The sequence below is a fragment of the Streptomyces sp. NPDC051315 genome (assembly GCF_044455165.1).
Lineage (GTDB): Bacteria > Actinomycetota > Actinomycetes > Streptomycetales > Streptomycetaceae > Streptomyces.
This window is the reverse complement of the sequence record NZ_JBITEN010000002.1, coordinates 266477-380166: the sequence shown is the minus strand read 5'-3', so window position 1 is coordinate 380166 and position 113690 is coordinate 266477. Positions and strand designations below refer to the sequence as shown.

The following is a 113690-nucleotide window of genomic DNA, read 5'->3' as shown; positions in this document are numbered from 1 at the left end:
AGATCGCCGACGGCGTCACCCGCATCGCCTCCGCGACCGCGGTGACGCTCCCGAGCTCGCCCAGTTCACGCAGGACACGCAGCTGTCTCTCGTCCACGGCCCCAGTGTAGCTTCGCTAAAGGGTTGTTTGAGCAACTCGTCGTTTACTTCAAAGTGCTGGTCGGGGAGGGTGGGCGTCATGCCAGCCACCCGCCGTACGGACGCGGTGCTCCTGGTCGTCGCCGTCGTCTGGGGCTCCAGCTACCTGACGGCGAAGGCGGCCACGGACACCACTCCGGTGTTGCTCGTCCTGTTCCTGCGCGCCTTCCTCTCCGCTCTCGCCTCGGTCGTCGCCGTCGTCGCCGTGGTGCGGGGGCCCGGCCTCGTCACCCGTGCCGAGATCGGCCGCGGTTCCCTGCTCGGCCTCACCCAGGCCGCGGTCCTCGCCCTGGAGACGTACGGCGTCGCGCACACCAGCGCGGCCAACGCGGGGCTGATCATCAGCCTCACCCTGGTGCTCACCCCGCTGCTGGACCGCGGGGGAGGGCGAGCAGGCGTGGCGGGGCGTTTCTACCTCGCCGCCGGTCTGTGCGTCGTCGGCGTCGGCCTGCTCGTGTCCGGCCACGGTCTGCGCGTTCCCGGCACCGGCGATCTGCTGATGCTCGTGGCGGCCGTGGTGCGGGCGGCGCATGTGGTGCTCGTCGGACGGCTCGCCACCGGCCGGGACCTGCGCCCGCTGCAACTGACCGCCGTGCAGAGCGTCGTCGGCGCGCTCATCTTCCTCCCGCCCGCGGCGGGCGGGCTGCCGGCTCTCGCCCGGACCGACGCCATGACCTGGGCGCAGATCGTCCACCTGGCCCTGTTCTGCGGCCTGTTCGCCTTCCTGGCCCAGACCTGGGCGGTACAGCGCACCTCCGCGACCCGGGCCAGCCTCCTCCTGGGCACCGAACCGGTCTGGGCCCTCCTGGTGGGCATCGGCTTCGGAGGTGAGCACCTCACCGTGCTCTCCGCCCTCGGAGCAGCGCTGATCGTCGTCGGAACGTACTGGGGGCAGGCCGTCGAACGCGCCCACCGCGCCTCCCCGCCGCCGGCACCCGCGGCCCCCGTCGAGCCGGCCCTGGCCTCCGGAGACGCCGTCCCATAACAGGTGTTGCGTAACGCATGTTGTGCAACAGGGGGCTCCGATGCCGCGACAGGTCGACCACGAACAGCGCCGCGCCGCGATCTCCGGTGCCGTGTGGCAGGTGGTGTCCGAGAGCGGCCTGGAAGGGCTGACCCTGCGGGCGGTCACCGCCGCCGGACGCACCACCGGCATGGTCACCCACTACTTCCGCGGGAGGGTGACCGGGTGCTGCTGCGCAGCGTCGCCGTCCGCCCCGACCTGCGCGGCTGCGGAGCGGCCCGGCGCCTGGTCGAGCGCGTCCTCGCGGACACCGCCGAACAAGGAGCCCGTACCGCCTACCTGTTCTCGACCGGAGCAGGCGCGTTCTGGGCCCGGCTCGGGTTCCGCACGGTACCGGTCGACGAGGTCGCCACCGCGCTGCCCGGCGCACCACAGGTGCGGCAGTACCGCGACGCCGGAACGCTCGCCGACGAAGTGGCGTGGCGGCGCGGCCTCCGAACGCCCACCGCCGTACAGGCCGACCGCCACGCCGGTTCCGCCGCATCGCCCGCGCCCGTACCGCCCGCCGCCCTCCCCGACGGCCGGGCCTGACCGCTCCTGCCCTCCGCCCCGGCGCTCGGCCCAGGGCCTCACGAGAACTCGCGGCCGGTGTTCAGGACGGCCGCCCCGACCGGGGTGCCGCCGGCGGTGAGGGTGTCGACCACTTCGTCGGTCCTGGCGGGCAGGCCACCGGACCCGGCGGAGACCGCTGGTGGACCGACGGTCACGACGACGCCGTAGGGCACCGCATGCTCCTACTGCGACTGCGACTGCGACTGCGACTGCGACTGCGACTGCGACTGCTGCCGCGCCGGTGGCGAGGGGTGGGCGGCCGGGCGTTCCGAGCCGGTTCCGGCTGCTGGTTCCGCGTCTCGGCTTAGGCCTACGTCTGCTCGGCGGACTGCGGGGCGGCCTCGCGTGCGCCGGCACTGACCAGCCCCGTCTCGTAGGCGACGATGACGGCCTGGACACGGTCACGGAGTCCGAGCTTGGCGAGGATACGGGCGACGTGCGTCTTGACGGTCGCCTCGGCCAGGTGGAGGCGGGTGGCGAGTTCGGCGTTGCTCAGTCCTCGGGCCAACAGGCCGAGTACCTCCAGTTCGCGCGGAGTGAGCGAGGCGAGGTCGCGGTGGAGGGCGTCGGTGTCGCTGCCGCGCTGGGTGCTGTACCGATGTCCGCCTCCGGCACTGTACCGATGTTCGCCTCCGGCACTGTACCGATGTCCGCCTCCGGCACTGTACCGGTGTTCGCCTCCGGCAAAACGCTGCACGAGTCGGCGGGTGATGGCGGGCGCGAGAAGAGCGTCGCCGGTACGGACCGTGCGGACGGCCGCCGTCAGGTGCTCGGGGGTGACGTCCTTGAGGAGGAAGCCGCTGGCCCCGGCGGACAGTGCCGCGTAGACGTACCGGTCGAGGTCGAAGGTGGTGAGGATGATGACGCGAGGTGCGTCGGGGGCGCCGGTGAGGATGCGGCGGGTGGCCTCCAGGCCGTCCATCTCGGGCATCCGGACGTCCATCAGGACCACGTCGGGACGTGTGCGGCGGACCGCTTCGACCGCCTCGGTTCCGTTGGTCGCCTCGGCGACGACATCGATGCCGTCGGCGCCGAGGATCAACCGGAACCCGGTGCGGACCAGGGTCTGGTCGTCGGCGAGGAGCACCCGCAGCGGCTCGGTCACGATGTCTCCAAGGGGATCAGGGCCTCCACACGGTAGCCGCCGGTCAGGCGGCGGCCGGTGTTCAGGGTTCCGTCGTATACGGCGAGGCGCTCGCGCAGGCCGATCAGGCCCCGGCCGCTCCCGGTGGCCGCCCCCGGGTGTCCACCGGTGTCGCTGACTTCCACCCGGAGCCGGTCCGGGCGGTACTCGACGGTCACGGCGGCGGTGGCGCCGGACGCGTGCTTCACGGTGTTGGTCAGGGCCTCCTGGACCACGCGGTAGGCGGCGAGTTCGAGGCCGGGCGGGAGGGGACGGGGCGGGCCGGTGACGGTCAGGTCGACGGGCAGTCCGGTGTCCCGGACCCGTCCGACCAGCCCTTCCAGCTGCCCCAGGCCGGGTTGCGGAGCCAGCTCCGCCGCCGTGTCGGCCAGGTCCGCGTCTGCGTCCGTCCCCTCGCCCTCGTCGGCCATGGTGAGCAGCCCCATGACGTGGCGCAGCTCGGTCATGGCCGCCCTCCCGCCCGCCTCGACCGCGAGCAGCGCCTCGCCGGCCTGCTCGGGGGAGGCCTTCATGATCTTGCGGGCGGCACCCGCCTGGATGATCATCACGCTGACGTTGTGCGTGACGACGTCGTGCAGTTCGCGGGCGATCCTGGCCCGCTCGTGCTCGACGGCCCGGCGCAGCGCCTCGGCCTGTTCGCGTTCCAGGGCGGAGAGCCGGGTGCGGCCCTCGTCGGTGCGGAGTTTCCAGGTACGCAGGCCGACGGCGGCCACGGCCATCGGGAGCAGGATCAGCAGGGCGATGTACTCGTTCGGGACGATCGGTGTCACCGAGTCCCCCGAGGTGCCGACCAGGACGACCGACACCGGCAGCGCCGCCAGGGTCGCCACCCGGTACGGGCTGTACACGGCGGCGCCGTACACGGCGATGACGAACGCGTAGAAGGTCAGCCGCCCGACGCTCTGCGGTGTCGCCAGCGTCGCGGCCGTGACGACGCACAGCACGGCGAGCGGGTAGCGGCGGCGCAGCGCCAGGGCACCCGAGGCGACGACGGCGAGGGTCACCATGAAGGCCAGGCCGCCGGAACCGGACGGGCGCGGCACGACGCGCTCCACGCCGGGAGCGATCTCACGCACCACGACGTTGTCGGCGTTGTCGATGCCGTAGTAGACGGTGGTGACGCCGAGGGCCAGTGCCACCAGCGCGTCGAACTGCCGGGCGCGCCGCGTGAGCCGCAGCGGTGGGCCGCTCGGAAGCCTGGCGTCGCGGACCGTCCGGCGGGCGGTGTCCCGCAGCCGCCCCAGCGTCGTACGTACGTCCGTCACCGGTTCATTGTCACCGCCGCGCGCGGCCCTCCGAGTCCGTCCCCATGGCCATTCCCGGTGCGGCGGATACACCAGCCGCCTACATCGCAGGGATGACGTCCTCGGGGCTAGTCCCAGCGCGGTACCGCAATGGGTTCGTACGGGCGACGCGCACGGGACGGGCCCGCTCCTAGCGTTCACGCGGTCAACCGCCCGTCCGTGAGGAGCCCTGATGACCACGCCGGTGATCGAACTGCGTGAGGTGAGCCGCCGCTACGACGACGGCCCGCCCGCCCTGCACGAGGCGTCGCTGACCGTGCAGCCCGGCGAGGCCGTCGCGATCCTCGGCCCTTCCGGCAGCGGCAAGTCCACGCTGCTCCATCTGATCGCGGGCCTGGACCGGCCCGACACGGGGACCGTCACCGTGGACGGGGTGCGGGTGGACCGGCTGGGCGAAGCCGGATCGGCGCGCTACCGGCGGTCGAAGATCGGCATGGTCTTCCAGTTCTTCAACCTGCTCGACGATCTGACCGTCACCGACAACGTCGTCCTGCCCGCGCGGCTCGCGGGCATGGCGCGGGGCGAGGCGGACCGCCGGGCGGCCGAACTCCTGGAACTGCTGGGCATCGACCGGCACGCCCGCGTCCACCCGGGACGGCTGTCCGGCGGCGAGCGGCAGCGCGTCGCGGTGGCCCGGGCGTTGATGAACCGGCCGACGCTGCTCCTGGCCGACGAACCGACCGGGGCCCTGGACACGGCCGCCGGACAGGACGTCAGCAGGCTGCTCGCCGGCCTCAACGCCGAGGGCCAGACCATCGTCGTGGTCACCCACGACCTGACTCTGGCCCGGTCCTGCACCCACCGCACGGTCCACATCGCCGACGGCCGGATCACCGAGGACGTCCGGTCGCCGGACGTCGCCCCGGAGGCCGCCCGATGAGCGCGCTCGGCACGGTGGTGCGCTCGGGGGTGGGGCGACGCCGGCTGCAGACGCTGGTGATCGGGCTCGCCACGATGATGGCGGTGGCCGCCTCGGTCCTCGGCGGATCGCTGCTGGTGGTCTCCGGCGCGCCGTTCGACGACGCCTTCGCCGAGCAGCGCGGCGCGCATCTGTCCGTGCAGTTCGACGCGCGCAAGGTGAGTGCCGGGCAGCTGTCGAAGTCCCGGGACGCCGAGGGGGTGAGCAGCGCGGCCGGGCCGTTCCGTACCGCGACGCTCACCCCGCGGGCGGACGGGGCCGGCCCCGGGTGGCCGATGACCGTGGTCGGCCGGGGCGACCCCGGCCGGGACGTGGACGAGGTGGCACTGCTCGACGGGCGGTGGCCCACCCGCTCCGGCGAGACCGTGCTGTCCGCCGACTCCCCGCTCATGCCGACCATCGGCTTGAAGATCGTCTTCCCCGATCTGTCGGGTGGTCCGACGCTGACGGTGGTCGGTGTGGCCCGCTCGGTCACGCGTACCGCTGACGCCTGGGTGGTCCCGTCCCAGATGCCGGCGCTCACCGCGCCCGGCAGCGGCGGCTACCAGATGCTCTACCGCTTCACCGACGCGGACAGCGCCGCGCGGATCACCGCGGGTGGCAGGGCCGTGAAGCGATCCCTGCCACCGGGAACGGCCGTCGGTGAACAGTCATGGCTCACCGTCAGGAAGACCGCCGGGCGCGACACCGCCCCCTACGTCCCGTTCCTCATCGCGTTCGGCGCCCTGGGTCTGGTCATGTCGGTGCTCATCGTCGGCAACGTCGTCGCGTCGGCCGTCGGCACGGCAACGCGCCGCATCGGCATCCTCAAGGCCGTCGGTTTCACCCCGGCGCAGGTCGTGCGGGCCTACGTGGGCCAGGTGCTGATCCCGGCCGCCGTCGGCACGGCCCTCGGTGTCCTCGCCGGCCACCTGCTCGCCGTCCCCGTACTGGCCGAGACCGAGGAGGTCTACGGCACCTCGTCCCTGGCCGTCGCCCCCTGGGTCGACCTGGCGGTGACCGCCGGGGTCCTCGGCCTGGTGGCGGGGACCGCGTGGGCGAGTGCCTGGCGGGCCGGCCGGCTGCGTACGGTCGACGCGCTCGCCGTCGGGCGTACCGCTTCGGCGGGGCGCGGCCGGTGGGCGGCCCGACTGGCCGGCCGGCTGCCGTTGCCGCGTCCGGTGGCCCTGGGTCTGGCCCGGCCCTTCGCACGGCCCGCCCGCACGCTGGCCATGGGCACGGCCGTCCTGTTCGGCGCCATCGCCGTCACGTTCACCGTGGGGATGAGCGCCTCGCTCGGCCAGGTGATGAAAGCCAGGGCCCACGACGCCGCCGATGTCGTCGTGCCCGCGCCCTTGCCGGACTTCGGACCCCAGGGCCGTGACCCCGACCAGCAGACCGAGGCCGATCCCGCCGCGGTCGCCGCGGCCGTCGAGGCCGCCGCCGGAACCGGTGCGTACTACAGCGCCGCGACGGTACGGGCGACCGTGTCCGGCCTGACCGGCACCGTCGACGTGATCGCCTTCACCGGCGACGCCTCCTGGGGCGGCTACACGATGGTCTCGGGCCGTTGGATCGACAGGCCCGGCGAGGCCGTGGTCCCGACCCCCTTCCTGGCCGCGACCGGCACCCGCGTCGGCGAGGCCGTCACCCTGCACGGCCTGGCCGAGCCGGTCACGGTCCGGGTCGTCGGCGAGGTCCTCGATCCCCGCAACGACGGCATGCAGGTCTTCACCGACGCCTCGACCCTCACGGCCGCACGTCCCGACCTGACGGAGACGAGCCATCACATCGCGGTCACGTCGGACACCGACGTGCCCGGCTACGTCGACGCGCTGAACGAGGATCTGGCACCGCTGGGGGTCACCGCTCGGGCCGGCGGGCTCGACGCCGGCGGTGACATGGTCGTCACGCTCAACGCGCTGTCCGTGATCCTCACGCTGATGCTCGTCGCCGTCGCCGCGCTCGGCGTGCTCAACGGCGTGCTGCTCGACACCCGTGAGCGCGTCCGGGAGATCGGTGTCCACAAGGCACTCGGCATGACCCCCCGCCAGACCGTCGCGATGGTCCTCACCTCGGTCGTCGTGACCGGACTGGTCGCGGGCGCTCTGGGCGTGCCGCTCGGCGTGGCCCTGCACGGCCGGGTCCTGCCCGCGATGGGCGACAGCGTGGGGCTCCGCCTCCCCGACTCCGTCATCGCCGTCTACCACGGAGCCGAACTGCTCGCGCTCGCACTCGGCGGCCTGCTCATCGCCACCCTGGGCGCACTCCTGCCCGCCGGGTGGGCCGCCAGGACCCGAACCGCCACGGCCCTGCGCACCGAATAGGGGGTCACGCTCGGAGCTCGCGCCTCCGACCCCCACCGCAAGCAGTGGTGGGGGTCGGCCGGCTGCTTCGCTCCCCCTGGGGCGCGCGGAGTGAAGCCCGGGACCGGGCCGCCGGATTCCCCGCACACGCGTTGCGCAGCCGCGCCGACCGGCAGCCGTGCTGCTCGGACGCCCGGTCAGACGGGGTAGGCGTGGGTCTGCGTCGCCTTCACCGTCGCCCAGACCGGGGTGCCCGGGCGCAGGTCGAGGTCGGCGGCGGCCACCGTGGTGAGGTCGGCGGCGAGGGGCAGTTCGCCGGTGAGGTCGGCGCGGATCTGGTCGCCGTGGGTCTCCAGTCCGGCGACCTCGCAGCGCCACAGGTTGCGGGCGCTGGAGCCCGTCGGGCGGTCGCGGTGAAGGGTGACCGCGCTCGGCGGGAACGCCACGAAGACCGGCCCGGACAGCACCTCCGTGGTCGTGACGGGCGGGCCGGCATCGAGACGGACGGTGTGACCCTCGGCCTCGCCCCGGTAGAGGTTCAGGCCGACCAACCGGGCGATGTAGTCCGTACGGGGATGGCGGGCGATGCCGGACGGGCTGCCCTGCTGCACGACCCGTCCGTGCTCGACGACGACGAGACGGTCGGCCAGCACCATGGCGTCGAGCGGGTCATGGGTGACCAGTACGGCGACCGCCTCGAACTCGGCCAGGTGACGGCGGAGCTGGGCGCGGACCTCCAGGCGGGTACGGGCGTCCAGGGCCGCCAGCGGCTCGTCGAGGAGCAGCAGGCGCGGACGGGTGGCCAGGGCGCGGGCCAGGGCGACGCGCTGGGCCTGGCCGCCGGAGAGCCTGCGGGGCTTGACGCCGGCGTGGTCGGCGAGGCCCAGGCGGTCCAGCCACTCGGCCGCCTGCGCGCGGGCCTCCGCCTTGGACGCGCCCTGGCAGCGCGGTCCGAAGGCCACGTTGTCGAGGGCCGTGAGGTGGGGGAAGAGCAGGTAGTCCTGGAAGACGACGCCGACCGGGCGCGACTCGGGCGGCGTACGGGCCAGCTCCGTGCCGTCCAGCCGCAGATGGCCGCCGGCGAGCGGGGTCAGGCCGGCGAGGGCGCGCAGGGCGGTGGACTTGCCGGCGCCGTTCGGGCCGAGCAGGGCGACCACCTCGCCGGGGGCGACGGTCAGGGCCACGTCGAGGCGGAAGGTGCCGCGGTCCACCACCAGGCGGGCGTCGAGCCCGTCCGCAGCGGTGTCGGCGTGCACGTCGTGGGTCTCGGTCATCCGGCGGTCGTCCAACGGTCGCGCAACCCGGCCAGCACCGCGATCGACACCGCCAGCATCACCAGGCTGAGGGCGATCGCGGCCTCCGGGTCGCTCTGCAGGGCCAGGTAGACGGCGAGCGGCATGGTCTGGGTGCGGCCGGGGAAGTTGCCGGCGAAGGTGATCGTCGCGCCGAACTCGCCGAGCGCCCGGGCCCAGGCCAGGACCGCGCCCGCCGCGATGCCCGGCGCGATGAGGGGCAGCGTGACCCGGCGGAACGCGGTGAAGCGGGAGGCGCCGAGCGTGGTGGCCGCCTCCTCGTAGCGCGGGTCGGCGGCGCGCAGGGTGCCCTCGACGCTGATCACCAGGAACGGCATGGCCACGAACGCCTCGGCCACCACCACGCCGGCCGTGGTGAACGGCAACGTGATGCCGAACCACGCGTCGAGCCATGTGCCGACGATGCCGTTGCGGCCGAGCGCCATGAGCAGGGCGACGCCGCCGACGACCGGCGGCAGGACGAGCGGCAGGGTCACCAGAGCCCGTACGACGCTGCGGCCGGGGAACTCGACCCGGGCCAGCAGCCAGGCCAGCGGAACACCGACGACCAGGCTCACCGCGGTCGCCGCGGTGGCGCAGACCAGGGACAACTGGAGTGTCTGCCACACCTCGGCGCTGGTCAGCTGTCCGGGCAGGCTGCGCCACGGGGCCCGTACGAGCAGGGCGATCAGCGGCACGATCAGGAAGGCCAGGCCGATCAGCGCGGGCACCAGCAGCGGAAGCGGCACGCCGCGGCGGACGTCCGTCCGGGCACGCCCACGCCGCGGCCCGCCCTGTGGGGTGCCGGGCGCGGCGTCGGCCTTGTCGGTCGGGATCACGGCTCGAGGAACCCGGCGCCGGTCAGGACCCGCCGGCCCTCGGCGGACCGCACGAGCGCGATGAACGCCCTGGCGGCCTCGGCGTTCGGCGCGTTCTCGAGCAGGGTGATCGGGTAGTCGTTGACGGCGTCGGCGGATTCGGGGAAGTCCACGCCCTCCACCTTGTCACCGGCCGCGCGCACGTCCGTCCTGTAGACGACGGCGGCGTCGGCTTCCTTCAGCTCGACCTTCGTCAGCGCGCTCTTGACGTCCGGCTCGTAGGAGACGGGGGTGAGCTCGAGGCCGCCGGCCCGCAGCGCCTTCTGGGCGGCGGCGCCGCACGGCACCTCCTTGTCGCACAGCACGACCTTCAGGTCCGACCTGGTGAGGTCCTTCAGCGAGGAGATCCTGTCCGGGTTGCCGGGGAGGGTGGCGATCTCCAGCTGGTTGCGGACGAAGGTCACGGGCGTGCCCGAGGCGTCCCCCGCATCCGTCACGATCTTCATCGTCCCGGTGCTGGCCGAGGCGAACACGTCCGCCGGAGCGCCGCCGGTGACGCTCGCGGCGAGGGAGTCGCTGCCACCGAAGCTGAAGGTGACCTTCGTGCCGGGGTGCTCCTTCTCGAACTGCTTGCCCAGCGTCTCGAAACCCTCCTGCAGGGAGGCGGCGGCGAAGACGGTCACCGTGCCGGAGAGCTCGTCCGACGAGGAGGTGCCGGACTTCGCCGACGAGGAGCCGTCGGACGACGAGCAGGCGCTCAGGGCGAGCAGCGCGGCGGCGCCGGCACCGGCCACCCGCAGGGTCCGGCGGTTCCGGCGGGTCAAGCGTGCGGTTCGGTTCAACACGGGTCACTCCCTCTGGTCCTGACGGACTCACTCACGTGCGGTGCCGCATCCCCGATCCGACGGTCTGCATGCGCTGATGATACTGCCGCAGATGCGAGGTGAAAGGCGCCTGTGGATTCGCACGAGCCGGGATTACGTCCTGTCGGGTGGGCATGTGCGTTGATACAGGACGCGGATGCGGGTGCGGGTGCGGTCTCCGGGACGTGGTGGTCCATGGCGCGGCAGGCCCCCCGGGGTGGCGGCGCCGCCGTCCGCCGTCCAGCGAGCTCCGTCCCCGGAGCCGTAGGGCGGTCGTACCGGCAGCGGGATGCGGTCCGACGCCTGTGACAGGATCGGCGGTGGACGCAGGGCCGCGTGCCGGGGGCGAGGGCAGAGGAACGAGTGGGATGAACCGGCCACCAGGAATGATGGACGTGGCACGGGAGGCCGGCGTCTCACACATCACCGTCTCCCGGGTCGTCAACGGCCATCCGTCGGTACGGCCGGAGACCCGGGCCCGCGTCGAGGCCGCGATCCGCAAGCTGGGCTATCGCCGCAACAGTGTGGCCAGGGCCCTCAAGAGCCGCCGTTCGTCGACGATCGGCGTGGTGATCGTCGGGTCGGAGCTGTTCGAGCTGCCCCGGATCCTGCTGGGCGTGGAGACGGCCGCCCGGCAGGCCGGTTACTGGGTGAGTCTGGCGAGCTGGCAGGGCGAGAGCACCACCGGTGACCTCGTGGAGGCGTTGCAGCGGCTCACCGATCAGTCGGTGGAGGCGATCGCGGTGGTCACCGACCGGCCCATCGCCGTGGAGGCGCTGTCCGGCCTCGCCCTCGGGGTTCCGGTGGCGGTGGTGATGTCCGGCAGTGTCCCCAACCCGGGTCTGGGCTTCGTCGAGGTCGATCAGGAACTCGGCGCCCGTCTCGCGGTGCGCCACCTGCTCGACCTCGGGCACCGGCGCATCGCCCATCTGACGGGTGCCCTGCGCACCTTCGACGCCCGGGCCCGTCTCGACGGCTGGCAGGCCGAGCTCGCCACCGCGGGAGCGGAGGGAGCCGTGCTGGAGGGCGACTTCACCGCGGAGAGCGGGTTCCGCCTCGCTCACGCACTCTGCGCGGACGGCGCCGGCCTGCCGACCGCGGTCTTCGCGGGGAACGACCAGATGGCGATGGGAGTGCTGGCGGCGTTCGCGGAACGGGGCGTGAAGGTGCCGCAGGACGTGTCACTCGTCGGCTTCGACGACATGAAGGGCGCCGGGTACCTCGTGCCCGCCCTGACCACGGTCCGCCAGGACTTCTTCCACCTCGGCAAGGGCGCCATCGAGCTGCTGGTGCGCATGCTGGGCGGCGAGCCGCCGCAACGACGGAAAATCGCGCCGCGACTTGTCGTACGGCGCAGCACCGCCGCGCCCCGCGCGGCTTCCTGAAGCGAGTCGTCGACGCGGGAGCCCGTCGTCCTCCGAGGGCAGGAAAGAGCACTGCGAGGCGGGTGCGAGGTGGGCGCGGAATTCGCCGGGACGCGGGCTTGAACGGCTTGTTAACGTTAACATCTCCCCTGGATCCGGCGGGAGGACCGGTGGAACAGCCTGCCCTCAAGGGCCGGCACGACATCGAATGTGAGCGGGGAGCCCGAGGGCCCCGGCCCCGCCCCCGGCCGCGCCGACGGCGCCGCGGCGCGTTCTCGCCCTCTCGCCGCCGAAGGGGTGCCGACGGCCCCCCGGACGTCGACTCGCCCGATCCGCCAGCACCTGGACCATCCGCACAGACTTCAGAGAGAGACGTGCATGCCGACCTCCAGGAACGAGCACACGCAGCCCGCGGCGTTCCCCGCCCACTTCCTCTTCGGCTCCGCGACCGCGGCCTACCAGATCGAAGGCGCCGCCACCGAGGACGGTCGCGGTCCCTCGATCTGGGACACCTTCTCCCACAGCCCGGGCAAGACCTGGAACGGGGACACCGGCGACATCGCCGCCGACCACTACCACCGCCTCGAGGAAGACCTCGATCTCATGGCGTCCCTGGGCCTGGGCGCCTACCGGTTCTCCCTCGCCTGGCCGCGCATCCAGCCCACCGGCCGGGGCCCGGCGAACCCCAAGGGGCTGGACTTCTACCGCCGTCTGGTCGACGGCCTCCTCGACCGGGGCATCACCCCCGTCGCGACGCTCTACCACTGGGACCTGCCCCAGGCTCTCGAGGACACCGGCGGCTGGACGAGCCGCGAGACCGCCCACGCCTTCGCCGACTACGCCCGTGTCTGCGGCGAAGCCCTCGGCGACCGCGTCGCCGTCTGGACCACTCTGAACGAACCGTGGTGCTCCGCCTACCTCGGCTACGGATCCGGAGCCCACGCCCCCGGCCGTACCGACGGCGCCGCGGCGCTGACCGCGGTCCACCACCTCAACCTCGCCCACGGCCTGGCGGTCCAACAGCTCAGGGCGGTCACCACCAACACCCCGCAGTACTCCATCACCCTCAACTTCCACGTCCTGCGGGGCAGGGGCGACGGTGCCGAGGAGGCCGTACGCCGCATCGACGCGCTGGCGAACCGCTCCTTCACCGAACCCCTGCTGCGCGGCCACTACCCGGAGGACCTCATCGAGGACACCGCCGCCGTCACCGACTGGGCGTTCGTCCGGGACGGCGACCTCACCGAGATCCACCAGCCCCTGGACCTGCTCGGGGTCAACTACTACGCCACCACAGCGGTCCGTCTGTGGGACGGGGTCACACCGCGTCAGAACCACGACGGCCACAAGGACGTGGGCGGCTCACCCTGGCCCGGTTCGCCCCAGGTCGAGTTCCTCGAACAGGAGGGCCCGCACACCGCCATGGGCTGGAACATCGACCCGGAGGGGCTCGAAGAGCTCCTCCTGGACCTGCACACCCGGTTCCCGAACCTGCCCCTGGTCATCACCGAGAACGGAGCGGCCTTCGACGACCAGCTCTCCGCCCGCTCCGACGGCACCCACGCGGTCCACGACCCCGAGCGCATCGACTACCTCCGCCGCCACCTCGCGGCCGCCCACCGGGCACTCGCCTCCGGCGTCGATCTGCGCGGGTACTTCGTGTGGTCGCTGATGGACAACTTCGAATGGGGCTACGGGTACTCCAAGCGCTTCGGCATCGTCCACGTCGACTACGAGACCCAGCGCCGTACGCCGAAGGACAGCGCCCTGTGGTACCGGGACCTGGCGGTGACGGGGAGCATCCCGCCACTGCCGGCCGCACGGGGCCGCTGACGGAGTCGTCTCGTCGCCGGACCGCCGGACCGCCGGACCGCCGGACCGCCGGACCGCCGGACCGCCGACGGCGCCGTGGGGCACGCCTGGACTCGGTCGGGGCCCCGCGGGCGTCAGCCGGGCGCGCCGACGGGGTCGGGGACGGCGTCGCCCGGGTGCTGGAACGGTTCGGGGCGCCGGCAGCGGCGCTGCCCCAGGCAGAGCACGTCGTCCCGTCCCGCAGCGAGGACCGTGTGCGACCTCCCGCGGACTGCCCGGTCCGCGCAGCGGCGGGCGAGCAGGTCACCGAACGGGCGCGGAAGGCCGGGACGCCTACTCCGTGCCGTCCTCTGCTCGGGGCTGGGTGCGGCGGGCGTAGGCGCGGGCGGCCCGGGCGCGGTCGCCGCAGCGGGTCGAGCACCAGTGGCGGCGGCCGTGACGCAGCAGGTAGCGGTTGCAGGGCGGGGAGCCGCAGTCGGTGAGGCGTTCGGCCTCGGCGGAGGTGAGCAGGTCGGCGGCGTCTGTGGCGAGGGTCGCCAGAGCGTGGTCGACGATCGCGGTCGTGGGGTGCGGCGTGGTCCGGTAGGGACCGCTCTTCTCGTCCCACTGCAGCAGCGGGGCCGTGGGGACGCGCGTCAGGGCGTCGTTGACGGCGGCCACCGCGGCGGGGATCGCGGGCAGCGCGGCGACGCGGGAGGCCAGCAGCGTCCTGATCTGTTCCCGCAGCGCGCGCAGCTGTGCGGCACACATCTCCCGCATGCCGGCATCGGCCGGCGCGAGGCCGTGGTCGACGAGCCATCGGTTCGCCGCGGCCGGTGTGCCCAGGAGGTCGATGAACTGCCCGCCGGGCAGGGCGATGGCGCTGTTGGCGAGTGCGAGGGAGGGGTACTGCTCCTCGCCCGGCGCGGGCGGCGGGGCCGGCTCTGCGGTCGCGGTCTCGTTCATGGGTCTCATGGTACGCCTCACGTTCATCCGTGAGATGCTGCTAGGGTCGCTCACGGATAGCCCACAAATCATCCGTGAGGTTTCTTTCATGGCTTCTGTCGCCACATCCACCGAGCACCACTTCCCCGTCCGCGTCTTCGGCGGTCCGACCGCCCTCTTCGAATACGGCGGCCTGCGTTTCCTGACCGACCCGACGTTCGACGCCCCCGGGGACTACCCGTCCCCGGGCGGCCCGCTCCTGACCAAGACCGCCCCTTCCGACGGCGGGCCCTCCGACCTCGGCCGTGTCGACGTGGTCCTGCTCTCCCACGACGAGCACGCCGACAACCTCGACACCTCCGGCCGCGCCCTGCTCGCCGACGTCCCCCTCACCCTCACCACGCCAGGCGGCGGACAGCGACTCGGGGACAGGGCCAAGGGCCTGGCCGACTGGGAGTCGGTCGAACTGGACCGCCCCGGTGGCGGCACGGTCACCGTCACCGGTGTCCCCGCCGTCCACGGCCCCGGCCCGCGTGAGCAGGTCGAGCCCATAACCGGCCAGGTCGTCGGCTTCGTGCTGACCGGAGACGGGCTGCCGACGGTCTACGTCAGTGGCGACAACGCCTCCCTCGACGCGGTCAAGGAGATCGCCGAACGCTTCGGCCCGGTCGACACCGCCCTCCTCTTCGCCGGCGCGCCCCGCTTCTCCGTCATCTGGGACGGCGCCTGCCTCGTCCTGGACAGCGCCCAGACCGCCGAGGCCGCCCAGATCCTCGGCGCCCGCCGGATCGTCCCCGTCCACTACGACAGCTGGGCCCACTTCACCGAGGGCCGGGACGAACTGGCGGCCGCCTTCACCGCGGAGGGTCTGGCCGACCGCCTGGACTGGGGGCAGCGGGGCTGACCGCCTCCGGCCCGTCTCCCGCCGTCCCCGTCCCAGCCGGGGCGCGGACCCGCCGAACGTGACGGCTCCCCGCCACGGCCACCCCCGCATCCGCGTCCCCTACGTCATCCCTGCCACCGCCCTCGCCCCCCCATGTCCCCGAGCGGATCGCCGAGCTGGGGCGGCCGGTCAGGCGGGGGCGGGGGAGGGGCGCCGAGGTCCCCGCCAGACGCCTCCTCCAGGGCGCCCCGGTGGAGCAGGCCGTCAACCCCGCCGCCGCGGACGCCCCCGGCCTCATCGACCACCACGCCCGCCTGGGTGCCGAACGCCGGGGCCGACCAGCACGGACGACACGCCGTGGCGTGGCGGCGCTCGACGGCAGGGGCGAGGCTGGAAGGACAGCGAACGAACGGACGGCGGAGCGGAGACCCCCTGGAGGCCCCATGACTCGTGCGGACGCGCGTCGGCCGATCGTGGTGGGCGTCGAACCCGATCCTTCGAAGCGGCTGGCGCTCGCCTGGGCCGCCGACGAAGCCGATCTGCGTGGCCTGCCGTTGCGGCTCGTTCACGCCCAGGGCATGCCGACCGGCGGATACCGGTCGGGGGAGGTGCGGCCTTCCTGGGAGGAGTGGAACCGGGCGCTGCACGGCGCCGGTGACCAGGTGCTCGAGGAGGCGGTCACCTTCGTCGAGTCCCGGCGGCCGGCGGTGGAGGTGTCGACGCTGCTGGCGGAGGGAGAGCCGGCGTGGGTCCTGCGCGAGGAGGCGCCCAGCGCCTCCCTGGTCGTGGTGGGCTCCTGGCACCTCAGCAGACGTCGTGAGATGTTCACCTCCGCCTCGGTGGCACTCCCGCTCACCGCCCACGCTCCCTGCCCGGTCGTCGTCGTACCGGAAGCGGAGCACATCACCCAGCAGCCCGCGTACTACGTGGTCGGCGTCGACGGCAGTCCCCATTCGGCCGCGGCGGTGGACGTGGCGTTCGAGGAGGCGGCCCTGCGGGGAGCAGTCCTGCGGGCCCTGTACGTGTGGCATCCGCCGCTGCTGGGTGTTCTGGACGAGGATGCCGCGGTGGGGGAGTGCCGCCGTGTGCTGTCCGAGATGGTCGCGGGTCGCACGGCGACGCATCCGGAGGTGGAGCTGCACCACGAAGTCGTCCGCGGCCATCCGGTGCAGGCCCTTGTCGGAGCCTCGGACCACGCGCTGGGTCTCGTCGTGGGCACCCGGGGGCACGGGGGTTTCACGGGCATGCTGCTGGGCTCGGTGAGCCAGGGGGTGCTGCACCACGCCCGCTGTCCCGTCATCACGGTCCCGGCGTGACGCGGCGAACGGCCCGGGCCCCTGCCCCGGACGGCCCGGGTGGCGTCGGCGGGCCCGCCACACGATGAGAAGGCGCCGGGCGGCCGAGGGCGGCGAACCGGCGCGAAGTCCGCCGAACTCCCCGAAGTCCGAGACAGCCGGGAGCCGAGAACCCCCTGGTGCGCACTGCTGCGGCCGCACTGCTCCAGCCCCCGCCCGCTCGCCCGGCCGAGGGCAGGGACGACGCCGGACCGTCGTGCACCGGCCGCCGCGCCGGGGCGAACCCCGTCAGCGCGCCGCGAGCCGGCGCCGGGCTCCGGACGAGCGCCCTTTGGCGACCGCCCGTCACGACCGCGGCCCCGACATCGATCGTGGGTGACGGAGTTCTCCTGCGTCATCGCAGGACTTGGACGGCGTACAGGGCGCCGAGGGCCGCGGCGAGCGTTCCCAGGAGGAGTCGCAGGGCGGTCTCCGGCAGGCAGTGCTGGAGGCGGGCGCCGAGATAGCCGCCGATCAGGCCACCGGTGCCGCAGGCCAGACCCAGCCACCAGTGGGGCGCCACGTTTCCGGAACCGACCACAGACAGCACCCCGTACGCGCCCGCACCGGCGAGCGAGGTCGCGAAGGTGGCGGCGAGGGCGGCGGGAGCGACGCGGGAGACGGGCATACCCCTGCCGACAAGGATCGGTCCGAGGAGGGAGCCGCCGCCGATTCCATAGATGCCGCCCACCATTCCGGCCACCACGGCCAGGCCGGTGACGGCGCGCGCGGACGGCTCGGCGGCCCTACGGGCCGGACGCAGGGTACGCGCGCACAGCCACAGGCCCAGCGGAAACAGGAGGGCGGCCATCAGGAGTCGGAAGACGGCCGAGCCGGGCAGGGCGAAGACCCGGATGACGGCGCCGATGACCACCCCGGGCAGCGCGCCGAGAACGAGACGCCGGGGCAGCGCCCCGCGCAACGTTCCGTCCCGGCGGTAGCGCCACAGGGCGCCCGGCCCGGCGACGACGTTGAACAGCAGATTGGTCGGCGTGACGGCGGGGCCCGGCACCGAGAGGACGCTCAGCTGGACCGGAAGCAGGAACACCGCGCCCGACACCCCGACTGGCACGGTCATCACCGCGACCAGCAGCCCCGCGGACAGCCCTCCGCACGCCAACCACACGTCCACCGTCGCCCCCGTCCGTCGATCACAGGACCAGTGTCAGCGGGCCGTCCGCGGTGCGGCCGGTACGCAATGAGACGTTCACAGACAGCAGGCGCGGTGCGCCGCCTCCCACTACGCCACCGGAGGACGGAGCGTGGGGGGCGGTCGTCCCGGAGGCCGGCTGGTCGGCCCGGACGATGGCCGCGGACGCCCGCATCGTGGCGATCTCGGTGCACCACCGTGGTGGATGCCCTCACGCTCCGTACCACCTCGCAGGAGGTCGCCGACCGAGCGCGTGCACCAGGGCGGCGGCGGTGCGGCCGCCCCCCGGAGCCCCCAGGCCGCGCGGAAGGGACGGCGTGTTCCGACTCACCGCTCAGGTGCGCCGACAAGGGCGCCCGACGGGCATCTTCCCTGGTCAGGCGCCCCTCTTCTGGGTCTAGAAGAAGCCCAGCCTCTTCGGCGAGTACGACACCAGGAGGTTCTTCGTCTGCTGGTAGTGCTCCAGCATCATCTTGTGCGTCTCGCGGCCGATCCCGGACTGCTTGTAGCCGCCGAACGCCGCGTGCGCCGGGTAGGCGTGGTAGCAGTTCGTCCAGACGCGGCCCGCCTGGATCGCCCGGCCGGCGCGGTACGCGGTGTTGATGTCCCGCGTCCACACCCCGGCCCCGAGCCCGTACGACGTGTCGTTGGCGATCTTGATGGCGTCGTCGAAGTCGTCGAACGAGGCCACCGAGACGACCGGTCCGAAGATCTCCTCCTGGAAGATCCGCATACGGTTGTCGCCCTCGAAGATGGTCGGACGGACGTAGTAGCCGCCCTTCAACTCGCCGTCGTACTCCGCGCGTTCCCCGCCCGTGAGGACCTTGGCGCCCTCCTGGCGGCCGATGTCGATGTAGGAGAGGATCTTCGCGAGCTGCTCGCCCGAGGCCTGGGCGCCGATCATCGTCTCGGTGTCGAGGGGGTGACCCGGCTTGATCAGCTCGGTGCGGGCGACCGCCGCGGCGAGGAAGTCGGGGTAGTTGCCGCTCTGGATGAGGCCGCGCGACGGGCAGGTGCACACCTCGCCCTGGTTCAGCGCGAACATCGTGAAGCCCTCCAGGGCCTTGTCGCGCAGGTCGTCGTCCTTCTCCCACACGTCGTCGAAGAAGATGTTCGGCGACTTGCCGCCCAGCTCCAGCGTGACCGGCTTCAGGTTCTCCGCGGCGTACCGCATGATCAACCGGCCCGTGGACGTCTCACCCGTGAACGCGACCTTCGCCACCCGCGCGCTCGACGCGAGCGGCTTGCCCGCCTCCTCGCCGAAGCCGTTGACGATGTTCAGCACGCCCGGCGGCAGCAGATCCGCGACCAGGCTCATCCAGTAGTGCAGCGACACCGGTGTCTGCTCGGCGGGCTTGATGACGACCGCGTTGCCCGCGGCGAGGGCCGGCGCGAGCTTCCACGCGGCCATCAGGATCGGGAAGTTCCACGGGATGATCTGCGCGACGACACCGAGCGGCTCGTGGAAGTGGTACGCCACGGTGTCGCCGTCCACCTCGCTGAGCGAACCCTCCTGCGCGCGGACCGCGCCGGCGAAGTAGCGGAAGTGGTCGATGGCCAGCGGGATGTCCGCCGCCAGCGTCTCGCGGACCGGCTTTCCGTTCTCCCAGCTCTCCGCGACCGCCAGCGGCTCCAGGTACGCCTCCATCCGGTCGGCGATCTTCAGCAGGATGTCGGAGCGCTCGGTCGCCGACGTCCGGCCCCAGCCGGGCGCGGCCGCGTGCGCCGCGTCCAGCGCCCGTTCCACGTCCTCCGCCGTGCCGCGCGCCACCTCCGTGAACGGCTGACCGTTCACCGGAGACGGGTTCTCGAAGTACTGCCCCCGGGCCGGGGCCACGTACTCGCCGCCGATGAAGTGGTCGTAACGCGCCTGGTAGGAGACGATCGCGCCCTCGGTGCCGGGCGCCGCGTAACGGGTCATGGTGGCCTGCCTCCCTCAGCGGGGCTGCCCGCCGTTGGGCAGCTCTCCGCGGGAGGCTAGGAATACGGACGTTGCAGGGACGTTGCGGTGCGGGGTGCGGGGTGCGGGGTGCGGCTCTACCCGCGCGTCCACCTGACCGGTACCGCCAGTTCCGACTCCAGTGCCGCCAGGCGGGCCCGGACCGCCGCCGTCGGGCGGGCTGCCGCCAGCGCCCGCCACACGTCGAGGTCGTCCTCACCCCAGGGGGCGTGTGCCCAGTCCGCCAGCAGGTCCGGATCGCGGCGGGCGATCAGCGCGGCACGCAGACCGCCGGCCAGACGGTTTCTGAGCCGCACGACCGCCGGCGCCTGCGACGCCGGCAACAGCGGTCCCGCGTACGCCGTCACGGCCGCCGTGATCGCGCCGGCGGCCAGGCGCCGCTCGACGACGGAGACGTCCGACTCGACGGGCACGGTCAGCCGATAGGGTCGCGAGGCCAAGAGTCCCGGCCCCAGGACCCCGCGCAGCCGGGCGAGTTCGGCCCGAAGGGTCACCGGCGTCACCGACTCGTCCTCGTACAGCGCGCACAGCAGCTCGTCGCCGGTCAGGCCCTCCGGGTGACGGGTCAGCAGGACCAGAATCTCGCTGTGCCGGCGGCTGAGTCGGAGAGTGCGGCCACCGCTGGTCAGGTGCGCCTCGTCCCGCCCCAGCACCGTCAGCTCCGGAGTGGCGGTGTCCGGCCGCTCGGGGGCGAGCAGCGCGAGATGACTCTCGGCGGCCCGCGCGACCGCCTGGACGAAACCCAGGCTGTGCGGATGCGCCAGCCCGTCCCCGCCGGTGATGTCCACCGCGCCCAGCACACGCCCCGTCCGCGGGTCGTGCACCGGTGCCGCCGCGCACGTCCACGGCTGCACCCGTCGGATGAAGTGCTCGGCCGCGAACACCTGCACCGGCCGGTCCACGGCGACCGCCGTGCCCGGCGCGTTCGTCCCGACCGCGCTCTCGGCCCACCGCGCGCCCGGCACGAAGTTCATCCGCCCCGCCTTCCGCCGCGTCGCGGGGTGACCCTCCACCCACAGCAGCCTGCCGTGCGCGTCGCACACCGCGAGGAGATGCTCGCCGTCGGCGGCGAAGGTGCCCATGAGCTCACGGAACAGCGGCATCACCCGCGCCAGTGGATGCTCGGCCCGGTAGGCGCCGAGGTCACCGTCCGACAGCTCCACGCTCGCGGTGCCGTCGGGCCCGACACCTGCTCGCACCGAACGCCGCCACGAGTCGGCCACCACGGCCCGCACCGGCCGCGGCACCGTGCCCGCCGCGGTGAACGTCTCGTGCGCCCGCCGCAGTACCCGTACACGCTCGGCAGGGTCGGCCCCCGGTTCCAGGGCCACCCAGGGATCGGTCAACTCGGCCTCCCGGAAGGCGATGCGGCTGGGGACATCGTCACTCCGGGTGTGCACGCCGACAACCGTCTGGGCCGGAGTCGCCCGAAGGGAGGGATCCGCCTCCACGCGTCCGGTCCGGTCAGACGGAGTTGACGAGCCTCATGTAGCGGGCCCAGTCCCAGTTCACGCCGGGATCGGTGTGGTCGCTGCCGGGCACCTCGTGGTGCCCGATGATGTGCGCCCGGTTTTTCGGGATGCCGTACCGGTCGCAGATCGACGCTGTCAGCCGGGCGGATTCCTCGTAGAGGGCGGAGGTGAAGTAGGCCGGCCGGTCCACCCACCCTTCGTGCTCGATGCCGATGCTGTGCGTGTTGTAGTCCCAGTTCCCCGCGTGCCAGGCGATGTCGGACTCGCTCACGCACTGCGCCACACGACCGTCGGCGGAGCGCACGACGTAGTGCGCGGACACCCTCTTCCGCGCGTTCTGGAAGATGGACAGGGCGGTGGAGTAGGTGGTCTGCGTGACGTGGATGACGACGCGGTCGACGACGTGGGTCGAGGGGCGGTGTGCCACCGTGTAGTTGGAGGGGGTCGCGGGCTGCCATGCGGCGCGCGGGTAGTCGACGGGCGCGCCCCGCGCGCCGGCCCGAGCGTCCGGGAGTAGCGCGTAGGGGATGGCGGCCAGGGCCGCACCCTTCAGAATCCGCCGCCTGCCGGGCAGGGGTCTTGCTCGTTCCACGGGGTGGTGCCTTTCGCAGTGGGGTCTTCCGGATGTCCTGCCGTCTTGGCGCGGGCCCGCGGGCCCGCAGCAGTGCCGCGGTCTCCCGCAGCCGCGCGTACAGCCCCCGGTGTGTCTCGCGCAGCCGTTCCTTGCGGAGCTCGGCCACGCGCGTGTGGTGGGTGTCGCACGCACTGGCCAACGGCGACTCGACCGCCGGGGTTGCGAACTGGTACTCGTCCAGCTCACCGAATCGGTATTTCGCGCGAACTCCACCGCACGGTCGGGATCCGGGGGTCGGTCATGCTGCACAGCTCCTTCCGGGGGACAGCCGTCGGAGGCGGAGACGGCGAGGTGAACGTGGGCGGTTGCGGGAGGCGGCGTGAGCGGTTGCGGCGGTGTGTGATGCACGACCGTGCCGGCTGCGCCCGCGTGATCACGTTACGGCGCCTGCCGGTGCGGCAGAAGGCAGCCACGGGGATCGGTGGACGACGGCGGACTTGTGGACAACTCGCTCACCCGAACGGGCAGTTCCAGCGGTCAGAACACCGTGCGGGCGTCGAGCCGCCGAGGCCAGGGCGCGTGACGGTGGCGAACGCCATACCGCCGCTCCTCGGAACCTGTACGACAAACTCCTCGGCTGTCTCCCCTTCTCCCGCCGCAACCCGGTGACCAGGGTGCGGGACTGACGCGGGCCCAGCCCGGAGAACGGGGCTGTCCAGGCACCTCGGGGTCCTGGCTCGTCAAGCTGTGGCCGCCGGCTCGCTGTGTAGCCTGTCGCTCTGTTCGAACGGCGTGAGGGTGGGACGTGGAGACGTTGGTGGAGGAGTCCGTCGCGCAGGCGCTGCGTGACGGGGGCGGCGCGGCGATTCGCCTGTATGTCTCCGCCTGCACCGAACGCATGGCGCCACTGTTCGTGGGCCTACGGGCGGGCGCGCCGGGGCGGAAAGCCGACCCGGACTTCTACGCGGAGTCCGTGCGCGATCTTTGGTACGTCGACCGGCCGCTCGCCGACGCCGCCGAGCGCGTACGCCTGCTGGAGCGGTTCCCGGAGCTTCGGCCGGACGAGGAGGGGATCACTGATGTCGCCGACACCTACGCCTTCTTCGCTGTGCTCTGCCTGCGGTATGCCCTGCCGGCCCACGGGTCGGGAAGCGCTGATGACGCGGTGTCCTGCGGCCACGCGGCGCTCACCGCGATGGGGATGCTGGACCGGAACGTGGCGGGTGCCGGCCTTCTCGCCGAGGAACAACGGCTCCAGTGCCTCTCGCTGAGCGGTGACGCCTCAGGCCTGTGGGACGCGAGCGTCACGGCAGGGCGGGAGAGGTTCCGTGCTGTGTTGGGCCGCCTGGCCCGCTGAGGGCTGTCCCCTGAGGTGTCAGGTTCGTCCGCCAGTACGGGGCGACCAGCAGCACTCGGTCCTCCAGCGGCAGGCTCCACGGCCGGCCCCTGCGTATCGGCCCCTTCGCGCCAGAGCGCGGTGATCAGCTCGCCGAACTGCCGCCCGCTCAGCCCGAGGAACAGGACTGTCCAGGACGGTTCCGGCCGTGATCACACCAGACACCGCAAGACCGTCCCATCCGCCCGGAGCCCCGACCTGCCGGAGATCGCTGCCTGCCGTCATCTCGCGGGGCGGTCTCGTCGTCGGCCGGTACTGTGCGGGTCGGGATCAGGGGGTGGGCTGGTGCGTCCAGTGCTGTTGGTGGATGTGGACGGACCGCTGAACCCGTATGCCGCGAAGCCGTATCGACGTCCTGAGGGGTACGAGACGCACCGGCTGCTGACGCCGCGCTGGGAGACCGCCGAGCGGCGTCGGCTGACAGAGTGGGGGCTGCCGAACAAGCCGGTGAAACCGCTGCGCGTGTGGCTCAACCCCAATCACGGCCCGGCGCTGGACGCGCTTCCCTTCGACCTGGTGTGGGCGACGACGTGGGAGGAAGAAGCCAACGTCTTCGTGGCACCGGTACTGGGATTGCCGGAGCTGCCCTTCATCGCCTGGTCCTCGCCGCGGGCCGAGCCCGGCGGCGGTGTGTTCCGGAAGATGCCGGAGATCGTCGCGTGGGCGAAAGGCCGGGCGTTCGCCTGAATCGACGACGAGATCACGGAGGCGGATCGTGTCTGGGTGAACGAGCACCACCACGGTCCCGCGCTACTGCACCGGGTCGATCCCCGATGCGGCCTGGTCGACGACGACTTCGCCGCGCTGACGGCATGGGCGACCGGCCTGGACTGACTCAAGGACCGATCGACAGGGCCCGCAGCGCGGTTCCGCACGATCATCACGGGACAGCTCTCAGCTCCGACCCGCCACCGCCGCCGGGTCGTCGAGGACCGCCCGCACCACGGAGTGCGCCGCCCCGAGCAACGGCCCCTCCGGGCCCAGCCGCGACACGGACACCGGGCAGGGCGGACCCGCGGTGCGCCGGGCGAGTTCGGCCTCCAGTGACGGCAGCAGCCAGGGCGCGAGGCCGGCCAGGGCGCCGCCGAGCACGACACCTTCGGGGTCCAGCAGATTGAGCGCCCCGGTCAGGGCGATGCCGAGGGCCGTCCCGGCCTCGCTCAGGGCCCGTCGTACATCCTCGTCGCCGTCGGCCGCGCGGCCCGCCAGCAGGCCGACGCGGCCCTCACCCAGCTCCAGGCCCGCCGCGCGCAGGACGGCCTCCTCACCGGCGTACTGCTCCAGACAGCCGCGCCCGCCGCACCCGCACCGCGGCCCGTCGGGGTGCACCGGCACATGGCCCAGCTCGCCCGCGAAGCCGCGGGTGCCGCGCAGCAGACTGCCGTCCACCACCAGCGCGGCGCCGATGCCGATCTCCGCGGACACGTGCAGGAAGTCCCGCGGGGTGTCCACCCCGAGCCAGAGCTCGGCCAGTCCGCCGAAGTTGGCCTCGTTGTCGACGGTCAGCGGGAACTCCCCGGGCAGCAGCGCGCCGAGGTCGACGTCGTGCCAGTCCAGGTTGGGGGCGCGGACGACGGTGTGGGCGTCGCGGGCCACCAGGCCGGGGACGGCGACGGCGAGCCCGGCCGGCCACAGCCCTTCCCCCTCCGCCGCCGCGACGACCTCGCGGACCAGCCGGGTGAGTTCCTCCACCACCGGTTCGGGGGAGCGACCCCGGTTCGTGCCGTGCCGCTCTGCGCGCGCCCGCACCTCGCCCCGCAGGTCGACGGCGCAGACGGCGAGGTGGTCGACGCCGACCTCGGCGCCGATCCCCGCAGGGCCGCGGCCGCTCACGGCGAGCGCCGAACCGGGCCGCCCCACCCGGCCGGGGCGCTCGGGGCCCAGCTCCTCCAGCAGACCGGTGCGTATGAGCTCGTCGACGAGGGTCGACACCGCCGCCCGGGTCAGACCTATGCGCGAGGCGACCGCCGCCCGTGAGAGCGGTCCCTCGGCGCTGACGGCGTGCATCACCCGGGCCAGGTTGCGGCGGCGCATGCCCTGCTGGGTGTCGGGCAGCGCACGCCCCGGCCCGGCCGGGCGCGCCTCGTGCAGCGGTGCGGTCATGCCTGCGTCGACTCTCAGTGGGTGTCCGTGGCCCGCTCCAGCAGCGGGGCCGCGTCGGAGAGTACCCCGGCGATCCGGGCCAGGGTCGCGTCGTCCCGCTCGACGGCATCGAGCACCGGGCCCCGCGCGGTGTTCCAGCGCCGGGCGACAGCGGCCGGGTCCTCGCCGGTCAGCAGCCCGGCCGCCTGCGCCGCGGCCCCCAGCGCGACCAGTTCCCTGGCCTCCGGGATCTGCACCGGCCGCCCGGACAGCCGCCGTACGGTCTGCTGCCAGGCCGTGCCGCGGGCGCCGCCGCCGATCAGCAGCAGGGGGGCCGCGCGGTCCGCGTCCTCGTCGAGGACGAGGTCGAGCGCACCGAGCAGGGAGTGGACGGCGCCGTCGTAGGCGGCCTGGAGGAGCTGGCCCGCGGTGGTGTCGTGGCGCAGGCCGAGCAGGAGGCCGGAGGCGTTCGGCAGGTTCGGGGTGCGTTCGCCGTCCAGGTAGGGCAGGAGGGTGAGGTCCGCGGCGGGTTCCACGGCCTCACGGTCCAGGTTCAGCAGGGCCGCGACGCGGTCGACGGCGAGCGTGCAGTTCAGGGTGCAGGCCAGCGGCAGCCAGTCACCGTGGGCGTCGGCGAAGCCGGCCACCGTGCCGGTCGGGTCGGTGGGGCGCCGCTTCGCCACCGCGTACACCGTGCCCGAGGTGCCGAGGCTCAGCACCGGCGTGCCGGGGCGCAATCCCAGCCCCAGCGCGGCCGCCGCGTTGTCCCCGGTGCCCGCGGCGACCAGGGTGCCCTTGGAGAAGGGCAGGTCATGGCTGTCACGCACGGTCCCCGCCACCTCGCCGGGCCGCACCACGCGCGGGAGCAGCGCGGGGTCAAGGCCCACGTGGGCGAGGATCTCCTCGTCGTACGCCTCGGTGGCGGACGCCCACCAACCGGTTCCCGAGGCGTCACCGCGGTCGGTCGTGCCCTCGCCCGTGAGGCGCTCGGTGAGGTAGTCGTGGGGGAGCCGGACCGCCCTCGTGGAGCGCAGGGCCTCCGGCTCGTTCTCCGCGAGCCAGGCCCACTTCGTGACCGTGAAGGAGGCGGCCGGGACGGACCCGGTGCGCTCCGCCCAGAACGTGGCGCCGCCCAGTTCCTCGGTCAGCCGACGCGCCTGCGGGGCCGAGCGCACGTCGTTCCACAGCAGCGCAGGGCGCACCGGCTCGCCGCGCTCGTCCAGCGTCACGAGCCCGTGCTGCTGTCCGCCGATCGACACCGCGGCGGCCTCGTGCGCCGCGTCACCGCACTGGCGCAGCGCCTCGTGCAGGGCGTCCCACCACTGGCGCGGGTCGCTCTCGCGGCCGGCGCCGGAGGACACCGTGTGCGGCGCCTGGCCGCTCGCGACGACCTGGCCGGTGGCCGCGTCGACGACCAGCACCTTGGTGGACTGGGTGGACGTGTCCACGCCGACGACGAGCGGACCCTCGGCTGCTGACATCGGGCTCTCCCTAACTTTTTCCGCGGCTCTGCGGGATCTGTCTTCCCAGAGATGCGTTCGCATACTAATTTGTAAACGGCCATGACGAAATAGTCTGCAAGCAAGGAGCCGCGGCATGAGCTACCAGCCCACCCCCGAGGACAGGTTCACCTTCGGTTTGTGGACCGTCGGCTGGCAGGGACGGGACCCGTTCGGCGACGCCACGCGGCGTGCCCTGGACCCGGTCGAGAGCGTGCAGCGCCTGGCCGAGCTCGGCGCGTACGGCGTGACCTTCCACGACGACGACCTGATCCCCTTCGGGTCCTCGGACACCGAGCGCGAGGCGCACATCAAGCGGTTCCGCCAGGCGCTGGACGCCACCGGCATGACCGTGCCGATGGCCACCACCAACCTCTTCACCCACCCGGTCTTCAAGGACGGCGCGTTCACCGCGAACGACCGCGACGTGCGCCGCTACGCCCTGCGCAAGACCATCCGCAACATCGACCTTGCCGTCGAGCTCGGCGCCAAGGTGTACGTCGCCTGGGGCGGGCGTGAGGGCGCGGAGTCGGGTGCCGCCAAGGACGTGCGCGTGGCCCTGGACCGTATGAAGGAGGCCTTCGACCTGCTGGGCGAGTACGTCACCGCCCAGGGCTACGACCTGCGCTTCGCCATCGAGCCCAAGCCGAACGAGCCGCGCGGCGACATCCTGCTGCCCACCGTCGGCCACGCGCTGGCGTTCATCGAGCGCCTGGAGCGCCCGGAGCTGTACGGCGTCAACCCCGAGGTCGGCCACGAGCAGATGGCGGGCCTGAACTTCCCCCACGGCATCGCGCAGGCGCTGTGGGCGGGCAAGCTCTTCCACATCGACCTCAACGGCCAGTCCGGCATCAAGTACGACCAGGACCTGCGCTTCGGCGCCGGTGACCTGCGGTCGGCGTTCTGGCTGGTCGACCTGCTGGAGAGCGCCGGCTACGCGGGCCCGAAGCACTTCGACTTCAAGCCGCCGCGCACCGAGGACCTCGACGGTGTCTGGGCGTCGGCCGCGGGCTGCATGCGCAACTACCTGATCCTCAAGGAGCGTGCGGCCGCGTTCCGCAACGACCCGGAGGTCCAGGAGGCCCTGCGCGCCTCCCGTCTGGACCAGCTGGCGCAGCCCACCGCCGCCGACGGCCTGCAGGCCCTGCTGGCCGACCGCTCCGCCTTCGAGGACTTCGACGCCGAGGCGGCCGCCGCCCGCGGCATGGCCTTCGAGCGTCTCGACCAGCTGGCCATGGACCACCTGCTCGGCGCCCGGGGCTGACCGCACGCGCGCGCGGGTGCGTTGCGGGGCTGACCGCGCGCGCCCGTGGGTGCGTCAGCCTGGGGGCGGGCCCTCACGCACACCTGCTGGGCTCGCCTCCCTGCACACCTGCGCGCGCGGTCCTCGCCCCTTCATGCACGCGCGCGCGTGGTCCTCATCCCCTCAACCACGCGCGCGCCTGGTCGTGGCACCGAGGTCGCGCGCGTGAACACGCACCAGCGCGGGCCGTCGGACGCTCCTCGTATCGCCGGTCTCCGCACCGAGTACGCCGGAATCATGCGGTCCATGGCATGAGCCCGTACCAACTTCCGTGCGGCAGTCGCGCCACCAGGGGGGCCGGGGTGACGCTGGACGGTATGGCCACGCCGCCCGTACCGCCCCAGCCGCCCGGTCCGCCGGGCGACACGCCGCCCCCGGGCGGCTTCGGACCGCCTTCCTCGGGCCACGGCCCCGATCACGGCACGGGAGGCGGCCGACCGCCTTCTCCGCCGCCCCTTTCACCGTCGGACCCGCCCGGTGGCTCGGGCAGGCGCGGGAACCCCCTCTTCGCGGTTCTCGGGCTGCTGGCCGCCGCCGTCGCCGTCGTCGCCGTGGTGCTGACGGCCTCGGGCAGTGACGACGAGCCGGACGAGAAGCCACCGACGGGCACCCGTTCCTCTCCGGAGCCCTCCATCAGCCTTCCGATCCAGTTGCCCAGCGGGCTGCCGAGCGAACCGCCCTCCCAGTTCCCCACCGAACTGCCGACCGGACTGCCGAGCGAACTGCCGACCGGGCTGCCCACCGAGGTGCCGAGCGCACTCGAGTCGCTCCTGCCGTCCCTGGACGAGCTGCTGCCGTAACGGTGCGGCGGTACGGCACACGCGCGTGGGGGTTCGGGGTTCGTCCCGCACACGCACGTGTGCCGCCCCGGCGCGTCAGCGAGGCCCGGACCGCGTCACACGCCCCGCGGCAGCCGTACGTACGTCACCGTCGTCTCCACGCCGCTGTCCACCAGGCGTCCCTGCGCGTCGAACGCCCCGGTGCCGTCCGTCATCCCGAAGTCGTTGTCGTTGATCAGGGCGAGCGTGTCGTGGTCCACGCGCGCGACGCCCTCGATCTTGCCCGGCACCCCGGCGACCGTGCCCAGGTCGACCACGAGCCGCTTGCTCAGGACCGGGACCCCCGAGGCCTTGGGGTCGTCGAGCTGCTCCAGCGACGGCGACGTCGCCTCGTCGTCCCAGCGGCCGCCCAGGATGTTCGCCCCACGGTCCAGCCGCACCAGATGCAGGCGAGCGGCCTTGTCCGTGCGCTCCTCGACCAGCAGCCGGTCGCCGCCCACCGCGACCACCGAGGAGATCTTCAGCTCGGAGGTGTCGTCCTCACCCGGGTCCACCACCTCCACCGGGTCGAAGCGGTACGCGTACTCGGCGGTGACCGCCTTCTTCTTCGGCGAGAAACGCAGCAGACGCACGGTGCGCGAGGCCTCGCCCGCGTCCGTGTCCGGCAGCGACAGCGGACTCTGCACCGCCAGCGCGAGGTCACCGCCCGGCAGTTGGGCGAGCCCCTCGAAGCCACGGTTGATCTTCCGGTGCAGCAGGACCCCGGGCAGCGCCTCGACCACCGAGTAGTCCGCGCCCGCGAGGTTCAGTCCCTCGGGCACATAGCGCGTGAGTACCTTCCCGCGCGCGGAGACGTGCACCAGCGAGGGCCCGTACTCGTCGACGAGCCAGAAACTCCCGTCCGCGGCCCGCACGATGCCCTCGGTGTCCAGTCCGTTCGGGTTGTACGGCAGGGGTGTCGTCGCGTCGTGGGAGTACGGCGCCTCGTCGCGTCCCTCCTGGTTGGACAGGCCGGTCACGGGCCCTCCCGACCGCGTGGTGAGCGGGATCGCCTGGAGCACCTTCACCGTCTCACCGGTGACTTGGATCCGTACGATCGCCGGGTCGAAGCCGGGTACGGGGAACGTGCGGCGCTTGACGCCGTCCACCTTGATCTGGCCGTTGGGCCCACGGTCGGTGACCGTCCAGAACTGGCCCTCGCGGCCGGCCGGGTAGAGGTCGCTGCCGATGCCGCCGAGATCCACGCCCCGGTCGTCGGCCACCGTGCCCGGCAGCAGCGCGTTGCTGAACGGCCCGAGCGGGATGTCGCCGAGGGTCGCCGTCCGGGTGACGTACGCCTCCCCGGACGGCGTGTGCGCGGCGGCCGGTCCGGCGGTGGCGAGAGCGGCCAGCACGGCGAGCGGTACGCCCGCCGCGACGGAACGGTGGACGCGGCGCCGGCCGGTGGCGTGCGGGGACATCGGGCCTCCTGAGGAGCAAGTGCGGTGACAGCGGCAAGGGTCGGCTCACTCACCCAACGCCGCGCGACGCCCCGGTGAACCGGGGGCGTCAGCCGCCCGACGGGCCGGCCCTCGGCCCGACTCCGCGCCCACAAAGGCAGACCTCGCGCCGGCGAAGCCCGACTCCGCGCCGGCCAAAGCCGACTTTGCGCCCTGACTTCAGGATCGGGAAGCCCTGCCCCAGGCCGGGCACACCCGACTCCGGGCCAGGGAGCCCGACATCGGGCCGGGAGAGGCCGACTCCGCGCCGGGGGAGCCCGGCTCCGGGCCGGGGGAGCCCGGCTCCGGGCCAGGGCAGTCCCCCGCTATGAAAGCCCGGCCCCGCCCGGGGAAAGCGCTTCCTCCCCCTCGGGGGGGATCGAGGCCAGGGCCGTCGCCGGGTCCAGCGCCGCGTCGCCGTCCGGAACCCAACGGCCGCGCTCCTTGCGGTAGGGCCACCAGCGCCCGTCCCGTCCCAGCCGCAGTTGGCCGGCCGCCCCGACGACCGTCCAGCGGTTGCCCCTCGCCCGCAGTGCCGGTCGCTCGTCGTCCTCCCAGGCCGAGTCCAGCGCGGCACGCGCGCGTGCGAGAGCCTCCCCCTCGACGGTCCACTCCTCCTCCAGCACGGACAGGGCGGCCGCGCCGCCGAGCCGCCAGGCCCTGACGGCCAGCGCCAGTTGCTCCCGGCTGCGTCCTGATCCGATGGCGAGCCGGTCCGCCACGGGAGACGCCGGCTCGGGCTGTCCCGTGCGGCCGGCCGCGAGCCGGACCGCGTCCTGAGCCACCGTCAACCGCGGTGCGAACGGCCTCCGTTCCGCCCCGGGACGCAGCGCCTCCCCGAGCAGGGCGTGGGCCTGCGCGGCCGTCCCGGCGGCCAGGGCTCGCAGGGCCGCCGGGTCCACGCCCTCAGGAGGCCGGGCGTCCGTGTCCAACGAGGGCGGCACGCCGGGTTCCTCCGGGAGTTCCGGCGCGGCCGGGAGCGGCGGCAGGACGTGCCCCGCCAGGTAGGCCTCCGCCGCGTCCACGCCCTCCGACCGGGGAGACGCCGTCCCGGCCGGTTCGGCCGCGCCACGCGCCTGGAGGTCGCCCAGCAGGGCCTGCTCGGCGCGTCCCCGCAGGAGGAACAGGACGAACGGATCCTGGTCGAGCAGCCGCGCCACCTGGTAGCACAGCGCCGCCGTGTGACCGCAGTGGTCCCAGGCGCCGCAGTCGCACTCCGCCTCCAGGTCACCCAGACCGGGCAGCAGCTCGATCCCGGCCGTCGCCGCGTCCTCGACCAGATGCGGCGGCATCTCGCGGTCCAGCAACGCGGCAACGTGTCCGGCCCGCTCCACCGTCAGGTCGAGGAACCGGTCCCACTGCGCGTCCGTCAGGACGTCGAGCAGCACGTCGGCCCGGTGCGGTGTCCGGTCGCGGTCCTGGACGACGGCCGTGAGGCGGCCCGGACGCACCGACACGGCGCCCACGGCTCCCGCGCGCGCGAGCCTGCGCCCCGTCCGCACCTGCTCCGCGTCCAGCGCCCCGTCCTCCAGGGCCGCCAGCCACGCCCGGCCCCACCACGTCTGCGCGAACCCCCTCCCGCGCGCGGGAGGCAACGCCGCGAACGTCTTTTCCCCGTCACCGTCGTACCGACTCATCGCGTGCCTCCTCGCAGCTCCACCAGTTCGGCCAGCTCGGCGTCCGACAGTTCCGTGAACCCGGCCTCACCCGACCCGAGGACGGCGTCCGCGAGGTCGCGCTTGCGACGCAGCATGTCGGCGATGCGGTCCTCGATCGTGCCCTCCGCGATCAGCCGGTGCACCTGCACGGGCCGGGTCTGGCCGATGCGGTACGCCCGGTCGGTGGCCTGCGCCTCGACGGCGGGGTTCCACCAGCGGTCGTAGTGCACGACGTGCTCCGCGCGCGTGAGGTTGAGTCCGGTGCCGGCCGCCTTCAGCGACAGCAGGAACACGGGAACCCCGCCGTCCTGGAAACGCCGGACCATCGCCTCGCGCGCGGGCACGGGCGTCCCTCCGTGCAGGAACTGCGACGGCACGCCCCGTGCGGCCAGGTGCCGCTCGAGAACCCGCGCCATGCGCACGTACTGGGTGAACACCAGGACGCTCGCCCCCTCGGCCAGGAGGGTGTCGAGCAGTTCGTCCAGGAGCTCCAGTTTCCCGGACCGCCCGGCGGTCCGCGGCCGCTCCTCCTTGAGGTACTGCGCCGGATGGTTGCAGATCTGCTTGAGGCCGGTCAGGAGCTTCACGACGAGCCCGCGCCGCGCCATGTCGTCGGCCTCGGCGATCGCCGCGAGCGTCTCGCGCACCACCGCCTCGTACAGGCCCGTCTGCTCCGTGGTGAGGGACACCGGGCGGTCGGTCTCGGTCTTGGGCGGCAGCTCGGGGGCGATCCCCGGGTCCGACTTGCGGCGGCGCAGGAGGAAGGGGGCCACGAGCCGGGCGAGCCGCTCCGCCGCGGCCGGGTCGCCGCCCTCCTCGACGGCTCGCGCGTACCGCGTGCGGAAGGTGCCCAGCCGGCCGAGCAGACCCGGTGTCGTCCAGTCGAGGATCGCCCACAGCTCCGACAGGTTGTTCTCCACCGGGGTGCCCGTGAGCGCCACCCGCGCGCGTGCGCCGATCGTGCGCAGCGCCCGCGCGGTTTCCGAGTACGGGTTCTTCACGTGCTGCGCCTCGTCCGCCACGACCAGGCCCCACGGCACCTCGCCGAGCCGGCTCGCGTCCAGCCGCAGGGTGCCGTACGTCGTGAGCACGAACTCCCCGTCGGCGAGCGCGTCCAGCTCGCGTCGTGGTCCGTGGAAGCGGCGCACGGGCGTGCCCGGCGCGAACCTCTCGATCTCGCGCTGCCAGTTGCCCATCAGGGACGTCGGACAAACCACGAGGGTCGGCCCGGCGGCCGCGGGGTCCGTCTGGCGGTGCAGGTGCAGCGCGATCAGTGTGACGGTCTTGCCGAGTCCCATGTCGTCGGCGAGGCAGCAGCCGAGTCCCAGGGCCGTGGTGCGGGCCAGCCAGTCGAGGCCGTGCCGCTGGTAGTCGCGCAGTGTCGCGGCGAGCGCGGCGGGCTGCGCGACCGGCTCCGGGTCCTCAGGGCGCGTCAGACGCTCCCGCAGTGCGGCCAGCCACCCGGTGGGGCGTACGTCGACCCGGCGGCCCTCGACCTCGGTGGATCCCGTCAGCGCGGCGCTCAGGGCGTCGATCGGCGTCACCTTGCGGTCCTGCTGCGCGCGGGCGCGGCGCAGCTCCCGGGGATCGATCAGAACCCACTGGTCGCGCAGCCGCACGAGGGGGCGGTTGGCCTCGGCGAGCCGGTCCAGCTCCGCACGCGTGAGCTGCTGGTCGCCCAGCGCGAACCACCAGGTGAAGGAGAGCAGCGCGTCCGCGGACAGGAACGACGGCGTGTCCGCACCGGCCCGGTCCGGTCCCGTTCCGTCCTCCGCCGGCCCCACCTCCGCGCGGGCGGTGAGTGTGCGGGCCAGGTCCCTCGGCCAGTGCACCTCGACTCCCGCGCCCGCCAGCGCCCGCCCACCCTCGCCGAGGAGCTCGGCGACCTCTTCGTCGAGCAGGTCGACGGCGTCCGGGACGGCCGCCGACAACAAGGGCGTGAGCGCGGGCCAGGCACGGGCCGCACGGCGCAGGGCGAGCAGCGCGTCCATGCGTGCGCGCGGTCCGAACGCCTGCCCCGCGGGATCGGCGTCCTGCCACACGGTGACGGCGTCCGCGACCAGCGCCGGATCGCCCACGCTGTGCACCTGCGGCACGGCGCGGAACCTCGCGACCGCTTCCGCGGCTGACGCCCCGGATTCCTCGGGTGACGCCCCGGAGAGCCCGGACACCTCGATCCGCAGCGAAATCCGTACGCCCGCGTCGTGCCCGGCCGCCACGTCGGCGGCCCACGCGCGCAGTTCCGGCACGCGCGAGGGCTGCTGCGCCGCGTACGCCGGGCCGCCCGTCATGAGCGGGGCGGCGGGGGAGCGGGGCAGTGCGTCCGCGACCGCGTCCAGGAAGGCCCGTAGCAGCGACTCCGGATCGGGCAGGCGCAGCGGCACGCTGTCGTCCAGCGGTGCCGCGTGCGCCTCGGGAGGCATCGCGGCGGCGAGACGGCGTACGCGGTCGACGTCGTCCGGGCCCAGCGGGCCGGCGCGCCAGGCGTCGTGATCGTCCGGGGACAGACCGGGCAGCAGCAGGCCGCGCGCGACGAGGTCCAGCGCGGTCAGGGCCGCCGCGCCCCAGAACGCGACGGCCCGGTGCCCGCCGGGGACGGCACGCGCGCGCGTGAGGACGGGCAGCGCGTCGCGCACCGGAAGCAGCACGACAGGCAGCCGTACGAGTTCCACGCCGGACTCGGTGGGCCGGACGACGGACAGGTCCGAGACGGCACCGGAGGCGAAGCGGACAGGAGCGTCACCGTCAAGCCGCCAGAAGGCGACGCTGCCGGTACGCGCGGGCGTGCCGGGCACGAACAGGGCGGGGTGACGGGCCAGTTCGACGATCTCGGACGGCGGTTCCGCGGAAACCCTCTGCGCAGAGATGAGCCTACTCCTCAAATTTGACTACTGAACCGGGTCGCCGAGGGTACAGCACTTCCGGTCGAATGTGAGCTACCCCAGGTGCCTCACATGCCGATCCGTGCCGCGATGACGGGTGCCAGCCGGTCCGCGATGACGCGGTGTCCCTGGTCGTTGGGGTGGACCGAGTCCGTCAGGTCGCCCGAACCCAGCCAGCCGGTGGTGTCGACGAAGGAGATCCGTGAGTCGCCGCCGTCGACGGCCGCCTTGACGGCCGCCTCGGTCTGCGGGACGTACCGGCCGCGGAAGGTCTCCAGGGCGAAGATCCACGCCTGCGGGTACGCGGCGCGGACCGTGCGGAGCAGGCTGGTGTACGCCGCCTGGAACTGCGTGGAACTGACGCCGTGGCCGACGTCGTTGGTGCCGAGGTTGATGACGACCGCGTTCGCCTGGTAGCGGGAGAAGTCCCAGTCGGGGGTGGTCGCGTTCGGGTTGAGCTTGGTGAACTGCCGCTCCAGGCCGACGCATCCGTCCGCCGTGGCGACCAGACAGGCGCCGCCCTGCGCGATCTGGGTGTGCTCGGTGCCGAGCCGTTCCCCGATCAGCCAGCCGTACGCGGTGCGGGCGTTCTGTGAGGACGTCGTCCCCACCGTGATCGAGTCGCCGACGAACTCGATCAGCTTGCCGGGCGCCGGAGGCGCGAACGTCGTGGCACCGCTGTCGAGGACGAGCCCCTGGAAGACGGCGTCGCCCCGGTACGAACCGGCGACGACCTGGTAGTTGACCTGGAGGGTGTGACTGCCGGCGGGCAGCGGGGAGGGGGTCAGGTTCACCGTCCCCTTCACGTCGTCGTAGAACTTCACCGGGCCGTTGTCGATCCTCGCCCAGAAGTCGACCGTCCCGCGCTGCTTGAGCTGGACGGTCCGGCCGGTGAAGCCGACCCGGTAGTAGGCGCCGGCCCAGTGCGGGGTGTAGGCGGTGGAGGAGGTCCGGGTGTCCCAGCGGCCCACGAACTTGATGTGCGGATCGCCGGGTTGACCGGGTGCGGCCGCCGCGGTGGACGTGGGGTCGCCGAGACGTGCGCCGATGACGGGGGCGAGACGGTTCGCGAACTTGGTGTGGCCGGCTTCGTTGGGATGCCCGTTGCCGTCCTCGTAGTCGGTGCCGTCGGTCAGCCAGCCCGTGGTGTCGACGTGATGCACCCTGGTGTCACCGGCCTCGGCGCGGGCGGTGACGGCCGCCCTCGTCTCGGTGAGGTAGCGCTTCTTGAGCGTCTGCACGGCGAAGAGGTGCGCGTTCGGGTAGGTGGCGCGCAGGTCGCTCAGGAACTTGGTGTACGCCGACTGGAAGGACGAGCCCGACACCCCGTGGCCGATGTCGTTGGTGCCGAGGTTGACGACGACGGCGTCCGCCCGGTAGCGGGAGAAGTCCCAGTCCTGGCCGCCCGTGCTCGCCGTCCTGAAGAACTGCGTGCTCAGGCCCGTGCATCCGGACCGGGCGACGAGACAGTAGCCGGAACGGGCGATCTGGGTGTGGCGCGCCCCCAACTGCTCGCCGGTCTTCCAGGCGTACGAGTCCAGTGCCAGGCGGTCGGTGAGCGCCCCGGCGGTGATGGAGTCGCCGACGAACTCGATCAGCCGTGACGGGGTGTTCGGCGCGACCGTGCGCGCACCGGGGTCCAGCACCAGGCCCTGGAAGACGGTGTCGCCGGAGCGGTAGGACAGGCGCAGGGTGTGGGTGCCGGCAGGCAGCGGCCGGGGAGTGAGGTTCACCGTGCCGCGCACCCCCGCGTGGAAGACATCGGGGCCACCGTCGATGCTGGCGTACAGGTTGACCGCGTCTCTGGCCTTGACCTTCACCGTGGTGCCGGTGAAGGCCGTCTGCAGATAGGCGCCGGTCCAGGAGGGCACCGCCGCGGTGCCGGCGCTGGTGTCCCAGCGTCCGACGTAGACGATGTTGGGGTCGGAGACCGAGCCGTCCCCCGGCGCGGCCTGCGCGGGGGAGCCACCCGCCCAGGACAGCAGGCAGGCGACGAGTGCGGCCGTGACGAGCGCCGGAAGGGCGCGTGCGACGCGGTGTGAGCGGGCGGCGTGGGACGTGGTGTGGGGGGTTGTCTGCACGGAGATCCCTTCGGTGGGGTGGGAGCGCTCCCGTGGGCAGCCTTTCGAGAGAAGCAATGAAACGGTTCAGCGTCAAGGGGTCCACCGAGAGGCCGGGGCCTGTTGGCGCACCACCGGTCGCCCTGAGGGGTGTACATCAGGGATCTCTCAGGGTCGCGGCTGGAACCGCGCGCCCCGCTGTCCCGTTTTCACAGCAGAGAGCGGCAGTGGCCGCGGAGGAGGCGACGCATATGTCGAAGAACGCGAAGATCGCCGCAGGAGGTGTGGCCGTCGGGCTTCTTCTGTGGATCTGGCTGCCCTGGTGGGCGGCTCTGCTGATCGTGCTGGGGGTTCCGGCGGCGGCGTACCTCGCGCTGGACCCCTCGCAGCGGCGCAGGCTGCGCCGCGTCAGCCGCAAGGAGCTCGGTCGCTGAGAGGGCGGGGGTCGCGGTGCGGCCCCCGTCGGCCGGTCCGGCAGTCGTCGGCCGGCCCGGCAGCCGTCGGTCTGTCCGGCCCCTTTCGGCCGGCCCGAGCCCGACCCGGCCCCGGTCGCCCCGCCGGAGACGGCTGACCACCTCGCCGCCCGCGTGAAGGGCCGGTCGCTGCTCGCAGGGGAGGCCGGCCGCCGGAGGGAAAGGTCGCGACAGGCAGGATGGCTGCCATCCGCGGGGAACGCTGCCATCGAAGGGAAGGCTGACATCCGCAGGAAGGCTGCGCGGGGCCTCGTACGCTGCCACCCGCGCGGCAGGCTGCCGCCCGCCCGGCGGGTCGGCCCCCACCCGCGCGGGGGCTCAGCTCGGTCGGACCGCCATCTTGTCGAGCGCCTCCAGGAGCCCCGGCAGTTCGGGGCCCCGGCCGACCGGCAGTACCTCGCCGGGCTCGTCGTCGAGCAGGACGAAGGCGATGTCGTCGGTCCTGGCCACCAGCGACCAGCCGGGACCGTCCGCGCGCAGGGTGCGCGCGTCGCCGGGCGCGAACGACGAGCGCACGCGGCCCAGCGGAGGCGGGGAGTCGACGTAGGAGCGCGCCTCCGCGAGGACCCGCCGGATGCCGCTGTGTCCCTTCGGTGCCTGCCCCTCCGCCTCGGCCGCATCGTCGGCCCGAGCACCGTCCTGTGCCGACGTGAACTCGGCGTCGTCGATCTGCTCGCGCCACAGCGCCCACTGCAGCGCTATCTCGTCCGCGCCCAGCCGCCGCTGGGCTGGGCCCCAGGTGCTCGTGTCCGGCGGGCTCAGGGCGGGACCGTCCGCGACCTCGGGGGCCGGATCGTGCGGGGCCGGCACGCCGGGAGCAGCGACGGCCACCTCCAGGGGCCAGCCGGGCAGCGCGGCGACCACCGTGCGCTCGTCGGGCGAGAGGTCGTACTCCATGCCGCAGTCCCACGACGCGATGGCGACGGCCACCAGCGACACGTCGTCGATGACGACCGTCCACCGCGCACCCTCACCGTCCTGGCCCAGCACCAGGCCGTATCCGTCGGCGAGCGGCGCGAGGCCGAGCGCCGCGCAGGCCTCCGGGTAGTCGTCGCCCAGCACACTCGGGAACTTCGCCGGCGTCAGCAGCACCGCCGTGAGCACATAGAGCGCATCGTCCGCGGCGGCGACGGCGTCCTCGTCCGTCCCGGCCATTCCAGCCTCCCCATCCGTTCGTCCAACGGCGCGCACCCTAGTGCGGCGGGAAGGCGCTTGTCACGACTCCCCGACACACCCGGAGCTGCAGTTTTCCGACCGGACGGGGGCGAATCCCCCCAGCTTGCCGGCGGGGTTCACACGGTGGGCAGCCCCAGGAGCGTCCGGGCCACCGTCCGCGGCGACTCGTCCCGCTCCCGCGCGAGCGCGATGACGGCACGGCAGGCCAGTTCGTTGACCCCGAAGGACAGCGCCTCCGGCGACACCCAGCCCGCCGCCTCCTCGATCCCGTCCTGGTCGTCCTCCGCGCAGGCCGAGACGTACGCGGCGGCCGCCTCGAACAGATTGTGCGTGCGCTTCCCGCCCGTGTGCTCCTGCCCGCCGACGCGCTGCCTCCCGTCGGCGGACCGCTCCCCGCCCGCACGCGACCGCGCGCCAGTGGCGCCGAGCAATCTCTCCCAGACCCTGCGGACCCCGTCGAACATGGCCACCACCTTCCCCTGGGTGATTACCCCGTGCCGAGCGTTCATCTGCACCGGTTCGCCGTAGAGTTGGAGCTTCGGCGGCAGGAGGGGGTCGGTGCGGTGAAGCGCTTCGAGCGGCTCGAACAGATCCGGCGGATGGACCCGTACGAGGACGCCTCGGAGATCTACCGGCTCACCGTGGCGTACGAGTTCCCCTGGGACTACACCCGAGCCTTGGAACTGGCCCTGTACCGCACCTACGCGGTGCCGAGCATCGGCGGACTGCTGGCGCGCACGGCGGAGCTCACGGACCGCACGCAGAAGCGCTACGACGACACCTCGCTGCTCCTGGACGCCGTCGTGGAGCACGGCTTCGACAGCGAGCAGGGCCGTACGGCCGTCCGCCGCATCAACCAGATGCACCGCGGCTATGACATCGGCAACGACGACATGAGGTACGTCCTCTGCACGTTCGTCGTGATGCCCAAGCGCTGGATCGACTCCTACGGATGGCGCAGGCTGTCCCGCCACGAGATGGTCGCCTCCACCGTCCACTACCGCACCCTCGGACAGCGCATGGGCATCAAGGACATCCCCGGGACCTACGAGGACTTCGAAGCCTGCCTCGACGCCTATGAGGAGGCCCACTTCGACTGGGACGAGGGCGCGCGCCGGGTCTCGGACGCCACGCTCGCCCTGATGGCGTCCTGGTACCCACGGCCGCTCGCCCCCCCTGCTGCGCACCGCCACCCTCGCCCTGCTCGACGAACCGCTCCTGAAGGCCTTCCGGTACACCGCGCCGGACCCCGTCACCCGCGCACTGGTCCGCCGAGCGGTACGCGCGCGTGGCCGCGCCGTCCGGCTGCTGCCACCGCGCCGCAGGCCCCATTTCGCACGGCAGAACTGGGAGATCAAGGGCTACCCGAACGGCTACCGGCTGGCGGACCTGGGCACCCGCCCGGTGCCCGGTGCCGGAGGCTGCCCCGTGCGGCACGTCGACGGGCCGGCCACCCGGTGAGGTCGGCGTTCAGCCGCCCAGTGAGTCCAGTGTGTCGCGCAGCCAGGTGACCTCGGCCCGGGACGTCGCCCGGGCGATGGTGAGCACGCCACGCCGGAACGGGTCGTCCAGCTCCTCGGCGCTCAGCGGCCGGTCACCGTCGTAGAAGAAGCTCGCCGGCTCCTCCAGGAAGGCCAGCCGACGGCGCAGCACGGCCGCCTGGGCCGCGGCGTCGTCCAGGTGCCGGAGAAAGGCGAGCACCGTGAACCAGCGGTTCTCGTCGGTGATGTCCCGCTCGCCGGGTGCGGCGAGCCGTCGGCGCAGCTCGCGTCTGCCCTCTTCGGTGAGGGTCAGGACGTGCCGTGGGGCGGCGACGGCACCGGGCTCCGTCGCGCGTACCAGAAGGCCCGACCTCTCCAGGCGCTTGATCGCCGGGTACAGGGTGCTCTCGGCCACGGGCCGTACGTGGCCCGTCAGAGCCGAGATGCGCTTGCGCAGCTCGTAGCCGTGCAGGGGGGCGTCGTAGAGGAAGCCGAGGATGGCGAGCTCCAGCATGCCTGCATTCTGCCGTAGATCCGTGGTACGTCGAGCCTGCTGTATTTCGCTGTGGATATACATCGATACCGAGGTATGCTCCCGGTCGGTCGAATCGACGTGGTGCCCTGAGGAGGCAGTGATGCGACAGGCCGAGTTCGGTAGTGGGGGAAGCCGGATCCGCTGGACGGAGACGCCCGGCGCGCAGCCCGCGCGCGTGTACGTGCACGGGCTGGGAGCCACCTCGGCCGCCTATCACGCGCACGTGGCGGCCCGTCCCGAACTGGCCGGTCGGCGCAGCCTGTTCGTCGATCTTCCCGGACACGGCATCAGTGACCGGCCCGAGGACTTCGGCTACACCCTGGAGGAGCACGCGGACGCTCTGGCGGCCGCACTGGACGCGGCGGACGTGAGGGACGCCGAACTGGTCGCCCACAGCATGGGCGGCTCCGTGGCCATCGTCCTCGCCCACCGTCGCCCCGACCTGGTCTCCCGGCTCGTCCTCACGGAGGCCAACCTCGACGCCTTCCCGCCGCTGACCGCGGGCAGCAGTGGCATCGCCGCATACACGGAGGACGACTTCGTCGACGGTGGCCACGCGCGTGTGCTGGAAAGGGTCGGTCCCCTGTGGGCGGCGACCATGCGGCTGGCCGACCCGCGCGCCCTGCACCGCAGTGCCGTCGGACTGCGGCGCGGATCCGACCCGGTCATGCGCGAGATCCTGGCGGGGCTCGACCAGGTCGAGCGTGTCTTCCTCCAGGGCGAACGCAGTGGTGAGCTCGCGGGAGCCGACGCCCTGGAGGCGGCGGGCGTGCGCGTGGTGACGGTGCCCGCCGCCGGTCACAACGTCATGTTCGACAACCCCGACGCCTCGTGACGGCGGTCGCCGGAGCGCCGTGAGCCTCAGTCCCCGCGCACGGCCAGGGCCAGGAAGCGGGTGTCCTCGTCGACGTACGAGGTCAGGCGCCACCCGGAGCCGGCCAGCAAGGGGCGGAGGTTCGGCTCGGCGCGCAGGTCGTCGGGGGTGATCTGCCGGCCGTGGCGTGCGGCGAGCGCCGCTCTGCCGATCGGGTGGAAGAGCGCCAGCGTGCCGCCCGGGCGCACGACGCGGGCCAGCTCCCGCAGGTTCTCCGCCGGGCGGGGCAGGTGGGAGACGAGCCCCGCCCCGAACACGGCGTCGAGCGACGCCGAGCGCAGCGGCAGCGCGGCCACGTCCGCGAGCAGCAGCCGCCCGTCGCGGTCCCGTCCCGCCCGTACGGCCGCCTCCAGCATGGCCGGGGTCAGATCGACCCCCAGGACCACTCCCGACGCCCCCACGGCCGCGCGCAGGGGCGGCAGGGCCCGTCCGGTACCGCAGCCCGCGTCCAGCACGCGGTCACCCTCGCGCAGACCCAGGTCGGCGACCGCCGCCGCGTACGCGGGACCGTCGTCGGGGAACCGGCTGTCCCAGTCCGCCGCGCGCGCGGAGAAGAACTCCTGGACGTGTGTGTGGTCGTCGCTCATGTGCCGCATGATCCCTCACCGGCACGGAGGACGTCTCGGCGCACACGTTCGAGCGCGCGGCGATCGGTCCGGCGCATTTCCGCGTCATATTGCGGCACCTTTCGAAATGCGCCCCCTTTGTGCTCCCGCGCCCCCACTAGCGTCCCGGAGCCATGGGACACCTGGACCACGCCACCTTCGGCTGGCTGACCCCCGTGCTGTCGTACGTGATGGCCTGCATCGGCGCCGCCCTCGGGCTGCGCTGCACCGTCCGGGCGCTCGGCGCCACCGGGCGCTCGCGCCGCAACTGGCTCGTCACGGCGGCCTCCGCCCTCGGCACCGGCATCTGGACCATGCACTTCGTGGCCATGCTCGGCTTCGGCGTCAGCGGCACCGACATCCGCTACGACGTCCCCCTGACCGTGCTCAGCCTCGCGGTCGCCATGCTCGTCGTCTGCGCCGGAGTCTTCGCCGTCGGCTACGGCCGCGACCGCACGCGCGCGTTGCTGGTCGGCGGCCTCACCACCGGACTCGGCGTGGCGAGCATGCACTACCTGGGCATGGCCGCGGTCCGGCTGCACGGCGACGTGACCTACGACCCGATGCTGGTAGGACTCTCCGTCCTGATCGCCGTCGTCGCGGCGACCGCGGCTCTCTGGGCCGCCCTCGACATCAAGTCGCCGGTCGCGGTCACCCTCGCCTCGCTCGTCATGGGCGCGGCGGTGAGCAGCATGCACTACACCGCGATGTTCGCCGTGGACGTGCGCGTCACGCCCTCCGGCGCGGCCCTGCCCGGAGCCACGGCGATGCAGTTCATCTTCCCCCTCGCCGTCGGCCTCGGCTCCTACCTCTTCCTGACCTCTGCCTTCGTCGCGCTGTCGCCCACCACGGGCGAGCGCGAGGCGTCCGCCTCCGCGCAGCAGCCGGGGGACAGCGTCGCCGGCCGTCAACAGGCCCGCACCGCGTGACAGGACCGGACGGCACGCCCCCCGAACCCCTTCCGAGCGAGGAGGCCATGCGCACACCCCGGAGGACCCCCACGGACGGCGCCGAGACGCCGCCTCTCGTGCGCGGGCGTCGTGCCCACGCCGGACCCCCCGCCGACGAGGGACCGGACGAGCGGCCCGCAACACCGGCGGACGCGCCGTCCGCGCGCGCGGGACGCCGACGGATCAGGCCGCGCACCGTACGCGCCAAGATCGTCTGCCTGCTGATGGTGCCCGTCGTCTCCCTGCTGGCCCTGTGGGCGTACGCCACCGTCAGTACCGCCCAGGACATCTCCCGGCTGCGCCAGTTGCAGCGCGTGGACTCCGAGGTGCGCACGCCCGTCGCGGCCGCGGTGGCCGCCCTCCAGGCCGAACGGGCGGCCGCCGTACGCCACGCCACCGCCCCGGCCGCCGGACAGGGCGACGACCTGAGGAAGCTCGCCGAAGGCACCGACCGCGCGGTGGCCGAACTGCGGCTCGGCGACGACAACACCGTCGCCGACGGCCAGGAACTGCCCGCCGGAGTCGCCCAGCGCCTCGAGGCGTTCGTCTCCGGGGCCGAGGAACTGCGCCCGCTGCGGACCGCCGTGCTCGACGGCACCGCGGGCTGGGAGGAGACGTACGGCCGGTACACGAGCACCATCTCGGCCGCCTTCTCCGTCGGCGGGGCCCTCTCCGGCATCCAGGACGCCGAACTCGGCTCGGACGCGCGTGTGCTGCTCGAGTTCTCCCGCGCGGGAGAGGCGCTGGCCCAGGAGGACGTCGTGCTCGACAGCGCGCGTCTGGCCGGGCGCCTCGACGGGGAGCGCATGCGGCTGTTCACCGGCGCCGTCACCGCCCGCCGCACCCTCACCGAGTCGGCCGCGGCGGACCTGCGCGGCCCCGAACGCGCCGCCTGGCGCGGCCTGGCCGCCGGCAGCGCCTACGCCGCCGTGGACGCCGTCGAGGACAAGGTGCTCGCCCACGGGCCCGGAACGAAGGCCGTCGCCGCCGCGCCCGAAGCCACCTGGGGCACGGCCCACGCGCGCGTGCAGAACGGCATGCGGACCATCGAGGCGGACGCGGCGCGCGCAGTCGCCGACCGCGTCGACCCGTTCACGCGCGGACTGCTCACCCCGGCCGGCGCCGCGGTCCTGCTCGGTCTCGCCGCCGTCGCGGCCTCACTCGTCATCTCCGTGCGCATCGGCCGCGGGCTCGTCGTGGAACTGGTCAGCCTGCGCGACAGCGCCCTGGAGATCGCCCGCCGCAAGCTGCCCGAGGCGATGCGGAAACTGCGGGCCGGCGAGGAGATCGACGTGCGGGCCGAAGCGCCGGCCGGGCCGGCCGCCGAGGACGAGACCGGCCAGGTCGCCGAGGCCCTGGGCACCGTGCACCGCGCCGCCCTTCGGGCCGCCGTGGAGCGCGCCGAACTCGCCAGCGGCATCTCAGGGGTCTTCGTCAACCTCGCCCGACGCAGCCAGGTCCTCGTCCACCGCCAACTCAGCCTTCTGGACAGCATGGAGCGCCGCTCGGACGATCCGAACGAACTGGGCGACCTCTTCCGGCTCGACCACCTCACGACCCGCATGCGACGCCACGCGGAAAGCCTGATCATCCTCTCCGGCGCCGCTCCCGGCCGGGCCTGGCGCATGCCGGTCCCCCTGACCGACGTGGTCCGCGCCGCCGTCTCCGAAGTCGAGGACTACGCGCGCGTGGAGGTCAGGCAGCTCCCGGAGGCGTCCGTCATCGGCTCCGCCGTCGCCGACCTCACCCACCTCCTCGCCGAACTCGTCGAGAACGCCGCCCAGTTCTCACCCCCGCACACGCGCGTGCGCGTCACCGGGGAGCCCGTCGGCAACGGCTACGCCGTCGAGGTCGAGGACCGGGGGCTCGGCATGGGCAAGGAGACCCTCGCCGAGGCCAACCGGCGGATCGCGCAGTCCGAGGCCCTCGACCTGTTCGACAGCGACCGGCTCGGCCTGTTCGTGGTCAGCAGGCTGGCCGCACGCCACGACGTCAAGGTCCACCTGCGCCCCTCGCCCTACGGCGGCACCACGGCGGTCGTCCTGCTGCCCACCGCCCTGCTGCACAGCGGCACACCGGAACGTTCCGCCCGAGAGGTCACGCGAGCGCAGCAGCCGGCCGGACGCGAGCACGCGCGCGTGCCCGCCGCCGACCGGCACCAGGAAGCCGTCTCCGCGACCACCGGCCGGCACCAGGAAGCCTTCTCCACGACCACCGACGGACACCAGGGAACCTTCTCCGCGACCGCGGACGGCCACCAAGGAGCCATCCCGACGACCGTCGACGGGCACCACGAAGCCATCCCCGCGACCGCCGAACGACCGGCGCTCATCGCTCCCGTCCGGGCCGCCGCCGAACCGACGTCCGACACCCCACCCCCCGGAGTCACCGCCTTGCGCCTGCACCGCCCGCCGGACGACTCCGACGGATCGGACGACCTGCCGCGCCGGGTACGGCAGGCGAACCTCGCCCCCCAACTGCGCCGGCCGCAGCCCGAGGCCCCCGCTCCGGCCCCCGGCCCGCGCAGCGACGACGGACGCACCCCCGAACTCGTACGGGACCGGATGGCCGCTTACCGGGACGGCTGGGCGCGCGGCGGCGGAAGGCACCCCGGCCCGGGCGCCACCCCGGATCCCGCACCGGGCAGCGACAGCAGCGAAGGAGACCCCGCATGATCCAGGAACCGAGCACGAGGCCGGCCCAGCGGCACGGCGAACTCGACTGGCTGCTGGACGACCTGGTGATGCGCGTGAGCGAGGTGCGGCACGCCGTGGTGCTGTCCAACGACGGACTCGCCGTCGGCGCGTCCACCGGCCTCGGCCGCGAGGACGCCGAACACCTCGCCGCCGTCGCCTCCGGCTTCCACAGCCTCGCCAAGGGCGCGGGCCGGCACTTCGGCGCCGGCGGCGTACGCCAGACCATGGTGGAGATGGACGACGGCTTCCTCTTCGTGGCCGCCGCGGGCGACGGCTCCTGCCTCGCCGTCCTCACCGCCGTCACCGCCGACATCGGCCTGGTCGGCTACGAGATGGCGCGGCTGGTCAAGCGCGTGGGGGAGCACCTCTACACGCCGCCGCGTCTCTCGGCACGGCCACCTGCCGCCGGCTGAGGCGAGAGGGTGACCCGCACCGATGACCGAGGACCTGACCGGCACCCCGCACGAACAGGGCAGCCAGTGGTACGACAACGAGGCCGGGCCCCTCGTGCGGCCGTACGCCATGACGGGCGGACGCACGAGACCCGGGCCCGCCGGCGTGCGCTTCGACCTGATCGCCCTGGTCACCCTGGACCCGGGCGGGCCCGGCGCCGACGGTGCGGGCCTCGGGCCGGAACACCGCACCCTCATCGGCCTGTGCCGTACGGAAACCCAGTCCGTCGCGGAACTCGCGGCGGGCGCCGACCTTCCCGTGGGAGTGGTCCGGGTGCTCCTCGGCGACCTGCTGGAACTCGGCCGCGTCACCGTCAGCCGACCCGTCCCACCCGCCCGGCTGCCCGACGAACGGATCCTGCGTGAGGTCATCGAAGGACTGCGGGCGCTGTAGACGAACGTCCGCACCCCTGCGGAAGCGTACGGACCCACACCCGACACGCCGACCCGTGCTCGCGCCCCGCGCGGGGCTCTGCGGAGCCCGTGCTCGCACCCGCCCAGGCAGCCTGCCGGAGCCCGTACGCACGCCCCGAGCAGGCACCCCTGCCGGCGTACTCGCCCCCGTACTTCCCCCTCGACCGTTGCCCGCACTCCCGAGAGAAGTGATCCATGGTCTCCGAGCACTCCGACGCCACGGGTGGCGACACGACCCCCCTGGCGTTGAAGATATTGGTCGCCGGCGGTTTCGGCGTGGGGAAAACCACCCTGGTGGGCGCGGTCAGCGAGATCAAGCCGCTGCGCACCGAGGAACTGCTGAGCGAGGCAGGCCAGTTGGTCGACGACACCGACGGCGTCGACCAGAAGGTCACGACGACCGTCGCCATGGACTTCGGCCGGATCACCATCCGCTCCGGCCTCTCCCTGTACCTGTTCGGCACCCCCGGCCAGGACCGCTTCTGGTTCCTGTGGGACGAACTGTCCCAGGGAGCCCTGGGGGCCGTCGTGCTCGCCGACACCCGCCGCCTGGAGGACTGCTTCCCCGCGGTCGACTACTTCGAGCACCGGCACATCCCCTTCGTGGTGGCCGTCAACTGCTTCACCGGAGCGCGCACTTACGGGGCGCCCGAGGTCTCGCGCGCCCTCGACCTCGACCAGGGCACGCCCGTGGTCCTGTGCGACGCCCGCGACCGTGACTCGGGGAAGGAGGTGCTGATCAGGCTCGTCGAGTACGCCGGGCGGATGCACACCGCCCGACTGCTCGACTCGGTGAGTTGAGGGGCCGCCCATCCCCCCGTCAGTCCGCGACGGCCACCTCCGCGAGCACCTTCTCGATCTTCACACGGACGAGCAGTTCGCCCGGAACGCCGTTACGGGCACCGAACTCCTCGGCTCGGTCCTCGCCCATGTACCTCGCTCCGATCCGGGTCGCCCAGTGCCGTACCTCGTGGAGGTCCTCCGAGACGCGCGCGACGCCCTGCACCACCACGTAGCCGAACGGCGGCCGGTCGTCGTCCACACAGAGGGCGACCCGGCCGTCCCGGACCAGATTGCGCCCCTTCACCGTGTCCTTGCCGGTGTTGAAGACCACCTCGTCCCCGTCGAGCAGGAACCAGACCGGTGCCACGTGCGGACGTCCGTCCGCACGCACCGTGGACAGCTTCCCGGTACGGGTGCCGTGCGAGACGAACGCCCGCCATTCCTCGTCGGTCATCTTGTGTGCCATGTCCTCATCCTCCTTGCTCGGCGGCCGGTGGTGGGGAAGGCTGGCGACCAGACCCTCCCGCCAGGCGGGAGAGCGCACGGGGAACAGAACACGGGGAACAGAACACGGGGAGAGACGGAACATGGCGCAGAAGCAGGGGCTGGGGTGGCTGCTGGACGACCTGACCGAGCGGGTCGACCACGTGCGACACGCACTGGTCCTGTCCAACGACGGTCTGGTGGCGGGCGCGAGCACGGGACTGCGCCGGGAGGACGCGGAGCACCTCGCCGCCGTCTCCTCCGGACTGCACAGCCTGGCCAAGGGCTCCGGACGCCACTTCGGTGCCGGCCAAGTGCGGCAGACGATGGTCGAGTTCGACGACGCGGTGCTGTTCGTCACCGCGGCCGGCACCGGCAGCTGTCTGTGCGTGCTCAGCGCCGCGGAGGCCGACATGGGCCAGATCGCCTACGAGATGGCGCTGCTCGTCAACCGCGTCGGCGAGCACCTCGCGGTGGACGCCCGCCGTCCCGGTCACATCCCGCCCACACAGCTCTGACCTGCTCTTCATCCCCTCGCCCTGGAGTTGTCCACAGGCTTGCCACGGCGTGCGCGAATCCGGCTACGGTTTTTCCGAGGCCACCGCGGACGGCGCGGGCCACTCGGACTCCACGCCCGCCGCAGGCGGCGCGGGCCACTCGGACTCCACGGGGGAGACGACCATGTCGGGCGACACCACCACACGACCGCACGAGCTCTTCTGCACGTTCAGCCGTGCGGCAAGGGAACTGACCCTGAAGCGCCGCGAGTTCGACCTCGCCGTGAACCTCGGGCGGATCAGAACCCTGCCCGACGAAGGAGGCGGGGGACGCCTGGTGGCCCGAGCCGAGCTCGACCGCCTGCGCTCGGAGCCCGGCTTCCCCGAGGTACTGCGCAAGAGCGTCGAGACCGTCGGCACCAGCGCGGGCGCGGCCGTCATGGAGGTAGCGCCCACCCGCTTCACGCGCCTCGCGCGGCTGGGGCTGGTGGTGCCCGTGACGTTCCACCTGAACCGCTACCGGGCCGTCGTCTGGCTGTACCTCGCCGACGAACTGAGGCAGTTCGCCGCCGACAAGGACCAGGCACCCCTGCTGACGGGCCGGGCGCCCGAGGGCATGCGCAAGCAGTTGGCCGCGGGTCTCGACCTGCGTCCCCGCAACTGGCGGGGCCGCCACCTCGGGTTCCTGCTGCGGCAGGCCGGCGATCCCTGGCAGCGCGCCGGAGCCCTGGCCGGGTTCCTCGATCCCGTCCAGGTCGCGCAGATCGTCAAAGACCCGTACGAACGATCCCATCTGAACCGCTTCCGACCGGGACCACCGGCCCATGCAGCGCCCGGTTCACCGGCCGCGCACCTCGTCGAGAGGATCATGACGGCGGACGACCCCGACGAGATCGACTGGCTGCGTTCCGACCTGGCGCAAACCCTGGACGAGGCCCGCACCCACCAGCCCGCGCCACGCCCCTCACAGAACCGGAAGCCACCGAGGCAGGACCGGAAGCCACCGAAGCGGAGACGGAACCCCCTGAAACTCCACCAGAAGCCGGCCCCGGCGTCGCCGCACCCGGCGGGGCAAGCCCCGCCGTCCGACGGTCTCTCCCACCGGCTCTCCCACCGGCCCTCCGACCGGCCCGCGCGAGCCAGGACCGGTCTGTGGGACTGGCTGCGCCGCAGAACCACGTGACGCACGGGACCCCCAGCGGGATGCCGTCGGGCGGCACGGGTACCGGCGCCGCCGGTACCGGTACAGGCGGCGCCGGGACCGGCAACGGGATGGTCGCGGTCGGCTTCCGGCGGTGTCCGACCCGCCCGGAAGACGCCCCGGACGGCACCTTCACCCGGGTGGCCCCGGTGCCGGTCCGGGGAGCCTCCTCGGCCCGCGCGGCGTCATACGCGTCCGCGGTCACCGGTGACCGCGGACGGACCCGGGGCTGGGGCAGCCACGTCCACGGGGAACAGGACCAGGGCGGTGACCGTCGGCCGGCGCCGTGGGCACCCCCATGGCGCGGGCGAGGCCGCAGCAGCCGTACGGCGCCCGTCCCCCATCCGGTCCGGTCCCGGCCGAGATCGCGTCGCCCACCGCCCACTTGGTGATGTACGGGGGATAAAGCGGCCGGAAGATGGGAAAGGGGTTGTACGGCGAACCGCGGGGAGTGGGAGGCCGTGCCCGGAATACCGGGCCCGACACGCTGGGGGAGGGCCGGGTATGGGCGGGCAGCCCCTGTATCTCGCACCGCGACTGGGGGAGGCGTTGCGCTCGCTCCTGGAGTCACCCGGGCTGGTGCACACCCTCACCGACGCGCTGGGGTCCCCGCTGAACGTGGTCGTTCCCGACCAACTCGCCGCGAACGTGGAGCGGTTCCGGTCGGTGTTCGGCAGGCATCACCTGTCCGGCCAGGTGTTCTTCGCCCACAAGGCCAACCGGTCCAGTGCCCTGCTGCGGCGGCTGGCCGCCACCGACGCCGGGGTGGACGTCGCCTCGCTCGGCGAGTTGCGGCACGCGCTCGGCGCCGGCCTCACCCCCGACCGGATCACGGCCACCGGACCGAAGAACCCCGAGTTCCTGTGGCTGGCCGCACGCACGTCGGTCACCGTCGGTGTCGACAGCGCGGACGAGGTGGAGCAACTCGCCGCCGTCATCCGAAAGTTCACACTTCCCCGGGTCCGCGTCCTGCTGCGGCTGTCCGGGTTCGAGACGTCCGGGGTGCGGGTGCTGAGCCGCCGGAGCCGCTTCGGCACGCCCGTCCGGGAGGTCGGGCCGCTGCTGGAGACCGTCGAGCGGAACGGCGACGTCGTCGACCTGGTGGGGGTGGCCTTCCACCTGGACACGACGAGCCTCACCGAGAAGGCGACGGCCCTGGCGGGCTGCCTGGCGGTGCTGGAGGAGTGCCGCAGGAGGGGTCTGCGGCCGTCGGCCGTCGACATCGGCGGCGGTTTCGGCGTCGACTACCTGGCCGACGGCGAGCAGTGGGAGCGGTACACGAGCGAGCTCACCGCCGCCGTCCTGGGCACCCGCCCGCCCCTGTCCTGGGGCGGACACGGCTACGGGCTGCGCAACGAGTCCGGAACCCTGCGCGGAACGCTCGGTCTCTATCCCGCTCACCGGCCGGTCTCCGGACCTCGCTACCTCGACGAACTCCTCGCGCACCCGGCCGCGTCCTTCGGCGGCCGCCCTCTGGCCGCACTGCTGCTGGAGCACCTGTACGACCTCCACGTCGAGCCGGGACGGGCCCTGCTCGACCAGTGCGGACTGACCCTGGCGAAGGTCCTGGAGGTGCGCGCTCGGGAGGACGGCGAGGAGCTCCTCGTCCGGCTCGCGGCGACGGCCGACGACGTGGCGCTGGAGGAGCACGGGGTGCTGATGGACCCCGTCGTCGTTTCCCGGGACGCGGCACGTTCCGAAACGGGGCCGGTCGCCGTCCACCTCTTCGGCAGCCTGTGCCTGGAGACCGACCTGATCACTCGCCGGACGGTCTTCCTGCCGCGCCGGCCCGCACCCGGCGACGTCCTGGCCTTCACCAACACCGCCGGATACTGCATGGACTTCCACGCCACCCGGGCCCAGCGGCAGCCGGTCGCGCGCAAGGTCGCCGCCTGGCAGGAGGGCGGCACGTGGCACTGGTGCCTGGACGACCAGTACTGGCCGACCACATCCATGGGGGGAGCGCAGTGAGGTACGACAGCATCACCGAAGCCATCGGCAACACCCCGCTCGTACGCATCGACCCGGCCGTGCACGGGCTCACGCACATCGACCTGTACGCCAAGCTGGAACTGCTCAACCCGTTCGGGTCGGTCAAGGACCGGGCTGCCTGGAACATGGCGCGCCCCCGGCTCGCCGACGCGGCCGCGGTCGGCAGTCAGGTCGTCGAGCTGTCCAGCGGCAACACCGCCAAGGCCCTCGCCGTCCTCGCGGGCATGCACGGGCTGACCTTCAAGAGCGTCACCAACCGGATGCGGGTTCCGGAGATCAAGGACCTGCTCCTGCTGCTCGGCGCGGAGATCGAGGAGCTGCCGGGCCAGAGCGAGTGCCTCGACCCGACCGCCACCGACGACCCGCTGACCCTCTTCCACCGCACCCTGTCCGAGCCGGGCAGCGCGTACCTGCACACCGACCAGTACTTCAACCCGCGCAACACCGAGGCCCACCTCACCGGCACCGGGCCGGAGATCGTCAAGGACCTGGACGGCCGCGCCCCCGACTGGTTCATCGCCTGCGTGGGCACCGCCGGATCCTCCACGGGCGTCGCCCGTGTGCTGCGCGAACACGACGCCGCCGTCCGGGTGGTGGGGCTGGTCGCGGCCAAGTCCGACTTCATCCCGGGCATCCGGACCATCGACGAGGCCCACGAGGTGGGCCTGTTCGATCCCGGCACCTACGACACCATCGACGCGGTCCGCTCCGACGAGGCGATCGAGGGGATGCTGACGCTCAACCGCCGGTGCGGCATCCTGGCCGGACCCACGGGCGGAGCCGCCTACTTCGGCGCCCTGCGCCGACTGGCGGCCGTCGACGCGGAGCTGACGGAGCGGCAGACGGCCGTCTTCATCGTCTGCGACCGGGTCGAGAGCTATCTGAGCTACGTACGGCAGCGGCGCCCCGACCTGTTCGGTCTTCCCCGCCGCCCGGACTCCCCTCTCGACGTGACCGACGCCGAGATCCGCACGGCTCCGGCCGTGGACGTTCCCGGCGCCCGGGAGTGGATCGCCACCGAAGGTCCCCTCGTCGTCGACCTGCGCAGCCCGTACGCGTTCGCCGCCCTGCACATCGACGGCTCGGTCAACATCGTCGACGAACTGTTCGAGGAACTCCTCCGCGGCGGTCTGCCCTTCAGCCGCAACCGACCGGTGCTGCTGGCCTGCCCGGTCGGCGAGAAGTCCGCCCGCTACGCCGCGTTGCTGACCCGGATGGGACACCCGGACGTCCGCAGTCTGGCGGGCGGCATCATCGCCTGGCGCGACGCGGGCGCGCCCCTGGTCCGGGACTGAGCGACATGACCACGTTCGCTCAGGGCCCCGCCGTCATCGCGGAGCTGGGGGAGTGGCAGCGCGCGCTGCGCACCCAGTTCCCGATCATCACCGGCCACCCTGACCTGGCCTACCTGGACAGCGCGGCCACCGCCCAGAAGCCGCAGGCCGTGCTCGACGCCGTCCGGACCTACCTCACCACGACCAACGCCAACGCCGGGCGTGGCACGTATCCGTGGGCCAACCGCACCACCGACCTGGTCGAACGGACCCGCGAGCAGGTCGCGCGGTTCCTGCGCGACCCGGCGCCGGAGCACTCCTCCGTGCACTTCACCAGCGGCACCACCGAGGGGCTGCGCACCATCGCCCGCGACTGGCTCCCGGGACTGCTCACCGACGGCGACGAGATCGTCGTACCGGTCGCCGACCACCGGGCCAACATCGAACCCTGGCTCGAGGTCCAGCGTGAGACGGCCCGCCGGGGCGTGCACGTCCGCGTCCTGCCGATGCCCTACCAGCGCGCGTCCGGCGACTACGACCACACCGCCCTCGCACGGCTCGCCGGGCCGCGCACCAGGTTCGTCGCCGTCACCCACGTCCACCACGTCTACGGCGGCGACATGAACGTCCACCGCATCCGGCAGGCGGTCGGCCCGGACGCGGTCATCTGCCTGGACGCCGCCCAGAGCATCGGCCATCTGCCGGTGTCCGTGGCCGATCTGGACGTGGACTTCGTCGTGTTCTCCGGGCACAAGGCCCTCGCCCTGCCCGGCACGGGCGCCGTCTGGGCCCGCCAGACGCGCGGCCCGGCGTTCACCCCCGGCGGCTGGTCGGGCACCCCCAACACCGTCGGCATCGCCTCCCTCGCCGCCGCGCTGGACTGGCTCGAGACCGCCGGCACGGACCGCGTCGCACGCTGGACGGTCGCGCTCACCGCCCGCCTCACCGAAGGGCTGCGCCACCTGGACGCCTACGAGATCCTCGGCTGCCAGGCCAGCCTGGCGGCCGACTCCCCGGTCCAGCGGCGCCAGGGCATCGTCACCTTCCGCCACCGCGGGATCGGCTCGGGCGACCTGGGGTTCATCCTCTTCAGCCACGGTTTCATGGTCCGCTCCGACCACCACTGCCAGGGCGGCGCGGGGGAGGAGAGCGAGTCCGTGCGAGTGAGCGTGCACGTCTACAACACCGCCGAGGAGATCGACCGGCTGTTGGCGGTCCTTGCCACCCTGGGGTGACGCGGCCCGAAAAACGAGAATGGGAACCGTTTCCATCGGTAGAGTCGCGTCGAGAAGGAACGCAGGCACGAAACGGCAAGGTGGCACGACCGGATGGGGCTGAGCCTGGCGACGGCCGAGACCTGGGTGGAGCGGTGGGAACTCCAGCAGCGGCGGTACGCCGTCGACCGTGAGGACCGCTTCACGGTGATCGCCGACATCGTCGAGCACATCACCGCGGGCCGCGCCGGCCGGCCCCTGCTCGTCGACCTCGGCTGCGGCCCCGGCTCGCTGGCGGCCCGGCTGGCCCGCCGACTGCCCGACGCGGACATCGTGGCCGTCGACCAGGACCCCCTGCTGCTCGAACTCGCCCGCACGCACCACGCCGACGCGGCCCGCTACGTCGACACGGTGATCGGCGAGGACGGCTGGACGCGGGCCCTGGCCCTCGACCGCCCCCTGGACGCGGCCGTGTCGACGACCGCCCTGCACTACCTGAGCGTGGACGCCCTGCACCGCACCTACCGCCACCTCGCGGGGCTGCTGCGCCCCGGCGGGGTCCTCGTCAACGGTGACCACCTCCCGCAGGACGACCCCGTACTGGCCGGCATCACCGGGTGCGTGGGCCGCCGCCGGGCCGAGCGGCAGCGAGCCCTCGCCCACGAGGACTGGGAGGCCTGGTGGGCGGCGGTCGCGGAGGACCCCGAACTGGCCGACCTCCTCGCCGAACGCCGGAGGCGGCAGCCGGTCGGCGGCACCGGCAGCGCAGCCCGCCTGTCCCTGTCCGCCCACCTGGACCTGCTGCGCCGGGCGGGGTTCGGGCGGGCGGGCGCCGTCTGGCAGTACGGCGACAGCTGCGTCGTCGTCGCGGTCCGCTGACCCACAGCCGAAGTGCCGGGGATCCTAAACCGGATCGGTGGCGGCGACCTTCTCGTCCGGCTGCTCGTCGCCATCGGGTGCTGTGTGTTCCTCGCGGTCGCCCTGAGGTCGGTCTACCGGTTGCACGGCCGCCGGTCGGCCCACCGCCCGCGGCAGTGGAGGCGCTGAACACCCCGACGGGGGACCGGCACCGCTCGCGAACAGTGGGAGAAGACGTCAGCCGAGCTTGCGGAAGAGTCCCTCCTGGACCACCGACACGACCAGCCGGCCCTCGCGGTCGTAGATGCGGCCGCGGGCCAGGCCACGACCGCCGACCGCGATCGGTGACTCCTGGTCGTACAGCAGCCACTCGTCCGCGCGGAACGGCCGGTGGAACCACATGGCGTGGTCCAGCGACGCCATGTCGAAGTTCCGCGGACCCCACAGAGGCTCGACCGGGAGACGGACGGCGTCGAGAAGCGTCATGTCACTGGCGTACGTCAGCGCGCAGGTGTGCACCAGCGGATCGTCACCGAGCGGACCGACCGCGCGCATCCACACCGCGCTGCGCGGCTCGGCGTCCCTGATCTCCTCGTCGCTCCAGCGCAGCCCGTCCGCGTACCGGATGTCGAAGGGCTGCCGGCGTGCCATCCGCTCCAACTGCTCCGGCAGCCCGCCCAGATGCTTACGGACCTCCTCCACGACCGTCGGCAGGGACTCCGGGTCCGGCACCTCACGGGCCGGCGGCAGCTGGTGCTCGAAGGGCCCCTCCTCCGGCTTGTGGAACGAGGCGGTGAGATTGAAGATCGTGCGGCCCTGCTGCACCGCGGTGACCCGGCGCGTCGTGAACGACCGCCCGTCCCGCACCCGTTCGACCTGGTACACGATCGGCACGCCCGGCCGGCCCGGGCGCAGGAAGTACGCGTGCAGCGAGTGCACGGGCCGGTCGCCCTCGGTGGTCCGGCCGGCCGCGACCAGCGCCTGGCCCGCCACCTGCCCGCCAAAGACCCGCTGCAGGGACTCCTGCGGGCTGCGGCCGCGGAAGATGTTGACCTCGATCTGCTCCAGATCGAGCAGGTCGACGAGCCTGTCGGCGGGATTCGTCATCGGTGCGCTTCTCCTGTGCCTGCTTCCGTGATCACAACTGGCCCACGTCGGTGACGCGGACGATCGCGCGGCCCTCCGCGTCCGAGGCCGTGAGGTCGACCTCCGCGCTGATGCCCCAGTCATGATCGCCGTTGGGGTCGTCGAAGATCTGCCGGACCCGCCACAGACGGTTCTCCGGCTCCTCCTGGATGACGAGCAGCTTGGGACCACGGGCGTTCGGACCGGTGCCGAGGTCGTCGTACTCGTCCCAGTACTTGTCCATCGCCTCGCCCCACGCGTCCGCGTCCCAGCCGGAGTCGGCGTCCAGCTCCCCGAGTTCGTCGACCTGGTCCAGGGCGGCGAGCTCCACGCGACGGAACATCGCGTTGCGGACGAGGACGCGGAAGGCGCGCGCGTTGGTGGTGACCGGCTTGACCTCGTCGGCCTTCTCCTGGGCCTCCTCGGCGGTCATCTCCTCCGGGTTGGCGAGCTGCTCCCACTCGTCCAGCAGGCTGGAGTCGACCTGGCGCACCATCTCGCCCAGCCACTCGATCAAGTCCTGCAGATCCTCGGACTTGAGGTCGTCCGGGACGGTGTGGTCGAGGGCCTTGTAGGCGCTGGCCAGGTAGCGCAGCACGATGCCCTCGGTGCGGGCCAGCTCGTAGTGGGACACCAGCTCGGTGAAGGACATGGCCCGCTCGTACATGTCGCGGATCACCGACTTCGGCGACAGCGGGTGGTCGCCGACCCACGGGTGGCTCTTGCGGTACGTGTCGTACGCGTGGAAGAGCAGCTCCTCCAGCGGCTTCGGGTAGCTGATGTCCTGGAGGCGCTCCATGCGCTCCTCGTACTCGACGCCGTCCGCCTTCATCGCGGCGACCGCCTCGCCGCGCGCCTTGTTCTGCTGGGCGGCGAGGATCTGACGCGGATCGTCGAGCGTGGACTCCACGACGGAGACCATGTCGAGCGCGTAGGACGGCGACTCCGGGTCGAGCAGTTCGAAGGCGGCCAGCGCGAAGGTGGACAGCGGCTGGTTCAGCGCGAAGTCCTGCTGCAGGTCCACGGTGAGGCGGACGATGCGGCCCGTGGCGTCCGGCTCGTCGAGCTTCTCCACGATCCCGCCGTCCAGCAGGGAGCGGTAGATCGCGATCGCGCGCCGGATGTGCCGCAGCTGCTGCTTGCGCGGTTCGTGGTTGTCCTCCAGCAGGTGCCGCATCCCGGCGAAGGCGTTGCCGGGGCGGGCGATCACGGACAGCAGCATCGTGTGCGTGACGCGGAAGCGGGACGTCAGCGGCTCCGGCTCGGAGTCGATGAGCTTCTCGAAGGTGTTCTCCGTCCAGCCGACGAACCCCTCCGGCGCCTTCTTGCGCACCACCTTGCGGCGCTTCTTCGGGTCGTCGCCGGCCTTGGCGAGCGCCTTCTCGTTCTCGATGACGTGCTCGGGCGCCTGCGCGACCACCAGCCCCGCCGTGTCGAAGCCGGCGCGGCCGGCCCGGCCCGCGATCTGGTGGAACTCCCGCGCCCGCAGCGTACGCACGCGGTTGCCGTCGTACTTGGTCAGCGCCGTGAACAGCACCGTCCGGATGGGCACATTGACGCCGACGCCGAGCGTGTCCGTCCCGCAGATCACCTTCAGCAGACCGGCCTGGGCGAGCTTCTCCACCAGGCGCCGGTACTTGGGCAGCATGCCGGCGTGGTGCACGCCGATGCCGTGCCGCACGTAACGGGAGAGGTTGCGGCCGAACTTCGTGGTGAAGCGGAAGTTGCCGATCAGCTCCGCGATCTGCTCCTTCTCCTCACGCGAGCACATGTTGATGCTCATCAGCGCCTGCGCCCGCTCCACCGCCTGCGCCTGCGTGAAGTGCACGATGTAGACGGGAGCCTGCTTCGTCTCCAGCAGGTCGGTGAGGGTCTCCGTGAGCGGGGTGTACCGGTACTCGTAGGACAGCGGCACCGGCCGGGTCGCCGAGCGGACCACCGCGGTGGGCCGGCCGGTACGGCGGGTCAGGTCCTTCTCGAAGAAGGAGACGTCGCCGAGCGTCGCCGACATGAGGACGAACTGCGCCTGCGGCAGCTCCAGGATGGGGATCTGCCAGGCCCAGCCGCGGTCGCCCTCCGCGTAGAAGTGGAACTCGTCCATCACGACCTGGCCGACGTCCGCGTGCCTGCCGTCGCGCAACGCGATCGAGGCGAGCACCTCGGCGGTGCAGCAGATGACCGGGGCGTCGGCGTTGACGGAGGCGTCGCCGGTCAGCATGCCGACGTTCTCCGTGCCGAAGAGCTTGCACAGCTCGAAGAACTTCTCCGACACCAGCGCCTTGATGGGCGCCGTGTAGAAGGTGACCTCGTCCCGGGCGAGGGCCGCGAAGTGCGCACCCGCCGCGATCATGCTCTTGCCCGAACCGGTGGGCGTCGAGACGATCACGTTCGCTCCGGAGACCGCCTCGATCAGCGCCTCCTCCTGGTGGGGGTAGAGCGTGAGACCGCGCTCCTGGGCCCAGGACTCGAAGGCGTCGTACAGGGCGTCGGGATCTGCGGTCGGCGGCAACTGATCGATGAGGGTCACGCCCCCATCTTGCCTGCCCCGAGGCCCTGGGGGGGAATCGGATGCCCGTCCGAAGATCACGGGAGCTACGCTGTGTCGCCGACGGCGCGTCATCGCACCCGGTCAACTGGACAGCGGCACACGAGGAACAGGGCGGGCAACGGCCATGATGGGACCAGCACACTCACTGTCGGGCGCCGCCGCCTGGCTCGGCGTGGGCGCGGCGGCCGCCGCGGCCGGTCACACCATGCCCTGGCCCGTGCTGTTGTCCGGTGCGCTGATCTGCGCCGGTGCCGCACTCGCTCCGGACCTCGACCACAAGGCCGCGACGATCTCCCGGGCCTTCGGTCCCGTCTCGCGCTGGCTGTGCGAGATCGTGGACAAGCTCTCCTACGCCGTCTACAAGGCCACGAAGAAACAGGGCGACCCGCGTCGCTCCGGTGGACACCGCACCCTGACGCACACCTGGCTGTGGGCGGTCATGATCGGCGCGGGCACCTCGGTGCTGGCGATCTCCGGTGGCCGCTGGGCGGTGCTGGCGATCCTCTTCGTGCACATGGTGCTGGCGATCGAGGGCCTGCTGTGGCGGGCGACGCGTGGTTCCAGCAGCGACGTGCTGGTGTGGCTGCTGGCGGCGACCAGCGCGTGGATCCTGGCCGGGATCCTGGACAAGCCCGGCAACGGCGCGGACTGGCTGTTCACGGACCCCGGCCAGGAGTACCTGTGGCTGGGGCTGCCGATCCTGCTGGGCGCCCTGGTGCACGACATCGGTGACGCGCTGACCGTCTCGGGCTGCCCGGTCCTGTGGCCCATCCCCATCGGGCGCAAGCGGTGGTACCCGGTGGGTCCGCCCAAGGCGATGCGGTTCCGGGCGGGCAGCTGGGTCGAGCTGAAGGTGCTGATGCCGGTGTTCATGGTGCTCGGGGGAGTGGGCGGCGCTGCCGCGCTGAACGTCATCTGAGCCTCGGCGGCGGGGCGGCTCAGGGTGTCGTGCCCTCGCCGTAGCGGCGCTCGAAGCGGGCGATGCGGCCCTCCGTGTCCACCGTGCGGGCCTTGCCGGTGTAGAAGGGGTGGCTTTCGGAGGAGATCTCCACGTCCACGACCGGGTAGGTCTCGCCGTCGTCCCACTCGATCGTCTGCGCGCTGGTCGCGGTGGACCGGGTCAGGAAGGCGTAACCGGCGGCGCGGTCACGGAAGACGACCGGGTGGTAGTCGGGCTGCTTGTCCTGCTGCATCGGGGCTCCTCGTGCGGTGGGGCGAGAGCGACGGGCCGGGGACGGTCGCGTCAGCCGGGCAGCGCGTCCTCGTCGACGATGTGCATCGCGGCCTCCTCGGCGGAGGCGGCCGCGCCGTCGATGCCGACGTCCGTGGCGACCAGGGCGCTCTCCTCGTCCTCGTGGGCTCCCTCGTCCGGCGCGACGAGCCGGCCGGAGCGGGTGGCGCCGACCTCGTTGTCCAGGAGTTCCCCGTCGGTGCCGTCGGTATCACCGAGACCGTCTCCGTCGGGTGCGACGAGGTCGGGCAGTTCCTCCGCCAGCCGCTGGTCCAGGGTCTCGCCCTGCCGCCGTTCCGCGGCCGTCACGCCGGTGTGCTCCACGGCCCAGGGGCGGTCCGGGGGCGACCAGCCCCGGTCCAGGGGGTCGTCGACACCGTCGTTCTCGAGTGTGTCCTCCGCGTCGAGCAGTCCCGCGTCGTCCTGGATCTCGGATGCGTCGGGCTGATAGACGTCGTCCCCCCATCCTTCTGCGCTGTTCACGGGTACCTCCAGGGGTGACGGGCCCGTCCTCACCGCGGCCGGCGGTGGGACACCGCCGCACGGGGCACCGGCCGAGCGCGGCCACGTTCCGGACGGATCAGCCCGGCTCCCGTCCGCGCGGGTGCCGCTCTCCAGCGTTCCACCCCGCTTCGGTGACGCGCAACGGCAGCGGGGGCGGGGTGCCGGGAGCGGGGCACCGGCGCGGGCCGTGACGCCTGGCTCCGGGACCTTCCGGGGCGGGGCCGGCGCCCCTCGGGCCGCCCCTCGGCGCTGCCCGCCCCGGGGGCCGGGGCGACGCCCGCCGGCCCTCGGCCCGACGCCTACCTCGGCCTCGGCTCCGGGCCCGGCGCCGGGCCCAGCACCGGCTCCGACTTTGGCTCCGGGCCCGGCTCCGACTTTGGCTCCGGGCCCGGCCTCGGCTCCGGCTTCGGCCCCGGCCTCAGCGCCGAACGCATCTCTGTCCCCCGACCCGCGCGCCGATCCCGGCGCCGACACGGGCTCTGTCGCCGAGGCCCCGACCTCAGTCGGCACGGACCCCCGGGCACGGGCCCCGCCCCGAGGCCGCCACGCACCGCGGCGCGCCCCCTCACCGCCCGACCCCGTGGATCTGATCCGCCCCTCACCCGTGCCAGGACCGCCACAGTGCCGCGTACGCTCCGTCCGCCTCGACGAGCTGTGTGTGGCTTCCGAGCTCGCTGATGCGGCCGTTCTCGACGACGGCGATGACGTCGGCGTCGTGGGCGGTGTGGAGGCGGTGGGCGATGGCGATGACGGTGCGGCCGTCCAGGACGCGGGCCAGGGACCGCTCCAGGTGACGGGCGGCGCGCGGGTCGAGCAGCGAGGTCGCCTCGTCGAGGACGAGCGTGTGCGGGTCGGCCAGGACCAGCCGGGCCAGCGCAATCTGCTGGGCCTGGGCCGGGGTCAGCGCCAGGCCGCCGGACCCGACCTCGGTGTCGAGGCCGTCGTCCAGAGCCCGGGCCCAGCCGTCCGCGTCGACCGCGGCCAGCGCGGCCCACAGCTCGGCGTCCTCCGTGTCCTCGGCGGCCGCCGGGGTGCCCTCGTCGGCCCGGAGCCGGGAGTGGGGCAGGGCGAGCCGCAGGTTGTCGCGCAGCGAGCCGACGAAGACGTGGTGCTCCTGGTTGACGAGCGCCACGTGTGAGCGGACCCGCTCGGCGGTCATACGGGACAGTTCCGCCCCGCCGAGGGAGACCCGGCCGTCCCGCGGTGCGTAGATGCCGGCGAGGAGCCGGCCCAGCGTGGACTTGCCCGCGCCCGAGGGGCCGACCAGGGCCAGCCGGGTACCGGGGGCGACCTCCAGGGACACCTCGCGCAGTACGTCGACGCCCTCGCGGTAGCCGAAGTGGACCCGGTCGGCGAGCACGTCACGCCCGTCCGGTTCCAGCGCGGCGTCCCCCGCGTCCGGCTCGATGTCGCGCACCCCGACGAGGCGGGCCAGCGACACCTGCGCCACCTGCAGCTCGTCGTACCAGCGCAGGATCAGGTTCACCGGGTCGACGAGCATCTGGGCCAGGAGCGCGCCCGTCGTGAGCTGGCCGACGCCGATCCAGCCCCGCAGGACGAACACCCCGCCGAGCATGACGACCGATCCGAGGACGGTGACGTGCACGATGTTGATGACCGGGAAGAGCACCGACCGCAGCCACATGGTGTACCGCTCCCAGGCGGTCCACTGCTTGATCCGCAGGTCCGACAGCTCGACACGGGCATCGCCGAGGCGGTGGGCCTCCACGGTGCGCCCGGCGTCCACGGTCTCGGCGAGGGCGGCGGCCACGGCGGCGTACCCGGCGGCCTCCGAGCGGTAGGCGGACGGCGCCCGCTTGAAGTACCAGCGGCAGCCGGCCACCAGCAGCGGCACCGCGACCAGCACGGCCGGCGCCAGGGGAGGCGCCGTGACGACGAGCCCGCCCAGCAGCAGCGCCGCCCACATCACTCCGATCGTCAGCTGCGGGACGGCCTCGCGCATGGCGTTGGCCAGCCGGTCGATGTCCGTGGTGATGCGGGACAGCAGGTCGCCGGTCCCGGCTCGTTCCAGCACGCCCGGCGGCAGCCGGACCGACCGGATGAGGAAGTCCTCGCGCAGGTCCGCCAGCATCCGCTCGCCGAGCATCGCGCCGCGCAACCGCACCTGCCGCACGAAGGCGGCCTGGACGAGCAGGGCGATCAGGAACAGTGCGGCGGTGCGCTCCAGAGGAAGTTCGCGCGCCCCGTCGGACAGCCGTTCCACGAGGTCGCCCAGGAGCCACGGCCCCACCATCGAGGCGACGGTGGCGACCGTGTTGACGGCGAGGAGGATGAGGAAGGCGCGCCGGTGCCGGCGCAACAGTTCCGCCACGTAGGCGCGTACGGTCGCGGGGGCGCCGACCGGCAGCGTGCTGGCCGTGGTCGGTGCCGCCGGGTCGTACGCCGGTGGCGCCACGCCGATCATGCGGTCTCCTCGATCTCTCGCAGCTCGTTCTTCTCGAAACCCTTGAACACACCGCTCAGCGCGGCCTCTTCGTCGGTCTCCCGGGTCACCACGGCGCGGTACCGCGACTCGGTGTGCAGCAGGTCGCGGTGCGCGCCGACCGCCGCGGCCCGCCCCTCGTCCACGAGGACGACCTGGTCCGCCCGGTCCAGGAGCAGCGGGGACGAGGTGAACACCACCGTCGTGCGCCCCGTCCGCAGTTCCCGCAGGCCCTCGGCGATCCGTGCCTCGGTGTGGGAGTCGACGGCGGAGGTGGGTTCGTCCAGGACGAGTACCTCCGGATCGGTGCGGAGGGACCGGGCCAGGGCCAGCCGCTGGCGCTGGCCGCCGGACAGGGAGCGTCCGCGTTCGGTGATGCGCGCGTCCATCGGGTCGTCGGCGTCGAGGGAGCCCTGGACGAGCGCCTCGAGTACGTCCCCGCACTGGGCGGCGGCCAGTGCCGCCGCCGCGTCGACGTCGCCCGAGGCCGGAACGTCGAGCAGGTCGCGCAGCGAGCCGGAGAGCAGGACCGGGTCCTTGTCCTGGACCAGGACGGCGGTGCGCGCGCAGTCCAGCGGCAGTTCGTCCAGCGGAATGCCGCCGAGCAGCACCGACGGGCCACTCTCCGAGGGGTGTCCGCCCAGGCGTTCCGCCAGCCGCCCGGCCGCGTCGGGGTCGCCGCACACCACGGCGGTGAGGCGGCCGGCCGGGGCGAGCAGTCCCGTGGCGGGGTCGTACAGGTCACCGGAGGGAAGGTCCGCCGCGCGCGATCCGCCGACGTCCGTGACGCGTTCCAGGGACAGCACGTGGGCGGCCCGCTTGGCCGACGGGCGGGAGAACGAGTAGGCCATCGCGATCTCCTCGAAGTGCCTGAGGGGATACATCAGGACCATGACGGAGCTGTAGCAGGTGACGAGTTCGCCGACGGAGATCCGGCCCTCGCGGGCCAGGTGGACGCCGTAGAACACGACCGCGATCAGCAGCAGGCCCGGCATGAGGACCTGGACGGCGGTGATCAGGGACCACATGCGGGCGCTGCGCACGGCCGCGTGGCGGACCTCCTGGGAGGCGTGTCGGTAGCGGTCGAGGAACAGTTCCTCGCCGCCGATGCCGCGCAGGACCCGCAGGCCGGCCACGGTGTCCGAGGCCAGTTCGGTGGCGCGTCCGGCCTTCTCACGCTGGTGGTCGGCCCGGCGGGTCGCTCGGGGCAGCAGGGGCAGCACCGCGACCGCGACGACGGGCAGGGCCACGGCGACCACCACGCCGAGGGCCGGCTGGTAGACCACGAGACCGACGCAGACCAGCACGACCGTGAGGGCCGCGGCGGTGAACCGCGAGACGGCCTCCACGAACCAGCCGATCTTCTCGACGTCCCCCGTGGAGACGGCCACGACCTCACCGGCCGCGACCCGCCGGCTCAGCGCGGAGCCCAGCCGCGCGGCCTTGCGCGCGAGGAGCTGCTGGAGACGGGCGGCCGCGGTGATCCAGTTGGTGATGGCGGCGCGGTGCAGGAAGGTGTCCCCGAGGGCGGTGGCCGCACCGAACAGGGCCATGAGCCCGCCGGCGAGCGCCAGCCGTGTGCCGGAGCGGTCGACGACGGCCTCGACGGCGAACCCGACGCAGAACGGCTGCGCCGAGACGGCCACGAAGTGCAGCAGTCCCCAGGCCAGTGACCGGAGTTGGCCGCCGAGCTGGTTGCGGCCGAGCCACCACAGCAGGCGGGGCCCCGAGCGTGCGTCCGGGACACCCGGACCGGGGTACGGAAGGTCTTGGATCTGCATGACGTCCCAGTGGCTCGTGTCAGGGGGGTGACAGGGGGCGGGGGAAGAGGCGGACGGGGGGAGAGCGGACGGAGGGAGTCCGCCGGGAGTGGCGGCAACAAACCGTGAAAGGTTCGCTTCACCGGGTGGTCAGAATCAACCGATTTTCCACGGCGGCGCAGGGATCCGGCTGCCGCCCGCCTCATCGCGGGCGCCGCCCAACTCCCCCTAGAACGATCGGCCGTACCCGTCGGACTTTCCTGGCCATCTCACGGGAGCGGACCTCCTGGCGAGCACCGCCCTCGGGGGTGGTGGCGCACGGGCACCGCGCAGGGGAGACCGGTGGAGCAAGGAGGTGCTGCCCTCGACGGCAAGGTCAGGCGAAGCGCGTCTCCGTGACGGCGAAGTCAGGCGGACCGGGTCTTGCTGACGGCAAGGTCAGGGGAAGCGCGTCTTCGTGACGGCAAGGTGGCGGACTGCGTCTCCGGACGGCAAGGCCAGGTGGGCTGCGTCTCGGTGACGGTCACTCCGCGCGACCGGCGCCACGCGGTCGGCGCGACGAGCGAGCGCTGTCGGCTGTACGGCTCTCCGGCTGCCACGGCCGGTCGGTGACGACCGTTCGGAGGGCGATCAACGAGGCCCGCGACGGGTGCGCGCGGCCGGCTTCCCGGAAGGCCGCTGAGCGGGGCTCTCCTCAAGGGGAGCGGCGGCTCGCGGCGGTGTGACGCGGGGCAGGGCTGACGGCGGGCCCAAGGAATCGGACACACGGGTGGCGGCCCCCCCCTCCGGCAGGACGGAAGGGGGCCGCCACCGGTCTCCGTCGAGACGCCGCAGGCCGCTCAGCAGCGCTGAGCCGCGGTCCCGTCGATCAGCGTGTCCAGCAACTCCCCGAGCACCGCCCGCTCCACGTCGGTCAGCGGAGCCAGGATCTCGTGCGCGGCCGCCTGGCGCGCCCGGCGCAGCTCGCGGAGCGTCTCGCGGCCCGCGTCCGTCAGCTCGATCCGGATCACCCGGCGGTTCGTCGGATCCGGGACCCGGCGCACCTTGCCGTTCGCCTCCAGTCCGTCGACCAGCGTGGTCACCGCGCGGGGTACGACCTCCAGGCGCTCGGCGACGTCCGCCATCCGAGGTGGCGCGCCGAAGTGGGCGAGAGTGCGCAGCAGGCGGGACTGGGCCGGGGTGACGCCCAGCTCGGACAGCTCCAGATGGCGCTTCTGGATGCGGTGCACCCGACGGGTGAACCGCAGCAGCTGCTCGGCGAGCGCGCCGTCGGGATCGGGGGTGGTCATGCGGGAACAATATCAGGACGTCGTTCATTGTGAGTATAGGTAACAATGAGCTACGCTCCCTCAGTCCCTCCCCCTCACCTACCGTAGGAGCCCATGCACCCCGACCGACCGGACCCCTGGACCCCACCCGCCGACGCCGGGGAACAGCCCCGGCAAGTGCGCCGCATCCTCAAGCTCTTCCGTCCCTACCGCGGCCGGCTCGCGGTCGTCGGCCTGCTGGTCGCCGCCTCGTCGCTGGTCTCGGTCGCCACGCCCTTCCTGCTCAAGGAGACGCTCGACGTCGCCATCCCCGAGGGGCGCACGGGCCTGCTGAGCCTGCTCGCCCTCGGCATGATCCTCAGCGCCGTCCTCGCCGGCGTCTTCGGCGTCCTGCAGACCCTCATCTCCACGACGGTCGGCCAGCGCGTCATGCACGACCTGCGCACCGCCGTCTACGGCCGTCTCCAGCGCATGTCGCTCGCGTTCTTCACGCGCACGCGCACCGGCGAGGTGCAGTCCCGCATCGCCAACGACATCGGTGGCATGCAGGCCACCGTCACCTCCACCGCCACCTCCCTGGTCTCCAACTTCACCAGCGTGGTCGCCACGATCGTCGCCATGGTCGTCCTCGACTGGCGCCTGACCGTCGTCTCGCTGCTCCTGCTGCCGGTCTTCGTGTGGATCAGCCGCCGCGTCGGCAACGAACGCAGGAAGATCACCACCCAGCGCCAGAAGCAGATGGCCGCCATGGCCGCCACCGTCACCGAGTCCCTGTCGGTCAGCGGCATCCTGCTCGGCCGCACCATGGGCCGCGCCGACTCCCTCACCCGGTCCTTCGCCGACGAGTCCGAGCGGCTGGTCGGCCTGGAGGTGAGGTCGAACATGGCCGGCCGCTGGCGCATGGCCGTGATCGGGATCGTCATGTCCGCCATGCCGGCCGTCATCTACTGGGCCGCGGGCATGGCCCTCCAGCTCGGCGGCCCGGACGTCTCCCTCGGCACGATCGTCGCCTTCGTCTCGCTCCAGCAGGGCCTGTTCCGCCCGGCCGTCAGCCTCCTGTCGACGGGTGTGCAGATCCAAAGCTCGCTCGCGCTCTTCCAGCGCATCTTCGAGTACCTCGACCTCCCCGTCGACATCACCGAGCGCCCGGACCCGGTCCGCCTGGAGCAGGTCAAGGGCGAGGTCCGCTTCGACGACGTGGAGTTCCGGTACGACAGCGACCAGGACGGCGACAAGGCGGTCGGGCCCGTCCTCGACGGCATCGACGTCACGGTCCCGGCGGGCGGCAGCCTCGCGATCGTCGGCCCGACCGGCGCCGGCAAGTCCACGCTCGGCTACCTGGTGCCGCGCTTGTACGACGTGACGGGCGGCCGGGTCACCCTCGACGGCGTCGACGTCCGCGACCTCGACTTCGACACCCTCGCGCGCGCGGTCGGCGTCGTCTCGCAGGAGACGTACCTCTTCCACGCCACGGTCGCGGAGAACCTGCGCTTCGCCAAGCCGGACGCCACCGACGAGGAGCTGTACGCGGCGGCGCGGGCGGCCCAGATCCACGACCACATCGCCGCCCTGCCGGACGGGTACGACACGGTCGTCGGCGAGCGCGGCCACCGTTTCTCCGGCGGGGAGAAGCAGCGTCTGGCCATCGCGCGCACCATCCTGCGCGATCCGCCGGTGCTCATCCTCGACGAGGCGACGAGCGCCCTCGACACCCGCACCGAGGCCGCCGTCCAGGAGGCCATCGACGCGCTCTCGGCCAACCGCACCACGCTCACCATCGCCCACCGGCTGTCCACCGTCCGCGGTGCCGACCAGATCATCGTCCTGGACGCCGGCCGAGTGGCCGAACGGGGCACGCACGAGGAGTTGGTGGCGCGGGGCGGACGGTACGCGGCTCTGGTGCGAAGGGATGCACGACTGGAGCCGACAAGATGACGATACGCCAGGGATGCCGGTTTCGTGACGATGTGCGGGTTACCGTGCCCGCATGCAGAAGAACACTCCGCCACGGAGCACGATGCGACTGACGCGCCGGGGCCGTCTCCTCCTCATCGCGACCGGAGCCGTCCTGGCCGGCACCGCCGTGGCGGTGCCGCTGCTGACCCCGGAGGGCCACGAGGAGAAGAAGCCGACGTCTCTGGTGATCCCGGAGGGCTGGCGCGCGAGCCAGGTCTACACCGCCGTCGACAAGATCCTCGCCCTGCCCCCCGGCACCACCAGGAAGGCGCTGCCGACGGCGAACCTGAGGCTGCCGATCGACGCCGAGGGCAACCCGGAGGGCTACCTCTACCCGGCGACGTATCCGCTGGGCGAGAAGCCGACGCCCCAGGCGTTGCTGACGCAGATGGTCGACACGGCGAACAAGAAGTTCAACGGAGCGCCGATCGCCGCCGGGGCCCAGCGCAACGCGATGAACGTCTACCAGGCGGTGACCATCGCCAGCATCGTCCAGGCCGAGGCCGCCACCAAGGCGGACATGGGCAAGGTGGCCCGGGTCGTCTTCAACCGCCTGGAGCGCGGCATGCCCCTGCAGATGGACTCCACGATCAACTACGCGCTGAACCGCTTCACGGTGAAGACGACGGCGGCCGACACCCGCATCGAGAGCCCTTACAACTCCTACCAGCGCATGGGCCTGCCCCCGACGCCGATCGACAACCCCGGCCAGGACGCGATGCACGCCGCGATCAACCCCGTCCCGGGCGACTGGCTGTACTTCGTCACGGTCAAACCGGGCGACACGCGCTTCACGGCCGACTACGCGGAACACCAGCGCAACGTCGCCGAGTTCAACCGGAACCAGCAGAGCGCGAAGGCCTCGCAGAGCCCGTCGACGTCCCGGTGACGGCGGAGATCCCCGTGACGCCGGTGACCGCGGAGGTCCCGGTGAGCACAGGGCCGCACGGTCCGCGCATCCGCACGACCCGGTGACCGGCACAGTGACCGGCCGGGGTGTCAGGCGGCGACCGGCTCCTCGGCGCGTCCGGCGAGCAGCCGCCTGATGTCCCGCACGGCCGCGCGACCGGCCCGGTTGGCGCCGATGGTGCTCGCGGACGGTCCGTAGCCGACGAGGTGGACGCGCGGGTCGGCGACCGCCCGCGTGCCCTCGACGCGAATGCCGCCGCCCGGCTCGCGCAGCCGCAGCGGCGCGAGGTGGTCGACGGCGGCCCGGAAGCCGGTCGCCCACAGGATGACGTCGGCGGCCACCCGCCGCCCGTCCCGCCACTGCACGCCGTCCGGCGTGATCCGGTCGAACATGGGCAGCCGGTCGAGCACCCCGTCCGCCAGCCCCTGCCGGATCGCGTCGTTGAGCGGCAGCCCGGTCACCGAGACGACGCTCTTCGGCGGCAGCCCCTGCCGTACGCGTTCCTCCACCAGGGCGACCGCGGCGCGGCCCGCGTTCTCGTCGAAGGGCCCCTCGCGGAAGACGGGCGGGCGCCGCGTCACCCAGGTGGTGGCGGCCGCGAACGGGGCGAGCTCCAGCAGGTGCTGCGTACCGGACGCACCGCCGCCCACCACGACCACCCGCTGCCCGGCGAACGCCTCGGGCCCCGGGTACTGCGCGGTGTGCACCTGCCGCCCCCGGAAGGTGTCCTGGCCCGGGTAGCGGGGCCAGAACGGCCGGTCCCAGGTGCCGGTCGCGTTGATCAGGGCCTTCGTCGCCCACGTACCGTCGGAGGTCTCGACGAGCAGCCGCCCGTCGGCCCCCTCGCGCACGGCCCGCACGTCCACCGGCCGCCGCACGCGCAGGTCGAAGGCGCGCTCGTAGCGGTCGAAGTACCCGGCGATGACCTCGGACGACGGCCGCGCCGGATCCGCGTCCGTCAGCTCCATACCGGGCAGGGAGTGCATCCCGTGCACCTTGCCGTACGTCAGTGACGGCCACCGGAACTGCCAGGCGCCGCCGGGGCCGGGGGAGTGGTCCAGCACCACGAAGTCGCGCTCCGGCTCGAAACCGGCGCGCCGCAGGTGATAGGCGCCGGCCAGACCCGCCTGACCGGCGCCTATGACGACCACCTCGACCTCACGCGTGTTGTTCACGCTTCCACCAACACGACCGGGGTCGAGGATCTTCCCGTCGGCCTCCTCCGGGCTCGCCGCGCCCGCGGGAGCCGTACAGGCCTGACGAACTCCTAGGAGGACGCGCGAGGACGGCTGGTGGAGGCGGGCAGGTCGCCGTTGTACCGCGGGCCCACGAAGTCCCCGAAGTCGACCTTCCGCGGAATGAGCCTCGGCTCGGTGAACGTGTCGGCGATCTGCTGCTCGGAGGTCCCCGACGTTCAGCGTGACGCAGCCCTTGCCGTCGGTGCCGCCGACGGTTCCCGTGCCGAGTTCCCGCCGCAGGCGGTGAGGAGGAGGGAGAGGAGCAGGGCGGCGGGCGCGAGGTGGCGTCGCAGGGGGATCCGTTCTGTGGAGGGAGGGGCGTGGGGAGCCGAGGAGGGTGAGGAAGGGGAAGGGAGCGGCGGTCAGGCGGCTTCGGCGGCGGCCGGGTCCACCCCGAGGCGCCGCAGCAGTGCCGCCCGCAGTGCGGCGAAGCGCGGGTCGGTGACGTCGCGCGGGCGGTCGAGATCGACCCGCTGCTCGTGCGCGATGACACCGCCGTCCATCACCAGGACGCGGTCGGCGAGCAGCACCGCCTCCTCGACGTCGCGCGTGACGAGCAGCACCGCGCAGCCGCGGCGCCGCCACAACTCGTCCACCAGGCGTTGCGCCGTGATGCGGGTGAGGGCGTCGAGCGCGCCGAACGGCTCGTCGAGCAGCAGCAGATCGGGCTCGCGGACCAGGGCCCGGGCCAGGGAGGCACGCTGCGCCTCCCCGCCGGAGAGCGTCTTCGGCCATGCGGCGGAGCGGTGGCCCAGGCCCACCTCCTCCAATGCCCTCTCGGCGACCGGGCGTCGAGGTCGACCGGGCAGACCGAGGAGCACGCTGCGCCACACCCTCTTCCACGGCCTCAGACGCGGCGCCTGGAAGGCGACGGCCTTGCGACGCGGCACCAGCACGGTTCCCTCGATGTCGCGGTCGAGCCCGGCGAGGATGCGCAGCAGCGTGGACTTGCCGCAGCCGCTGCGGCCGAGCAGCGCCACGAACTCGCCCGGCCGGATGTCGAGTCGCAGGTCGTCGGTGACGGCGCGGCCGTCGAAGGAGCGGGTCAGCCCTTCGACCCGCACGGCAGAGGCCGGGGTCACCGGCCGGTGAACGTCGGTCGCCATTGCGGCAGCAGCCTTTCGAGGGAGCGGACGACGAAGTCGGCGAGCAGGCCGAGGAAGGCGTAGACGATGAGGCAGACCACGATCACGTCGGTCCGCAGGAAGTCCCGCGCCTGCACCATGAGGAACCCGATGCCGGAGTCGGCGTTGACCTGCTCGGCGAAGACCAGCGCGAGACAGGCGATACCAGCGAGTAGCGCAGGCCGGTCCATCGCGCCGTGCAGTGCGCCCGGCAGTACGAGGTGCCGTACGAGGCCCCGGCGCGACAGGCCGAGGGACTCCCCGGCCTCGACCGACTGCGCGGGGGCGTGGCTGATGCTCATGGGGGCTCCACGGGGAGGAACGGCGACCGGTGGGGGCGGGCGGGCGCGCCTCGCCGCCGCGTCACGGTCGGTTCAGCGGTGACCGGGAGTGCGGGCAGGGTGGGCCGAGGCGGGCAGGCCGCGAGGGGAGAGGAGGTGAAAAGGCGTCAGCGGCCGTGGCGACACGCGGCGGAGGCCACCCGCAGCAGGTCGATGTGACCGCGCGTGGTGAGCAGGGCTGAACGCAACATGCCGCCGAACGTAGCCAGGCGGCCGCCCATGGTCAACGGCCGTCTCGCGCAGCGGACCTCCCGTATCACGGGCCGGGCGGTCCCAGGGGTGTGGAATCCGGCGTGTGGGTCAGGATGGGGGCATGTCAGATGCGTTCACCACCCGAGTACTGCACATCGCCTCCGGCTCACAGGAGACGGTCGTCGACCTCACCCGTGACTGCGAGGCCTTCCTGCGGGACGCGGCCGCCGGCCGCGACGGCCTCCTGAACGTCTTCGTCCCGCACGCCACCGCCGGTATCGCGATCATCGAGACCGGCGCCGGCAGCGACGACGACCTGCTCGCCGCCCTGCACACCCTCCTGCCCGCCGACGACCGCTGGCAGCACCGCCACGGCAGCCCCGGCCACGGCCGCGACCACGTCCTCCCGGCCTTCGTCCCGCCCCACGCGACCCTGCCGGTCGTGAGCGGCAGGCTGGAGCTGGGGACATGGCAGTCCGTGTGTCTGGTGGACACCAACAAGGACAACCCGGAGCGCAAGGTGCGCCTGTCGTTCCTCGGGCCCTGACCGGCCCGGCCGGCCCTGCCCGCCCGGCCGGCCGGACGCGACGCCCGACGTCTCACGGTGGCCCCCCGCCGAACCCCGCCCCGCCCGCGCGCGTCGCTCCCGGGTCGGTGGACGGGCGCTGTGTCGACGACTGTGGTGGATTCGGCAAGACCCCGTCACCGAGCTGTGAAGTCGCTGTGCGATCTTCTACCTGGTCAACGCCAGTTCGTGCTTCTCGTTCGGGGGAAACATCACCATGAGTACTCTTCGCAGAGCCTTCGTCGTCCTCGCCGTCGTGTCCGGTCTGGCCCTGACCGCCTGTGGCCCCGCCGAGGAGGACGCGGCGGCCGGGGCCGACGGGCCGGCCGCGAGCACGACGGAGGCGGTGACGCCGTCGAAGCCGACGACTGCGGCGCCGCCGTCGGCGTCCGCGGGCACGGCCTCGCCCGGCGGCGGGGACGGCTCGTCGACCGACCCGGACTACGACGTCTTCCCCTGCAGCACCTACGACGTCACCTTCACCGCGACCCTGGCGGAGCCCACCACCAGCAGTTACCTGCTGAAGATCACCAACAGGAAGACCAAGGCGTGCAGGGTGCTGGGCCACCCGGTCGTGACCTTCGGCGACCTGGACGGGCAGGCCACCGAGCGCGGCGAGGCCCCCGGCATCGAGGACGCGATCAGGCTCGAACCGGGCCAGTCCGCCTACGCGGGGCTCATGGGCGGTGTCGACGACGGCACGGGCAAGACGGTCGACTCGATCGCGATGACGATGAACACCGAGTCCGACCTGGAGCAGACGCCGCTGGAGGCGTCGACTCCCGGTCTGCACGTCTCGCCCGACAAGAACTCGGTGACCGCCTGGCTCGGCAACGCGGAGGACGCGCTCAGCCTGTAGCCGAGGCGAAGGAGCGTCCGGACCCGCCGTCAACAGGCGACGACGACGGCGGGCCGGGCGGGCCGGTGGTGCGTACCGGCGTCGGCGACGGCGGGCCGGGCGGGCAGGTGGTGCCTACGGACGGGGTGGGCGGGCCGGTGCGGGGCGGAGGCGGTCACGCCCGTGAGTGTGTCCGCGCCGTCGGCGACCGGCGCTGCCGTGTCCCGTCGGCCGTCCGCGAAGACGAACAGCCGCAGGACCAGGAAACGGCCGATGCCCGCCAGGGCGGACGCTCCGAGGTACACGGCCTGCTGTGTGAACAGGCCGGGGGACGACTGGACCACGTACAGAACGGCCATCGCGACGCAGGTCACCAGGTAGGCGGCCGTGGCCGAACCGGCGGACTGCAGGTGGTGGCGCAGGCCCGGGCGCCGGCCGGTGCCGAAGGTGAACAGGGCGTGCAACTCGGTGCACAGCAGGGTGGAGGCGACCGTGATCACCGCGTTCGCCAGGGCCCAGGGCATCAGCGTGGCCAGCAGGGGTACGGCGATGCCGGAGAGGAGGCCGACCCCGCCGCCGCAGACCACGAACCGGACGAACGAGGCGAGGACGCCCGGCTTCGACGGGGACGGGGACTCCATGACGTTTTCCTTCCGGGCGGGGCACGGACCTCTGCTGGACTCGGACGACTCTGGCCGGGCCGCGATCGGGCTTCAACCGGGTTTTTTCTCAACCGGGTTGAACGATGCCGTGTCCCGCCCGCCGGAACGAGGGAGCGGGCCACCCAACCGGGGGTGGGGCTGACCCCACCACGAGGGTCGGGTCACACCGCCGACGCTTCGGAGCGCCCCCTCCCCACGGGTGCCGGACCCTCACCCCGCCGGAGCCGGAAACACGGTGACCGGGACGCCGCTCAGCCCATGCTCTTGGTGCCGTCCAGGGACTCCCGGATGATGTCGGCGTGACCGGCGTGCTGCGAGGTCTCACCGATGAGGTGCAGCAGCACCCGGCGGGCCGACCACCGCGCGCCGGGCTCGTTCCAGGGGGCCGGCGGCAGCGGGTGGGACACGTCGAGGTCCGGCAGGGCGGCGACCAACTCGTCCGTGCGCCGGGCCACTTCCGCGTACTCCTCCAGGACACCGGCCAGCGTCTCGCCGGGCAGCAGCCGGAACTCGTCGGCGCGCCGGGCCCAGTCGTCCTCGGTCATCCGGGTGAAGTCGCCCATCGCCGCCGGGCCCTCCTGGATGAAGGCCACCCAGTTCCGCTCGACCGAGGTGACGTGTTTGATCAGGCCGCCCAGGCACAGCTCGCTCACCGTGGTCCGGCGGCCGGCCTGCTCGTCGGTGAGGTCGTGGGTGGTGAGGCGCAGGAAGTGCCGGTGGTGGGCCAGCGCCTCCAGCAGGTCGGCGCGCTCACCGGTCGCGGCGGGGGTGGTGGGGGCGTCGAGCGGCTGCGTCGTGTTCATGGTCTCCGGCTTCCGTCGGTGGTGTTCCGTGGACGAGCACCACGTTAGAAGCCATAGAGGTCAGATCCTGACCTAAAGAGCCGGGAGAACGTGCGGGGGAGGAGCCGCGGCCGCGGCCCCTGCCCAGGCCGCCGCGCACAACCCCCGCTCCACCTCCTCCGTGTAGAGCGCGGCGGCCAGCCAGGCGCGCGCGAAACGGTCCGTGTCCGCCGGGAGGAGACGCCCGAAGGCGTCACGGGAACGGTCCGCGGCGGCCGCCTCCAGCTCGTCGAGGAGATCGCCCGCCGTGGCCAGCCCGAGGCGGCGCAGGCGGGCGCTGTCGCCCGACCCACCGCCGGGGAAGGCCAGAACACGGCGCCCCCCGGACACCGCCTGGTGGACGCGGCGGCGCAGCAGGTGCAGCGGAGCCTCGTCCGCGAGGGGAGCGACCGCCCCCGGCACCGGAACCGGCCCCGAAGGCAGGTCCGCCCGCTGGAGGCGGTCCAGGCCGAGGTCCACGCGGGCGGTGGAGTCGGTGGGGTGCTCGGCGGCGAGCAGCAGGGCGCGCGGGAGCGGTCCGGGGACCAGCCGGGCGATGAGCCGCAGGCGGCTGCCCCGGGCGGCGGCCAGGAGGCGGAGGTTGTCGCGGTAGGGCAGGGCGGGGTCGTCGTGGGCCGTGACCAGCCGGAGGGCCAGGCCGTCGCAGTCGGCCAGCAGGCAGTCGCCGGCCGGCTCCCGGACCGTGCCGCTGAGCGTGACGTCGAGGAAGAGCAGGTCGTGGCCGTCGTGCAGTGCTCGGGACACCTGCTCGGCGACGGGCACGGCCCACAGCCGGTCCAGCGGCTCGCCGTGCCAGGAGGCGCCGGACGCACGGACCGCCCGTACCCCCGCCCCCGCGCCGAGGCGGCCCGTCGGGGAGACGGTCGCGCCGGACACGGCGAGGCCCGCCCGTGACAGCTCACGGTGGGTCAGGGCGGTGTCGCCGACGCGTACGGCCCGGTCGGCGGCGCCGGTCGCCCGAGCCGGGCCGCCCGGTGCCACGTCGGAGACCGTGTAGAGGCGTCCTTCGGCGTCGGCGGTCCAGGTGACGGTGCCCGCGTACCCGGTCGCCGTCAGCACGGGCTCGGAGAAGAGCCCGTACAGACGCAGAGAGCCGTCCGGGCGGTACGGCTGCCGTACCGTGCCCCGCAGGTCGGCCAGGTCCGGGCCGGTGGTGAGGGGCAGGCGGTGGGTGAGGCCCAGGACGCCACGTACGGCGCCCGCCAGGTCGGCGAGGCGGTACGCGGGGTCGGCGGAGCGGGCCGCCCGCACCCCGGTGACCACGGAGACCGCCGCGGCGGAGGCCCGCGGGAGGCCCGCGAGGCGAGCGGTGTGCGCGGCGCGCAGCAACTCCGCCTGCAGCACGGCGCCGGCCCCGTCGGTGCCCGCCTCGAGGACGGCGGCCGCCGCGTCGAACACGGCCCGGGCGGCGACGCGTTGGCCGACGGTGACGGTCTCGTCCTCCGCTTCCGGTCCCGCTTCCGTCGAAGCGTTCGCCGCGGGGCCGGTGTCGGCCTCCGCTGCCGTTCCCGCTTCCTCCGGGGCGTCCCCCGCGGGGCCGGTCGCGGCCGGCGCCTCGGACGCGACCGGTGCCGCCGAGGCCGCGGCCGCGCGGTGCAGGCACTCCGGAGCCAGCAGGCAACCGCAGCGGATCGCGTCCGCGCCGGTCACCGTCCCGCCGGGCGCGTGCAGTTCGAGGTTGGTGTCGTCGTCGACGGCGATCCGTACGGTGTCGCCCTCGCGGACCACCGGACGCGACGCGAGTTTGGCGACGCCCGCGTCCAGCCGCTTGCGCAGCCGGGGCGACAGCGCCCCGACGAGTTCGGCGGTGACGGACGGGGCGACCGGAGGCAGGTCCGGGCTCATGCGATCTTCTCCCCTACCCAGCGGGCGAGTTCGAGCGGACTGAGGGCGGCGACGGGCATGCCCGCGTCCACGAGCCGGCCCGCGACGCCCGTGGAGTAACGGGGCCGGCCCGTGTCGTCGAGGCTCGCGCAGCCCAGGACGTGACAGCCCGCACCGACGAGCGCGCGGACCTCGGCGAGCAGGCCGCCCAGCGGGTAGCCCTCCTCGAAGTCGCTGACGACCACGACGAGGGTCCGCGACGGCACGGTGACCAGCTCGCGCGCGTGCCGCAGCCCCGCCGTGATGTGGGTGCCGCCGCCCACGCTGACCTCCAGCAGCAGCGACAGCGGGTCCTCGACATGCCCGGTGAGGTCGATGACCTCGGTGGAGAAGGCCAGGAAGTGCGTCGACAGGGTCGGCACCCCGGCCAGCACCGAGGCGGTCAGGGCCGCCCACACCGTGGACGCCTCCATGGACCCCGACACGTCCGTGACCAGGATCAGCCGCCAGTCGGCGGCCCGCCGCGCCCGCGTACGGAAGACCGGGCGTTCGGGGATCACCCGCACCGTGCCGTCGGGGCCGCGGCGCGCGGTCGCGAGGTTGGCCCGCAGGGTGCGGGACAGATCGAGGCCGCCGCCGGGCCGCCTGCTCGGCCGCGGCAGGGCCGTGCCGTGCAGGGCGGGACGCAGCCGGGTGGCCAGTTCCCGGGTCAGCGCGTCGACCAGCCGCCGTACCAGCGGGCGCAGCGCGGCCAGCCGGGCCTCGGGCAGCCCGCCGGCGTGGCGCAGCACGGTCCGCAGCAGGTCGACCGAGGGCCGCGCACTGTCCGCGTCCAGCTCGGTGAGGACGTCCTTGCGGCCCGACGCGGCCGCCGCCGCCAGCACCTCCTCGCGGATGCCCGGCCCGAACAGCGCGGCCAGCTCCTGCGACCACTCCCGCACCCCGGGATACGGCACCTCCCGGCCGCCCCCGGCCCCCGACCCGGTGAGGTCACCCCTGCTGCCCTCCCCGCGCCCGCTGCCGTACAGCTCGTCCAGCGCGGTCGCCAACGGAGCCGCGGACGACGGCAGTCGGTCCGTACGGCGGCCCAGCACGAGCCGCCAGCGGTCGGCCGGGCCCAGCAGGTGGTCCTCGGCCCGAGGGGCAGCGGCCGCGGCGGTGACGTCCTCCTCGGCCCGGCCCGGCGCCGGCAGCAGACCCAGCGACCGCAGGGTGTCACGAGCGGCGAGGTCCGCACGGGTCCAGACGGCGAGCGCGGCCGGGTCGACGCCGTCGGTGTCGGCGACGTGCGCCGCGTCGAGGCGTTCCTCGACGGCCGCCAGGAGACGGTCGCGGGCGGCGGGGCTCAGGGTGTCGAAGCCGCCCCGCAGCGCGGGAAGCCGGTCGAGGAACTCCCCGTCGGACAGCTCCGACACGCGGTCGAGCAGGGGCTCCAGCGCGGGCGCCGCCGCCTCCAGCAGCGGGCCCGCGGCGGTCAGCAGCCCGCTGAGCCGGGCGGTGAGCGCCGCCCGGGAGTCGGCGTCGACGGCCCCGTCGACCCAGGAGGCCACCCGGTCCCCGAAGACCCGCGCGTCCTCCTGTCCGAGCAGCACCCGGACGGCCCCGGCGGCGCCGCGCATCAACGGCGAGCCGTCGGCGGCCAGCCGGGCCAGCGCGTCGGTGAGCCGGATGCCGCCCAACAGGTCGGCCCGGTGGGCGAGTTCGAGCAGGGCGTGCGCGTCGGCGGGGTCCTCGGAGCCGGTCAGCCCGTCCACCTGCCGCACCGCCGCCGAGGTGAGCGGCCCGGCCACCGCCGCCACCCGGGCCGTACGACCGCCGTCGGCGCCGAGCCCCGGGATGTGACCGGCACCCAGCCGGTCCAGCAGGGCCAGACCGGCGAGGAGTTCGGGGAGGGTGCCGGCCGGGGGCAGCACCCCGGCGACATCGTCGAGCCGCTCGTCCGCCAGCGCGGGCAGACCGCACTGCGCCGCCTGCGCGAGCCCCTCCAGGCACTGCGCGGCCGTCGGCCCGCCCTCGTCCCGCTGGGTGCGCCGCCGCTCGCGCAGCACTCCCTCGGCGGCCTGCGCGGGGGTGACTCCGCGCACGCCGGCCGCGGTCAGCATGGCGGCCGTCGCGGGCGTCCAGCGGACTTCCCAGCGTGAGGTGAGGGCCTCGGCGCCGCCCGCGCCGACGACCTCCTTGGCCTCCGCGTAGGGCACCCCGCACACCGTCAGCCGGCGCAGCAGCAGCTCGCGGCGCCGGTCGAGGTCCGACCGCAGCGGGTCGAGGCGCAGATCACGGCCGGGGCCGCCCGCCGCCGGCCCGGGCAGGCCCAGCTCCGCCACCTCGGCCTCCACCGCCGGGGCGAGACCACTGCGCGGCGCGTCCGGAGCGGGACTGCCGGTGCGGGTGCCGACGAGCACCCGCTCCATCGCCCGCGCCACGGCCCGTCCCCGCCCGTACGGCTCGCCCTGCGCCAGCACCGTCTGCACGGCCTCGACCAGCTCCCCCCGGCCCGCCGCGGGCAGCCCGCGCAGCCGCGCGAGGTCCGAGGCGAGCCGGGTGATCTCGCGCGCGTCGGCCGGACCCGACGGATGCCCGAGGCTGCGCAGCTCCGCACAGATCCGCACGGCCGCCCGCGTCAGCGCCTCCGCCAGCGCCGCCGGATCGCCCGCCGCGCGCCGGACCATGTCCTGCCACTCCGGATCGCGGATGCCCGCCGGGTAGCCGGACCGCTCGTCGAGGAGGGAATAGGCGTACGGGATCAGCGAGGTCGTCCACACGGCACCGGTGGGGCCGCTCACGTCGGGGTCGGCCTCGGCGTCCTCCTCCGCGGGCCTCCCGACCAGCGCCGGAGCGTGGAAGGCGCCGACCACCACGGCGGCCCGCTCCCCGTGCGCGGTGGCCTCGGCGAGCCGGGCCCGCATCCACCGCTCCCGCCGCAGATCCAGCTCGGGCACCCCGCCCGAGGCGGCCGCGTCCTCCCGCAGCGCCCAGCCCGTCAGCAACGCCGCCCGGCGCAGCGCCTCGGGCGGGGAGCCGGGGGCGGTCGCCTCGACCAGCCGGTCCCACAGGTCGTCCCCGGGACGGCCGGTCAGCCCGGCCCGCAGGGCGGCGGCGAGCCCGGGCCGGCCGGCACCCTGCGCCGGGGTGTGCCGTCCCCCGCCCCACGCCCGGTCCGCGAGCGGCAGATCGCAGGCGATCACCGGCACGCCGTGCCGGAAGGCCCACCGGACGGCGGCCAGTTCGGGCGAGAAGTCCGCGAACGGATAGAACGCGGGCCCCCCGCTCCCGTCCCCGGGTGCGGCGGCGAGCGCCACCGGGGCCCGGGTCCCCTCGTGCCCGAGCCACGGCAGCCATTCCTGCATCTCGGCCGGCAGCTCGACGAGCAGCACGTCCGGCTTCGCCTCCTCGAGCAGCACGGGCACGGCGGCGGCGAGGGAGGGGGCGTGGTGCCGTACGCCGACGAGGTAGGGCGCCGACGGCCCGGTGAGGACCGCGAGGGCCTCCTCGGGGAGAGCCGGGAGACCGGGCACGCCTGCGGAGCCGGGCGCGCCCGGTCCGGCGCCGGACGACACGCCCGGCTCGGGGCTGGGGGAGAGGGACACGGCCGTCAGCCCTCCAGGACCGAACGCAGGTCCCACAGGGTGCGCCAGGTGGCGGAACCCTGTTCGGCGCGGCGGCGCACCGGACCGTCCCAGTAGCCGCGCAGTCGGGCCGCGTCGGCGGGGTCGTCCTTGCGGACCACCCCGAGCAGGTGCCCCGGCAGCAGGCCGAGCACGTCACGGTCCCCGGGGAAGTACGCCGCCGCGAGGGCCAGCGCCCCCGCGACGGACACCGCCTCCGCGGTGCTCATCACCGTGGACGGCCGTTCCACCTCCCAGCCCTCCGCCGACCGGCCCTCGCGCAGATCCCGGAAGGCGGTCACCAGCGCCTCCAGCACGGCGTCGTCGACCTGGAACGGCGCCCCCGCCCGCTCCACCGACGCCCGCGCCTGGCTGCGCACGAGAGCGGTCTCCGCGTCGAGATCCGGAATCGGACCCACCGTCTCGAAGTTGAAACGGCGCTTGAGGGCCGCGGACATCTCGGATACGCCCTTGTCCCGCAGGTTGGCGGTGGCGATGAGGGTGAAACCGGGCGCCGCGTGCGCCAGGGCGTCCTCGGTGCCCGCCAGCTCGGGCACGGCGATGCGCCGCTCGGAGAGCAGCGACACCAGGGAGTCCTGCACCTCCGGCAGACAGCGGGTGACCTCCTCGACCCGGGCGACGGCGCCCCGGCGCATGGCGGTCAGCACCGGCGAGGGCACCAGCGCCTGCCGGCTGGGGCCCTGCGCCAGCAACAGGGCGTAGTTCCATCCGTACTTGAGCTGGTCCTCGGTCGTGCCCGCGGTGCCCTGCACGACCAGCCCGCTCGTGCCGCACACAGCGGCCGACAGCAGCTCCGACAGCATGGACTTAGCGGTGCCGGGCTCGCCGACCAGCAGCAGACCGCGCTCGCCCGCGAGGGTCACCACGCACCGCTCGACCAGCGCCCGGTCACCGACGAACTTGCTCTCGACCACCATGCGGCGCGGCACCCCGTCGGGCACCTCGGCGGCGTCGGGCAGCTTCAGGGCCCGGCCGTCGCTGCCCATGACGAACGTGACGACCGCCCGCGGGCTGAGCCGCCAGGCCGGCGGACGCGGCCCGTCGTCGTACGCGGCGAGGAAGGCCAGTTCGCCGGCGTACCGGTCCTCGGGCGGGACGACCTGGCGGGCCGGCGTGGGGGCTGGGGAGACAGTGGTGGTCATCGGTGCGGGTTCTTCCAGGTGTGCGGGGACGGCGGTCATCGGCGGCGGCCCTTGCGGGTGGCGCGGGTGGTGAGCTCCTCGTAGGCCGGGGCGTCACCGGCGCGGACGCGGTCCCACGCGCGCGTGAACAGCTCCGGCACCGGCAGCAGCGGAACCGCGCCGGTGTGGTCGCGGAGCGGGTACAGGCCCTCCTTCCAGACCTCCACCGGCAGCGCGGGCGCCTTGAGGTCGTACCAGCCGCACGGCAGGAACAGCGTCCGCCCGGCGCGCGGCCGCCTGGCCTCCACGACCAGGTCGGTCGCCGCGAGTTCGGCGCGGGCCTTCTTCGTCCGGGCGGGCTTCCAGCCGGTCCAGCGGGCGCAGTTGCGGTCCGTGGGGTCGGGCAGGGCCAGCAGCTGGAGGTAGAGCGCCGCCGCGTCCTCGCCCAGGCCGTGAGCCCCGGCGACCTCGGAGACCAGCTCCGGCACGCTGACGGTCGGGTCCTGCGCGTGCCCGGCGGGATCCCCGGGACCGGCGCCGGCGGCGACCGCGCGGGCGAGCTCGTCGCCGAGGATCGTCCGCAACGCCGGCAGACCCGCGCCGCGGTCCGTTCCGACCAGCCCCTCGACGAGCCCGAACACGGCGTCGTCCGGCCCGGTGAGCCCGGCCGGGCGCACCAGGACGGCTTCCTCCTCCTGGTACCAGGGGCGCAGCACCAGCGCCTCGCCCAGCCGCGTCAGGCCGTCCTCGTCGGCGCCCCCGGTGGCGGGCATCCCGTACGCCTTGCGCAGGGGGACCGCGGTCCTTCCGCCCTTCTCCGCCCAGGAGATGTCGAGGTCGAGGAGCAGCCCCGGGTCGGCGACCCGGCGGCGCAGCGCGGCGAGGCTCTCGGGCAGGGCGGCCCGCAGCGGGTGTCCGTACGGCAGCGAGTAGGCGAGTCCGGCCAGCGAGGCCACGGCACGCGTCAGGTCGTACCGTCCGGGCAGGGCGCGGGCGTCCTCCGGGACCAGGTTGCCGTCCTTGTCGGTGCGCTGCACCGTGGTGCGGCTGATCCACGGGGTGCGACCGGGGTTGAGGACCGCCTCGGCGGCACCGAGGGGCGTGCCGGCCAGGGAGAGGTTCCCGACGAGGCCCTCGGGCAGACGGACCACCCCGCCGAGCCGTTCCTCCCACACCCGGCCCGCCGCCTCCGTGTCCGGGCCGGACGTCCACAGGTCAGCGGGGTTCTCGGGCAGCAGCGCACCGATGAGCGCCGCCCGGTCATCGGCGTCGAGGCAGCGCAGCAGAGCGTCGCCGGTCTCCTTCTGGCGAGGCTTCAGCCCGGTCGCGGCGATCACCTCGTCGGTGAGCTGCGCCGGCTCACCGGCGAGCAGCAGCGCCGCCTGGAGCGGTCCCACCCCGCCCCGGGTCGCTGCGGCGAGCGCCTCGGGCGCCTCCGCCTGCCAGGGCGCGGCCCCCTTGTCGCGGACCAGCCGGGTCACGGCGGCGAGCGCGTCGGCGGGGAACACCGGCGGATGCGCGGTCTCCCTCTCCAGCGTGAAGTGGGCGACCGCGCCGAACACGCCGGCCGGGTCGTGGTCCAGGGCCAGCCAGTGCACGCGCCCTGTCTGGCGGTCGGTGTTCTGGCAGCCGAGGACGACGACCGTACGGCCCTCGCGGCGCAGCACCTGACCGACGCGTTCCTGCTTGTCGTGCGGCTCGCTCAGCACGATCTCGCGCAGCGCACCCCCCGGCGCGGCCAGCGGCCCGTCCGTGACCGCCTCGAGCAGCAGGAGCAGCGCCTCCCGGTGCGCGTCGGTGACGGTCGGGGAGGCGGCGCGGTAGGCGAGCGGGCGCAGCGCGTCCAGGACGGACGGCCACATCAGGCCGATGCCCGGGACGGTGAGGTCGTCGCTCCGCCATCCGCCGGTGGCGCGCGTGAGCCGGGCGGTCGCGGGCAGCGGCTTGCCGTCGGCGGGCTCGCCGGAGAGCACGTGGTTGACGGCGCGGATCTGCCGCAGGGCGGTGTACCGCGTGCCGCTGCCCCACCAGCCGGGCAGATGGGCCAAGCCGTCCACGGCCTCGCGCACCGTCTGGTCGTCGCCGTGCGCGGGGCTGTAGTCGGCGAACATGCCCTCGGCGCGCCGCCGGTCCACCTGCGGCCGCTCCACCGGAGGCGCCACGAACGCGGCGGTCGACTCCGCGAGACGCAGCACAGCGCGCACCAGGGAGGCGACACCGGTGAGCAGGTGCGGCTCGGTGAGGTCGGGCAGGCAACGGGAGACGGCCTCCCGCACGACCTCGTCGGCGCTCGGGACGACGGGCTTGCCGGTCGCCGTGCCCGTGGTGGTGCCGGCCGCCGTGCCCGGGGTGCCGGCGTTCCCGGTCGCCGTGCTCCCGACGACGGCGGCCGCCGCCGAACCGCCACCCGCCGCAGCCGGAACGGACGCCGCAGCCGACGCCGACCCAGTGGCCGCAGCCGCAGCCGCAGTCGCGGTTCCGGCCGCCGCCCACAACGCCGCCCGCTCCGCGAGCGCCTCGGCCCCCGCGCGCAGCACCTGCCCGGCCTGCTCGTCGCTCAGCGCCCGCAGGACCGCCGACGCGGCCTCGTCCCGAGGCCGCAGCGCGTGCCAGAAGTCGACCGGCGGCACGAGGCGTGTACCCGCGGCGAACTCGCCGCCCCGCTCCAGCGGCGTCACCCGCCCCAACTCCAGCGCGGCGGACGCCTCGTCGGTCGTGTACAGGGCGACCTGCCGGTGCAGGGCGACGACCACGGGCTCGGCGCCCGGCAGCCGCAGCGCGCCGAGCGGAACGCCCGGCACCTTCCCCGGTCCCGTCGGCAGGGTGACGGTCCGGCCGTCCGGTGTGCCGGCGGTCAGGTGGACCTCGGCGCCCTCGCCCTCCCTGCGCACCCAGCGGCCGAGGACCGTGCCGTCCGTGCCGAACGGGCTGTGCTCCAGGCCGGGCTGGAGCGGCAGCACCGCGCAGTGCTGCTGCAGCACGGTCGCGCCCTCGCGGATGCCGGTCCGCAGGAACGCGGGCAGCGAGGCACGCCCGTGTGTGCCCGTGACCGGGTCGTACTCCAGCCACACCTGCTGCCGACCCTGCCTGCCCTGACGCCAGTACGAGGTGCCGTCGCCCAGGACGGGCCGGCCGGGCGGCAGGACCGTGTCACCGGCGTGCAGCGCCCGCCCGCCGGTGGCGCGGCCGCCGCCGGGCATCGGGATCGACGGCTCGCCGGCGTCGCTGCCGCCGTACCAGCGGGGGAGCTGCTCGCCGCCGAGCGGGAACACGTCGGACGGACGGGCCGACCAGTAGCCGCACTGCTTGCCGTCCTGCCACCACATGACCAGCAGTTCGCCGTCCGTGTAACGGAACGACGGCCGCTGCCAGCGGTCCAGTCCGTCGGGCAGGCGCAGGTCGTGCTCCAGCAGGATCTCCTGCGGGCCGACGACGATCGCCTTGTGCCGACGGGCGAGGATCAGCGCGGGCCAGGCCTCCGTGACGGACAGGGTGTCGTCGCGGTCGCGCCGGGTCTCGGCGTCGAGCCGCGCCAGCGCCTCGTCGAGGGCGGGCCAGCCCAGCTCGTCCGGGATGCCGGCGCGCAGGGTGCGGCCGAGCAGCGGCGTCACCTCGTGCGCGGCGACCTTGGCGACGGCGGCCGGGCTGACCCCGGCGGCGACCGTCCGGAACGGACGCAGCTTCTCCAGCGCGGTGCGCGCCGCGGGCAGGCCGGCCGCGGCGACCAGCTCCTCGGCCGCGTCGTCCAGCCACTCGCGCAGCACGTCGGCGAGAACGGGGTGCCCGGCCAGGCCGTTCAGCAGTTTCGCCTCGGGGCGGTGGCCGCTCAGGGTCCCGACGGACACGTACAGCAGACGACGCTGGCGCGGGTCCGCCGCGACGGCCGTCAGCTCGCGCCGGCCCGGCCGGGTGTCCTGCAGCCAGCGGTTCAGGGGCAGGAAGACGTCCTGGTCGGCGCCGGGCAGCTTCAGCGGCACGCCCTCCGCCACGCACAGGTCCAGCAGGTCCAGGTCGGCGCCGGCGTGCCAGCGGCCCGTGAACAGGTCCACGGGGCGGCCCTGGGCGCGCAGCCGCGGCGCCATCCGCTCCACCAGCGCGAGGGTGGCCGGCGAGCGGTCGGCGACCGAGCCGCCGTGCTTGCGGTGCAGGGCCCAACGGCTGAGCCAGTCCGCCGCGTCGGTCCCGGCCGCCGGGTCCGCACCGTCGGCCGCCGCTCCGGCCTCCCCGGTCAGCAACAGGTCGGCGCCCGTCTCGGCGAGCAACGCCAGCCAGAACTCGTCGTCCTCGGTGGTGCGGCCCAAACCCGCCGGCATGATCTCCAGCAGCCGGGCCCGCACGGCGGGCCGCTGCTCGGCCAGGACGACGAGCGTCGCCCGGTAGGTGTTCCAGAAGGACGCGGGCGCCCGGACCGCCGCCGGCGAGGCGATCAGGTCGGCGACCAGGGCGCACTCCTCGGTGACCCGGTGCAGCCCGGCCGCCTTGATCAGCCCGCGCGCGTCCTGCGGCAGCGAGGCGTACGGCGGCATGCCGGCCGCACAGCGCTCCACGGTCAACTGCCGGAACTGCGCCCAGGCGTCGGCCGGGCTGAGCCGCGCCGCGAGGGCCTTCACATGTTCCTTGAGGGCCTTGACGGTGAGGGCTCCGGCGAAGGCGAACTCCAGGAAGACGGCCCGCTGCCGCTCCTCGTCCACGGCCAGCGCGTGCACCCGCTCGGCCTCGCGGGCCTTGCCGAAGAAGGCGGCGGCGTAAGTGGTGTTCTCGTGCTGGAGGAAGACGCGTGCGGCCTGCTCGTAGAAAGTGGGCAGGAAGTGCGGCACGGCCCGGCCGAGCCGCTCGCCGAGCGCCTCGAAGCCCTCCTTCGCCGTGCCCGGACGGGATTTGGCCTGCCGGGCGAGCCGCTCGACGTCCTTGACCAGCGCCAGCGCGTGATGCCCGTTCGCCGGGTCGTTGACCAGCGCCCAGGCGGGGAAACCGAGCGTCTCCCGGCGCACCTGACCGACCTCGGGCGTCTCCGCCTCCCTGGCCAGGCCGAGGAACTCCAGCGCCAGGTCCTCGGCCTCACCGAGGGTGCCCGGCACGAGCCGGACGATCCGCCGCCCGTCCAGCACGGGATGGGTGTACGTGCGGACCGTGAGGACGTCGGCGTCCTCCCGGTCCGTGGTGCCCGGGGGCAGGACGGCGCCGGCGTCGAGCAGCGCGGCCGCGGTGGTCTCGTCGTACGTCGTGATGGCCGTCATGCCGCCCGCTCCTCGTCCTCGATGTCGCGCCCGGCGTACAGCCCGGCCGCCATGCGCATGCCCTCCGACCAGGCCACCGGCCCGACCTGAGCGAGCTTCAGCACCCGTCCCGCTGAGTCGGTGAACACCAGCGGGCCGGTCTCGGCCTCCTCGTAGCCCTCGTAGTCGCCGACCCACACCCGGGCCTCGACGGTGCGGCCGCCCTCCGGGACGGAGTGGACGGCGTGGCCGCCGCGCACGCGGTAGCCGAGCTGGGTGACCCGGCCGTGCAGGAAGCGCTGCTCCTTGAACGCCCCACCCGCGTACTCCTCCACGGAGGTGGCGTCGGCGTCGAGCGCGGCGGGCCGGTGCCACACCTCGCGGAAGAGCTGCTGGGCGCGCTGCTCGACGCCGAGTTCGACGGCGAACTCCCGCAGTTCCTCCAGGTCGTCGAGGAGCACGGGGTGCGGGAGGTGGACGAGGTCCGGCGTGATGCGGACCGTGTCACCGTCGAGGTCGACCAGTCCGAGGCCGCGCTCGGGGTCGGCGTCCCGAAGGAATCCGGCCACCTCGCCGTCGGTGCCGGTGACGACGAGGTCACGCAGGGCGGCCTGCCAGGCCGGGTCCGGCCACACCCGCGCGAGGACGGCGAACGGCACCGGCAGGGAGCGCACCATCCACCGCTCCACGTCGGTCAGGCACTGGCGCTCGTGCCGTTCCAGCCACTCGACGAGCTGACGCAGGCCCACCACGGCCGGATCGTCGGCGATCTTGGGCGGCACGGACTTCAACCGCCGCCCCGCCGCGTTGCGGCACACCACCTTGCCGTCGTCGAGGGCGACTTCGTAGTCGCCGGCCGACACCCACCCCATGTGTGCCTCCCGCACCCGCAGTGATCAAGTGACGGGAACTCTAGATCAGGCCACTGACAACGACCCCGGGCGGGCGATGACCCGGGCCGGACGGGGCGGGACCGCAGGCCGCCGTCGTGGACCGGGGGTGAGCGGAGGGTCCTGGAATCGCCCTTCGGGGCTGGGCGGCGAGGCTGCCCGTACCCGGATCACGGGGATGGGATCCGGGCACGGGCAGCCCGCGCACCTCCTCGAACCGGCGAGACCCCAGGATCGTCGCCGGTGGACGGCCCGGCCGCCCACCGACGCGGAGGGGAGCGGTCTCGCCGTGGAGGACCGTGTCGAGTCCTTGACACGGCAGGGAGAAGGTACCCCCGCCCACCGGGCGGCGGCGATCCGCTGAGCGTGGCCGATTCGCGCACGCCCAGGGGCGGATCAGGGACCGGATCAGGGAGCGCATCCGGGACCGGATCAGGGACCCGATCAGGGGGACTTCAGTGTCTCCGAGGGCAGTTCGCCGTACCGTTCGCGGTACTTCTCCGCGAATCGGCCGAGGTGCCCGAAGCCCCAGCGGAACGCCACGTCCGCCACGGTCGTCCCCGCCGGATCGGCCCGCGTCAGCTCCTCCCGGATGCGCGCCAGCCGCACCTCGCGCACATACGCCATGGGGGACAGACCGAGCTGTCGCCGGAACGCCACCTGCAGCCAGCGTGCGCCGACCCCCGCCACGGCGGCCAACTCGACGGTGGTGAAGGGGCGTTCGGGGTGGGCGTGGACCGCGTCCAGGACCCGTTCCACCGGGCGGGCGGCCGTGGGCGCGGCCGCGGCCGGCGGGGTGTCGAGGTCCTCCCGGTACGCGTGGCCCGTGGCCAGCAGCAGACCGGTCAGCAGGGACTCCGCGAGCTGGGCGGTCAGGAGCGGCTGGTGCAGCAGACCGCCGTCGTTGTCCATCTCCGCCACGACCAGCCGGGCCAGCCGCGCCCAGGTCGCCCCCGGACCCGAGGTCGGGTCCAGCTCGGGCGCGAGGCGCAGCGGCGTGCGCACCGGCCGGCCCAGCAGACGCTCCAGATGGCGCTCGAGGGCGCGCGCCTCGATCTTCACGGCGATCAGCCGGCAGTCCGGGTGCCAGCGCTCCAGCGATGTCCGCCCCTCCGGTTGGAACACGGCGGCGCGGGCCGGGGTGGCGAGCGCAGACTCCCGGCCCGCCTGGCTCCACTGGAGCCGGCCCGACAGGGGCAGGTCGACGTGGTAGGCGCCCAGGTCGCCGAAGCGCATCCCGACCGGGGCGCCGCAGCTGAGGTCACCCACGGTCAGCGGCCCCAGCCGCACCACCTCGAACCGGGCGTCGAGCACCCCGGCGGGGTCCAGCAGGGTCATGGAGGTGGCGTAGTACGTGGCGTCGACCGCCGCACGCGCCTCGTCCACGTCCGTCGTACGGAACGAGAACCTGCGGGCGGCCGGGCCCGTACCGCCTGCGGCGGACACCTGTGCCCGGCCGGTCTCGTCAGCCCTCGACCCAGCCGTGGTTCTTCGCGAACTGCGCCAGCGAGCCGCGGACCTGCAGGATCTGCTCGGCGGTCAGCGAGGGCGCCGCCGTCAGCAGGGCCTCGGTGACGTCCCGGGTGAACTCCTCCGTGCTGAGCACGTCGCACAGGACGTCGTCGTCGGCCGCCAGCGGCTTGCCGTCCGCGCCCCGCGCGAGCCGCACCCCGGACGCCTTCGGACCGCGCTCGCCGTCCTCGATCTCGAACTCCACGACGACACCCCGCCGCACCTGCGACTCGGGCATCAGCATGTCGTTCACGTGCAGGAAGACATCCTCCCCGCCGTCGTCCGGCGCGATGAACCCGTAACCACGCTGGCTGTCGAAGCGCACCACACGACCAGCAACCATCCCAACCCCCAGCAAACCTCGAAACACCCACGTCGGTGAACCTGACCAGATCGTAGTTCAACCCCGACGGCCCCCGAGCGACTCCCGGGGGGCTCACTGCGCACGGTACAACGCCGTGAGCAGCTCCATCACCGCCTGGGTCGCCGGGTGCGGATCGTCGCGCCACCACACCAGGCGGACGGCGACCGGCTCGGCGTCGCGGACCGGCCGGTAGACGATCCCGGGCCGCGGATACTGGTTGGCGGTCGCCTCGGCGGTGATGCCGACGCCGCGGCCGGTGGCGATCACGGTGAGCCAGTCGTCGACGTCGTGGATCTCCTCCGTGGCCGGCCGCGCGTCCGGCGGCCACAGCTCGGGGGTGGTGGTGCCGGTGCGGCGGTCGACCAGCAGCGTCCGCCCGCTGAGGTCGGCGAGCCGCACCGAGCGGCGCCGGGCCAGCGGGTCGTCGGCGGCCAGCGCGCACAGGCGCCGCTCCAGGCCCACGAAGGCGCCGTCGAAGCGCCGGTCGTCCAGGGGTCGGCGCACCACCGCCATGTCGCAGGCGCCCTCCGCGAGCCCGGCGCTGGCGGAGTTGACGCGCACCAGCTGGAGCTCCGTCCCGGGGTGCCGCGCCGCCCACTGACGCTGGAAGGCCAGCGTGTGGCGGCCCAGCGCCGACCAGGCGTAGCCGATCCGCAGACGGGTGTGGCCGGAGGAGGCCTCCCGCACCAGGGAGTCCACCTCGCCGAGCACCCGCCGCGCGTGCGCCGCCACGCGCAGCCCGGTCGCGGTCGGCGTCACGACCCGCGACGTACGCCTCAACAGCCGTACGCCGAGGGCGCGTTCGAGTGAGGCGAGAGTGCGGGAGACGGCCGCCTGGGAGATGCCGAGCACGGCCGCGGCGTCGGTGAACCCGCCCTCGTCGAGGATCGCGACGAGACACCGCAGCTGCCTCAGCTCCACGCCCGTCCCACGATCCATGACCACAGCGTATCGATCGCTCGCCGCATGCATTTTGCGCAACGGCGACCGCGGAGCACGCTTTCGACCATGTCCGCCGTATCCCCCGCAGGGGCGCCCACCGCACCGGTCCCGTCCGCGCCCTCGGCGCCGCCCGCCCCGCGGCGGCTCGCCGGAGTGGTCACCATGGTCGGCAGCGGTCTGTCCAACCAGACCGGCGCCGCGATCGGCTCGCTCGCTTTCCCGGTCCTCGGCCCGGCGGGCGTCGTGGCGGTACGCCAGTACGTCGCCGCGGTCGTCCTGCTGGCCGTCGGCCGCCCCCGCCCGCGGTCCTTCACCCGGCACGAGTGGGGACCGATCCTGCTGCTGGCGCTGGTGTTCGGGACGATGAACCTCTCCCTGTACACGGCGATCGACCGCATCGGCCTCGGGCTGGCGGTGACCCTGGAGTTCCTGGGCCCGCTGGCCATCGCCCTGGCCGCCGCGCGCCGGCGGGTCGACGCCTGCTGCGCGGTGATCGCCGCGGCGGGTGCCGTGACGCTGATGCGCCCGCAGCCCTCCACCGACTACCTCGGGATGGGCCTCGCCCTCCTGGCCGCCGTCTGCTGGGCGGCGTACATCCTGCTCAACCGGACCGTCGGGCGGCGTGTGCCCGGGGCGCAGGGTTCGGCCGCCGCGGCCGCCGTCTCCGCGCTGGTGTTCCTGCCGGTCGCTGTCGTCCTCGTGCTCCGTCACCCGCCGACCGCCCCGGCCGTCGGCTACGCGGTCGCCGCCGGTGTGCTGTCCTCGGCCGTGCCCTACCTCGCGGACGTGTTCACGCTGCGGCACGTGCCCCCGGCCGCGTTCGGCCTGTTCATGAGCGTCAACCCGGTGCTCGCGGCGCTGGTCGGCTGGATCGGCCTCGGACAGGGCCTCGGCCTCGTCGACTGGTCGGCCGTGGCCGCGGTCGTCCTGGCCAACGCCCTCAGCATCCTCGCGGCGCGGCGCGGGTGAGGAGCCGGCGGGTCAGGACGCGTCGTGAGCGCTCTGCTCCGCCTTCTCGGCGTCACGCTTCTTCAGGCGGGCCGCCTCCTTGCGGACCTCGGCCTGAGTGGCGCGCTCCTTCTCCAGCCACTCGGGCCTGGCGTCCTTGAGGGCCTCGATCTGCTCGGTGGTGAGCGCCTCGGTGACACCGCCGCGCGCCAGGCCCGCGATGGACACACCCAGCTTCGCCGCGACGACCGGACGGGGGTGCGGACCGCTCTCCCGCAGCGCACGCAGCCACTCGGGCGGGTTCGCCTGCAGTTCGTTCAGTTCGGCGCGCGAGACGACACCCTCCTGGAACTCGGCGGGGGTGGCGGGGAGGTACACACCCAGCTTCTTCGCCGCGGTCGCGGGCTTCATCGTCTGGGTGCTCTGGTGCGACTTCATGCTGTCCAGACTATCGGCCGCCGACGTGGCCTCCGACCACAGCCGGTAACCTGGCGGGATGACCGACTCGGCGGATTCCCCCTCGTTCCGGCTCGCCTACGTCCCCGGAGTGACGCCCGCCAAGTGGGTGCGGATCTGGGAGGAGCGCCTGCCCGACGTCCCCCTCACCCTGCTGCAGGTGACGCCCGGCGAGGCCGCCGACGTCCTGCGGGACGGCGGCGCCGACGCGGGCCTGGTCCGGCTCCCGGTCGACCGTACGGTGTTCAGCGCGATCCCCCTCTACACGGAGACGACCGTCGTCGTGGTCCCCAAGGACCACCTGCTGACCGCGGCGGACGAGGTGACCCTCGACGACCTGGCCGACGAGGTGGTCCTCCACCCCCTGGACGACGTCCTCGGCTGGGAGCGGCTCCCCGGTGAGCCCGCCTTCGAGCGTCCGGCGACCACGGCGGACGCGATCGAGCTGGTCGCGGCGAACATCGGAGTCCTGGTGGTGCCGCAGTCGCTGGCCCGGCTGCACCACCGCCGCGACCTCACCTACCGCACGGTCGTGGACGCCCCCCGGTCGGGCGTCGTCCTGGCCTGGCCGGAGGAGGCGACCACCGACCTGGTCGAGGACTTCATCGGCATCGTGCGCGGTCGCACGGTCAACAGTTCGCGGGGCCGCGCGCAACAGCAGACCCAGCCGAAGAGCGAGAAGAAGCGCGAGCCCCGCAGGACGGCGGCGGGCAGGACGACCGGCGGCGCCGCCCGGGGCCGGACCGGCGGCCCCAGGAGCGGTGGTGCCAAGGGCGCCGGCGCCAGGCGGGGCACGGGCAAGCCGCGCCGCCGGTCGTAGACCCTCCCGCTACGGCCGTGGACGTCCACGGCACGTGCACGTCCACGGCACGCGAACGTCCGCGTGCACGTCACGGCACGCGAACGTCCACGGCACCGACATCTCTACGGCACGAACGTCGCGCCCCGCGCCGTGCTCACCACCTTCCCCCCGTCGGCCTGTCCGAGCAGCCCGGCGCCCACCCAGGCGTTCACCACGCTCTGCACCCTCGTCACCAGCGCGTTCTTGTCCGCGAAGGGTGCCCCGGCCCATATCTCGTCCAGGAGAGTCGTGCCGTCGGGCTTCGCCGGGTTGGCGACGCCCGCGTCGGTGTTCCCGAAGACGACCTGGGGCTCGGCACGCCGCACGTAGGCGTGGGTCGGGTCCTCGGTGCCCTCGTGGAAGGGGGCGAACTCGGTGCCGCCCAGCGTGTAGTGGAGGGGCTTGCCGGACACGGGCGTCAGCGAGGGCAGCAGGTCGCCGGAGAGCGCGGCATTCCGGTAGAGCCCGACCTGGAGGTGGGTCGTGGCGGAGCTGCGGCCCACCAGGTTGACCGGACCGTAGAACAGGGCCTGCAGGGACGGGTCGTCCAGGGCCTTCTCGACCCGCAGCCGGAAGGGGATGGTGACGCGCACGGTGTCGCCGCCGCGCCAGGTCCGGGACACGGTGAAGTAGCTGCCGGCGGCCGGAGTGCCGCTGACGGCGCTGCCGTTGACGGTCACCTTGAAGCCGCTGGTCGCCCAGGACGGCACGCGCAGTCTCAGCTCGAAGGACGCGCTGCCCCCGCCGATGGTGAGGGTGGTTCCCTGCTCCCTCGGGTAGTCGGTGGTCTGCGTGACGGTGACGCCCTTCTCGGCCCAGGTCAGCGTGGAAGGGCTGTACAGGTTGACGTAGAGGGCGGAGTCGTCGGCCTTCTTGAAGTACACCGAGTCCTGGTACTTGGTGGCGCTCTCCATGCCGGTGCCCTCGCAGCAGGTCGTGCCCTGCTTGGGGGTGTAGTCGCGCACGTGCCCGGGCTTCAGGCCGATGAAGTACGTGACGAGCGGCTTCTCCGCGTCGGCCTTGTCCTGCTTGGAGCCGAGGACCTGGTTGTACAGGCCCCGCTCGTAGTAGTCCATGTACTTCGGGTCCTGGTCGTGGAAGAACAGCATCCGGCTCAGCTTGAGCAGGTTGTACGCGCAGCAGGTCTCGGCGGTGGTGTCGCTGATCGTGCCGGCGATGAGCCCGCGGGCCTTCCAGAACTCCGCCGTGCTGGTACCGCCGATGCCGTACATGCGGTGCGGGACGACCATGCCCCAGAAGTTCCTGGCGGCGGTGAGGTAGCGGGTCTCGCCCGTCGCGTCGTACAGCCGGACGTAGCCGGTGAAGATCGGGATGTGCTGGTTGGCGTGCAGGCCGTCGAGGATGTCGGTGTTCGCGGCGCAGGCGTCGATGAGCCTGTCGAGGTCGAACAGCTTGGCCAGCGCGAGGTGCTCGGCCTTGCCGGTGACCGAGTGCAGGTCGACGATCGTCTCGACGATGCCGCCGAACTCGCCGCTGGAGAAGATGCCCCACATCCGTTGCAGGGTGGCGTCGGGCAGCTTGGACAGCCGGGAGTACATCCAGTCGCACATCCCGGACGCGAGGTCGAGCGCCCGGGCGTCGCCCGTGGCGAGGTGGGCGTCCAGCAGACCCTTGAGGATCTTGTGCGCCGTGTAGTACGGCGCCCACACGCGGGTGTAGTCGCCGCTGGTCATCGACTCGAGCTCGATGAACTGCGTCTCCGGGTACGCGGCGAGGAACCCGGGGTGGCTCGGCCCGCCCCAGGTGCGGCGCAGGGTGGCGGTGAGCCCGCGGCCGGAGGCGTCGGCGAAGGTGCCGCCGGTGGTGGCGGAGAAGTAGTACGACGCGAGGTCGCCGAGCCCCGCGGAGGAGTTCTTGGCCTCGTTGGTCTGCAGCGAGGTGATCTCGGCCGCGGTCAGGGCCCGCGCGTAGACGTTGAACTCGTCGAAGGCGCCCGCGAAGACCGGGTCGCCGGAGAAGTTGGAGCGGCCCAGCCAGTTGTTCGTCAGGGTGCCCAGGACGGACGGGTTGAGCGTCATCGAGGTGGAGCGGGCGACGGCGGCGCCGTTGACGTAGAGGGTGCCCGTGCTGCCGGAGAGGGTCACCGCCAGGTGGCTCCACTGGTTCAGCGGCAGCGCGGCGGTTCCGTCGAGCCCCTGCTCCCCGCCCGGCCCGTTGGTGGTGATGGCGAACCGCGGCACTCCGTTCGCGTTGCGGGTGGCCAGGTACAGGTACCGGGTGGTGTTGTCGCCGAAGTCGAAGACGCGCTGCCAGTCGGCGTTGTGGGTGGGCCTCACCCAGACCGACAGGGTGATCGCCGCCGCACCGCCGAGCACGGCGGCCGGGAGGTCGACGTACTGGTACGAGCCCCGGAGGTTCTCGTGCGCGCCGCCCCACCTTCCGGTGACGGCGAGCATCTTCGGGTCGCCGCGCAGGGCGTTCCGCACCTCGGTCAGCGCACCGACCATCGATCGGATCTTGTCGGCGTACGCCTGGTCTCCGGTGCTCGCGTACGCCTGGGACAGCATGGTCAGGAAGTGGCCGGTGTAGTGGCCGCGCAGATTGCCGTTGGCCTCCCCGTCGAGTCCCTCCCAGCCGCCGGGGGCGACCGCGCCCAGCGTGGACAGGCCGGCGTTGGCGCGGAAGACCTGGAGCAGCCGGTTCACGTCGTAGCCGCGGGCGTGGTCCAGCATCAACTGGCGCTTGGCCGCGAAGATGCCCGGGCGGAGCTTCACGGTGTCCAGCGGGAAGGGCCGGAGGGCCCAGGCGGACGGGGGCGGAAGTGTCGCCGCCGAGGCCGCGGCGACCGCCCCGCCGCCGATCCCGGGGACGGCGGCCGCGAGGATCGCGCTCTGGAGAAGGGTCCGTCTGCTGAGGGGCGGGGCCATGTGCTGCTCCTCCGGGGTCCAGGGGTCCACGAATGTTCGAAATTACGAATGGTGTGCGAATGATCGACCAGACGCTAGAGGTGGGACGGAAGGGCGTCAACGGTGCCGACGCGATTGGCCGGGAGCAAATCCTCGGGCGGTGCGCCGTACCCGGCTCGCCCGTCCCGTCACCTGTCGGCCGTGCGGCCGATCGACTCCACCAGCGGCAGCAGGCGGTACGGAACGCGCTCGCGCAGGGCGACCTCGGTGCGGGTGCGGACCACGCCGGGGAGACTGATCAGCTTCTGGATCACGTCCTCCAGATGGGCGTTGTCGCGCGCCACGACCCGGGTGAGGAGATCACCGCCGCCGGTGATCGAGAACGCCTCGACGATCTCCGGTACGGCGGCCAGCGCGTCGCCCACGTCGTCGAGATGGCCCTGGGTGACCTCGATGTGCACGAACGCCAGCACGGGGTGGCCGAGCGCGGAGGGGGAGAGCGACGGGCCCGTGCCGGTGATCACGCCGTCGCGTTCCAGCCGGTCGAGGCGGGCCTGGAGGGTGCCGCGGGCGATGCCGAGGACGCGGGCGTACTCCCGCACGCTGGTGCGGGGCTGCTCCAGCAACAGCCGCAGGATGCGGGTGTCGAGCTCGTCCACGGCCATGGTGCCCGGCCTCCTCGTGCCCTGGTGTGCCCGCGTCCGCGCGGGACCCACACCGACTGTACCAATGGCTCAGCCGTACCCCCTCCGGACGGTCCGGTCGCTCATGGCCCGGTCCCCGTCCGGGGCGTGGCGGCCGGTTGTCCCAGGGCGAGCGTGCCGTCGGTGTCCAGGGCGATGTGCACCCCGTCGCTGATCCGGTCGAGCACGGTGCGCAGCCAGACGCGGTCCTCGTCCGGCGCCGGCTCGAGCCGCAGGCGCCGGGCGCGCAGCGGCAGCATCCGCAGACCGGCCAGCCGGCCCGTGTCCCGCTCCACCGTGACGAGGTACGCGATCCGCAGGTCGTCGCGGTACTCCTCGTAGCCGGAGATCCCCTCGTAGTCGTCGATGAAGTCGCCGCAGCCGTACAGGACGAGCCGGTCGCGGTACACCTCGACGGGGCGGGGGTGGTGCGAGGAGTGCCCGTGCACCAGATCGACGCCCCCGTCCACCAGGAGGCGGGCGAAGCGGATCTGATCGCGGGGCACGCGGTAACCCCAGTTGGAGCCCCAGTGCACGGACACGACCGCGAGGTCGCCCGGGCGTCTCGTCTCCCGCACGTGGCGGACCACCGCGGCGGCCGTGTCCGCCGACAGCTCGGGGAGGTGGGCGACACCGGCCGCCCTCGGGGTGGCCGCCCACGCGGACGGTACGCCGGCGGACCGCGCCCCGAGGGCGAACACGAGCACCCGGCCGTCGGCGGGAACGGGCACCGCGACGGGCGCGCAGGCCTCGGCGGGGCTCCGTCCCGCTCCGGCCGCGCGCAGACCCGCGCGCTCCAGCGAGTCGAGCGTCTCCTCCAGGCCCGGGCGGCCGAAGTCGAGCACGTGGTTGTTGGCCAGGACGCAGACGTCGGGCCGGGCCACCGTGAGAGCGGGCAGGTTGGCCGGGTGCATCCGGTAGTGGATCGCCTTGCCGGGCGCGAAGGCGTCGCTCCGCGTGACGGACGTCTCCAGGTTCACGATCCGCACGTCCGGGGCGTACCGCTCCAGCCACCGCAGCGCCTCGCCCCACGGCCACGAGGGGTCCACGGGAGCGGGGACGGGCCCGTGGACCGACTCCGCCAGCCGGACGTAGGTGCGGGCGTCCCGGACGTGGTCCTCGCGCAGTTCCGGACTGCCGGGACGCGGGAGGATCTGGTCGACGCCGCGCCCCAGCATCACATCGCCGCACAGGAACAGCGTCACCGCGCCGCCATCCATGTCCTCACGGTAACCCCCGCCGGGACGGACGTCGTCGTGCCTCACATGTCGACGGTCACCGCGCACGACCAGCCGTACGGATCAGGCCCCATGTGCAGCTCGTGCCACGAGACGGCGGTCGGCACGGTGCCGGTGATCTCCACGTCCGCCAGCCCGGCCACCGCCAGCCGCACGTCCATCCCGTCGTCCGTGGCCTCCGCCTCCACGTCGACGGGCACCTGACCGTACGCCTCCAGCCGGTGGGCGACCTCGTCCAGCAACGCGGACAGCAGGTCGTCGTCGCTGCCCTCGGCCAGTTGCAGCCGCTCGACGGCGGTGGGCCGCACCGCCGTGACGTCGGCGAAGCACTCCACCATGCCCAGCGCCGCCTCCACCAGACAGCGCTCGCGGCTCGTCCCCCAGGCGTCGATGCGGATGTCGTCGGCGTGAGCCACCCTCCGGTGGCCGCTCGAACCCTGCCGCCGCGCCTGCCTGTCGTCGTCGGTGTCGCCGACCATGCCCGCCCTCCTCGGTCGTCTTCGCCGATACGGGTACCCGGGTCCCGGTGGGCCAATGAGGCCGGACCGACCGACGGCATGAGGAAGAAGGTGAGGGCGACGCTCTCCCAGCTGGTTCGGGTGCCCGTCGCCGGCGGAGCGCTCACGGGCGACCTCCTCGTACCGGCGTCGGCGCGGGCGGTGGTGCTGTTCGCCCACGGCAGCGGCAGCTCACGGCACAGCCCGCGCAACCGCATGGTGGCCGCCGAGCTGCGCACCGCGGGCCTGGCCACCGTGCTGATCGATCTGCTCACCGAACGCGAGGAACGCGTGGACGCGGTGACGGCCGAGCACCGTTTCGACATACCGCTGCTGGGCCGCCGCGTGGCCGCCGCCGCCGACTGGCTGGCGGCACAGCCCGGCACCGGGACGCTTCCCGTCGTCCTGTTCGGCGCCAGCACCGGGGCGGCGGCGGCCCTGGTGGCCGCCGCCGAACGGCCCGACCGGGTCCTGACCGTGGTCTCCCGCGGCGGCCGGCCCGACTTGGCGGAAACCGCGCTGGAGCGCGTACGGGTACCGGTGCTGCTCATCGTCGGCGGCCGGGACCCGGAGGTGCTCCGGCTGAACCGGGAGGCCGCGCGCCGGCTGCGCGTCCCGCATTCCGTCCACGTGGTGCCGGGGGCCACCCACCTGTTCGAGGAGCCCGGCGCACTGGAACAGGTCGCCGAGGCGGTGAAGGAGTGGTGCGCGGACTGTCTGCAGCACGTACGTCAGCACACCGAGGAGAGCTGACCGGCCGCGGCCGACGGGCGCACTGCCGTGTGCCCGTCGGCGCCCGCGCCCGGCGCACCGCCGTGCGGTGCCGGAGGAAGGCCGACGAGGAAGGAGTGGCAGCCGCCATGCAGTTCCGTGATCGACAGCAGGCCGGACGGCGACTGGCCGACCTGCTGCGCACCCGGCAGGAGGAGGGCGACCTGCCCGATCCCGTCGTCCTCGCCCTGCCCCGCGGCGGCGTCACCGTGGCCGCGGAGGTCGCCCGCGCGCTCGACGCCCCGCTCGACGTGCTCGTCGTACGCAAGATCGGCGCCCCGTTCCAGGAGGAGCTCGGCGTCGGCGCGATCGCCGGCGACCACGAGGCGCTCTTCGACGAGGCGGCCCTCGGCAAACTCGGCCTCAGCAGGAGCGAGCTCGCGCCGGTGGTGGAGCGGGAACGCAGGGAACTCCACCGCCGCGAGCGGCTCTACCGGCAGGGCCGCCCCGCCCCCGACCTGCGCGGACGCACCGCGATCGTCGTCGACGACGGGTTGGCGACCGGAGGCACGGCTCGCGCCGCGCTGCACGCCGTACGGCGTCTGGCGCCCCGCCGGGTCGTGCTGGCCGTGCCGGTCGGTTCGCCCGAGGCGGTGAACCTGCTGCGCACCGCGGCCGACGAGGTGATCTGTCTGCACCGGCCGGCGGCCTTCATGGCGGTCGGCCTCTGGTACGAGGACTTCGAACAGCTCTCGGACAACGAGGTGCTGGAAGCCCTGCGCGCGGCTGCCGAGCGGCACGCCGGCCGCACGTGAAGGCCCGTACGACCGCCCTGCCCTGCGGTCCTGGGGTGACCGCGGCCCCGGCGAGTGGTCCGTTGGCCACCTGATGGCGCTCCGAAACGTCTTCCGACTGGACCATTGGACCAGTGATCTTGAGCTCGGTTGAACCACAAGCCGTCCAGGTGCTGAGATGAGCGGGTCGATGGCGCTGCGGACTCCGCGGCGCCTTTTTCACGCCGGTGTCACGGAGGGGTGGGAAGCAGTGCTGAAGAGGGTGTTCGTGGCTCCGGACCCGGGGCGGGCGCGGCTGCGGTTCGCCGCGCGGGCGGTCCTCGGCATCGGACTGGCGGTCGCGGCCTGCGGCCTCGCCGGGCACTCCCTGATCGGCGCCGTCACCGGCGGACTCGCCGCGCTGCTCGCGCTGTTCACCGTCACCGACGCCACCGTGCGCGGCCAGGCGGTGACCACCGCGCTGCTGCCCGCCGTCGGTCTGCCCGTGCTCGCGGCCGCCGCCGTGCTGCACGACCACCCCGTGGCCCGCGACCTCACCTTCCTCGCCGTCATCGGCGCGGGCGTGTACGCGCGCCGCTGGGGGCCGCGCGGGCACAGCCTGGGCGTGTTCGCGTTCATGATGTTCTTCGTCGCGCAGTTCCTGCACGCGACGAGGGCGCAGCTGCCCGAGCTGTACGCGTCCGTCGCGCTGTCCGTGCTGACCGCGGCGGCGGTGCGGTTCGGCATCTGGTGCTACGAACGCCGGCTGCCCCCGGCCCCCGTGCCCGCCCCGCCCGGCGGCCGTGGCCTCGCCCGGGTCACCACCCGCCAGGCGGTCCAGGCCACCGCCGGCGCGGGCTTCGCCCTGGTCGTGGGCCAGCTGGTGTCCGGTCAGCGCTGGTACTGGGCCGTCGGCGCCACCTGGTGGATCTTCGTCAACACCACCTCGCGCGGCGAGACCCTCGTACGCGGCTTCCGACGCGTCCTCGGCACGGTCATCGGCATCGGACTCGGCCTGCTCGTCGCCGTCCCCCTGCACGGGGCCGGCGCGCCCACGGCCGCGCTCGTCGCCGTCTGCGTCTTCGGGATCTTCTACACGGCCGCGGTCTCCTACACCTGGATGATGCTCTGGGTGACCCTGCTCGCCGAACTGCTCTACGGCCTCCTCGGCGTCCTCAGTCCCGGACTGCTGGCGCTGCGGCTCGCCGAGACCGGCGTCGGGGCGGTCGGTGCCGTCCTGGCGGTGCTGTTCGTGCTGCCCGTCACCACCCACGCCGTCACCGACGCCTGGATCCAGCGGGCCCTGCGCTGCGTCCACGCGTGCACCGCCGAGGCCGCCGCACGCCTCGCGGGCGACCCGGCCGCCGACCCCGCCGCCCGTGTCACCGAGCTGGAGCAGCTCCTCGGCCGGGTACGGCTCTCCGTCGCCCCGCTCGTGCACCCGCTCAACCCCGCCCTCGGCCGCAAGCGGCGCGCCCGCCGGGTGCTCGCGCTGCTCGACGACTGCGCGCGTGAGATCCGCGGCCTCGTCGCCGTGGCCGCCGATCCCGAGGCCTCGCACGACGCCCGCCTCGCCGCCGCCTGCTGGCGGGTGCAGGGCGCGGTGGAGGCTCTGACCGAGGGGGGACCGGAGCGGGAGGCGTCCCTGGAGCGGCCGTCGCCGAACACCGAGCGGCCGCCGGCGGGCGGTGAGCCCGCGCTGGCGCATCTGCACGGGCTGGAGCGGGCGCTGGCGGAGCTGGCCCAGCCGCTGCGGGCGGATCCGGGCTCGCCGCTGGTGGGGGCCTGAGAGGCGCGTGGGCGCGCCGGCCGGAAGCGCTTGAGGGCCTGAGGGCTTTGCGGGGGCACGGAGGCCTGCGGAATGGGGTGGCGTGCCGACGGCGGGTGGCCGGTGGCTGCCGGCGGGCGCCGTCGGGGGTCCGGGCGCCGCCCGCAGGGCCGCGCGGGGGCCGGTCCGTCGGTGCCGGCCACGCCCGGACCGGCGGGGCCGTGGACCCGTCCCCGCCTGCGGCCGTCCGGCCGAAGACGCCGTCGCAGCGGGGCGCTTCGGGGGCTTCCCTGGTCTAGACCGCTCGTGATCCACTGTGATCGTCAGCCGGGCAGCGGCGACACGAGAGGGGACAACGGTGGCAGATGTCGTCAGGCGGCGGAAGCGGGCGTTCATCGGGTCGTTCACGGCGGCCGGCGGGCCCGGGATCGTGGCGGCGGCCGTGGATCCGGCCAGCGGGGCGCTGACCGTCCTCGGCAGCGTCGACGGCGTCCCCGACCCCTCCTACCTGGCGCTCTCGCCGACCGGGACGACGCTGTACGCGGTCAGCGAGACCGCGGAGGGCGCGGTGGCGGCGTACGGCGTCGTCGGGGACGTGCCCGAACCGCTGGGGCCGCCCGTGCCGGTCGACGGCAGCGGTCCCACCCACCTCAGCGTGTGCGACGGCCACGTCCTCACCGCCAACTACGGCTCCGGAAGCGTCAGCGCCATCCCCGTCCGCACGGACGGCGCCCTGGCCCGGGCGGTCTCGGGCGTGCTGCGCCACAGCGGATCCGGCCCGCACACGCGGCGCCAGCAGGGGCCGCACGCCCATCAGGTGCAGCCCGACCCCACCGGGCGCTGGGTGGTCAGCGTGGACCTCGGGACGGACTCCGTGCGCGTGTGCGACCTGCGCGACGGCAGCCCCGTCCTGCACCGGGAGTCCGCCCTGCGCCCGGGATCCGGCCCGCGCCACCTGGCCTTCCATCCGGGCGGCTCGTACGCGTACGTCGTCAACGAACTCACGCCGACCGTCACCGTCTGCCGCTGGGACGCCCCGCAGGGCTCACTGAAACCGCTGGCGGAGCTCCCCGTCCTGTCCGGACCGCCCGCCGGGGACGCCTACCCGTCGGGCATCGTCGTCTCGCCCGACGGCCGGTTCGTGTGGACGGCCACCCGTGGCGAGGACGTGCTGTCCGTGTTCACCGTGCAGGGCGAGGGCGAGGCGCTGCGGCTGGTCGGCACCGTGTCCTGCGCCGGCCACTGGCCACGGGCGCTCGCCGAGTCCGCCGGCTTCCTGTACGTCGCGAACGAACGCTCCGGTGATGTCACCTGGTTCGCCCTCGACCCGGCCACAGGACTGCCCCACCGCACGGGTTCGATCGACGTGACGGCGCCGTCGTGCGTGGTGTTCGACTGACCGCCACCGCTGGGCCCGGACACGGCTGACCGGCGTGACGGGCTTCCCCCGGCTGACCGGCACCGTCTCCGCCGGCCTGGGTCGAGGGCCTCGGGCTTCTGGCTGGTCCGACGTTTTGAGCCCTCCGGCTGGTCTGGGGCGCCCGGGGCCTCCGGCTGGTCCGGCGTCCTGGGGCCTCAGGCTGGTCCGGCGTCTTCGGCCCCGGCTGGTCCGGCGCGCCTGGAGCGGCCAGCTGGTCCGGCGTCCTGGGGCCTTGCGACTGGTCCGGCGTCTCGGACCCCGGCTGATCCGGTACCGCGGGCTCCCGGCCGGCCGACGGCGGGGCCGTACCCCGCGTTCGATCACGTACCTCGGGCGACCGGCACGGATCCGTGCCCGCCCGGCCCTCACCGGGGCCGGGCGGCTGACCGGGGGTGACCCGCAACGCGCGGTTCAGCCCCGCCGTCGGCCGGCCCCGCACCCACGCCGGCACCCGACCGTCGGCGCGCCCGCCCGGTCGGCCGGGGCGGCCCGGCCCGGCGGCGCGCCCGACCCGTGGCCGACGAACCCGCAGGCCTCCTGGCCGGCCTCCCCCCAGTCCCGTGGCGATGCGCCCCGGGAAAGTCCGGACCGCCGGCGCGGGCGCCTGCGAGCGTGCGGACGGGGAACGCCGCCGGGCCCACTGCGACCGCCCCGGCGCGTCCCGGCCGGTCGCGGCGTCCCCGTCCGGCCGGGTACGACGAAGGGCCCGCTCCTCGGCGGGAGCGGGCCCTTTCGTCGTGCTGCGGGGCATACGGCTGCCGGAGTCCGGGCTAGCGGACCGGCGTCCCCTGCGGCTGCTGGGGAGCGATGCCCAGGGCCGTCGTGTACTTGGCCAGAGCGAGCTTGCCGATGGCCGGGTACGGGCCGAGGGCGTCGGCGGCGGGGCAGTCGGCCTCCTTGGCCGCTTCCTCGATCAGCGTGGCCTCGATCTCCGGGCCGATGAGGTAGGGGGCCAGGGCCAACTGCTGCGAGCCGGAGGAGCGCAGCTGATCGGCGACCGAGGCGATGGAACCCTCCTGGTCCAGGGCCGCGGCCATCACCGGCACGGCGAGGCGCGCGGCCAGCAGCATGCCGGTGATCCCCGCGGCCTGCACGGCCTCCTCGCCGCCGACCGAGGCCAGGATGATGCCGTCCGCGGCCGTGGCCACGGTGAACAGCCGGGCGCGGTCGGCGCGGGCCAGACCCGCCTCGGACAGCCGCACGTGCAGCGCCTCGGCGAGCAGCGGGTGCGGGCCGAGGACGTCGGTCAGCTCGGCGGCGACCCGGCTGTCCATGAGCGCCTGGCGGACCTGGCGCAGCAGGGCGCTGTCGGGACCGGCCAGCAGCGGAACCACGACGGCGACGGGACCGTCGGGCTCCTTGACGTCCAGACCGGCGGCCAGCGCCTGCTCGTAGCGCGCGGTGCGCTCGTCGGCGGCGTACGCCAGCACGGACTGGAGGGTGGGGAACTCGGTGTTGTCCCCGTCGAGGTACCCGATGCGCGCGTCGACACCGGGAAGCTCGGAGCGGGCGATGCTCACGATCTCCTCGGCGAGGCCGCGGGTGGCGGCGCTCGGCGTGCCCGGCACCGCGAGGACGAGCGCGGGCGCGCCCTCGGGAGCCGCCAGGGGCTCGGGTCGGCGGTGCCGCCCGGGCTGGCGGGGGCGCGGCATTCGTACAGGCAGGCCGGACGCGGGCCCAGTGGGGGAGCTCATGGCGCCGCATGTTACTGGCTTCCTGGGCTCCCTTGTTCGGGGAGGGTGCAGGTGAGCGGTATCCGTCCGGTTTTGTCTGATGAGTTACGTACGGATCAGAAGTGATCAGCGTGTTTTCCGGGCGACTTGCCCTCGAACGGGTCAATCCCCCTTATGTGTGATGCGTGCCGTTCACCACGTGCAGCATCGTCTCGTCACCCGGCAGGGTGAGCGTGCCCACCGCCAGTTCGGTGGCGATACGGACCGCGCCGTCCACCGGGTCGCCGGCGGCCGCGACCCGGCGCGCGTACGGAAGCCGCCGGGCCAGCTCCTCTTCCCAAGGCACCAGAAGGGGGTCGCCCATCTCGCACAGGCCCCCGGTGACGGCGATGTGGGGCTCTGGGCCGGCCGGGCAGACGGCGGCGGCCGAGTCGGCCATGTGTCGGGCCGCCGCCCGCAGGATGCCGGCGGCGACCGGATCGTCCGGCGCGCACGCGGCGACCTGGGGCGCGAAGGAGGCGAGGACGGCCGGGCGGTCGGCGCGCGGGTAGAGGCGTCCGGGCAGGCCGGGCATCGGCCCTAACTGCTCCTCGGCGCGGGCGAGGAGCGCAACGGAACCGCCGGTCCGCCCGTCGTGGGCGCGCAGGGCGGCTTCCAGCCCGGCCCGTCCGATCCAGGCACCGCCCCCGCAGTCGCCCAGCAGGTGTCCCCAGCCGTCGGCCCGCCGCCAGGCCGTCAGGTCCGTGCCGATCGCGATCAGGCCGGTGCCGGCGGCGACGACGGCACCCGGCCGGAACCCGAGGGCGCCGACATAGGCGGTGACGGCGTCGGCGGCGAGGGCGACGGTGCCCACGCCGAACTCCCTCGCCAGAGCGGTCGGAAGCTCGGCGCGCAGGGCCTCGCCCAGGGTGCTGAAGCCGGCCGCGCCGACGACCGCGACACGAGGACGTCCGACACCGGTCTCGGCCGTCAACGCCCGGACCAGGGGGGTGAGCTGTTCCATCAGGTGCTCCGGGTCGATGCCCCGCGCGCCGGTGCGCACGGGCACCCGGGACGAGCGGTGCGCCGACGTGCCCCGTCCGAGAGTGCCGAGGACGACCCGCAGTCCGGAGCCGCCCGAGTCCACGGCGAGGATGCCGGGCGAGGGTTCCGGACCGGCGGGAACGGTCACGGCAGGCGCCAGTCCACGGGTTGACCCCCCTGACGGATCAGCAGGTCGTTGGCCCGGCTGAAGGGGCGCGAGCCGAAGAAGCCCCGGTCGGCCGACATGGGGGAGGGGTGCGCCGACTCCACCGAGGGCAGGTCGCCCAGCAGCGGCCGCAGATTGCGGGCGTCACGGCCCCACAGGATGGACACCAGCGGTTTGCCGCGCGCGGCCAGCGCCCGTATCGCCTGCTCGGTGACTTCTTCCCAGCCCTTGCCGCGGTGCGCGCCCGGCTTGCGCGGAGCCGTGGTCAACGCCCTGTTGAGCAGCAGCACGCCCTGCTGCGTCCACGGTGTCAGATCGCCGTTGGACGGCTGGGGCAGGCCCAGGTCGGTGGTCAGCTCCCGGTAGATGTTGATCAGGCTGCCGGGCAGCGGCCGTACGTCCGGCGCGACCGAGAAGGACAGGCCCACCGCGTGACCCGGCGTCGGGTACGGGTCCTGTCCGACGATCAGGACGCGGACCTCGTCGAAGGGCTGCTGGAAGGCCCGCAGGACGTTCGGCCCGGCGGGGAGGTAAGTGCGTCCCGCGGCGATCTCCGCGCGCAGGAAGTCGCCCATCTCGGCGATCCGTCCGGCCACCGGTTCCAGGGCCTTCGCCCAGCCCGGTTCGACGATTTCATGCAAGGGTCGTGGTGCCACGGGCGTCACCCTACTGCCGTACACGCGGCGGTGATCAACCGGTGGCCAAGGCCGGACGGCCACCCCCCGTTGCCGAACCGGCTCATCCGACGACCGCGGCGCGCACACACAGCACGTCCGGCAGGTGTGAGGCCAACTGCCGCCAGCTGTCGCCGTCGTCGGCCGAGGCGAACACCTCGCCGTTGCGGTTGCCGAAGTAGACGCCCGCCCGGTCGGCGTCGTCCGTGCAGAGCGCGTCACGCAACACCGTGCCGTAGTGGTCCTCCTGCGGCAGGCCCGCCGACAGCGGCTCCCAGCTCTTGCCCGCGTCCGCCGTACGGAAGACCCGGCAGCGGTGGTCGGCGGGCACCCGGTCCGCGTCGGCGTTGATCGGGAAGACGTACGCCGTGTCGCCGCGGTGGGGGTGCGCGGCGGCGGCGAAGCCGAAGGTGGAGGGCAGGCCCTCGCCGATGTCCGTCCAGTGCGCGCCCGAGTCGTCGCTGCGGTACACGCCCCAGTGGTTCTGCAGGTACAGACGGTCCGGGTTCGCCGCGTCCCGCGCGACCTTGTGCACGCACTGCCCGAACTCGGGGTTCGGATCCGGCAGGAACACCGCGGAGACACCGGAGTTGGACGGCGCCCAGCTCGCGCCGCCGTCGGTGGTGCGGAACACGCCGGCCGTCGACACCGCCACCGTCACCGCCCGGGGGTCCCGCTTGTCGGTGAGCACCGTGTGGAGCCCCTCCCCGCCACCGCCCGGCACCCACTGGGCGCGCGTCGGGTGCTCCCACAGCGGGCGGACCAGTTCGAAGCTCTCCCCGCGGTCCTCGGAGCGGTACAGCGCGGCCGGTTCGGTGCCCGCGTACACCACGTCGGGCTCGGCGGCCGCCGGGTGCAACTGCCAGACCCGCTCCAGCGAGGCCTTCGTGTCCTGCGGGAACTTGACCGCCGGCCTGGCCGGTTCGGTCCAGCTCCGGCCGAGGTCGTCGGAGTGGAACACCGACGGCCCCCAGTGCGCGCTGTCGCCCCCGGCCAGGAGACGCGGGCGGTCGCCGCGGGTGTCGATGGCGACCGAGTAGATCGCCTGGGCGTTGAAGTAGGGGGATGCGTCGAACTCCCATGCGCCACCGCGCCTGCGCCCGATGAACAGGCCTTTGCGTGTGCCCACGGCGAGCAGTACCTCAGTCATGCCGGTTACCTCCGCGACGTCCTTGTCCCAGCAACGGCCAGTCTGCACCCCACCACTGACAGTCACCCCTGGAAACGGCGTCGCCGCAGGTCACAGCGGCGGTGACGGGCCGGGACCGGCGTTCCTCGGCCACGTTCGGCGGGACGCCTGCGCGGGCGGCGGGACGCGTGCGACCGTCGGGACGCCAGGACTCGCCCTGAGCATCCGGACCGCCTGCCGCGTATGGGAGGGCGCCGGGATGTTCACGCGCTCGTGAGGAGGAAGCCTTCCATGGCGTTCCGTGGTCCGAAGGTGTGGCTGTGGCGCTGGCGGCGCAACCCGCTGAAGCGTCGCGCCGACACGGTGGAGGCCTGGGTCGTGCTCGGTGCCTGGGTGATGACCGTCCTCGCCGGAGTGCTGGCCGGCTGGGCGGCGGCCCGGTCCGTCGAGGACGGGCTGGCCCGGGAACGCGTCGAGTGGCGCCCCACCACCGGGCGGCTCACCGAGCAGGCCCCCGGCAAGCCTCCCGCGCGCCCGGGCATCTCCAGCGGGGACCGGGTGTGGGCGCAGGCCGGCTGGACCGGCCCCGACGGCTCCGCCCACACCGGCCAGGTCCGTGTCGCCCCCGGCAGCGCCGCCGGGACCCGGGTCACCGTCTGGACGGACCGCCGGGGCCGCCTGGTCACCGAGCCGCCCACCGCCGGCCAGGCCCGCTTCCGCTCCTTCCTGGTCGGCGGTCTGGCGGGCGTGACGGCGGCGGCCGTTCCGCTCGCTGGCGGCCGGATGCTGCGCGGACGTCTGGAGCGTCGACGGGTGGAGCGGTGGGACGTGGAGTGGGCGCGGTTCGACGCGCTGTGGGGCAGGCCGGCGGGGTGAGGGCCGGATGAGGCGGTGCGCCCCCGAGGCGCTTCGCCCCGGCGGGGCACCGCACGAGCCGGTCGTTCTCGCCCCCCGCCTTCGCGCGCCTCCAGGCGCGGGCCCTTCCCGTGCAGCCGCATCTCGTCGGTGACGGTCGACGAAAGGCGGTCCCTCTCCCGCCTCCCTTCTCCCCGGGCGGTCGGTCAGTCCCCGTCGGGCAGCGCCCGGCCCAGGATCCCGTCCAGGTCCGCGCCGTCCGGGAGCGTGCCGTAGGCGTACCCCCCGTCGCCACCGAGCCGGGTCGCGCAGAAAGCGTCGGCGACCGCGGCAGGGGCGTGCCGGACCAGGAGGGAGGCCTGGAGGGTGAGGGCCATCCGCTCCACCAGACGGCGGGCCGCGACCTGCGTCGCCTCGCCGAGCCGGGACTTCAGGCGGGTGACCGCAGCGTCCAGCCGGGGGTCGGCCCCTCGTGCCAGGTCGAGTTCGCCGAAGAGGGAGTCCACGGTGGCGGGCTCGCGGGTCAGCGCACGCAGCACGTCGAGCGCGTTGACATTGCCGGAGCCCTCCCAGATCGACAGCAGAGGGGCCTCGCGGTAGTGGCGGGGCATGCCGGAGTCCTCCACGTACCCGTTGCCGCCCAGGCACTCCAGGGCCTCCGCGGTGAAGGCCGGACCCCGCTTGGTCACCCAGTACTTGCCGACGGCGGTCGCGATCCGCCGGAAGGCCTGCTCGCCGGCGTCGCCGCGCACCGCCCGGTCGGCCGCCCCGGCCAGCCGCAGCGTGAGCGTGGTGGCGGCCTCCGACTCCAGCGCCAGGTCCGCCAGCACGTTGCGCATCAGCGGCTGGTCGATCAGCCGCGCCCCGAACGCGCTGCGGTGCCGCACGTGATGGCCGGCCTCGACGAGCGTCCTGCGCATCAGCGACGCCGACATCATCACGCAGTCCAGCCGGGTGCAGTTGACCATCTCGATGATGGTCTTCACCCCCTGCCCCTCCGGCCCGACCAGCCAGGCCAGCGTCCCGTCGAACTCCGGTTCCGAGGAGGCGTTGGAACGGTTGCCCAGCTTGTCCTTCAGCCGCTGGATGCGGAACGGGTTGCGCGTGCCGTCGGGCAGCACACGCGGCACCAGGAAGCAGGACGGACGTCCTCCGCCGCCGGGCGGGGCCACCTGGGCCAGCACGAGGAAGAGGTCGCACATCGGCGCGGACGTGAACCACTTGTGCCCGCGCAGCGTGTACACGCCGGGCTCCGCCGTGGGCGTGGCCGTCGTGGTGTTCGTCCTGACGTCCGACCCGCCCTGCTTCTCGGTCATCCCCATGCCCGCGAGCAGCCCGCGCTTCCCGGTCGGCACCCGCAGCCCCGGGTCGTACTCACGGGCGGTCAGCAGGGGCTCGTACACCTCGGCGAGGTCCGGCTGCCGGCGCAGGGCGGGGACGGCCGCGTACGTCATCGACGTCGGGCAGCCGTGCCCCGCCTCGGTGTGGCCCCACACCAGACCGCCGGCCGTCCGGGCGACATGGGCGCCGGGCCGGCCGTCCGCCCAGGGCGCCCCGGCCAGGCCCTCGGCCACGGCGACCCGCATCAGCTCGTGCCAGCTGGGGTGGAAGTCCACCTCGTCGACGCGGTGCCCGTACCGGTCGTGCGTGCGCAGCACGGGCTCGTAGCGGTTGGCCAGCTCGCCCCACTCCTGCGCCTCACGGCCGCCGGCCCGCAGCCCGAGCCGCCGGACGTCTCCCTCCGCCCATCCGGCGCCCTCCCGCCGCAGCCCTTCCAGCAGGGCGGTGTCGTCGGAGGCGTCGTACGGGGCCAGGGGAGGCGGCTGGTTGGTGACCTCGTGCGTGCCGGAGGCGGGGGCGGGTGTCTGCCCGAGGAGGAGGGTCATGTGGTCATGTTGCATGCTTCGTACAGTCGCAGCAATAGTGCAACATCGGGGCGGACGTACAGTACGGCCTCATGCGCGAGAACGTGTCGGCCCGTGCCGGTGAGGTGGAGCTGCGGCCGCTGTCGGCCCGGTCGGTGGTGCTGAGCCTGCTGCTCGGCACGCATCCCCCGGAGCTGCCGGTGAAGGATCTCGTGCGCCTGGTGGAGCCCTTCGGGGTCGGCGGCTCCACGCTGCGGGCGGCCCTCAGCCGGATGGTGGCGGCCGGCGACCTGCGGCGTGCCGGTGCCGTCTACGGTCTCAGCGACCGTCTGGTGGAGCGCCAGCGCCGCCAGGACGACGCCGTCCACCCGGCGACCCGGCCCTGGGACGGCGACTGGGAGATGGCCGTGGTGACGGCCACCGGCCGCGGCCCGGCCGAACGCGCCGGGCTGCGCACCGACTTGACCCGTCTGCGGCTTGCCGAACTGCGCGAGGGGGTGTGGCTGCGTCCCGCCACCCTGCTCCGCCCCTGGCCGGAGCGGCTCGCCGACGTCACCCGGTACTTCACCGTCCGACCCGAGGCTCCTGCCCGTGGACTGGCGGCCGGATTGTGGCCGTTGGAGGAGTGGGCCGCCACGGCCCGTGCGCTGCTCGCGCACATCGCGCGGGCCCGGCGGCCCGCCGACCGCTTCACCGCTTTCGGGGCCGCCGTACGGCATCTCCTCGCCGATCCGGTCCTGCCGCCCGAGCTGCTGCCCGCCGACTGGCCCGGTGCCGCCCTGCGCGCCGTCTACACCGACTACCAGCGCGAGGTGACGGACGCGGTGCACGGGCGGGAACACGCCTGACGGCCGGAGGAAGCGGGTGCGGGCCGCTTCCTCCGGCCGTCCGTGGGGGGAAGGGGAGGGGGATCAGCGGTAGGTGACGTCCGAGGTGGAGTACAGGCAGTTGGTGCTGTCGGGGCCCACCCCCACCGCCGTGGTGTTGTTGTACTTCTGGCAGGGGACGACCTTGCGGCTCGCGTCGTTGAGGATCGTGATGTTGCGCAGCGTCGCCACGTCGTTGCGGTTGACGTTGATGCCGACGATTCGTGCCGTGGAGCCGGTACCGGTCACCTCGATGGTGTTGAGGTTGACCTTGCGGGTGTACTGCGTGGAGCAGTCACCGCAGGAGCGGTAGAGGGTCTTGAACTCCTGCACGGCGAAGTTGGAGATGTTCACCGTGCCGCCGCCGTTGTGCTGGAAGACCTTGTCGGAGGCCTTCTTGGCGCCGCCGCCGACGACGTTGTACGTCGCGCTGGTACCGCCCTTGAAGGTGGCAGCGTCCTCGCCGACGTCCTCCCACCAGACGTTCTGCAGCGTGCAGCTGCCCAGGCAGTGGATGCCGTCGGCGCCGGGCGCGCCGATGATGACGTTCTTCAGGGTCACGCCGTTGGCGAGGGTGAGGATCGGCTGCTGGTCCTCGGCCTGGTCGCCGGTGCCCAGGGCGCCGCTGCCGTACAGGCGCAGCATCCCGTAGTCCTTGGAACTGGTCAGGTTGATCGTCGCGGAGACCGCCTGGCTGCCGGATGCGGACGGCCAGGTCGCGGCGCTCGCCGGTCCCGTTCCGGTAGTCATGATCATGCCGACCGAAACTCCGAGGGTGGCCAAGGCTCCGGTCAGCGCGCGCCGACGGGCGCGCGATCGTGTGGCAGAAGACATGTCCCGTTTCCTTCTGTCGTGGGGGTGGGTGAGAGCGTCCTGGCGCACGCGCCGGACGTCGGTTGCGTGGGCGTCCCGGCCCTGGGGGGCTCGGTCCCGAGCGGACCTTTGCGTGTGTGTACGCGGAAGCCGGCACGCATGCGGGTGTGTTCCTCCTGGAGAGTGACGGTGGTCACGTATGTGGACCATGGGCGTAAGGCTGAACGGTTTGTGCGGGCAGTGTGGCCCTGTGGGGATCGGAGTGAGCGGCTCGGTCACACTGCTGAACGGAACGTAGGGGGCAAGCGCTTTCTAGTCAACGCTTTGCGCAGTCGACATTCGGCCACCCCGACGGACCGGCAAGGACTTCCGGGAAGGGGTGTGGGAGCGCTTCCATGGAAGGCATGTGCATGCCACCATGCGGGTGCGGACGCTTCCCCGACGGGCTTCGCAGCTCTGCGGGGTCCCCGAGCCACCTGGGCCGCACGAGAGAGGCGAGTCGATGCCGACTCCGCGCACGCGCACGTTCGCCGACGGGCTGGTGCCTGCTCCTGCCGGCCGTCGCCGCCCTGCTCCCGCCACCGCGCGCCACGGCAGCCGATGGAGCGGAGCCCGGCCGGGCGGGACCCCTGCCCAGCTCCTTCACCTGGACCTCGACCGGCCCGCTCAATCGGCCCCGGGCCGGACCCCGCCCACCCGATCGACTCCGTCGGCGCCTGGACGGCCGACGGCCTCGGCGGTGCCTGGACCCCGCGGGCCGACACCGGGACCCACGCCTTCATCCGCTCCGCCGACGTCACCTTCGCGGCCGGCCGACCCGCCTGGGCCAGGGACTTCGGCCACGGCGGGATGATCCGTGACGGTGCCGACCAGACCCTCGCCATCGACCCCTGCCGTCTGCGCTTCCTCTGCCGGGGCATGGACCCGGCCGCGAGCGGCGACTGCTCGCGGCTCCCCTGACGTCTGGCCCCGCTGACCCGGACGAACCCCACCTGCTGCGCCACCGTTCGCGCACCCCGAGCCGCCACCAGAAGGGACCAGCACGTGTACACCCCCGACTCCCCGAGGCGAGCCCTGCGTGCGGCGCTGACCGCGCTGCTGCTGCTCCTCCTCACCGGCGCCCTCCTCGCCGCACCCCCCGCCTCCGCCCGTACGGAGGCGACCGCGACCGTCCCCGCCGCCACGCTCACCGAGGTCACCGGCTTCGGCGCCAACCCCAGCAACCTGCAGATGTACGTCTACGTGCCGGCCGACGTCCCCGCGCACCCGGCGGTCCTCGTCGCCGTGCACTGGTGCGGCGGCTCCGGCCCCGCCATGCACTCCGGCACCGAGTACGCCCAGCTCGCCGACCGCCACGGGTTCGTGATCGTCTACCCGTCGGTCACCCGCGCCAGCAAGTGCTTCGACGTCTCCTCGCCGCAGGCGCTGAAGCGCGGCGGGGGCAGCGATCCCGTCGGCATCAAGTCGATGATCGACTGGGTGACCACGACGTACTCCGCCGACACCTCCCGCGTGTACGCCACCGGCATCTCCTCCGGGGCGATGATGACCAACGTCCTGCTCGGCGACTACCCCGACGTGTTCGCCGCGGGCGCCGCGTTCGCCGGGGTGCCGTTCGGCTGCTTCGCCACCACCGACGGCTCCGAGTGGAACAGCGCCTGCTCCGGCGGCACCGTCATCCGCACCCCGCAGCAGTGGGGCGACCTGGTGCGCGGTGCCCATCCCGGCTACACCGGGCCCCGGCCGCGCATGCAGCTGTGGCACGGCACCGAGGACGACGTGCTGCGCTACCCGAACTTCGGCGAGGAGATCAAGCAGTGGACCGACGTCCGGGGGCTCGGACAGACCCCGGCCGCCACCGACTCGCCGCAGTCCGGCTGGACCCGGACCCGCTACGGCGGCACCGGTGACCAGGCCCCGGTGGAGGCCATCAGCCTCCAGGGCGTCGGACACAACCTGTACGCCTGGGGCATGGCCTCGCGTGTCATCACGTTCTTCGGCCTGGACTCCGCCGGCGGCCCCGCACCCCAACCCCCCACGAGCCCGTGCAGGGTGACCGTGTCCACCAACGCCTGGAACACCGGCCTGACCGCCTCGGTGACGATCACCAACACAGGTACCGGCACGGTGAACGGCTGGCAGCTCGGCTTCACCCTGCCCGCCGGGCAGACCATCACCAACGGCTGGGGCGCCACCTACGCACCGGCCACCGGCGCGGTGACGGCGGCCAACGCGGCCTACAACGGCACGCTCGCGCCGAACGCCGGGGTCACCATCGGCTACCAGGCCGCCCACACGGGCAACAGCGCGCCGCCCGGCGCCTTCACGCTCAACGGGACCGTCTGCACCGTCACCTGACGCCCAGTAGGCCACAACCGGCCACAACTGGCTCAGGCGGCGCGGGGGGGGGGGGGGGGGGGGGGGGGGGGGGGGCCGCGCCCGCCCCCGGGGGGGGGGGCCCGCGGGCGGGGGGGG

93 protein-coding genes and 4 pseudogenes (1 of these 97 cut by a window edge) are annotated in these 113690 nt (G+C 73.6%); 41 read left to right on the top strand and 56 right to left on the bottom strand.

The features are described 5' to 3' along the window. A protein-coding gene (locus ACIBBD_RS04930) for a LysR family transcriptional regulator (protein ID WP_399417871.1) crosses the window boundary here: on the bottom strand, positions 1 to 97 show its 5' end (the start). 857 nt of this gene lie to the left of the window's left edge; the window shows 97 of its 954 coding nt (coding positions 1-97); its start codon is at positions 95 to 97; its stop codon lies off the left edge, out of view. A gap of 81 nt (positions 98 to 178) precedes the next feature. Between ACIBBD_RS04930 and ACIBBD_RS04925 the strand changes: the two genes are divergently transcribed. Both ACIBBD_RS04925 and ACIBBD_RS04920 read left to right on the top strand, forming a co-directional pair. Beyond that, positions 179 to 1123, top strand: a complete 945-nt coding sequence (locus ACIBBD_RS04925) for a DMT family transporter (RefSeq protein WP_399417869.1) — start codon at positions 179 to 181, stop codon at positions 1121 to 1123. A 204-nt stretch (positions 1124 to 1327) separates the two neighbouring features. Then, positions 1328 to 1693: a GNAT family N-acetyltransferase gene (locus ACIBBD_RS04920; RefSeq protein ID WP_399417868.1), complete on the top strand. Its 366-nt coding sequence runs from the start codon at positions 1328 to 1330 to the stop codon at positions 1691 to 1693. A gap of 38 nt (positions 1694 to 1731) precedes the next feature. Here the strand turns inward: ACIBBD_RS04920 and ACIBBD_RS04915 are convergent, their stop codons facing one another. The 3 genes from ACIBBD_RS04915 to ACIBBD_RS04905 form a co-directional block, all read right to left on the bottom strand. Continuing rightward, complete coding sequence (locus tag ACIBBD_RS04915) at positions 1732 to 1887, bottom strand: hypothetical protein (RefSeq protein WP_399417867.1); 156 nt, start codon at positions 1885 to 1887, stop codon at positions 1732 to 1734. Positions 1888 to 2024: 137 nt separating this feature from the next. After that, entirely contained in the window at positions 2025 to 2819 is a 795-nt protein-coding gene (locus ACIBBD_RS04910) for a response regulator (protein ID WP_399417866.1), read from the bottom strand. Then, positions 2816 to 4123, bottom strand: coding sequence for a sensor histidine kinase (locus ACIBBD_RS04905; protein WP_399417865.1), 1308 nt, complete (start codon positions 4121 to 4123; stop codon positions 2816 to 2818). The genes ACIBBD_RS04910 and ACIBBD_RS04905 overlap by 4 nt, the downstream gene beginning before the upstream one ends. 211 nt (positions 4124 to 4334) lie before the next feature. On the opposite strand from ACIBBD_RS04905, the gene ACIBBD_RS04900 reads away from it, so the two are divergent. Together ACIBBD_RS04900 and ACIBBD_RS04895 are read left to right on the top strand one after the other, a co-directional pair. Further along, positions 4335 to 5042, top strand: coding sequence for an ABC transporter ATP-binding protein (locus ACIBBD_RS04900; protein WP_399417864.1), 708 nt, complete (start codon positions 4335 to 4337; stop codon positions 5040 to 5042). Next, entirely contained in the window at positions 5039 to 7387 is a 2349-nt protein-coding gene (locus ACIBBD_RS04895) for an ABC transporter permease (protein ID WP_399417863.1), read from the top strand. Before ACIBBD_RS04900 ends, ACIBBD_RS04895 begins: the two co-directional genes overlap by 4 nt. Positions 7388 to 7563: 176 nt before the next feature. On the opposite strand, the gene ACIBBD_RS04890 is transcribed toward ACIBBD_RS04895, so the two are convergent. From ACIBBD_RS04890 to modA, 3 genes are read right to left on the bottom strand one after another with little or no spacing between them, the layout of a single operon-like run. Next, positions 7564 to 8640 (bottom strand): ABC transporter ATP-binding protein, encoded by a 1077-nt coding sequence (locus ACIBBD_RS04890; protein WP_399417862.1) that lies wholly within the window; start codon positions 8638 to 8640, stop codon positions 7564 to 7566. Then, a complete protein-coding gene (gene modB / locus ACIBBD_RS04885) occupies positions 8637 to 9497 on the bottom strand; it encodes a molybdate ABC transporter permease subunit (RefSeq protein ID WP_399417861.1) in 861 nt (286 codons plus the stop codon). Before modB ends, ACIBBD_RS04890 begins: the two co-directional genes overlap by 4 nt. Then, positions 9494 to 10318 carry a molybdate ABC transporter substrate-binding protein gene (gene modA / locus ACIBBD_RS04880; protein WP_399418132.1) on the bottom strand — a complete coding sequence of 275 codons (825 nt, stop codon included), beginning with the start codon at positions 10316 to 10318 and terminating at the stop codon, positions 9494 to 9496. The genes modB and modA overlap by 4 nt, the downstream gene beginning before the upstream one ends. Before the next feature lie 389 nt (positions 10319 to 10707). Here modA and ACIBBD_RS04875 point away from each other — a divergent pair, with 389 nt between their 5' ends. Together ACIBBD_RS04875 and ACIBBD_RS04870 are read left to right on the top strand one after the other, a co-directional pair. Next, positions 10708 to 11724, top strand: coding sequence for a LacI family DNA-binding transcriptional regulator (locus tag ACIBBD_RS04875; RefSeq protein ID WP_399417860.1), 1017 nt, complete (start codon positions 10708 to 10710; stop codon positions 11722 to 11724). A 357-nt stretch (positions 11725 to 12081) separates the two neighbouring features. Beyond that, a complete protein-coding gene (locus ACIBBD_RS04870; RefSeq protein ID WP_399417859.1) occupies positions 12082 to 13536 on the top strand; it encodes a GH1 family beta-glucosidase in 1455 nt (484 codons plus the stop codon). A gap of 312 nt (positions 13537 to 13848) precedes the next feature. Here ACIBBD_RS04870 and ACIBBD_RS04865 read toward each other — a convergent pair whose 3' ends face one another. Next, the gene (locus ACIBBD_RS04865) at positions 13849 to 14460 is read right to left on the bottom strand and encodes an ABATE domain-containing protein (RefSeq protein ID WP_399417858.1); all 612 of its coding nucleotides are present in this window, start codon (positions 14458 to 14460) and stop codon (positions 13849 to 13851) included. Positions 14461 to 14548: 88 nt separating this feature from the next. Between ACIBBD_RS04865 and ACIBBD_RS04860 the strand changes: the two genes are divergently transcribed. Together ACIBBD_RS04860 and ACIBBD_RS04855 are read left to right on the top strand one after the other, a co-directional pair. Further along, positions 14549 to 15343 (top strand): MBL fold metallo-hydrolase, encoded by a 795-nt coding sequence (locus ACIBBD_RS04860; RefSeq protein ID WP_399417857.1) that lies wholly within the window; start codon positions 14549 to 14551, stop codon positions 15341 to 15343. A gap of 422 nt (positions 15344 to 15765) precedes the next feature. After that, the gene (locus tag ACIBBD_RS04855) at positions 15766 to 16638 is read left to right on the top strand and encodes a universal stress protein (protein WP_399417856.1); all 873 of its coding nucleotides are present in this window, start codon (positions 15766 to 15768) and stop codon (positions 16636 to 16638) included. A 373-nt stretch (positions 16639 to 17011) separates the two neighbouring features. Here the strand turns inward: ACIBBD_RS04855 and ACIBBD_RS04850 are convergent, their stop codons facing one another. The 4 genes from ACIBBD_RS04850 to ACIBBD_RS04835 form a co-directional block, all read right to left on the bottom strand. Continuing rightward, positions 17012 to 17788 (bottom strand): sulfite exporter TauE/SafE family protein, encoded by a 777-nt coding sequence (locus ACIBBD_RS04850; protein ID WP_399417855.1) that lies wholly within the window; start codon positions 17786 to 17788, stop codon positions 17012 to 17014. A 415-nt stretch (positions 17789 to 18203) separates the two neighbouring features. Then, complete coding sequence (locus ACIBBD_RS04845) at positions 18204 to 19727, bottom strand: aldehyde dehydrogenase family protein (protein ID WP_399417854.1); 1524 nt, start codon at positions 19725 to 19727, stop codon at positions 18204 to 18206. 116 nt (positions 19728 to 19843) lie between these two features. Next, positions 19844 to 21112: a GAF domain-containing protein gene (locus tag ACIBBD_RS04840; protein WP_399418131.1), complete on the bottom strand. Its 1269-nt coding sequence runs from the start codon at positions 21110 to 21112 to the stop codon at positions 19844 to 19846. Positions 21113 to 21230: 118 nt separating this feature from the next. Then, positions 21231 to 21830, bottom strand: coding sequence for an N-acetylmuramoyl-L-alanine amidase (locus ACIBBD_RS04835; RefSeq protein ID WP_399417853.1), 600 nt, complete (start codon positions 21828 to 21830; stop codon positions 21231 to 21233). Positions 21831 to 22617: 787 nt separating this feature from the next. Here ACIBBD_RS04835 and ACIBBD_RS04830 point away from each other — a divergent pair. Further along, positions 22618 to 23169, top strand: a complete 552-nt coding sequence (locus ACIBBD_RS04830; protein ID WP_399417852.1) for a hypothetical protein — start codon at positions 22618 to 22620, stop codon at positions 23167 to 23169. A 16-nt stretch (positions 23170 to 23185) separates the two neighbouring features. Here the strand turns inward: ACIBBD_RS04830 and ACIBBD_RS04825 are convergent. Then, positions 23186 to 23373 (bottom strand): annotated as a pseudogene (locus ACIBBD_RS04825) (IS5/IS1182 family transposase); the annotation flags it as partial. 117 nt (positions 23374 to 23490) lie between these two features. On the opposite strand from ACIBBD_RS04825, the pseudogene ACIBBD_RS04820 reads away from it, so the two are divergent. Then, positions 23491 to 24042: pseudogene (locus ACIBBD_RS04820) on the top strand (hypothetical protein). A gap of 60 nt (positions 24043 to 24102) precedes the next feature. On the opposite strand, the gene ACIBBD_RS04815 reads toward ACIBBD_RS04820, so the two are convergent. Both ACIBBD_RS04815 and xylB read right to left on the bottom strand, forming a co-directional pair. Next, positions 24103 to 25311, bottom strand: coding sequence for an ROK family protein (locus ACIBBD_RS04815; protein ID WP_399417851.1), 1209 nt, complete (start codon positions 25309 to 25311; stop codon positions 24103 to 24105). A 14-nt stretch (positions 25312 to 25325) separates the two neighbouring features. Next, positions 25326 to 26771: a xylulokinase gene (gene xylB, locus ACIBBD_RS04810; protein WP_399417850.1), complete on the bottom strand. Its 1446-nt coding sequence runs from the start codon at positions 26769 to 26771 to the stop codon at positions 25326 to 25328. A 115-nt stretch (positions 26772 to 26886) separates the two neighbouring features. Between xylB and xylA the strand changes: the two genes are divergently transcribed. Both xylA and ACIBBD_RS04800 read left to right on the top strand, forming a co-directional pair. Continuing rightward, a complete protein-coding gene (gene xylA / locus ACIBBD_RS04805; protein ID WP_399417849.1) occupies positions 26887 to 28053 on the top strand; it encodes a xylose isomerase in 1167 nt (388 codons plus the stop codon). Positions 28054 to 28409: 356 nt separating this feature from the next. After that, positions 28410 to 28892, top strand: coding sequence for a hypothetical protein (locus tag ACIBBD_RS04800; protein WP_399417848.1), 483 nt, complete (start codon positions 28410 to 28412; stop codon positions 28890 to 28892). 95 nt (positions 28893 to 28987) lie between these two features. On the opposite strand, the gene ACIBBD_RS04795 is transcribed toward ACIBBD_RS04800, so the two are convergent. The 4 genes from ACIBBD_RS04795 to ACIBBD_RS04780 all read right to left on the bottom strand — a co-directional run bounded on the left by ACIBBD_RS04795 (position 28988) and on the right by ACIBBD_RS04780 (position 36970). Continuing rightward, positions 28988 to 30331, bottom strand: a complete 1344-nt coding sequence (locus ACIBBD_RS04795) for an esterase-like activity of phytase family protein (protein ID WP_399417847.1) — start codon at positions 30329 to 30331, stop codon at positions 28988 to 28990. Positions 30332 to 30675: 344 nt separating this feature from the next. Continuing rightward, on the bottom strand, positions 30676 to 31986 hold the full coding sequence (locus ACIBBD_RS04790) for an SWF or SNF family helicase (protein WP_399417846.1): 1311 nt from the start codon (positions 31984 to 31986) through the stop codon (positions 30676 to 30678). Beyond that, positions 31983 to 34889, bottom strand: coding sequence for a DEAD/DEAH box helicase (locus ACIBBD_RS04785; RefSeq protein WP_399417845.1), 2907 nt, complete (start codon positions 34887 to 34889; stop codon positions 31983 to 31985). Before ACIBBD_RS04785 ends, ACIBBD_RS04790 begins: the two co-directional genes overlap by 4 nt. Before the next feature lie 68 nt (positions 34890 to 34957). After that, positions 34958 to 36970 (bottom strand): GDSL-type esterase/lipase family protein, encoded by a 2013-nt coding sequence (locus ACIBBD_RS04780; RefSeq protein WP_399417844.1) that lies wholly within the window; start codon positions 36968 to 36970, stop codon positions 34958 to 34960. 230 nt (positions 36971 to 37200) lie between these two features. Here ACIBBD_RS04780 and ACIBBD_RS04775 point away from each other — a divergent pair, with 230 nt between their 5' ends. Continuing rightward, complete coding sequence (locus tag ACIBBD_RS04775) at positions 37201 to 37383, top strand: hypothetical protein (RefSeq protein ID WP_399417843.1); 183 nt, start codon at positions 37201 to 37203, stop codon at positions 37381 to 37383. A 357-nt stretch (positions 37384 to 37740) separates the two neighbouring features. On the opposite strand, the gene ACIBBD_RS04770 is transcribed toward ACIBBD_RS04775, so the two are convergent. Beyond that, positions 37741 to 38577 carry a hypothetical protein gene (locus tag ACIBBD_RS04770; protein ID WP_399417842.1) on the bottom strand — a complete coding sequence of 279 codons (837 nt, stop codon included), beginning with the start codon at positions 38575 to 38577 and terminating at the stop codon, positions 37741 to 37743. Between the two features lie 137 nt (positions 38578 to 38714). Next, positions 38715 to 39062: a hypothetical protein gene (locus tag ACIBBD_RS04765; protein ID WP_399417841.1), complete on the bottom strand. Its 348-nt coding sequence runs from the start codon at positions 39060 to 39062 to the stop codon at positions 38715 to 38717. A gap of 99 nt (positions 39063 to 39161) precedes the next feature. Here ACIBBD_RS04765 and ACIBBD_RS04760 point away from each other — a divergent pair. Next, positions 39162 to 40059 (top strand): annotated as a pseudogene (locus tag ACIBBD_RS04760) (oxygenase MpaB family protein). Positions 40060 to 40068: 9 nt separating this feature from the next. On the opposite strand, the gene ACIBBD_RS04755 reads toward ACIBBD_RS04760, so the two are convergent. Beyond that, complete coding sequence (locus ACIBBD_RS04755) at positions 40069 to 40593, bottom strand: PadR family transcriptional regulator (RefSeq protein ID WP_399417840.1); 525 nt, start codon at positions 40591 to 40593, stop codon at positions 40069 to 40071. A 121-nt stretch (positions 40594 to 40714) separates the two neighbouring features. On the opposite strand from ACIBBD_RS04755, the gene ACIBBD_RS04750 reads away from it, so the two are divergent. Beyond that, positions 40715 to 41449, top strand: a complete 735-nt coding sequence (locus ACIBBD_RS04750; RefSeq protein WP_399417839.1) for an alpha/beta fold hydrolase — start codon at positions 40715 to 40717, stop codon at positions 41447 to 41449. A gap of 26 nt (positions 41450 to 41475) precedes the next feature. Here the strand turns inward: ACIBBD_RS04750 and ACIBBD_RS04745 are convergent, their stop codons facing one another. Further along, complete coding sequence (locus tag ACIBBD_RS04745) at positions 41476 to 42075, bottom strand: class I SAM-dependent methyltransferase (RefSeq protein ID WP_399417838.1); 600 nt, start codon at positions 42073 to 42075, stop codon at positions 41476 to 41478. A 152-nt stretch (positions 42076 to 42227) separates the two neighbouring features. On the opposite strand from ACIBBD_RS04745, the gene ACIBBD_RS04740 reads away from it, so the two are divergent. The 5 genes from ACIBBD_RS04740 to ACIBBD_RS04720 all read left to right on the top strand — a co-directional run bounded on the left by ACIBBD_RS04740 (position 42228) and on the right by ACIBBD_RS04720 (position 47406). Then, positions 42228 to 43022 (top strand): MHYT domain-containing protein, encoded by a 795-nt coding sequence (locus ACIBBD_RS04740; protein WP_399417837.1) that lies wholly within the window; start codon positions 42228 to 42230, stop codon positions 43020 to 43022. Positions 43023 to 43069: 47 nt separating this feature from the next. After that, a complete protein-coding gene (locus ACIBBD_RS04735) occupies positions 43070 to 45718 on the top strand; it encodes a nitrate- and nitrite sensing domain-containing protein (protein WP_399417836.1) in 2649 nt (882 codons plus the stop codon). Beyond that, positions 45715 to 46152 carry a roadblock/LC7 domain-containing protein gene (locus ACIBBD_RS04730; protein WP_399417835.1) on the top strand — a complete coding sequence of 146 codons (438 nt, stop codon included), beginning with the start codon at positions 45715 to 45717 and terminating at the stop codon, positions 46150 to 46152. Before ACIBBD_RS04735 ends, ACIBBD_RS04730 begins: the two co-directional genes overlap by 4 nt. A 22-nt stretch (positions 46153 to 46174) precedes the next feature. Further along, complete coding sequence (locus tag ACIBBD_RS04725; protein WP_399417834.1) at positions 46175 to 46585, top strand: DUF742 domain-containing protein; 411 nt, start codon at positions 46175 to 46177, stop codon at positions 46583 to 46585. Positions 46586 to 46800: 215 nt separating this feature from the next. After that, entirely contained in the window at positions 46801 to 47406 is a 606-nt protein-coding gene (locus ACIBBD_RS04720; protein ID WP_399417833.1) for a GTP-binding protein, read from the top strand. Positions 47407 to 47425: 19 nt separating this feature from the next. Here the strand turns inward: ACIBBD_RS04720 and ACIBBD_RS04715 are convergent, their stop codons facing one another. Continuing rightward, complete coding sequence (locus ACIBBD_RS04715) at positions 47426 to 47854, bottom strand: PPOX class F420-dependent oxidoreductase (protein ID WP_399417832.1); 429 nt, start codon at positions 47852 to 47854, stop codon at positions 47426 to 47428. A gap of 121 nt (positions 47855 to 47975) precedes the next feature. On the opposite strand from ACIBBD_RS04715, the gene ACIBBD_RS04710 reads away from it, so the two are divergent. From ACIBBD_RS04710 to ACIBBD_RS04685, 6 genes are all read left to right on the top strand, one after another. Next, positions 47976 to 48389 (top strand): roadblock/LC7 domain-containing protein, encoded by a 414-nt coding sequence (locus ACIBBD_RS04710; protein WP_399417831.1) that lies wholly within the window; start codon positions 47976 to 47978, stop codon positions 48387 to 48389. 163 nt (positions 48390 to 48552) lie between these two features. Then, a complete protein-coding gene (locus ACIBBD_RS04705) occupies positions 48553 to 49551 on the top strand; it encodes a DUF6397 family protein (protein WP_399418130.1) in 999 nt (332 codons plus the stop codon). 522 nt (positions 49552 to 50073) lie between these two features. After that, positions 50074 to 51540, top strand: coding sequence for a Y4yA family PLP-dependent enzyme (locus ACIBBD_RS04700; RefSeq protein WP_399417830.1), 1467 nt, complete (start codon positions 50074 to 50076; stop codon positions 51538 to 51540). Beyond that, positions 51537 to 52856: a pyridoxal-phosphate dependent enzyme gene (locus ACIBBD_RS04695; RefSeq protein ID WP_399417829.1), complete on the top strand. Its 1320-nt coding sequence runs from the start codon at positions 51537 to 51539 to the stop codon at positions 52854 to 52856. The genes ACIBBD_RS04700 and ACIBBD_RS04695 overlap by 4 nt, the downstream gene beginning before the upstream one ends. 5 nt (positions 52857 to 52861) lie before the next feature. After that, on the top strand, positions 52862 to 54070 hold the full coding sequence (locus tag ACIBBD_RS04690; protein WP_399417827.1) for an aminotransferase class V-fold PLP-dependent enzyme: 1209 nt from the start codon (positions 52862 to 52864) through the stop codon (positions 54068 to 54070). A gap of 93 nt (positions 54071 to 54163) precedes the next feature. Next, positions 54164 to 54928, top strand: a complete 765-nt coding sequence (locus ACIBBD_RS04685; RefSeq protein ID WP_399417826.1) for a class I SAM-dependent methyltransferase — start codon at positions 54164 to 54166, stop codon at positions 54926 to 54928. A 216-nt stretch (positions 54929 to 55144) separates the two neighbouring features. Here the strand turns inward: ACIBBD_RS04685 and ACIBBD_RS04680 are convergent, their stop codons facing one another. Next, complete coding sequence (locus ACIBBD_RS04680) at positions 55145 to 56014, bottom strand: acyl-CoA thioesterase (RefSeq protein WP_399417825.1); 870 nt, start codon at positions 56012 to 56014, stop codon at positions 55145 to 55147. A 31-nt stretch (positions 56015 to 56045) separates the two neighbouring features. Next, positions 56046 to 58559 carry a DEAD/DEAH box helicase gene (locus ACIBBD_RS04675; RefSeq protein WP_399417824.1) on the bottom strand — a complete coding sequence of 838 codons (2514 nt, stop codon included), beginning with the start codon at positions 58557 to 58559 and terminating at the stop codon, positions 56046 to 56048. Positions 58560 to 58704: 145 nt separating this feature from the next. Here ACIBBD_RS04675 and ACIBBD_RS04670 point away from each other — a divergent pair, with 145 nt between their 5' ends. Continuing rightward, a complete protein-coding gene (locus ACIBBD_RS04670) occupies positions 58705 to 59499 on the top strand; it encodes a metal-dependent hydrolase (RefSeq protein WP_399417823.1) in 795 nt (264 codons plus the stop codon). Between the two features lie 19 nt (positions 59500 to 59518). Here ACIBBD_RS04670 and ACIBBD_RS04665 read toward each other — a convergent pair whose 3' ends face one another. The 5 genes from ACIBBD_RS04665 to ACIBBD_RS04645 all read right to left on the bottom strand — a co-directional run bounded on the left by ACIBBD_RS04665 (position 59519) and on the right by ACIBBD_RS04645 (position 65807). Next, on the bottom strand, positions 59519 to 59773 hold the full coding sequence (locus ACIBBD_RS04665; RefSeq protein ID WP_399417821.1) for a type B 50S ribosomal protein L31: 255 nt from the start codon (positions 59771 to 59773) through the stop codon (positions 59519 to 59521). 50 nt (positions 59774 to 59823) lie between these two features. Continuing rightward, entirely contained in the window at positions 59824 to 60294 is a 471-nt protein-coding gene (locus ACIBBD_RS04660) for a DUF5709 domain-containing protein (protein ID WP_399417820.1), read from the bottom strand. A 619-nt stretch (positions 60295 to 60913) separates the two neighbouring features. Then, a complete protein-coding gene (locus ACIBBD_RS04655) occupies positions 60914 to 62740 on the bottom strand; it encodes an ABC transporter ATP-binding protein (protein ID WP_399417819.1) in 1827 nt (608 codons plus the stop codon). Further along, complete coding sequence (locus ACIBBD_RS04650; RefSeq protein WP_399417818.1) at positions 62737 to 64539, bottom strand: ABC transporter transmembrane domain-containing protein; 1803 nt, start codon at positions 64537 to 64539, stop codon at positions 62737 to 62739. Before ACIBBD_RS04650 ends, ACIBBD_RS04655 begins: the two co-directional genes overlap by 4 nt. Before the next feature lie 818 nt (positions 64540 to 65357). Further along, entirely contained in the window at positions 65358 to 65807 is a 450-nt protein-coding gene (locus tag ACIBBD_RS04645; protein WP_399417817.1) for a MarR family winged helix-turn-helix transcriptional regulator, read from the bottom strand. Positions 65808 to 65900: 93 nt separating this feature from the next. Here ACIBBD_RS04645 and ACIBBD_RS04640 point away from each other — a divergent pair, with 93 nt between their 5' ends. Both ACIBBD_RS04640 and mltG read left to right on the top strand, forming a co-directional pair. Continuing rightward, complete coding sequence (locus ACIBBD_RS04640; RefSeq protein ID WP_399417816.1) at positions 65901 to 67721, top strand: ABC transporter ATP-binding protein; 1821 nt, start codon at positions 65901 to 65903, stop codon at positions 67719 to 67721. Positions 67722 to 67773: 52 nt separating this feature from the next. Then, complete coding sequence (gene mltG, locus ACIBBD_RS04635) at positions 67774 to 68631, top strand: endolytic transglycosylase MltG (RefSeq protein WP_399417815.1); 858 nt, start codon at positions 67774 to 67776, stop codon at positions 68629 to 68631. A gap of 110 nt (positions 68632 to 68741) precedes the next feature. Here the strand turns inward: mltG and ACIBBD_RS04630 are convergent, their stop codons facing one another. The 4 genes and pseudogenes from ACIBBD_RS04630 to ACIBBD_RS04615 form a co-directional block, all read right to left on the bottom strand. Beyond that, positions 68742 to 69827, bottom strand: coding sequence for an NAD(P)-binding domain-containing protein (locus ACIBBD_RS04630; RefSeq protein WP_399417814.1), 1086 nt, complete (start codon positions 69825 to 69827; stop codon positions 68742 to 68744). A 425-nt stretch (positions 69828 to 70252) separates the two neighbouring features. After that, positions 70253 to 70996 carry an ABC transporter ATP-binding protein gene (locus ACIBBD_RS04625; RefSeq protein WP_399417813.1) on the bottom strand — a complete coding sequence of 248 codons (744 nt, stop codon included), beginning with the start codon at positions 70994 to 70996 and terminating at the stop codon, positions 70253 to 70255. After that, a pseudogene (locus ACIBBD_RS04620) lies at positions 70969 to 71295 on the bottom strand (ABC transporter permease subunit); the annotation flags it as partial. The pseudogene ACIBBD_RS04620 and the gene ACIBBD_RS04625, both read right to left, overlap by 28 nt. A 167-nt stretch (positions 71296 to 71462) precedes the next feature. Next, positions 71463 to 71546 (bottom strand): putative leader peptide, encoded by an 84-nt coding sequence (locus ACIBBD_RS04615; RefSeq protein ID WP_351306644.1) that lies wholly within the window; start codon positions 71544 to 71546, stop codon positions 71463 to 71465. A gap of 122 nt (positions 71547 to 71668) precedes the next feature. On the opposite strand from ACIBBD_RS04615, the gene ACIBBD_RS04610 reads away from it, so the two are divergent. Together ACIBBD_RS04610 and ACIBBD_RS04605 are read left to right on the top strand one after the other, a co-directional pair. Then, complete coding sequence (locus ACIBBD_RS04610) at positions 71669 to 72094, top strand: secondary thiamine-phosphate synthase enzyme YjbQ (RefSeq protein WP_399417812.1); 426 nt, start codon at positions 71669 to 71671, stop codon at positions 72092 to 72094. Positions 72095 to 72329: 235 nt separating this feature from the next. Beyond that, the gene (locus ACIBBD_RS04605) at positions 72330 to 72971 is read left to right on the top strand and encodes a DUF4232 domain-containing protein (protein WP_399417811.1); all 642 of its coding nucleotides are present in this window, start codon (positions 72330 to 72332) and stop codon (positions 72969 to 72971) included. 29 nt (positions 72972 to 73000) lie between these two features. On the opposite strand, the gene ACIBBD_RS04600 is transcribed toward ACIBBD_RS04605, so the two are convergent. The 10 genes from ACIBBD_RS04600 to ACIBBD_RS04555 form a co-directional block, all read right to left on the bottom strand. Further along, positions 73001 to 73591, bottom strand: coding sequence for a hypothetical protein (locus ACIBBD_RS04600; RefSeq protein ID WP_399417810.1), 591 nt, complete (start codon positions 73589 to 73591; stop codon positions 73001 to 73003). A gap of 272 nt (positions 73592 to 73863) precedes the next feature. Further along, positions 73864 to 74415, bottom strand: a complete 552-nt coding sequence (locus ACIBBD_RS04595) for a DinB family protein (protein ID WP_399417809.1) — start codon at positions 74413 to 74415, stop codon at positions 73864 to 73866. A 72-nt stretch (positions 74416 to 74487) separates the two neighbouring features. After that, the gene (locus ACIBBD_RS04590) at positions 74488 to 76299 is read right to left on the bottom strand and encodes a hypothetical protein (protein WP_399417808.1); all 1812 of its coding nucleotides are present in this window, start codon (positions 76297 to 76299) and stop codon (positions 74488 to 74490) included. Then, on the bottom strand, positions 76296 to 79865 hold the full coding sequence (locus tag ACIBBD_RS04585; protein WP_399417807.1) for a DUF5682 family protein: 3570 nt from the start codon (positions 79863 to 79865) through the stop codon (positions 76296 to 76298). Before ACIBBD_RS04585 ends, ACIBBD_RS04590 begins: the two co-directional genes overlap by 4 nt. Before the next feature lie 5 nt (positions 79866 to 79870). Next, the gene (locus ACIBBD_RS04580) at positions 79871 to 81046 is read right to left on the bottom strand and encodes an AAA family ATPase (protein WP_399417806.1); all 1176 of its coding nucleotides are present in this window, start codon (positions 81044 to 81046) and stop codon (positions 79871 to 79873) included. A gap of 35 nt (positions 81047 to 81081) precedes the next feature. Then, entirely contained in the window at positions 81082 to 86262 is a 5181-nt protein-coding gene (locus tag ACIBBD_RS04575; RefSeq protein WP_399417805.1) for a hypothetical protein, read from the bottom strand. Beyond that, positions 86259 to 87113 (bottom strand): DUF4132 domain-containing protein, encoded by an 855-nt coding sequence (locus ACIBBD_RS04570; RefSeq protein ID WP_399417804.1) that lies wholly within the window; start codon positions 87111 to 87113, stop codon positions 86259 to 86261. Before ACIBBD_RS04570 ends, ACIBBD_RS04575 begins: the two co-directional genes overlap by 4 nt. 462 nt (positions 87114 to 87575) lie before the next feature. Next, positions 87576 to 88577 carry an AraC family transcriptional regulator gene (locus tag ACIBBD_RS04565; protein WP_399417802.1) on the bottom strand — a complete coding sequence of 334 codons (1002 nt, stop codon included), beginning with the start codon at positions 88575 to 88577 and terminating at the stop codon, positions 87576 to 87578. Between the two features lie 19 nt (positions 88578 to 88596). After that, positions 88597 to 88986: a cold-shock protein gene (locus ACIBBD_RS04560; protein ID WP_389516594.1), complete on the bottom strand. Its 390-nt coding sequence runs from the start codon at positions 88984 to 88986 to the stop codon at positions 88597 to 88599. 93 nt (positions 88987 to 89079) lie between these two features. After that, positions 89080 to 89946, bottom strand: coding sequence for a LysR family transcriptional regulator (locus ACIBBD_RS04555; protein WP_399417801.1), 867 nt, complete (start codon positions 89944 to 89946; stop codon positions 89080 to 89082). A gap of 156 nt (positions 89947 to 90102) precedes the next feature. On the opposite strand from ACIBBD_RS04555, the gene ACIBBD_RS04550 reads away from it, so the two are divergent. After that, complete coding sequence (locus ACIBBD_RS04550; RefSeq protein ID WP_399418129.1) at positions 90103 to 90918, top strand: EamA family transporter; 816 nt, start codon at positions 90103 to 90105, stop codon at positions 90916 to 90918. A 12-nt stretch (positions 90919 to 90930) separates the two neighbouring features. Here ACIBBD_RS04550 and ACIBBD_RS04545 read toward each other — a convergent pair whose 3' ends face one another. Further along, positions 90931 to 91335 (bottom strand): DUF5997 family protein, encoded by a 405-nt coding sequence (locus ACIBBD_RS04545; protein WP_399417800.1) that lies wholly within the window; start codon positions 91333 to 91335, stop codon positions 90931 to 90933. A 58-nt stretch (positions 91336 to 91393) separates the two neighbouring features. Between ACIBBD_RS04545 and ACIBBD_RS04540 the strand changes: the two genes are divergently transcribed. Next, positions 91394 to 92173 carry a LysR family substrate-binding domain-containing protein gene (locus tag ACIBBD_RS04540; RefSeq protein WP_399417799.1) on the top strand — a complete coding sequence of 260 codons (780 nt, stop codon included), beginning with the start codon at positions 91394 to 91396 and terminating at the stop codon, positions 92171 to 92173. A 104-nt stretch (positions 92174 to 92277) separates the two neighbouring features. On the opposite strand, the gene ACIBBD_RS04535 is transcribed toward ACIBBD_RS04540, so the two are convergent. From ACIBBD_RS04535 to ACIBBD_RS04520, 4 genes are all read right to left on the bottom strand, one after another. Then, complete coding sequence (locus ACIBBD_RS04535; RefSeq protein ID WP_399417798.1) at positions 92278 to 95082, bottom strand: beta-L-arabinofuranosidase domain-containing protein; 2805 nt, start codon at positions 95080 to 95082, stop codon at positions 92278 to 92280. A 167-nt stretch (positions 95083 to 95249) separates the two neighbouring features. Beyond that, positions 95250 to 95726, bottom strand: a complete 477-nt coding sequence (locus ACIBBD_RS04530) for an Lrp/AsnC family transcriptional regulator (RefSeq protein WP_399417797.1) — start codon at positions 95724 to 95726, stop codon at positions 95250 to 95252. Between the two features lie 101 nt (positions 95727 to 95827). Then, positions 95828 to 96964, bottom strand: coding sequence for a CapA family protein (locus ACIBBD_RS04525; RefSeq protein ID WP_399417796.1), 1137 nt, complete (start codon positions 96962 to 96964; stop codon positions 95828 to 95830). A 41-nt stretch (positions 96965 to 97005) separates the two neighbouring features. Beyond that, positions 97006 to 97461, bottom strand: a complete 456-nt coding sequence (locus ACIBBD_RS04520) for an archease (protein WP_399417795.1) — start codon at positions 97459 to 97461, stop codon at positions 97006 to 97008. Positions 97462 to 97539: 78 nt separating this feature from the next. On the opposite strand from ACIBBD_RS04520, the gene ACIBBD_RS04515 reads away from it, so the two are divergent. The 4 genes from ACIBBD_RS04515 to ACIBBD_RS04500 all read left to right on the top strand — a co-directional run bounded on the left by ACIBBD_RS04515 (position 97540) and on the right by ACIBBD_RS04500 (position 102130). Further along, a complete protein-coding gene (locus ACIBBD_RS04515) occupies positions 97540 to 98232 on the top strand; it encodes a dienelactone hydrolase family protein (protein WP_399417794.1) in 693 nt (230 codons plus the stop codon). Between the two features lie 107 nt (positions 98233 to 98339). Further along, a complete protein-coding gene (locus tag ACIBBD_RS04510) occupies positions 98340 to 99005 on the top strand; it encodes a phosphoribosyltransferase (RefSeq protein WP_399417793.1) in 666 nt (221 codons plus the stop codon). A gap of 229 nt (positions 99006 to 99234) precedes the next feature. Further along, positions 99235 to 100752 carry an FUSC family protein gene (locus ACIBBD_RS04505; RefSeq protein WP_399417792.1) on the top strand — a complete coding sequence of 506 codons (1518 nt, stop codon included), beginning with the start codon at positions 99235 to 99237 and terminating at the stop codon, positions 100750 to 100752. 337 nt (positions 100753 to 101089) lie between these two features. Next, complete coding sequence (locus tag ACIBBD_RS04500; RefSeq protein ID WP_399417791.1) at positions 101090 to 102130, top strand: lactonase family protein; 1041 nt, start codon at positions 101090 to 101092, stop codon at positions 102128 to 102130. Positions 102131 to 102921: 791 nt separating this feature from the next. Here ACIBBD_RS04500 and ACIBBD_RS04495 read toward each other — a convergent pair. From ACIBBD_RS04495 to ACIBBD_RS04480, 4 genes are all read right to left on the bottom strand, one after another. Next, positions 102922 to 103845 carry a sirohydrochlorin chelatase gene (locus ACIBBD_RS04495; protein WP_399417790.1) on the bottom strand — a complete coding sequence of 308 codons (924 nt, stop codon included), beginning with the start codon at positions 103843 to 103845 and terminating at the stop codon, positions 102922 to 102924. A gap of 151 nt (positions 103846 to 103996) precedes the next feature. Then, a complete protein-coding gene (locus ACIBBD_RS04490) occupies positions 103997 to 104995 on the bottom strand; it encodes an N-acetylglucosamine kinase (RefSeq protein ID WP_399417789.1) in 999 nt (332 codons plus the stop codon). Then, positions 104992 to 105669 (bottom strand): uracil-DNA glycosylase, encoded by a 678-nt coding sequence (locus ACIBBD_RS04485; RefSeq protein WP_399417787.1) that lies wholly within the window; start codon positions 105667 to 105669, stop codon positions 104992 to 104994. Before ACIBBD_RS04485 ends, ACIBBD_RS04490 begins: the two co-directional genes overlap by 4 nt. Positions 105670 to 105751: 82 nt before the next feature. After that, the gene (locus ACIBBD_RS04480) at positions 105752 to 106837 is read right to left on the bottom strand and encodes a WD40/YVTN/BNR-like repeat-containing protein (protein WP_399417786.1); all 1086 of its coding nucleotides are present in this window, start codon (positions 106835 to 106837) and stop codon (positions 105752 to 105754) included. Between the two features lie 270 nt (positions 106838 to 107107). Here ACIBBD_RS04480 and ACIBBD_RS04475 point away from each other — a divergent pair, with 270 nt between their 5' ends. Further along, positions 107108 to 107692, top strand: a complete 585-nt coding sequence (locus ACIBBD_RS04475; RefSeq protein ID WP_399417785.1) for a hypothetical protein — start codon at positions 107108 to 107110, stop codon at positions 107690 to 107692. Positions 107693 to 107877: 185 nt separating this feature from the next. Here the strand turns inward: ACIBBD_RS04475 and ACIBBD_RS04470 are convergent, their stop codons facing one another. Beyond that, the gene (locus ACIBBD_RS04470) at positions 107878 to 109557 is read right to left on the bottom strand and encodes an acyl-CoA dehydrogenase family protein (RefSeq protein WP_399417784.1); all 1680 of its coding nucleotides are present in this window, start codon (positions 109555 to 109557) and stop codon (positions 107878 to 107880) included. Positions 109558 to 109628: 71 nt separating this feature from the next. On the opposite strand from ACIBBD_RS04470, the gene ACIBBD_RS04465 reads away from it, so the two are divergent. Continuing rightward, the gene (locus ACIBBD_RS04465; protein WP_399417783.1) at positions 109629 to 110384 is read left to right on the top strand and encodes a PaaX family transcriptional regulator C-terminal domain-containing protein; all 756 of its coding nucleotides are present in this window, start codon (positions 109629 to 109631) and stop codon (positions 110382 to 110384) included. 63 nt (positions 110385 to 110447) lie between these two features. Here ACIBBD_RS04465 and ACIBBD_RS04460 read toward each other — a convergent pair whose 3' ends face one another. After that, positions 110448 to 111236: a pectate lyase gene (locus tag ACIBBD_RS04460; protein WP_399417782.1), complete on the bottom strand. Its 789-nt coding sequence runs from the start codon at positions 111234 to 111236 to the stop codon at positions 110448 to 110450. 579 nt (positions 111237 to 111815) lie between these two features. Here ACIBBD_RS04460 and ACIBBD_RS04455 point away from each other — a divergent pair. Together ACIBBD_RS04455 and ACIBBD_RS04450 are read left to right on the top strand one after the other, a co-directional pair. Next, positions 111816 to 112175, top strand: a complete 360-nt coding sequence (locus tag ACIBBD_RS04455) for a non-reducing end alpha-L-arabinofuranosidase family hydrolase (protein ID WP_399417781.1) — start codon at positions 111816 to 111818, stop codon at positions 112173 to 112175. Between the two features lie 84 nt (positions 112176 to 112259). After that, positions 112260 to 113573, top strand: a complete 1314-nt coding sequence (locus ACIBBD_RS04450) for a PHB depolymerase family esterase (protein ID WP_399417780.1) — start codon at positions 112260 to 112262, stop codon at positions 113571 to 113573. The last annotated feature ends 117 nt before the right edge of the window (positions 113574 to 113690 follow it).

What these genes read in the sequence shown, in the direction of transcription:
- ACIBBD_RS04925 (WP_399417869.1), top strand. Translation starts at nt 179, where the DNA reads ATGCCAGCCACCCGCCGTACGGACGCGGTGCTCCTGGTCGTCGCCGTC.
- ACIBBD_RS04900 (WP_399417864.1), top strand. Translation starts at nt 4,335, where the DNA reads ATGACCACGCCGGTGATCGAACTGCGTGAGGTGAGCCGCCGCTACGAC.
- ACIBBD_RS04895 (WP_399417863.1), top strand. Translation starts at nt 5,039, where the DNA reads ATGAGCGCGCTCGGCACGGTGGTGCGCTCGGGGGTGGGGCGACGCCGG.
- ACIBBD_RS04890 (WP_399417862.1), bottom strand. Translation starts at nt 8,640, where the DNA reads ATGACCGAGACCCACGACGTGCACGCCGACACCGCTGCGGACGGGCTC.
- ACIBBD_RS04875 (WP_399417860.1), top strand. Translation starts at nt 10,708, where the DNA reads ATGAACCGGCCACCAGGAATGATGGACGTGGCACGGGAGGCCGGCGTC.
- ACIBBD_RS04870 (WP_399417859.1), top strand. Translation starts at nt 12,082, where the DNA reads ATGCCGACCTCCAGGAACGAGCACACGCAGCCCGCGGCGTTCCCCGCC.
- ACIBBD_RS04865 (WP_399417858.1), bottom strand. Translation starts at nt 14,460, where the DNA reads ATGAACGAGACCGCGACCGCAGAGCCGGCCCCGCCGCCCGCGCCGGGC.
- ACIBBD_RS04860 (WP_399417857.1), top strand. Translation starts at nt 14,549, where the DNA reads ATGGCTTCTGTCGCCACATCCACCGAGCACCACTTCCCCGTCCGCGTC.
- ACIBBD_RS04855 (WP_399417856.1), top strand. Translation starts at nt 15,766, where the DNA reads ATGACTCGTGCGGACGCGCGTCGGCCGATCGTGGTGGGCGTCGAACCC.
- ACIBBD_RS04845 (WP_399417854.1), bottom strand. Translation starts at nt 19,727, where the DNA reads ATGACCCGTTACGCGGCGCCCGGCACCGAGGGCGCGATCGTCTCCTAC.
- ACIBBD_RS04815 (WP_399417851.1), bottom strand. Translation starts at nt 25,311, where the DNA reads ATGACCGCACCGCTGCACGAGGCGCGCCCGGCCGGGCCGGGGCGTGCG.
- xylB (WP_399417850.1), bottom strand. Translation starts at nt 26,771, where the DNA reads ATGTCAGCAGCCGAGGGTCCGCTCGTCGTCGGCGTGGACACGTCCACC.
- xylA (WP_399417849.1), top strand. Translation starts at nt 26,887, where the DNA reads ATGAGCTACCAGCCCACCCCCGAGGACAGGTTCACCTTCGGTTTGTGG.
- ACIBBD_RS04800 (WP_399417848.1), top strand. Translation starts at nt 28,410, where the DNA reads ATGGCCACGCCGCCCGTACCGCCCCAGCCGCCCGGTCCGCCGGGCGAC.
- ACIBBD_RS04795 (WP_399417847.1), bottom strand. Translation starts at nt 30,331, where the DNA reads ATGTCCCCGCACGCCACCGGCCGGCGCCGCGTCCACCGTTCCGTCGCG.
- ACIBBD_RS04790 (WP_399417846.1), bottom strand. Translation starts at nt 31,986, where the DNA reads ATGAGTCGGTACGACGGTGACGGGGAAAAGACGTTCGCGGCGTTGCCT.
- ACIBBD_RS04775 (WP_399417843.1), top strand. Translation starts at nt 37,201, where the DNA reads ATGTCGAAGAACGCGAAGATCGCCGCAGGAGGTGTGGCCGTCGGGCTT.
- ACIBBD_RS04770 (WP_399417842.1), bottom strand. Translation starts at nt 38,577, where the DNA reads ATGGCCGGGACGGACGAGGACGCCGTCGCCGCCGCGGACGATGCGCTC.
- ACIBBD_RS04765 (WP_399417841.1), bottom strand. Translation starts at nt 39,062, where the DNA reads ATGTTCGACGGGGTCCGCAGGGTCTGGGAGAGATTGCTCGGCGCCACT.
- ACIBBD_RS04755 (WP_399417840.1), bottom strand. Translation starts at nt 40,593, where the DNA reads ATGCTGGAGCTCGCCATCCTCGGCTTCCTCTACGACGCCCCCCTGCAC.
- ACIBBD_RS04750 (WP_399417839.1), top strand. Translation starts at nt 40,715, where the DNA reads ATGCGACAGGCCGAGTTCGGTAGTGGGGGAAGCCGGATCCGCTGGACG.
- ACIBBD_RS04745 (WP_399417838.1), bottom strand. Translation starts at nt 42,075, where the DNA reads ATGAGCGACGACCACACACACGTCCAGGAGTTCTTCTCCGCGCGCGCG.
- ACIBBD_RS04740 (WP_399417837.1), top strand. Translation starts at nt 42,228, where the DNA reads ATGGGACACCTGGACCACGCCACCTTCGGCTGGCTGACCCCCGTGCTG.
- ACIBBD_RS04735 (WP_399417836.1), top strand. Translation starts at nt 43,070, where the DNA reads ATGCGCACACCCCGGAGGACCCCCACGGACGGCGCCGAGACGCCGCCT.
- ACIBBD_RS04730 (WP_399417835.1), top strand. Translation starts at nt 45,715, where the DNA reads ATGATCCAGGAACCGAGCACGAGGCCGGCCCAGCGGCACGGCGAACTC.
- ACIBBD_RS04725 (WP_399417834.1), top strand. Translation starts at nt 46,175, where the DNA reads ATGACCGAGGACCTGACCGGCACCCCGCACGAACAGGGCAGCCAGTGG.
- ACIBBD_RS04720 (WP_399417833.1), top strand. Translation starts at nt 46,801, where the DNA reads ATGGTCTCCGAGCACTCCGACGCCACGGGTGGCGACACGACCCCCCTG.
- ACIBBD_RS04715 (WP_399417832.1), bottom strand. Translation starts at nt 47,854, where the DNA reads ATGGCACACAAGATGACCGACGAGGAATGGCGGGCGTTCGTCTCGCAC.
- ACIBBD_RS04710 (WP_399417831.1), top strand. Translation starts at nt 47,976, where the DNA reads ATGGCGCAGAAGCAGGGGCTGGGGTGGCTGCTGGACGACCTGACCGAG.
- ACIBBD_RS04705 (WP_399418130.1), top strand. Translation starts at nt 48,553, where the DNA reads ATGTCGGGCGACACCACCACACGACCGCACGAGCTCTTCTGCACGTTC.
- ACIBBD_RS04700 (WP_399417830.1), top strand. Translation starts at nt 50,074, where the DNA reads ATGGGCGGGCAGCCCCTGTATCTCGCACCGCGACTGGGGGAGGCGTTG.
- ACIBBD_RS04690 (WP_399417827.1), top strand. Translation starts at nt 52,862, where the DNA reads ATGACCACGTTCGCTCAGGGCCCCGCCGTCATCGCGGAGCTGGGGGAG.
- ACIBBD_RS04685 (WP_399417826.1), top strand. Translation starts at nt 54,164, where the DNA reads ATGGGGCTGAGCCTGGCGACGGCCGAGACCTGGGTGGAGCGGTGGGAA.
- ACIBBD_RS04680 (WP_399417825.1), bottom strand. Translation starts at nt 56,014, where the DNA reads ATGACGAATCCCGCCGACAGGCTCGTCGACCTGCTCGATCTGGAGCAG.
- ACIBBD_RS04670 (WP_399417823.1), top strand. Translation starts at nt 58,705, where the DNA reads ATGATGGGACCAGCACACTCACTGTCGGGCGCCGCCGCCTGGCTCGGC.
- ACIBBD_RS04665 (WP_399417821.1), bottom strand. Translation starts at nt 59,773, where the DNA reads ATGCAGCAGGACAAGCAGCCCGACTACCACCCGGTCGTCTTCCGTGAC.
- ACIBBD_RS04655 (WP_399417819.1), bottom strand. Translation starts at nt 62,740, where the DNA reads ATGATCGGCGTGGCGCCACCGGCGTACGACCCGGCGGCACCGACCACG.
- ACIBBD_RS04650 (WP_399417818.1), bottom strand. Translation starts at nt 64,539, where the DNA reads ATGCAGATCCAAGACCTTCCGTACCCCGGTCCGGGTGTCCCGGACGCA.
- ACIBBD_RS04645 (WP_399417817.1), bottom strand. Translation starts at nt 65,807, where the DNA reads ATGACCACCCCCGATCCCGACGGCGCGCTCGCCGAGCAGCTGCTGCGG.
- ACIBBD_RS04640 (WP_399417816.1), top strand. Translation starts at nt 65,901, where the DNA reads ATGCACCCCGACCGACCGGACCCCTGGACCCCACCCGCCGACGCCGGG.
- mltG (WP_399417815.1), top strand. Translation starts at nt 67,774, where the DNA reads ATGCAGAAGAACACTCCGCCACGGAGCACGATGCGACTGACGCGCCGG.
- ACIBBD_RS04625 (WP_399417813.1), bottom strand. Translation starts at nt 70,996, where the DNA reads ATGGCGACCGACGTTCACCGGCCGGTGACCCCGGCCTCTGCCGTGCGG.
- ACIBBD_RS04615 (WP_351306644.1), bottom strand. Translation starts at nt 71,546, where the DNA reads ATGTTGCGTTCAGCCCTGCTCACCACGCGCGGTCACATCGACCTGCTG.
- ACIBBD_RS04610 (WP_399417812.1), top strand. Translation starts at nt 71,669, where the DNA reads ATGTCAGATGCGTTCACCACCCGAGTACTGCACATCGCCTCCGGCTCA.
- ACIBBD_RS04605 (WP_399417811.1), top strand. Translation starts at nt 72,330, where the DNA reads ATGAGTACTCTTCGCAGAGCCTTCGTCGTCCTCGCCGTCGTGTCCGGT.
- ACIBBD_RS04600 (WP_399417810.1), bottom strand. Translation starts at nt 73,591, where the DNA reads ATGGAGTCCCCGTCCCCGTCGAAGCCGGGCGTCCTCGCCTCGTTCGTC.
- ACIBBD_RS04595 (WP_399417809.1), bottom strand. Translation starts at nt 74,415, where the DNA reads ATGAACACGACGCAGCCGCTCGACGCCCCCACCACCCCCGCCGCGACC.
- ACIBBD_RS04590 (WP_399417808.1), bottom strand. Translation starts at nt 76,299, where the DNA reads ATGAGCCCGGACCTGCCTCCGGTCGCCCCGTCCGTCACCGCCGAACTC.
- ACIBBD_RS04580 (WP_399417806.1), bottom strand. Translation starts at nt 81,046, where the DNA reads ATGACCACCACTGTCTCCCCAGCCCCCACGCCGGCCCGCCAGGTCGTC.
- ACIBBD_RS04575 (WP_399417805.1), bottom strand. Translation starts at nt 86,262, where the DNA reads ATGACGGCCATCACGACGTACGACGAGACCACCGCGGCCGCGCTGCTC.
- ACIBBD_RS04570 (WP_399417804.1), bottom strand. Translation starts at nt 87,113, where the DNA reads ATGGGGTGGGTGTCGGCCGGCGACTACGAAGTCGCCCTCGACGACGGC.
- ACIBBD_RS04560 (WP_389516594.1), bottom strand. Translation starts at nt 88,986, where the DNA reads ATGGTTGCTGGTCGTGTGGTGCGCTTCGACAGCCAGCGTGGTTACGGG.
- ACIBBD_RS04555 (WP_399417801.1), bottom strand. Translation starts at nt 89,946, where the DNA reads ATGGATCGTGGGACGGGCGTGGAGCTGAGGCAGCTGCGGTGTCTCGTC.
- ACIBBD_RS04545 (WP_399417800.1), bottom strand. Translation starts at nt 91,335, where the DNA reads ATGAAGTCGCACCAGAGCACCCAGACGATGAAGCCCGCGACCGCGGCG.
- ACIBBD_RS04540 (WP_399417799.1), top strand. Translation starts at nt 91,394, where the DNA reads ATGACCGACTCGGCGGATTCCCCCTCGTTCCGGCTCGCCTACGTCCCC.
- ACIBBD_RS04535 (WP_399417798.1), bottom strand. Translation starts at nt 95,082, where the DNA reads ATGGCCCCGCCCCTCAGCAGACGGACCCTTCTCCAGAGCGCGATCCTC.
- ACIBBD_RS04530 (WP_399417797.1), bottom strand. Translation starts at nt 95,726, where the DNA reads ATGGCCGTGGACGAGCTCGACACCCGCATCCTGCGGCTGTTGCTGGAG.
- ACIBBD_RS04525 (WP_399417796.1), bottom strand. Translation starts at nt 96,964, where the DNA reads ATGGATGGCGGCGCGGTGACGCTGTTCCTGTGCGGCGATGTGATGCTG.
- ACIBBD_RS04520 (WP_399417795.1), bottom strand. Translation starts at nt 97,461, where the DNA reads ATGGTCGGCGACACCGACGACGACAGGCAGGCGCGGCGGCAGGGTTCG.
- ACIBBD_RS04515 (WP_399417794.1), top strand. Translation starts at nt 97,540, where the DNA reads ATGAGGAAGAAGGTGAGGGCGACGCTCTCCCAGCTGGTTCGGGTGCCC.
- ACIBBD_RS04510 (WP_399417793.1), top strand. Translation starts at nt 98,340, where the DNA reads ATGCAGTTCCGTGATCGACAGCAGGCCGGACGGCGACTGGCCGACCTG.
- ACIBBD_RS04495 (WP_399417790.1), bottom strand. Translation starts at nt 103,845, where the DNA reads ATGAGCTCCCCCACTGGGCCCGCGTCCGGCCTGCCTGTACGAATGCCG.
- ACIBBD_RS04480 (WP_399417786.1), bottom strand. Translation starts at nt 106,837, where the DNA reads ATGACTGAGGTACTGCTCGCCGTGGGCACACGCAAAGGCCTGTTCATC.
- ACIBBD_RS04475 (WP_399417785.1), top strand. Translation starts at nt 107,108, where the DNA reads ATGGCGTTCCGTGGTCCGAAGGTGTGGCTGTGGCGCTGGCGGCGCAAC.
- ACIBBD_RS04470 (WP_399417784.1), bottom strand. Translation starts at nt 109,557, where the DNA reads ATGACCCTCCTCCTCGGGCAGACACCCGCCCCCGCCTCCGGCACGCAC.
- ACIBBD_RS04465 (WP_399417783.1), top strand. Translation starts at nt 109,629, where the DNA reads ATGCGCGAGAACGTGTCGGCCCGTGCCGGTGAGGTGGAGCTGCGGCCG.
- ACIBBD_RS04460 (WP_399417782.1), bottom strand. Translation starts at nt 111,236, where the DNA reads ATGTCTTCTGCCACACGATCGCGCGCCCGTCGGCGCGCGCTGACCGGA.
- ACIBBD_RS04455 (WP_399417781.1), top strand. Translation starts at nt 111,816, where the DNA reads ATGGAGCGGAGCCCGGCCGGGCGGGACCCCTGCCCAGCTCCTTCACCT.